The sequence below is a fragment of the Neptunicoccus cionae genome, assembly GCF_002860325.1.
GTDB lineage: Bacteria > Pseudomonadota > Alphaproteobacteria > Rhodobacterales > Rhodobacteraceae > Amylibacter > Amylibacter lutimaris.
Genome location: NZ_PKOJ01000001.1, coordinates 796143 through 908576, shown reverse-complemented (window position 1 = coordinate 908576; position 112434 = coordinate 796143). Strand labels below are relative to the sequence as shown.

The following is a 112434-nucleotide window of genomic DNA, read 5'->3' as shown; positions in this document are numbered from 1 at the left end:
AAGTGACCCGCCTCGGCGAAGATGCGGGCGTGTCGTCCCGTCTGAAAAAGGGGATGCGCGCCTTTGCAATCCGCGTTGATGTGGCCTCCGGTGTATCCGGCTTCCTGCGCCCCGGCGACAAGGTTGATGTCTACTGGACCGGTACGACGGAAAAAGAAACCGTGACGAAACTGATCCTGAACGGCTTGGAACTGATCGCAATCGACCAGCAGGCCGATGCAACCCGAAACCGCCCGACCGTGGCACGCACAGTGACCGTCGCCGCCAATGTGAAAACCATTGCGGCACTGGTTCAGGCCCAATCCACCGGGAAGCTGCTGCTGTCCCTGCGCGGCATCGATGACGAAACCACCTCCGAGCAGATCGAGATCACCAAGGACGATCTACTTGGCCGCGAAGAGATCAAGTTGGTCGAAAAAGAGGTCTGCACCATCAAAACCCGCCGTGGTGCCGAAGTGATCGAAATCCCGATCCCCTGCTCCAACTGATCCCGCAAACACTCGATTGCAACAGACAGACGGGCGCTTCGGCGCCCGTTTTGCTATGAGATCAAGGATAAAACTGTGACACTGTTGCCCCGTTTCAACATACACTGGCCCTTACAAAATATTGAATCTTGATAATAAAACCCATTTGACGCAGTGTGCTCGGTAATAATCGGGCAGCAAAGACCCGGATCAAAGCAGTAGTGGTTCAGAGAGGCAGGATCACATGAGTATTAAAAACCTGTTAACAGCAGGCCTGTTGGGCATATGCACAACCGGCTTCGTCGCACCACCGGCAGCAGCGCAGAACGTGCTGAAAATCATGCGTGGCGCGACCACAAGTAGTATTAAAGTATCGGTAAACCGTGCCATCGTCATGGAATCCGACCAGCCCTTCGCAGAACTATCAGTGGCCAATCCGGGTATCGCAGACATTGCGACACTGTCGGATAGGACCATTTATGTTCTGGGGAAATCCCCTGGCCGAACGACTCTGACCCTGCTGGCCGCAGACGGCAAGCTGATTACCAACGTAGATGTGCACGTCTCCCCTGATCTGGCGGAATTTAAAGAGCGGCTTCGGGAAATTCTTCCCCGTGAGCCGATCGAAGTGCGCACAGCCAACGACGGTATCGTCCTTTCGGGCCGCGTTTCGGGCAAACAGAGACTGGCACGGGCGCTGGATCTGGCAGAACGCTATGCCCCTGAACGCGTCACCAACCTGATGACAGTCGGCGGCTCGCAACAGGTTATGTTGAAAGTCCGCTTTGCAGAAATGCAACGCAGTGTTGCCAAAAACCTTTCCGCCAGTATCGGCGTCGATATTACAGGTGGCAGCCCGGTTGCCCAAATCGGCACCGGTTCGCTGTTGCAAACTCCGACCACCACAGGGGTTGGCGTTGCCACAACAGGTCAACAGGGCGCCTTCTCTCTGGGCTTCTCCTCGGGTGATCTGGCAATCAACCTGATGCTGGAAGCACTGGAAACCAAGGGTCTGGTCCGCACACTGGCCGAACCGAACCTTGTGGCCATTTCCGGCAACGAAGCCAGCTTCCTTGCAGGTGGTGAATTCCCTGTTCCCGTTGCTGACGGCGACGGCATCACAATCGAATACAAACCCTTTGGTATTGAACTGAAATTCAAGCCCATCGTGGTGGACGGCGACCTGATCAACCTGACGATTGAAAGCGCGGTTTCCGAACTGGACCCGACTCAATCCGTTACGGTCAGCGGCTCTGTCATTCCGGCGTTTTCCAAACGCGAGGCAACCACTGTTGTAGAGATGCGCGACGGTCAGAGCATGTCCATCGCAGGCCTGCTGCAGGACAACTTTACCGACGCCGCGTCTCAAGTGCCGTGGCTTGGTGATGTGCCGATCCTTGGCGCCCTGTTCCGCAGTGCCAATTATTCCCGCGACCAAAGTGAGCTGGTTGTGATCGTAACGCCACACCTTGTAACGCCCGTGGACGGAGACAGCCTCAGCCTGCCGACCGACCGTGTGAAGATCCCGAACGAGAGCGAACTGTTCCTCTTGGGGAATGTCACTGGCAACCGCAAAGGTAACAACGTGAAACGCGCCACAGGTTCCGTGTCCTCTCAGGACTTCACCGGTTCTTACGGCTATGTGATGGAGTAAGACAGATGAAAACTGTATCAATCACCTCCTCCGCCGTTGTGGCTCTCCTGCTCGCCGGTTGTTCGGTCAGCGACAACTCTTTCGCCTATCTGGGGCCGGAAGCTGGGGCCGAGATCAACGATGCCAATCTGGGCGTTTCAACGGCTCATAACGTTGCAATCCTGTCGGGCCAACTTGGCACGATGGCGGCCAATCTGACGCGCAAATTCGCTGCTGAAGCACCGGCACAGATCAATTTTTCCTTTAACTCCGCTGCTTTGGACGCAACCGCCCAAAGCCAGCTGCGTCGTCAGGCCGAATGGATCAAAGCCCACCCACAAATCGTGTTCCGCGTTTACGGGCACACAGACAAGGTTGGCTCAAATGCCTATAACCGCCGTCTAGGCAAACAGCGCGCTGTTGCAGCCGTAAACTATCTTGTCAGTCAAGGCGTCGACCGGCGCAAGGTTCAGGCTGTTGCGTCCTTCGGGGAAACCCGGCCTGTTGTCCTCACGGAAGGGCCCAGCCGCGCGAACCGTCGCACTGTGACGGAGGTCTACGGCTTCGCCCGCAAAGGGCGTGCTTCGGATCTGGATGGCAAATATGCTAAATACGTCTACGATCAGTACATTTCGACGACTTACACGACTGAAGACACTACAGAATAACAATTTTCAGCTACTCAGGTGCGGGCAGCGTTTTCATTAAAATTGCCCGCATCAAACAAAATATTACCACAATTTTAAAGTATTTCCTATGTGAAGAATGGGCGCATTATGCGCTTTAAATACAAGCGGGAAAAAATCCCGCATTGGGGTGGACCGAGGTAATGAGCGCCGAAACAGAACATAAGAATGCGGATAAAGTGATCGCCTGCGCTATCGCACGCGACATTGAAGCGTTCGATCTTCTGATTGAAGATATGGAGACCGAATTCGACGAGAATTGGGGCGCCCTGACGTTTGAGGCTGCCGAAGCAGCATTGAATTCCGAAATCGGTAAGGATCTGAAACTTGTTACCATCGCGGTAGACAAGGAAGACGAAAACGATCTTACGCCCGTTGCAAATGCGATCCGCGCTGCCAGCGACAAGGGCATCAAGGTCATCCTGATCCCCAACGAGCTGAACACTGTTGCACTACACCAGTTGATGCGTATGGGCTGCGATGATTTCGCCCCCTACCCGCTTCCCGAAGGGGCGTTGCACGACGCAATAGAACGCATTTCCAATGTTCCCGCTCCGCAGCCTGTCGCTGCCCCCGGCGCTGCTATGCCTCCGGCTGACACAACGCGCAGCGGAATCGTTTTGCCGGTCTACGGACTTGGCGGCGGTGTCGGCGCGACGACTTTCGCAGCCAATCTGGCCTGGGAGCTTCAGAAAATTAGTGAAAAAGAGAATAAAAAAGTTTGTATTCTCGATTTCGATTTCCAGTACGGTGCAGTCTCTACCTATCTGGACGTGCCCCGCTCTGAAGCTGTGTTCGAGTTTCTTTCAGACGCTGCTGCAACAGACGCGACAGGGCTGCAACAGGCTATGGCGGCTTATAAGGACCGGCTCGATGTGCTGTCCTCGCCAATTGACGCCTTGCCGCTGGAATTCGTGGAGCCGGACGGCATCCAGAATATTCTGACACTTGCAAAATCCAGCTATGACTTTGTTATCGTAGATGTTCCGCAAGCATTGGTCAGCTGGTCCGAAACAGTTCTGGAAGAGGCACAACTGTATTTCGCTGTGCTTGAACTCGACATGCGCTGCGCCCAGAATGCCCTGCGCTTTGTCCGGACACTCAAGGCCGAAGACCTGCCATTCGAAAAGGTCCAGTTCGCCCTGAACCGCGCCCCGAAATTTACCGACATGTCTGGTAAACAGCGGGTTAAACGCATGGGAGAGAGTCTGGAAATCGATTTCCGGTATCACTTGCCCGACGGAGGCAAGGCGGTGTCAAATGCAGGGGATGAAGGCGTCCCGCTGGCAGAGATTGCCGCAAAAAATCCGCTCCGTAAGGAAATATTCAAGATCGCCAAGACATTATCCGAACTCGTAAGAGACGACACCCAATAACGGGGAGTACAAGATGTTCAAGAGATACAAGAAGCCCGACGCCAAACCGGCACCGACAGCCCCGAGCGCAGCACCCGAAGCGGTTGTTGCGCCACAGGCGCCTGCTCCGGAGCCCGTTGCAGCCAAAGCGCCGCCCAAGGCGGTGCCTGCTACCAAAGCAAAATCGGACAACCTTACCCGTGAAGAACGCCGCGCCCAGAAACTTATGGACGTGCGTCTGGACATGCACACCCGACTGCTGGAGAACCTGAACCTCGGCGCGATCGAGAGCGCTTCTGAAGCGGACCTGCGCCGCGAGATCGCAGCGATCTGCGCGGATGGCCTCCAGGAAATGGGGCTGGTTTTATCAAAAGAGGAACGTACCAACCTCAATAACGAAATGTACGACGAGGTCACTGGGCTCGGGCCATTGGAACCGTTGCTGAAAGACGATGACATCGCCGATATCCTGATCAACGGCCCGAAGCAGATCTTTATCGAGAAAAAGGGTAAGCTGTCCCTGTCCCGTGTGGTTTTCCGCGACGACAAACACCTGCTGCGGGTGATCGACAAGATCGTTTCGGCTGTGGGACGTCGTGTTGATGAATCCAACCCTTATGTTGATGCGCGTTTGCAGGATGGTTCCCGCTTTAACGCCATGGTCCCCCCAATCGCCATTGACGGAGCCTTGGTCTCCATCCGGAAGTTCAAAAAGGACAAGCTGGGCATCGACGATCTGGTGAAATTCGGGGCCTTCACCGACGAAATGGCCGCCTATTTGCAAGCAGCTGTGGCCTGTCGTCTGAACATCATCGTTTCAGGCGGTACAGGTTCGGGTAAAACCACAACCCTGAACGCTTTGTCGAGCTTTATCGCCAATGACGAACGTGTTGCCACGATCGAGGATACGGCGGAACTCCAGTTGCAACAACAACACCTTGCGCGAATGGAAACACGCCCGCCAAACGTTGAGGGCAAAGGTGAGGTTGACGCCCGCGCCTGTCTGAAAAACGCCCTGCGGATGCGTCCGGACCGGATCATCGTGGGCGAGACCCGCGGCGATGAGGTGATCGACATGCTTCAGGCGATGAACACCGGTCACGACGGCTCCATGACCACAATCCACGCCAACTCTGCGCGGGACGCGGTTGCCCGTCTCGAGAACATGATCGCCATGACCGGCGTTGAAATGCCTCTGCGTGCCATGCGCTCCCAGATCGCTTCGGCGGTAAACCTGATCGTGCAGGCCAAACGTCTTCAGGACGGTTCCCGCCGGATGGTTTCCATCACGGAAGTCGCCGGTATGGAAGGCGATGTGATCTCGTTGCAGGAAATCTTCAAATACGAAATCGAAGGCACCGGAAAAGACGGCAAGCTGATCGGGGATTTCACGCCGACCGGCTTGCGCTCTCTCTATTCGGACCGCTTCAAACAGTGGGGCTATGACCTGCCCTCCAGCATTTATTCTCCGCGCCGCCAGACCGCCGCGCAATAAGGAACCGTAACCATGGGTACACAGGCAGTTATCTATCTTCTGATCTTCGTCGGCGTTGTTCTGATCGTCGAGGGCATCTACCTTGTGACCTTTGGAAAATCCATCAAACTGAACAGCCGCGTGAACCGTCGACTGGCGCTGATGGAAACCGGCAAGGCACAAGAAGAGGTGTTCGAGGCGCTGCGCAAGGAGCGCGACCAGCATCTTTCCGGCCTGAAACTGCCAATCATGTCCATTCTCAGCCACAAGGCGCAGCAGGCCAACATAGCCTTTTCGCCGACTGCCTTGATTATGGTGATGATACTGGTTGCCGCGCTCAGCTTTGGCGGCCTCACCTATTTCACCGAAACCGGTCTGGTTTTGCGCTGCATTCTCTCTGTTCTGATCGGGGGCGGCGGTGTTTATTTCTGGCTTAGCGGTAAGGCGAAAAAACGCATGGCTGCCTTTGAAGAACAACTGCCGGATGCGGTTGACCTTATTGTACGCTCCCTGCGCGTGGGCCACCCCTTTTCCAACGCAATCAACATCGTAGCTACAGAAATGCCCGATCCGATCGGATCCGAGTTTGGCATGATCGTTGATGAAACTGCTTATGGCGCCGATATTGCCGCTGCCTTGAACAACATGGCAGAGCGGATTGACGTACCCGACCTGCGCTTTCTGACCGTTGCTGTGGCTATTCAGGCCAAAGCGGGCGGTAATCTGGCCGAAGTTCTTGACGGGCTGTCCAAAGTGATCCGTTCGCGGTTCAAACTGTTCCGTCGCGTAAATGCCATCACCGCCGAGGCAAAATGGTCCGGCATGTTCCTCTCCGGCTTCCCCCTTGCCGCGCTCGGTGGTGTGAACGTGATGAACCCCACGTATTATGATGCCGTTAAGCCCACTGAATACTACATGCCCGCAGCGATTGCCGTGTTTGTCATGCTTGCCATTAACGTTTTGGTTATGCGTCACATGGTAAACATTAAGGTATAGGAGCCGTCAGATGCTTGAACAGTTCAACTTATACCTTGAAGAAATCTTGGGGCCAGCGGGCCCTTTCATCGCCATGGGCGTGCTTGGCATTTTCTGTATCGTAATGACATTGCCCTTCCTGCTGACCAAAAAGGAGGACCCGTTTGACCGGCTGGCCGGATCTGCGGTGCGCAACCCGAGCCCGAAACGGGGCTCCGGGGACCAACCCAAGCTGGAACTACGGGAAAAACAGAAGGGGCCGAACCTCGACAAGTTTGCCGCTTATCTCGAACCGCAGGACCAACAGGAATTTTCGGACCGGCGGCTCAAGCTGATCCAGGCCGGTTACCGGACTAAAGGCGCTGTGCGGACCTTCCACTTTCTGCAACTTGTGCTCGGGTTGGCGGGGCTGCTGCTGGGCACAATTTACACGTTCCTGCTGACAAGCGGCACATCCGATCTGAAATGGCTTGCAATCCAGACCCTTGGTCCGGGTTTTGTCGGTTACTACGCCCCGATTTACTGGGTCGAAAAGCGCCGCGGCACCCGTCAGGAAGAAATCCTGAACGGCTTCCCCGATTCGCTCGACCTCATGCTGGTTTGTATCGAGGCGGGCCAGTCGCTTGATCAGGCGGTGCAACGTGTCGCCAAGGAAATCGCCCCGTCGGCCCCTGCCCTTTCTGAAGAATTCACCATCGTAGCGAACGAAATGCGCGCCGGTAAGGAACGCCCGGTAGTCCTGCGCGACATGGCGGAACGTTGTGACTGTCAGGACATTTCCGCCTTTGTGACTGTGATGATCCAATCGGCCACCTTCGGCACATCCCTTGGCGAAGCCTTGCGGGTATACGCCTCTGAAATGCGGGACAAACGTGTGACCCGCGCCGAAGAAAAGGCCAACAAGCTGCCAACAAAAATGACGCTCTGCACCATGATGTTCACGGTGCCTCCTCTTCTTGTAATTATGGTGGGACCTTCGGTCTTTGATATCTATGTTCACATGGTTCAAAAATAATCCGGCCGCGCTGGCAGCGGCATTCGCGACTGTTGCCCTTGGCGCCTGCTCTGGAAGTCAGACAGTGAACTCCCGTTCGCTCGCAGTGGTGCACGAAGGGTTGAAGGCGCCGGCGGGAACGGAAAAAGTGACCGAAGCAGTGGACGGGCTGACTGTCGGGCACCGTCTTATGGCCTCAAAAGAATATGAACTTGCACTGAAAGCTTATACGCGCGCAGCGGCTGAAAAGGGGCTGAATGCCGATGTGCTGAGCGCCCTTGGCTCTGCCAACATGCACCTGGGCCGTTTGCACCACGCCAATGAACTCTTGCAACTCGCTGTGAAAAAAGACCCCGATTTCGTTCCGGCATGGAACAATCTGGGCGTCGTTTTGATGTCTCAGGGTGAATATGCCGAGGCAAAGCGTGTCTTTCAGCTCGCATATGGGCTTGATAACGGCAGTTCCGAAGAAATTCGCAAGAATTTGACCAAAGTTATCGCAATTATGGATAACACGGAGTATTCTTCTCCTAATACTAATAATGACTTCGAGTTGGTGAGGCGGGGCAACGGAAAATACCTGCTGCTATCCACATCAAACTCGGGCTAAAACGAGCAGTACAGGAACAGACCCATGGGCAATCCACTAATGGGCACACTCGCAATCGCCGGCTTGCTGGCACTTGGCGCATGTGCAGACAATGGCGACGCATCAAAAGCGGCAGATCTTGATCCTACAAGCGTCGTAGATGCAACCGACCTGAACGATATTATGCTGACGGTCGCCGATCCGAACGAAGCCGTCGAATATTTCCGCAGTTCCCTGACCAAAGATCCCGAGCGGACAGAGTTCCGGCGCGGTCTGGCCCAGTCCCTGATCCGTGCCAAACGCGCGGCAGAAGCGGTACCGGTATTCGAAAAACTGGTGGAGTCTGAAGATGGCACCGATCAGGACCGGATTGATCTGGCTGATGCACTGATCCGGACAAACGACTGGAAAGGCGCAGAAGCCCAGTTAAATCAGGTCCCCCCTACGGTAGAAACCTACAAGCGTTACCGTCTGGAAGCGATGATCGCAGACAGCCAGAAGAAATGGAAGAAAGCGGACAGCTTTTATGAAATTGCAACTGGCCTGACGACAAAACCCTCTAACGTAATGAACAACTGGGGCTATTCGAAAATGGCCCGCGGGGATTACAAGGGTGCGGAAAAGCTGTTCGTGCAAGCGATCACCTATGACCGCAAATTGTTTACCGCCAAGAACAATCTGGTGCTCGCCCGCGCTGCGCAGAAAAACTATGCGTTGCCCGTCGTCCCGATGAGCGAGACTGAAAAGGCGCAGATGCTCTATACTGCTGGCCTGTCCGCGGTAAAACAGGGCGATACAGACATTGGCCGCGGGCTTCTGGAAGACGCAATCGACACGCACCCCCGCCATTTTGAAGAGGCGGTCCGCAGTCTGGAAGCACTGACACGCACAATTAAAAGCTGATGGAAAAACTTTTGGACCCGACAGTGGTTCTTCTGCTGATCGCCCTGCCCTTTTGCATTTGGGCCGCGATCAGCGACCTGCGGTACATGAAAATCTATAATAAGACCACCTTGGGGCTGTTTCTGGCCTTTGCTGTGGTCGGCCTGCTGATCTTCCCGCTTGATCTATATGCCCTGCGCATTGCTCAGGCCGCGCTCATGCTGGCCGTTGGCTTTTTGTTAACGGCTTTCGGCTATATGGGCGGAGGCGACAGCAAGTTTATCGCGGCAATGGCGCCGTTCATCGCACTCGGGGACGCGACAATGTTCCTGATGCTGCTTGCCGCCTTGTCACTGCTGACTGTTGCATTGCATCGCGGGATCGGCGCAATCGGTTCGTTGAAACCTTATCTTGCGGGTTGGAAATCCTGGCAGGTGGGCGGAAAATTTCCCTACGGCGTCACACTCAGCGCGTCCCTCGCCTGTTACCTGATTTTGCAGGCTGGCATAGTCTCCTGACCCTCAATTCCGCTCCAGTAAGATAAACAGTTCGTTCCGCTCCACTTCTTTGAAGTTTAAAGCCGGATCCTGAGCAATTGCATTCAGGATCATCCGGCGCACCCCCTGCCCCATAGGACAGAGCGGCACCACCAGATACTCTGCCTGCGCAAAGCCCGCCGCGCCTCCGTAATACCAAGGTGCGCCCCCTTTCAATGGTGCGATTTCGGAAAACAGCCACAGCCCGTTCACCCAATCCGCATAAAGCACTTGAGCCCCTCCGGTTTGAGGAAGCCGGTCCAGTCGCTTCCCGGTCTCAATCAGATCGGACAAAAGGCCCGTAATTTTCTGACAGGATGGCAGGGTTTCACCGTTCAACAGGGTTGCCGCAGTGGTCTCTCCTGACAGCCCGTCAAAGGGGCGCTCTACCCGCACATCTGCGGCGGCGGCACTGCGAAACCGCAAGTCACCCTGCCCCGCGCCTTTCATTGCTGCGGCAAACCGATCAGGCTTCAGGCTGTTGTGAATCAAAAGGGACTGCACTTGGGTCATCAGCAACGGCGCACCCAACGCAAACAAAAGCACCGCGACGCTTTGCAGTGCCCGTTGCAACGGCCATCCGAACCGGTTGTAAAGCGTGATATCTTTGGCAAACACCATAAGGACCAGCCCCGCAGGCACCAGCCAGTGCGGATCGTTCTGCCAGTTCTGGTGGGTGATCAACACCCACCCCGCTGCCAGTACCAACAGAACCAAGGCCTCACCCGACTTTCGCGCTTGCCGCAGCAATAGAACAGCAACGAGAATGGCCAGATTACCCACAACCTGTGAGGGCGCGAGCAACATCAACGGCAGCGCGGCCCCCGGCTGGCCCCGTGCTCCGGATTTTGCCACATAGAGCAGATCCGCAACATACCCTTGCCAGTGTGCCACCAGTCCGTAGGGAAATGTCACAGTCCCCATCACGATCAACGACCAAACTACGCTCCAAACCAGCGTCTTCCATTGCCCCCGCACCAGTAAGGCAACGATCAGGGCCGGCAGAAGAAAAACCGCAAAAGGCGCTTTGGTCAGAGTGAGAAAAGCCACCCCGCCCCCAAGGACAAGCGCCTCGGCCCAAATCGCCTTTACAGACGACGAGCGCGGAGGAAGTACCGCCAAAACAACCAGCAATGCTGACACCGCCCAACACCAGTTATTGTAATACATGGAAACGGTAACTGTGGGTTCCACACCACCATGCACCATCGCCAGAAGCTGCACCAAAAACACCCCGCCAAAGGCCAGCGCGCCCGCAGGTGAAAACCTTGTAATCCCGACAAAATAGACTGCCGGCAGACAGACCAGCCCGATCAGGACGGGCGCATAGGCAAAGGCCGCGCCCAGACCGGACCCGGCATTCATCAACCAGACCACCGGTAAAAACGCCGTCACGCCGAGCGGGGTCAGAAAATCCTGATGGGGCAACTCTCCGTCCTGCATCCGCAACACGATTTGCGCCATATGGATCGCGTCACCATCAAAGCTGAGGATCAAAACCGCGCCATCGTTCACCCGTAGCATGGCAAACACTGCAAGCAGTCCGATCAGGAACAAGGCGTACCAAATCCAGAATAAATTTCGCACCATTGCCCCCGGGCTGTTGCCTGTTTCAGACAAGTTAAATCAAACCGCACCGATCCGCAAAATCAAATACAGTTTTTGTTTACCCGTTCCGGCTAGACAGGGTACGCTCGGCCCATAAAAAACATAAGCAGTGGTGTTGATATGAACATGCAGGCGCGCACTTTGCATCCGCCCAAAATTCCGATGTCCGTGGCGGCAACGGGGCTTAATCCCGTGTTCGCGCGGGACATTCTGATCAAGACAATGTTCCGCAAGAACGTCTCGACCCCGGGTGACGTGGAAAAGACACTCTGCTGCTCCACTCCTGTGGCACTTGAGCTGATTGAAATGGCCCGCAGCCAGAACATGCTTGAAGTAACGGGTAAATCCGGGACCGAGCTGCGCTACCAGATGTCCGAAAGCGGCAAATCGCGCGCGCTTGATGCGCTGGCCCAATCCGAATATTTCGGCGCCCTGCCAATCCCGCTTAACGATTACCGAGAACAGGTTAAACTGCAATCCGTAGCGGACGTGGGTATCACTCAGGAAGCGCTTGAAAATTCTATGGGCCATCTGATCATTCCTGACGGTTTGCTCACCCAACTCGGCCCTGCGGTAAATTCCGGAAAATCTATCCTCATGTACGGACCGCCCGGCAATGGGAAATCCTCTATTTCCAATGGGATAAGGGATGCATTGGGGGATAAGATTTTTGTTCCCAAAGTTCTGGAATATTCCGGTCAGGTGATCTCGGTTTACGATCCGATCGTGCACGGTCATGCACAAGAAAGCGCCGCTGATCCGAATTCGCTGCGGCGGACGGGTATGCAGTTCGATAACCGCTATGTGCTATGCAACCGGCCTTCGGTCATTACCGGCGGCGAACTGACGCTCAGCATGTTGGAACTGAACTACAACTCCAATTCCAAGACCTATCAGGCCCCGCTCCAGCTCAAGGCGACGGGCGGCGTTTTCATCGTGGATGACCTTGGCCGTCAGGCGGAACCGCCCCAGGCTCTGATCAACCGCTGGATTGTTCCCATGGAGGGCGGGGAGGATATCCTGTCCCTGCAATCGGGCGAAAAATTCCTTGTTCCTTTTGATACGCTGGTGATTTTCTCAACCAACTTCCACCCTGCGGAAATCTTTGACGGCGCGGCGCTGCGCCGGATTTACTACAAGGTGCTGGTGGACCGTCCGACCCGTGACCAGATGATCCAGATTTATGCACTGGTCAGCAAGGCGATGAAAATGCCGCTGGATGAACAGGTGCTGATCCACCTGTTCTCCAAGCTGTATCCGCAAGTGGACAACACCTATGCGGCGTATCACGCACCGTTTCTTTTTACACAGATGAAATCCATCTGTGATTACGAAGGTCGCCCCTATAAAATGGCGATTGATCTGGTGGAACGGGCATGGGCCAACCTGTTCGTGGCGGAATCCGTTGTCGAACACTGATCATACAGCAGCAGACTTGAAAACCGTCGTCGCAGGCTGTGGCCGCATGGGCGAACCCATGCTTGCCGCGCTTTGCGCCGCCGGTTTTGATGCAACCGGCTTTGATGTGCGCGATCCCTCCCACTACGGGCCCGACAACCGGACCATCACGGACGATCCGGAAAAATTGCCCTCCGATACCAAAATCCTGATCAGCGTCGTGCGCGACATAGCCCAAACCGAGGCTCTTCTCTTCACCGATCAGTCCCTGCTGGACCGCTTGCCTGAACTGACCCATGTGGTGATTTCTTCCACCTTATCCCCACGCTATATCAGCGCCCTAAAGGACCGCATTTCCTGCACGGTTATCGACGCCCCGATGTCGGGCGCCGCAATTGCCGCGCAAGAAGCCCGCCTTTCTTTCATGCTCGGCGGTAGCGACAGCGATATTGACTACCTCATGCCCTTGTTTTCCGCGATGGGCGCCCATTTCCACCATATGGGCGATACTGGCGCTGGTATGGCAGCGAAAGTATTAAACAACCTGCTCGCAGCGACCAACACCGCCACCACGCGGCTGGTGCTGGACTGGGCAGATGCGGCACAGATTGATGAAAAGAAACTGCTCGACCTGATCCACACATCGTCGGGCCAGAACTGGCTGGCTTCTGGGTTTGAGGAAATCGAATTTGCCCGCGACGGCTTTGCAGATGACAACACTATCGGCATCCTGAAAAAGGATGTGGAAAGCGCACTGGATGCTGCTCCACCCGGTGCTGACACCACGCTCCCCGAAACCGTGATCCGCCACATTCGCGCGCTGAAACCACGCTCGCGCTGACAGCACTTCTTCTGGCCTGCAATATCCGCGGGGGTCAGGGGGCAGCCAGCCCCCTTTCCAACCCAGCAAGGCCGCGCTACCTCTAGTGAATGAACACCCTTCCGCCGAACTTCCAGGACTGGTTTGCGACCCGTGGCTGGCACATCCATCCCCACCAGCAGCAGCTTCTGGATCGCGCCGGAGCACCTGCAGCCCTGCTGATAGCCCCGACCGGAGGCGGCAAGACACTGGCCGGTTTCCTGCCGAGCCTGATCGACCTTTCCACCGACCCGAAGGACGGACTGCATACGCTTTACGTCTCGCCGCTCAAGGCGCTGGCTGCGGATATCCGGCGCAACTTGCAAACCCCGATCGATGCGCTTGACCTGCCGATAAGAGTAGAGGATCGCACAGGCGACACGTCACAAACCAAACGAAAACGGCAACGGGCCGATCCGCCGCATATTCTGCTGACCACACCGGAATCCCTCGCCATTTTACTGTCCTATCCGGATGCCCCGAAGATTTTTGCAGGTTTACAACGGGTTGTGGTGGATGAGATTCACGCTCTGGCCGAAAGCAAGCGGGGCGACCAGTTGATGTTGTGCCTGTCACGTTTGCAAAGCCTTTGCCCTGACATGCGGCGGGTTGGTCTGTCTGCAACTGTGGAAGATCCCCCTGCACTTGGCAGATTTCTGGCCCCCTACCCACGCCCCTGCGAGATCATCACCGCCGATCCCGGCCCTGCCCCCGATATCACCATTCTGCGCAGCGATACCCCGCCCCCTTGGGCCGGAGCGGGGGCGGTTTACGCAGTGAAGGATGTGCTTGAATTGGTGGAAGGGGCCAATACCACGCTGATTTTTATCAACACCCGTGCGCAGGCAGAAATCTTTTTCCGCGCGCTCTGGACTGCCAATGACAACGCCCTTCCTATCGCCCTGCACCACGGATCACTTGCACGCGAAGCACGCGACAAAGTCGAGGCGGCAATGGTGGCAGGCAGCCTGCGGGCCGTGGTGTGTACCGGCACCCTTGATCTCGGGATCGACTGGGGCGATGTGGATCTGGTGATACAGGTGGGCGCACCCAAGAATATAAAACGTCTGGTTCAACGGATCGGGCGGTCAAACCACCGTTACAACGCCCCCTCCCGTGCGGTGATTGTACCTGCCAACCGCTTCGAGGTCCTCGAAGCGCAAGCAGCTCTGGAAGCCGTGCGCGAGAACACTCTGGACGGGGAACCCCGTGCAAGGGGCCCTCGGGATGTGGTGTGTCAGCATATCCTTCTGCGGGCCTGCGCCGGTCCCTTTGATGCTGAAGCGCTCTATCAAGAGATCACACAAGCAGGCCCCTATTCAGACTTGAGCCGAACCAATTTTGAAGACTGTCTGGAATTCTGCGCCACCGGCGGCTATGCACTCAGGGCTTATGATCGATGGCAACGGCTGATGCAAAACGCGGAAGGGCTTTGGCAATTGCGTGATCCGCGCAGCGCACAGAGCATACGGATGAATGTCGGCACGATTGTGGACACAGAAACGTTAAACGTGCGCTGGCGCGGACGCGGCGGTGCCCCTTTGGGCGAAATCGAAGAAGGTTTCGCCGCTACACTGGTCGAAGGCGATACCTTTCTGATTGGCGGGCAGGTGGTGCGGTATGAAGGCTTGCGCGAAATGACCGTGCAGGTCACCAAAGGACGCAAGGAACCCCGCATCGCGACTTTTGCCGGCACCAAGTTTGCCACCTCCACGTTGCTGTCTACCCGCGTGATTGCGCTGTTGAACAGCGCAGACTGGTCGGCCTTGCCGGAACACACCCGAAGCTGGCTGGAGATGCAACAAGAGGTTTCATCGCTGCCCAAACCCGGACGGATGTTGGTTGAAAGCTACTGGCGTGACACTCGGGCCTATACCTGTTTTTACGGGTTCGCAGGACGTAACGCGCTGCAAACGCTGGGGCTTCTGGTTACGAAGCGGATGGAGCTGGCCGGTTTGCATCCGATCGGATTTGTGGCCACCGATTACGCCCTGTTGATCTGGGGGCTGGATGCGGTTGAAGATCCTGCTGCGCTGCTTTCACCTGATGACCTGCGTGACGGGCTGGAAGGATGGCTCGCCAACAATGCGGTGATGAAGCGCAGTTTTCGCAACGTTGCAACGATTGCGGGGCTTATTGTAAAAAATCTGCCCGGCAAGCGTAAAACCGGCCGGCAGGCCACGTTTTCCTCGGATATTCTCTACGACACATTGCTAAAATATGATCCGGACCATCTGTTATTGCAGATCACCCGCGCAGAAGCGATGGGGGGATTGGTGGATTTCGGCCGGATCGAAGAAATGCTGACCCGTGTGCAGGGCCGGATCGACCATGTTAAAGCCCCGCATGTCACCCCCCTTAGCGCTCCGATGCTGCTGGAGGTGGGAAAAGTGCCGATTTACGGTGCAGCGATGGATCGTGCCGCGGCGATTGAAGCCGCAGAATTGATGCGAGAGGCCGGATTGGCGTGAATTGACTTGATTTCCTGCGCAAGGAGTAGCATGACGCCGCGATGCACGGCTATTCATTCACATTGGACCGGATCACCCTGACAGCTCTCGCCTCCGGCCTGCTCTGGTGGCAGGAGCGACGCCTGCTTTGTGTATCCGATCTTCACCTTGGCAAATCCGACCGGATCGCCCGACGGGGCGGCGCGCTTTTGCCTCCCTATGAAAACCGCGAGACCCTGAACCGGCTGGCACAAGCGATAGATGCGCTTGATCCGCTCAGCGTGATCTGCCTCGGCGACAGTTTTGACGATGATGCAGGGCAGGACGCACTGGAGCCTGAAGACCACGCCCAGCTTACCACGCTGATGGCGGGACGACGCTGGATATGGCTTCAAGGCAACCACGATCCGGGGCCGGTGGCGCTTGGGGGCACCCATATGGCAGAGTTCAAAACCGGCCCGCTGGTGTTCCGCCATATCGCCCAATCCGGCGCGCAAGGCGAAATTTCCGGCCACTACCACCCCAAGGCAAGCCTCAGGTCCAAAGCAGGCCGCATGTCGCGCCCCTGTTTCCTGATTGACCAAAGCCGCGTTATCCTACCTGCCTTCGGGGCTTATACCGGCGGACTGCGCTGTTGCGATCCGGTATTTGCGCCTTTGATGTCTGGAAAGGCGCTGGCTGTCTTGACGGGATCACAAGCACTGCCGGTCCCGATGGAAAAGGCCAGAGAACCGCAACTTGAGGCTTGATGCGAACAAAGCGCGCTCTATCTGACGTGAACCGGTGCGATTGGGCCGGTCGGACGGCTGGACTGTAACCGGGTAAATGTAATCGAGTATCAGTGCGCGAAATACGCGCGAGCCGTTCTGAAAAGTAATTGTCTAAGGGCGCGGCGTCGGGGTGTTGAACGACGCCGCGCTTTTCTTTTGAATTGTCGTGTCAGGCGGTCAGCCCTTCCGGCTCGTCCAGACCGTTGGCACGACAGCAGGCTGTAACCGTATTGGCCAGCAGGCAGGCAATAGTCATCGGACCCACACCACCGGGAACAGGTGTGATCGCGCCGGCTTTTGCCGCGGCGGATGCAAAGTCCACATCACCGACAAGCTTTGTCTTGCCTTCTTTTTCGGGATGGGGAATCCGGTTGATGCCTACGTCGATCACAGTTGCCCCCTCTTTGATCCACTCTCCGGTCACCATTTCGGGCCGCCCTACAGCGGCCACAACGATGTCAGCGGTACGGCAAAGTGCTTCGATGTTCTTGGTGCGGGAATGGGCGATTGTGACTGTGCAGCTGTCTTTCAACAGCAGGTTCGCCATCGGCTTACCCACGATGTTGGAGCGGCCGACAACTACGGCATTCAGCCCCGACAGGCTGCCGTGGTGGTCGCGCAACATCATCAGACAGCCAAGCGGTGTGCAGGGCACCATGGACTTCTGTCCGGTGCTCAGTAGGCCGACATTGGAAATATGAAAGCCGTCCACATCTTTTTCCGGCACGATCGAGTTGATCACCAATTCCTCGTCCAAGTGGTCAGGCAAAGGAAGCTGGCACAGGATGCCGTGGACCGCCGGATCTTCGTTCAACTGGGTAATAAGCGCCAGAAGATCTTCCTCGGATGTGTCTGCAGGCAACTTGTGTTCGTAAGAGTTCATGCCCACTTCCAGCGTAGATTTGCCTTTGTTGCGCACATAAACCTCAGAGGCCGGATCTTCGCCAACCAGCACCACAGCAAGGCCCGGCGTGACATTGTGATCAGTCTTCAACCGCGTCACATGTTCAGCCACTTTGGCCCGCACGGAGGCTGCGAACTCTTTGCCGTCAATAATTTTCCCAGTCACTTTATGACCTTTCTCTGTCTCTCGAATAGCCTGACCGGAGGCAAAGCCCCCGGCCGGACATGGTGATTATGCCATCGCTATAACAGGCAGGTCCTGATCAGAACAGTCCTTCGATCTGGCCTGCTTCGTTCAGGTGGATGTTCTCCGCACTGGGGACACGGGGGAGGCCCGGCATCGTCATGATTTCACCGCAGACGACAACAACAAAACCCGCGCCCGCGCTTAGCCGCACCTCACGCACAGGAACCGAATGTCCGGTTGGTGCACCGCGCAGGTTCGGGTCGGTCGAGAAGGAATATTGCGTTTTCGCCATACAGACCGGCAAGTCGCCATAGCCCTGTTCCTCCCACAGCCGCAGCTGATCACGGATTTTCTTATCCGCAAGGACCTCATCCGCACGGTAGATCCGCTTGGCGATAGTTTCGATCTTTTCGAACAGGGGCATTTCGTCGGGATAAAGCGGGGCGAACTGGGAAGCGCCGCTTTCGGCGATCTGTGCCACGCGGGTTGCCAGCGCTTCGGAGCCTTTGGAGCCGAATTCCCAATGCTGGGACACAATCGCCTCGGAACCCTGCGCAGCCACATAATCCTTCACCGCCTGCACCTCGGCATCCGTGTCGGTGACAAAATGGTTAATGGCCACAACAACAGGCACACCAAAACCTTTGAGGTTACTGATATGACGGCCAAGGTTCGGACAGCCGGCCTTTACCGCATCCACATTCTCTGCCCCAAGGTCGGCCTTGGCGATGCCGCCGTTCATCTTCATTGCGCGTACCGTGGCCACCAGCACAACGCAATCCGGTGCCAGACCAGCCTTACGGCATTTGATGTTGAGGAATTTCTCAGCCCCGAGATCCGCCCCGAAGCCTGCTTCCGTCACCACGAAATCCGCAAGTTTCAGCGCTGTTGTCGTGGCCATAACGGAATTACAGCCATGGGCGATATTTGCAAAAGGTCCGCCATGCACGAAGGCCGGATTGTTTTCCAGTGTCTGCACCAGATTGGGCTGCATCGCGTCTTTCAACAGTACAGTCATCGCACCGTCCGCCTTGATATCGCGGCAGTAAACAGGGGTGCGGTCGCGACGGTAGGCAACGATCATATTGCCCAGCCGTTCTTGCAGATCCGTCAGATTGCGCGCCAGACACAGGATCGCCATCACTTCGGAGGCGACCGTGATGTCAAATCCTGCTTCACGCGGGAAACCGTTCGCAACACCGCCCAAAGAAGCCGTGATCTGCCGCAGGGCACGGTCGTTCATATCCACAACGCGGCGCCAGACCACGCGGCGCACATCGATTTCAAGATCGTTGCCCCAATAGATATGGTTGTCGATCATAGCGGACAGCAGGGAATGGGCAGAGGTGATCGCATGGAAGTCCCCTGTAAAGTGCAGGTTCATGTCTTCCATGGGCACGATTTGGGCATACCCGCCGCCCGCCGCGCCACCTTTCATCCCGAAGTTCGGGCCGAGGGACGCCTCACGGATACAAACGCAGGCGTTCTTGCCAATCCGGTTCAGCCCGTCGCCCAACCCGACGGTAGTTGTGGTTTTGCCTTCGCCCGCCGGGGTCGGGTTGATGGCCGTTACCAGCACCAGCTTGCCGTTCTTGCGGTCTTGCACGGAATCGATAAAGGACTGGCTGACCTTGGCTTTGTCATGGCCGAACGGAAGCAAGTCATCCGTGCCGATGCCCAATTTCGCGCCGATCTCCTGGATCGGTAGTTTCGACGCCTCCCGCGCGATTTCGATGTCGGTCTTGTAAGCCATTTTCACTCTTCCCTGTGTCTGGTGGTCTTGCAGTGTCACATCGGTAATTAATGCCGAAAAACACGCCCTCTAACCCAGAGCAAATACGACACAATCCCACCCGTAATCGCCGCCTGTGTTGATTCACGCTGACCCAAGGGCAGTTTTAATGCCTTCCACGCTGTGTCAGGCCTCCGGAGCCCATTGACGCTGGTCAGGAATGTGCAGGGTAAAGCGGTCCCCAACCCGCAGTACCCCTTCCCGCTCCACCCAGGCGGTCACGCCGCGCCTGTTTGTGGCCGCAGTCTTGAACAGCTTGCCTTTTCCCGGATGGCGCGGTTCCAGTTCTTCTTTTCCGGGAAAAATGCAGGGACGGTTTTCCATATCCACAACAAGAGTTGTGCCCTCTTCGGTTTGCAAACGCGAAGAAGGAGGGATGAAGGTGAAATCCGGAAGGCCGCGCACCATGATGCTGGCCCCAAGCCATGCCGGATCAATGCTATCCAGTCCGATTTCTGCAGCAATCAGATCAAGTTCTTCGGCACTGACGATGGAAAACTGGCGTGCATTGCGGATTTCCGTGCCTCTTGGATGCTGGGATAAAACGCGAGAGCAAGACGGACGGGTGAGGCCCGCGTGGCATTCGCCTTCTACACCTGCGAAACTGGCAAATACTTCGCTGTGGGAATCCGAGGCCAGAGCCGCTTCACGGTCCGGCACCACGCCAAGGTAGACGATCTCGCAGCTGTAGGTCGTGGGTTTCAATGCCGGCATGGGGCTTCTTCCTTAACAGTTTGTTACGGGTCCACACCCTCTGGCGTGGTTCGTGGCAAGTTAGACCCCAGACCGGACCAAAAGAAAAGACCCGCGCGGGGCGCGGGCCTTTTACAGGATCAATATCGGTGATTACTGAAACGAACGGATCGTTACACAGGATCGGGTTCCATATCCCCTTTGGGTGTGTTCTTCGGCTTCTTCGTTTTCGGAACAGCAGCCACACTGGGGGAGTTTCCACCGGTGTCTGTGTCATCGTCATCATCCGAACCACGGTTCAACGGTTCGCCAGCGATGACTTTCTTGATTTCAGCCCCGGTGAGGGTTTCGTATTCCAAGAGACCTTGCGCCATGTTTTCCAACTGGTCCGCATGTTCTGTCAGAATCTGCTTGGCCCGTTCATAGCCTTCGTCCACCAGCTTGCGCACTTCTGCGTCGATGATTTCCTGTGTGTCAGGGCCAGCGTTTACACCGCCGCCCTGCGGACCGAGGTAAGTGTCCTGACGGTTCGCATAGTCGATATTGCCAAGCTTGTCAGACATGCCGAACTGCGTAACCATCGCCCGCGCAATTCGCGTGACCTGCTGGATATCAGAAGATGCACCGGAGGTCACATTCTCTTCGCCAAAGATCAGTTCTTCCGCAACCTTACCACCCATCGCCATCGCAATCTGCGACTTATATTTGGTCTTGGTCACAGACAACTGATCCCGTTCCGGCAGGGACAATACCAGACCCAGCGCACGGCCGCGCGGAATGATTGTCGCTTTGTGGATCGGATCGTGCTGGGGCACATTCAGACCGACAATAGCGTGTCCTGCTTCGTGATAGGCGGTCAGCTTTTTCTCATCCTCGGACATCACCATAGAACGGCGCTCAGCACCCATCATGACCTTGTCTTTGGCGTTTTCGAAATCTTCCATCGTCAGATAGCGTTTGCCGGTCCGTGCAGCCATCAAGGCGGATTCGTTCACGAGGTTCGCCAGATCCGCACCTGAAAATCCGGGAGTACCACGGGCGATGATGCGCAGATCCACATCCGGCCCGAGCGGAGTCTTGCGGGCATGTACCTCAAGAATCTTCTTGCGGCCATTGATGTCGGGGTTTGGCACCTGAACCTGACGGTCAAACCGGCCCGGACGCAGCAGCGCAGGGTCCAGAACGTCTGGTCGGTTGGTTGCCGCCAGAAGGATCACACCTTCGTTGGCTTCAAAACCGTCCATTTCAACCAGCAACTGGTTCAGTGTTTGCTCGCGCTCGTCATTGCCACCGCCGTAACCGGCGCCACGGTGGCGGCCGACCGCATCGATTTCATCGATGAAGACAATGCAAGGCGCGTTTTTCTTTGCCTGTTCGAACATGTCGCGGACGCGGGATGCACCCACACCCACAAACATTTCCACAAAATCGGAACCGGAGATGGTGAAGAAAGGTACGCCAGCCTCCCCCGCGATGGCACGGGCCAAAAGGGTTTTACCAGTACCGGGAGGACCGACAAGCAGCGCCCCTTTGGGAATTTTACCACCAAGGCGGCTGAATTTTTGCGGGTCACGCAGGAATTCGACAATCTCTTCCAGTTCGTCTTTGGCTTCGTCGATACCGGCCACATCATCAAAAGTGATCCGCCCGTGACGTTCATTCAACAGTTTAGCCTTGGACTTCCCGAAACCCATTGCGCCGCCACGTCCGCCGCCCTGCATCCGGTTCATAAAGAAAATCCAGACCCCGATCAGCACCAAGAACGGCAGCCACAAGGACATCGCAGAAAGGAAACCGGATTGTTCCTGCGCCTTGACGTTCACATTCACGCCCGCGTCGATCATCTGATCGGTCAGCTTGTCGGATTCCATCGCCGCGCGGGGCTGGATCGTCTGGAAGCGGGAACCATCCTTGTTCACGATAGTGATCAATTCACCATCCATCTGAACTTCGGACACATTCCCCTTTTCAACGGACTGGATAAATTCGGAATAAGTGATCTGATTCTCGTTGCCAGCGCTTTGTCCGTTGCTGAACATGTTGAAGAGGGCAACGATCAGCAGAAACAGCACGACCCAAAAAGCCAGATTTTTGGTATTTCCCAAGGCGGTTCTCCTTAAGGCACTTTACGTGCCGAGTATTTAATAAAGTGTTACGTGAAACATAGGTTTCCGCGGGGTAGTTTCAATGCGTCACAATGGTTGCATAAAAACTTTCTGTTCCATTCCGCAGCCAACACTTGCAGTCAGGGTTATTATCGACAAAGGGCGCCGACTTCAATTCGTTATTATACCATAAAGACGGAGAGGCGAGGATAGCATTTCTGCTTTCGGCAGTTTCACGCCATTCCGGCCGCTGGATTATCCCGTCTTTCCCCAAAGGACGCCACACTCCGCTGGCTGGTTCACACTTAAAGCGCCCGTCAAACGCACAGGTTTCCCCATGGCTTGCAGGCACCGCAGCAACCTCCCGCGTGATTTCGCTCCCACCGGCTCCGAACGGCGCGATAAGGCAGCCCGACAGGCTGTGCGACCGGCGTTCCAGACAGGCTGTCAAAGCCCGTTTCAACGCTTTGAAGCGTGGGCGGTACGGCGCGCCAGAGACCCAGCGCAGACAGTGGGCAAGGATGCGTAATCGGATTTCTTCAGGCTCATTCGAAAGGGCTTCGGCATCAAGCCGGACCGAGCCAATTGCACGGGGGGTCGCGATACGCAGCAGGGCAGCTTTGCTTGCCGTTTCCAATGCAGTGCGGGCCGGTTGCAGACGGGTCGCAGTATCGGCCAGAACCTCGACGCCCAACCCCAGTTCTTCCAGCAATGTGAGAGCCTTACGCATTCTCACCCGATCAAAACGGGTATCCTCGTTGCTCGGATCTTCCACCCACTCTAACTGCCGTTCCCGCAGGACATTGCGCAAGGCCTCGCGGCGCACCTCAAGCACCGGCCGCACCCACAAGGCTCCGTCTTTCATCCTTTGCGGCAGGATGCCCGACAATCCGTCCACACCACTGCCCCGCTTCAGCCGCAACAACAGGGTCTCTGCCTGATCGTCTTTTGTATGTCCTGTAGCGACAGCTGTGATCCCCTGTTGCCGCGCCCAATCTGCAATCAATCGCTGCCGCGCCTGTCGCGCATTGTCCTGCAAGTTGCCCCGTTCGGGATGGTCCTGCCACAAGAGCGTTTTATGGGGAACGCCGAGGTCTGCGCACAATTGCGCCACAGACCGGGCTTCCGCATCAGAGCCATTCCGCAAGCCGTGGTCCACTGTCACCGCAGAAATGTGTCGGCCTGTCTGATCTGCCCAATCCACCATCAGAACAAGCAGGGCAAGCGAATCGCCACCACCCGAAACAGCCACCCCAAGCGGCCCTTCCGGCACGGTTTCCATGTATTGATAAAACGCAGGCGTCATAGCTTGCGCCGACGGGTCAGGAACACCCTATGGCGCTGCGACTGGCCTGCGCTTCCCCGAGAATAGAAGCGGCCGGATAGCGGATCGGCACCTCTGCCAGCATCAGACAAGCCTCTTCTTGCTGGCCCAGTTCCTTGAGGCTCAGACCCAACCGGTAAAGCGCTTCCGGTGCTTTGGTGCCTTGAGGCGCGCCGCTGAAACTCTCCAGAAAACTGCGCGCTGCGCCGTCCCAGTTGTTTTGCGCAGCCAGAGCCGCACCTTTCCAGTAATAGGCTTCGCCGGTCAGCGGCCCTCCGGGAAAGTTGGAAATCAACGTATCAAATTGTGCGGCTGCACTGGCATAGTCCTGCGCTTCATAAGCAGCCATGGCACGCTGGAACGTATTCTGTTCGGTACTTGTGGTCCCGCTTGTCCCGCCCGTCTGAACACCGCCACCGGTTGGAACCGGCGCACGCGGACGGGTCGACACCTTGCCGCCCAAAGGAGCGGTCCGGTCCAGCGAGGAAACATCGCAGTTTGCCTCCATCTCGCACAAACGGAATTCAAGATCACCGATCCGGTTTGTACCGTCACTGACGATACTTTCGATCCAGAACTGCTTTTCCTCGATTGCGCCGGTCAGTCGCCGCATTTCGGCTTCCAGTGCATCAATCCGTTGAAGGGCCGGAGCATTGCTGCTGCTTTGGGTTGCGGCTCCGGTGGTAGAGAGTTCCCGCTTCATGGAAACAATATCGGCGTAGAGAAACTCCAGTTCCTGCCGGATATCCGCCAGCGTTTCGCCATCCTGCGCTTGCGCGCCCAGAGGCGTCAGAACCGCCGCTACCAAGATTGCCCGCAAAATCCGCATCTTCAATGTTCCCCAAATACTCTTGAACGCGCCGCCTGCGGGGCCCGCAAACGGCGCAGGTTCCTCTTTGACCTAGCTGGTCAGTCCGGTCGCCACCAGTGTCACCGCGCGACGGTTTTTGGACCAGCATTCTTCGTTCGAGCAGATCGCCAGCGGCCGTTCCTTGCCGTAGGTCACCGTGTCGATCCGGCTTTCAGCAACACCGCGGCTGACAAGATAATCCCGGACAGAGTTTGCCCGACGGGCGCCCAGCGCAAGGTTGTATTCCCGTGTACCGGTCTCATCCGCATGGCCCTCGATCGTTACCGAGTAAGTGCTGTTTTGCTGTAGCCAGTTTGCCTGCCCATCCAGTGTCTGCATCGCCACTGGCGTCAGGGTATGCTGGTCTACCAGAAACAGCACCCGATCCCCGATGGTCTGGTTGAAGTAAGCCACCGAAGAGGGATCATTCACCCCACCCACACCGGCTCCGTTCGCATTCGCGCCGCTGTATCCGGTGTCATCGCCGGTCTTGGGGCGCATGTCACAGGCTGCAAGCGCGGTCACACAGGCCAGCATCAGGCCGATTTTTGTCATTTTCATCTGCTCATCCTTTCGTTCATCAGCGTCTCGGGCGCTTTGGAACTGCGTTAAATTCACTGCATCTATAGCAGTTCTTCTACCTTATGGGAAATGCCGTGTCACCTACTCCAGCAGTCCGGACCAGGCCGGATCGGAGGCAAAGGTGGGTGTTGTAATCTTACGCAGGTTCTGGCCCGTCACATCCATAGAGTAGAGCGCAGGGGCACCGCTTTCCCCTTGGGTTTCGCGAAAAAACATAATGACACGCCCGTTCGGAGACCATGTCGGCCCCTCATCAAGGAACGATCCGGTCAGCAGTTTTTCCTGGCTGCCATCTGTGCGCATCACACCAATGTGAAAGCGGCCGCCGCTGATATTGGTGAAGGCGATCAGATCACCGCGCGGAGACCAGACCGGCGTGCCGTATCGTCCGGGCCCGAAACTGATCCGCTTCGCCTCACCGCCGTTGGCGGGCATAACATAGATTTGCTGCCCGCCGCCCCGATCGCTTTCAAACACGATCTGGCTGCCGTCAGGACTAAAGCTTGGCGCGGTTTCAATGGCAGGAGAATTTGTCAGCTGGGTTTTCTGTCCGGTGGCAATATCAAACGTGTAAATATCCGAGTTGCCCCCGTTGCTGAGCGACATAATGACCTTGCGACCATCAGGGCTGAAACGGGGCGCAAAGGTCATGTCCTGACCGGCAGCGTCAAGGGCGCGCCGGGACAATGTATCCACATTCATCAGGAAGACCTGCGGCACACCGGTTTCATAGGTGGTATAGATAATTTCCCGCGCATTTGGTGAAAAACGCGGCGCGAGAACAATATCCTCGCTTCCGGTCAGATAACGCACATTGGCCCCGTCATAATCCATAACAGCAACCCGCTTTTTACGGTCGTTCTTGGGGCCTTCTTCAGCAATATAGGCCACGCGACTGTCAAAATAGGGGTCTTCACCGGTCAGGCGGCTGTAGATCACATCAGCGACCTTATGGCTCATCCGGCGCCAGCTCTGGCTGCTGGCCGCAAATTGCACGCCTTCCAGTTGCTCTTGCCCGAAGACATCAAACAGACGGAATTTAACAACCATCTGGTTGTTTTCGGTCAGGCTTACCGCCCCTGTCACCAGAGCCTGCGCATTGATCGCCTTCCAGTCTGAGAATTGGGCCGGTGCGTTGAAATTGGAGATGGTGCCGATATGGGCGCTGGCCGGAATGGCACGGAACAAACCCGTATTCACCAGATCGGCGGTTACAACATCCGTCAGTTGCTGGGCAAAGGACTGCGCGCCGGCGTTTTCTGCCACAAAGGTGGGGATCGCAATCGGCATCGGTTCGATCACACCTTCGGTAATCTCGATCCGCAGCGGCCCGTCACTTTGGGCCTGCCCCTGAAGCGGAGCTATTACCGCTGCTGCCAGTATACAGAGCTTCAAAAACTGTTTCATTATCTCACCGCCATGTTTTGGGGGTTAAAGACGACTTCGATTTGCCGCCATTGTTCGTATTTGTCTTGGGGCAGGCTGTAAGGCGCACAACGGATCAGGGCCCGCCGTCCTGCCTCATAGGCCTGCTGAACCAAACCCTGCGGAGTGCCGGATGGTTCAATCAATTTCGGATTTCCTACCAGTTTACCATCTTGCGACAGCTCAACCGACAGGGTCACAACCAGATCTGCAGCACCCTGCACACCAACCGGCGGCGCCCAGCATTGCTGCACGGCCAGCACCAAAGCCCCTTTTTCACGCCCTGTCAGGGGCGGTCCGCTCGGCTTGGCTGCGGCCTCTGCTGCGGCTTCGGCAGCGGCGGCTTTGACCGCCTCTTCAATGGCACGGGCTTGTGCTTCCTTAGCTGCCTTGTCTGCTGCTGCCTTATCGGTTGCCGCCTGTCTGGCCTGTTCCTGCTCTGCTGCCTTGCGGGCTGCATCCTTGGCAGCCTGCGCACGGGCGACAATATCCGAGGGCCGGCCTTTGGGCCGTGCGGATTTCACCGGAGCAGCCGAATTCGGGTCCTGCTCTGCTTCGGTCACGATCTCGGTCGTGCTTTCCTTTGGTGCAACTTCTTCTTTTGTCTCTTCGGGCTCGGCCGCTTCTTCGCTTGGTGTGGTGGACTCCACAGCTTCCGCGCCGGTTTGTGCATCTGTTGGCGGCTCGGGCGAGACCTTATTGTCGATTCGCGGTGCCGGGCGGGGTTTCGGCCGCAGCAACGCCAGACGGTCCGGCGAAACCTGACCGCTTGTGTCTGTATCGGAAACCTGAGCGTCCGGCGTAACGACTGTGTTGCCGGTTGCCTCCTGCGCTTGCTCTGCGGTCTCGGTGCTTTCCACTGCTGGCTCCGGTGGAGTTTCCACTACCGGCTCTGGGGGCGTGTCCGGCTCTGCCGCCTCTGCAAGATCAGGAGCTTCAGGCGGTGTATCGGTCTCTGGCGGTGTCTGGTTGTCCTGAACCGGCGGCTCTTCGACCGGTGTTTCCACTTGCGGCGCGTCCACTGTTTGCGACGGTTCTTCCTGTGGCGAAGGCAGGGACTGTGAAGGTTCGTCCAGCTGCGGGGACGGCGCGCTGGACATCAGACCGTCGAATTCCGCGCTCGTGATGATCGACACTTCGGAAATCTGGATTGCCTTGCTTTCGTCACTGTCAAACAGCGGGCCACCAAAGGCGGCCAGCCCCAACAGGATGCCATGCATTCCGATTGATATTTTGGTGCCGGTCTCCACGGAACGCCCCTACTGCTCCGCCGGGGCGTCGGTCCCGTCCAGACGCGGACCACCCGCATCCGTGACCAGCCCGATATTGCGGAACCCGCCTGCATTCAGCGCGCCCATGATTTCCATAACGCTGGCATAGGGCACCGCCCCGTCCGCGCGCAGGAACACTTTGTCGTCCTGACGCTCCGCTGCAATAGCCCGCATCTTGGCCACCAGATCGGCGCGATTGATTTCAGTGTTTTGCAGCATCAGCGTTCCATCCGCCGCAATCGCCAGCGCCAGAGGCTCTTCCTCCTCGGTCGGCAGGGGTTGTGCCGCAGTCTTGGGCAATTCGATCGGCACGCCAACGGTCAGCAACGGGGCAGCCACCATGAAAATGATCAGCAGTACCAGCATCACATCCACAAAGGGTGTCACGTTGATTTCCGCCATCGGCTTGCTTTTTCCGTGGCTGCGACGGCCCTTGCGACCGCCTCCGCCACCTCTGTCTACAACACCGGCCCCCATGATCAGCTATCCAACTGACGGGACAGGATTGTAGCGAACTCATCGGCGAAGCTGTCGAAACCGCTGATGATCCGGTCGGAATCCGTGCTCAGCTTGTTGTAAAAGATAACAGCTGGAATCGCAGCCAACAGGCCGAGCGCAGTTGCCACCAGCGCCTCTGCAATACCGGGCGCCACAACGGCGAGGTTGGTGTTCTGCTGGATCGCGATTTCCTCAAAGGCGTTCTTGATCCCCCAAACCGTACCGAACAAACCCACAAACGGGGCAATCGCGCCCACGGTTGCCAGAAAGGTCAGCCCGTTGTTCAGTTTCTCGCTCTCACGGTTGATGGCCACATCCATACTGCGATCAATCCGTGCCTGTGCACCGGCAATCAGATTGCCGTCACTGCGGTGGGAGCGCCGCCACTCCACCATACCGGCCGCAAAAATCCGTTCAGCTGCGCCGGAAGGCTCCGGCCCGAGCCGGTCAAACAACTCGTCCAGCGGATCACCCGACCAGAAGGCCCGATCGAATTTTTCCGATTCCCGACGGGCAATCCGGTAGTTGATGAACTTCTGGATAATGATCCCCCAGCTCCAGATGCTGGCAAAGATCAGGATCAGCATCACAAGCTTCACCGTGAGAGTTGCGCGAAGGAACAGCGCAAGCATCGAGAAGTCGACCTCCTGCACTGCGGCGAGTGTTTCAGTTTCCATGTGTCCGCCCGACTATGTTACGTCTTACATCCAAGACTGCCTGATGCCGCTGTTTGCCAACGGCGTGATTGTTGCAGTAAACATAATCAGGCGGCACGGAAAAAACCATATTTCATTGCAGGGTCGGCAGTGAAATGTACGTTACAGTCCCAGTTTTGCGCGAATTTCTGCCGGCAAACGCACAACGCGGCCCGCAGCATTCATGCAAATCACTGTAATTTTTGAGGAAAACAGCTTCTCCTCGCCCCGCATGACATCCTGCTCGAACAGCAGCTTGGCGCCGGACAATTGTTGCAGTTTTGTAGCAATGGTCAGGGCATCATCCAGTTTGGCAGGCCGCAGATAGGTCGCATCCACGTGTCGCACGGCAAAGACCAGCCCTTCCCCCTCTTTCAGGGCCATCTGGTCAAGCCCCGCCTCGCGCACCATGGTAGAGCGCGCTCGCTCGATAAACTTGAGATAATTGGCATAATAGACAATGCCGGCCAGATCCGTGTCCTCGTAATACACGCGGACCGGAAACTCATGCACCATCTTCGATATCCTGCACTAGTTTCGTTGCACGGGCCGACAGGCGCAGCGCGTGGCTCGGGTCTTCTGTAGCAGCGGGCATCATCGGATCATAGGCCGCACGGACGATGGCGGCATACTCCGGTTTTACGATGCACATATTGTTGCTTTTAATAATAGCGATGGGCGATTCCTCTGCAAAGGCCCCCTCTCCCCATGTCAGCAGGGACTGAAACGTCTCGCTGGTGCCAAGGGTTTGCAGCGACATCGCTTCGGTCGCCGCATCCACACGGATAAGCACAATGCAAAGCTGCACAGCCCCGTCCCTGTCAAATCCGAAAGACCGGTAGCGGCTCGCCCCCTGCTCCTCAAGCGAGGCCATCAGCCGGTCGAAATTCGGCAACAGCTTGTCCAGATTGGGCACTGCGGCCAGTTCGGACCAGCTCCGGCAAAAGAACCACATAAAGTTCGCGCCAAGTTCGGGATCGGTTTCCGCCAACACACCGCCGGTGATCCCTACCGTCTGGGCGATCGCCTCTTTCAGATGGGGCAAACTCTCGTCACCCACACCAAAGACGACAGGCGCCAGCGGCCTGCCCCAGCGGGCAAAGCGATAGGTGGTATCAGCGGCGGTAAACAAAGGGGCGGGGTTTTGCGTGATCGTGCTCATGCCAGCCCTTCTAGCGGATTCGAAATCCGGCTGCACCCTTCAATGTTCGCCAAATACTCACCCCCGAAATCCGCGCCGGCCCTAGCCGTCGAACAGCTCGCCCTGGGGTCCGCGCTTGGGCGCGTCCAGCCCCAGATGAGCCCATGCTTTAGCCGCCAGCATCCGGCCACGAGGCGTGCGCTGGATCAGACCCTGCTGCAACAGATAAGGTTCAATCACCTCTTCAATGGCATCCCGCGCCTCGCTCAGCGCGGCGCACATGGTTTCCACCCCGACCGGCCCGCCGGCAAAATTCTCGGCAATCATCCGCAAATAGCGCCGGTCCGCATTATCAAGCCCCAGATGATCCACTCCGAGCCGCGTCAACGACCGGTCCGCCAGTTGCTGCGTCACCGTTCCGTCACTCTCCACAACCGCAAAATCCACCACGCGGCGCAACAACCGCCCTGCGATGCGCGGCGTGCCTCGGGCGCGGCGGGCAATTTCCATCGCCCCGTCCGGCGTGGATTTCGCTCCCATCAGCCGTGCGCCGCGCTCCACAATGGAACACAGTTCCGGCACGGTATAAAATTCCAGCCGTGTCGGAATGCCGAACCTGTCCCGCAGGGGCGTTGTCAGAAGACCAAGTCGCGTCGTCGCCCCCACCAGCGTAAAGGGTTGTAAATCAATCCGAACAGTTCGCGCTGCCGGACCTTCCCCGATCACCAGATCCAGTTCAAAATCTTCCAGTGCAGGATAGAGCACTTCCTCCACCACGGGATTCAGCCGGTGGATCTCGTCAATGAACAACACATCCCGCGCATCCAAATTGGTCAGAATCGCCGCCAGATCGCCCGCTTTTGCCAGAACCGGCCCGCTGGTCATGCGAAAGTTCACGCCCAACTCGCGGCTGACAATCTGGGCAAGCGTGGTCTTGCCCAATCCGGGCGGACCATAAAACAATGTATGATCCATCGCCTGCCCGCGCATCTTGGCGCTTTCGATAAAGACCTTCAGGTTGGCCCGCGCTTCCGCCTGCCCCGTAAACTCGTCAAGCGTTTGGGGCCGCAACGCGCGGTCCATATCTTCGGGACGCGCATCAGGGCGCAGGGTTGGATCAGGCTCGCTCACAAAATCCACCAATCAAATACAGACATCATTTCAATGTTCCCCAAATACTCCCGCCGGAGGCACTCTTTTCCAACCGGCCTGCGTAACACGCGACTTAGGCTTTCGGTGCCAGCAACCGCAAGGCTGCCTTTATCAACGCACCGCTGTCCGCTTCGGGGGCATCACCGCCCGCCTGCGCGACTGCCATTGCGGCATCCCCGTGGCCGTAACCAAGGTTAACCAACGCCGAGAGCGCATCCGCCTGCGCGCCAGCAGAGGCTGCGCCTGCAGAGACGGCCGCAACTGGTGCAGCGGGTGCGTTTTTCGCCACTGGGGCTTCAATCACCACGGAATCATCAGCCTGCACCTGCTCGGACCCTTGCGCGCCCATGGCGATCACACTGGCCGCCTTGTCCTTCAGTTCCACGACAATGCGCTGTGCCAGCTTCGGCCCGACACCGGGCGCTGCCTTGACTGCGGCCACATCTCCAAGGGTGATCGCGCGGCTGACGCCCTCTACCCCCAGCGTTCCGGCGATTGCCAGTCCTACTTTGGCCCCAACCCCCTGCACACTGGTTAACAACCGGTGCCACTCCTTTTCCGCCAGCGTCAGAAAGCCGAAAAGTTGCAGATTGTCCTCGCGCACCAGAAGGTCTGTATAAAGAGCCACGACACCGCCCTTGGGAGGTACCGCCGTCAGGGTGCGTTCTGAACAATAGACCAGATAACCGACCCCCTGAACATCCACCAGAATGTGATCTGCTGCCTTATAGTCTACCCGACCTGTAATCTTGCCGATCATGCGGCCCCCTTTCGCGTCTCCGCTTTGGCCAGTGCCGCGTCGAGCCGCCCTGAAAACTGTGCGTGATGGGCGTGGCACAGGGCAATAGCCAGCGCATCCGCCGCATCCGGCCCGACCGGATCTACCCCGCCAAGCTGCATCTTCACCATATGAAGTACCTGCTTCTTATCCGCATGGCCGACACCGACCACGACCTTCTTCACTGCATTGGGCGCATATTCTGCCACCTCCAGCCCGAATTGCGCGGGAACCAGCAAACAGATCCCCCGCGCCTGACCCAGCTTCAGTGTTCCGGCACCGTCCTTGTTCACGAATGTATTTTCAACAGCCGAGGTCGTCGGCTGGTGGCGCCGGATCACATCCTCAAGCTGGCTGTGCAGGCTCAGCAACCGCTGTGCCAGTGGTCCGCCTGTGGTGGACTTGCAGATACCGTTGGCCACATGGGACACCCGTGTCCCTGCCACATCCACGATCCCCCAACCCAGATTGCGTAAGCCCGGATCAATCCCGATAACGCGCATAGCTGCCCTGCCTTGTCGCTGCTCTTGTTGTTATTTTCGCCAGTCGTAGCACGAAACGAGAACATCCGCCAAGCAGAATACGCGGGACACCGGAGAGATGATTCGCCTCCACTTTGCCCGCGCAGAACCCGCTGTGCGCTTTCGGGTGATGAAAAGTCGGTTTTGAACACCGCCCTGAAAAGCGACCTGTTGCCGGAAAGCCACGAAATCGGGCCCTGCGATGCGAACCGAAAAACATAGCAGAACTGTTACAAAACGGGGGGCGTTTCCACCTGTTCTAAAAACGACATTTTCCCGCAAAAACCAGCCCGATTCCGGCCTTCGTAATTCAAAAGCGACATCGCGATTCAGCTATGCAAAACAGGCAGTTCAGCTATGCGATTTTGACATTTGAATGCGCAGAAAACCCAACCTATCTGGGGCTCAAACGAACCGACGCGCTGCGTCATTCACTCATAAGGAAAGTTATCATGGCCCTGGCTCCCAACACATACGTGGCTCCTTTTGGTGCCATTGCAACACACACTGTGGTTGCACGTCTCGAAGCAGCATTTTCTGCATTCGTAGAGTGGAACACAAAGCGCAAAACCGTCAAAATCCTGTCCCAGCTGTCCGATCGTGAACTGAACGACATCGGCCTGATCCGTGGCGATCTTGACAACATCCCGACACGCTTCTGAGCGTAGGAACAAGGCAGCGCAATTTCCTCCCTGTTGTGCGCTGCCTTCCAGCGGCTTAGATGCCGTAACTGAAAAAGACCGCTGCCCTCCCTCAGCGGTCTTTTTTGCGTCCGGGGGGGTGCTGGCAACAAAAAAAGGGCGCACCCGATACTGGGCCGCCCTTCTAACAGGTCATGTGTGAACCGGCTTAAAGAAAGTTGCCTTCCACATAGTTGATTATCGGATCGCGGCGAAGCAGTTTCGCTGCAATCCTGGATCCGTCGGTACCAGAGGCAAGCTGTGCGACTTTGGCTTCATATCCCTGCGGGCCAAGTTCCTTTATCATCACGACCTTGGTGACAGTGACAGTGCCATAAAGCAGCACCATACACAGGGCCGTTCTTGCCAGAGGAATGTGAATCTTGCGGCGGGGGCGCCGCTGCCACTTGCGCCAGATTGTTGGATTGAAGTCCGGATCAACGCGGGCAATGCGCTTTTGAAAGGTTTTTAGATCCTCGGTCATGATACTCTTACCCCAAATACAGGCCAGCTACAGGTTACAAAACACACAGTCCAAAATACACTGGCTGAGTGTCGTGCAGTCTGCACCCCGTGCCCTTACACATTCGCAAATACACACGAACCAAATACTTTAATCGACGGGAAATCCGAGACTGTTTTGCCTCATCCGCGGCGATGCAAACTGCTTAGACAAAACTAGGCGTGAATTGGGGCAAAATCTGGGCAGATTAAGGCCGCTTTTGTAAACAGAGCGTTGACCATTCCCCAACAGTAAGATGGTCCACCAGATCAAAACCCTGAGCGTTATAGGCCGCTTTTACATCTTCGGCCTGTTCGTTCAGGATACCGGAGAGGATCACATATCCGTCTGCCTCACAGCTTTCCCCCATGTCCGGGGCCAAGGCAATTAGCGGCCCTTTCAATATGTTAGCAAATATTAGATCATAAGGAGCCTTTTCCCGCAGACGTGCGTGATCAAAGCCGGCGCATGTGACAATTTCCACACGACCGTCCAGATCGTTACAGGCTACGTTGGCTGCCGCCGTGTCTGTAGCGACTTCGTCGATGTCGCTCGCCAGCACGATTCCCTGCCATATTTTGGCAGCCGCCATCGCCAGAACAGCGGTGCCGCATCCCACATCCACCACATTTTTGCCCCGAAACCCTTTGGTGTCGAGATCATGAAGCGCCTGCAAGCACCCCTGCGTTGTACCGTGGTGGCCGGTACCAAAGGCCATTGCCGCCTCAATCAGCAAGGGCACACAATCCTGCGGCACCTGATCGGCGTCGTGGCTGCCGTAAAGGAAAAACCGTCCTGCACGGATCGGGGCCAGTTCGCGGCGCACATGGGCAACCCAATCGGTTTCCGGCAGTTCGGAAATAGCAAAGGGTTTCGCATCATGGGCCGCAGCAAGCAGGGACAGGGCAATATCGTCAGGTTGTTCGATGAAATAGGCGCCGACTTCCCATGTGCCGGAGCCGTCTTCCACTTCGAAGACGCCAACGCCGGTAGGTTCGGGGATCAGATCTTCACATGCCTCGGCGAGAGCTTCGGCGCGGGATTTGTCTCTGAGTGTGGTCAGGGCGGTAAATGTCGGCATTTTGCAGGCTCCAATCGTTGTGTTCCGATTAGGTAAGTGCAGGCGCATCGTCAAGCGTCATGCCCGAATGGCCTGCAAATCAGGCACTTCCGCCTGAACAGAAAAGACCGGACACAGTTTACTGCATCCGGTCTTTATCATTTCCAGTTAATATAGTCTCGGTGGTCAGGCACCGACGCCAATCGGACAGGTCACACCTGTTCCACCGATCCCGCAATAGCCCGCCGGATTTTTTGCCAGATACTGCTGGTGGTAATCCTCGGCATAATAGAATGTCGGCGCGGGCAGGATTTCGGTTGTGATCATCCCGAAGCCCTTTTCCCGCAATCTTGGCTGGAACGCCTCGCGGGAAGCCTCGGCCAATGCCTGCTGTTCCTCCGAGAACGTATAGATGCCGCTGCGATACTGGGTGCCCCGATCGTTCCCCTGCGCCATGCCCTGTGTCGGGTCGTGCCCTTCCCAGAATACTGTCAGCAGTTGTTCGTAGCTGATCACCGAAGGATCATAGATCACGCGCACAACTTCATTGTGGCCGGTCTGACCGGTGCATACTTCTTCGTAAGTGGCGTTCGGGGTCGATCCCCCTGCATAACCCACCATTGTGGACCAGACTCCATCAAGCTTCCAGAACAGGCGCTCCACACCCCAGAAACAACCCATGCCAAAGATTGCTTCCTCGAACCCGTCGGGGATCGGCCCTTTCAGCGGACGACCGTTTACAAAGTGCATTTCCGCAGTCGGCAGTTCATTCGCACGGCCCGGCAGGCAATCGGCAGGGGCAGGAATCGTAGTAGGTTTAGATGAAAACAGCATGGCAAATCTCCTCATGGGTTATAGCCAAGATAGTTGTGTGCAGGCGGAAATTCCAGCCGCCTGCACAGCCCCGTGATAATGCTCAGGCGTTTTCGGCCGGTTCCAGCTTGTCCTGTGTGCGGGTTTCAAAGTCCGACGCATCGTGGCGTTCGCGCAATTGTTCTTCCAGTGGACCAAAAGCCCGGTTCACCATGCGCCCCCGCTGAACGGCCGGACGGGCGGCAATAGCCTTTTGCCAGCGCTGGACGTTTTTATAGCTGTCTACCTGCAGGAATTCGCCCGCTTCGTAAATCTTGCCCTGCGCCAGCACACCGTACCACGCCCAGTTTGCCATATCCGCGATGGAATACTCGGCGCCGCCCAGATACTCGGACTCGCCCAGACGACGATCCAGAACATCCAGCTGCCGCTTCACTTCCATTGCGAAGCGGTTGATCGGGTATTCGAATTTTTCAGGTGCATAAGCATAGAAATGGCCAAAACCGCCACCGAGATAAGGCGCAGAGCCCATCTGCCAGAACAGCCATGACAGAGTTTCGGTCCGCGCTGCCGGATCGGTTGGCAGGAACGCCCCGAATTTTTCGGCCAGATACAGCAGGATCGCACCGCTTTCGAACACGCGCGTGGGTGTTTCAGTGGAATGATCCATCAGCGCCGGAATTTTGGAATTCGGGTTCACATCGACAAAACCACTGCCGAACTGGTCGCCATCGCCGATATTGATCAGCCACGCATCATATTCCGCACCAGTGTGGCCGGCTGCGAGCAGTTCTTCCAGCATGACCGTAACTTTTACCCCATTGGGTGTCGCCAGAGAGTAGAGCTGCAGGGGATGTTTCCCGACTTGCAGTTCCTTGTCATGGGTTGGCCCTGCGATCGGGCGGTTGATATTGGCAAACTTGCCGCCGCTTTCGGAATCCCATTCCCAGACTTTTGGCGGTACATATTCTTCAGACATAGTCACTTCCTTCAATTTCATGTTGGCGCTGAACCTAGTGTGACCCTTGGAGGAGAGCAAAGCCCAATTCCGCAGTGCAAGGTTTTGTGAACAAATTACCCTGCGGCGAGGGGCTGGGCGCGTTCCACAATTCGGGCGAGAACCGAAGCGCCCGTCGGGCTGGCCTCGTCGTTGAAATCGTATTTCGTGTGATGCAGATAGGCGCTGTCGCCGTTCCCTATATAGAAGTAGGCTCCGGGTACCTCTTCCAGCATATAAGAAAAATCCTCTGCGCCCATTGTCGGGGCGATGGCACGTGCAACACGGGTTTCCCCGACAACTTCGGCAGCGACATCGCAGGCAAAGTTGGTCTTTTCCGGACCGTTGATGGTGGCCGGATAGCCGTAGTTGTAATCAAGCCTTGCCGTTCCGCCCATCATCTCTGCAGTGCTGTGTATTATCGCTTTCATCCGTTCCACCACCAGCGCCTGCACATCCTTGTCGAATGTGCGCACAGTACCGGCCAGCATGGCTGTTTCGGGCACAACGTTATGGGTGGTTCCGGAATGGATCTGCGTCAGGGACAGCACCACTGTTTTGATCGGATCAACGTTGCGGGTCACGATGGACTGCAGGTTCTGGTACATATTCACTGCGATCATCACCGGATCGACAGATTCATGGGGGCTTGCCGCATGGCCGCCCGCGCCGGTGATATGGATTTCAAAGTCATCTGCGGCTGCAAGCAAGGGTCCGGTGCAGGTTTCTATGTTGCCGATCGGGGATTTGGGCAGGGAATGCTGCCCGTAGACCTGTGAAATATTGAACCGGTCTATCAGACCGTCTTCCACCATGAACCGCGCACCACCGGAGCCTTCTTCGCCGGGTTGGAAGATAAGCGCCACGCGCCCCGAAAACTTGCGGGTTTCAGCCAGATAACGGGCTGCGCCAAGCAGCATAGTGGTGTGCCCGTCATGACCACAGGCGTGCATCATGCCCTCAACCGTGCTGGCATAGGGCAGTCCGGTTTCCTCTGGCATGGGCAGCGCGTCCATATCCGCCCGCAGCCCGATGGTCGGCCCGTCGCCCTGCCCGTTGATGATTCCGACAACGCCACTGACGCCGATTTTTTCATGGATTTCATCGACGCCAAAGGCGCGCAGCTTTTCTGCAACAAACGCGGCGGTCTGGTGACAGTCCATGTCCAGTTCGGGATGGGCATGCAGATGCTGGCGCCATTCCTTCATGTCTTCAAAATATTCTGCAATGCGGTTGATCACGGCCATGGATTCTGGTCTCCTTTTGGGCGGACTATCAGGAACCCCGAAGCATGAGTAAAGACCAATCCGCCTCCCAATCCCTTTGTCTTGATCCGAACGGCGGCCTTCCGCGTCTGCTGGAAATCATGGCCCGTCTGCGTGACCCTGAAACGGGGTGCCCTTGGGACATCGAACAGGATTATGGCTCTATCGCGCCCTATACCATCGAAGAAGCCTATGAAGTTGCTGACGCCATCGCGCTCGGGGATATGACAGAGCTGGAGGGGGAGCTGGGCGATCTGCTGTTGCAGGTGGTCTATTATACCCAGATGGGGGCGGAGGACGGGCATTTTACCTTTGAATCCGTCACCAAAAAGATTGCCGACAAGATGATCCACCGGCACCCCCATGTGTTCGGCGATGAAAGCCGTGACAAATCCGCAGCGCAGCAAACCGCCGACTGGGAAAAGATCAAAGCGGCGGAACGGGCGGACAAAGGACAGACCAAGACCCGCACGCTGGACGGGATCGCAGGCAATCTGCCGGCGCTGACCCGTGCGGTAAAGCTGCAAAAACGTGCCGCGCGTGTGGGGTTTGACTGGCCGGAGACGACTCAGGTGCTCGACAAAATTACCGAAGAAGCGCGCGAACTGGTCGAAGCGGTGGACACCCTTCCCCGCGACAAACAGGTCGAAGAATTCGGGGATTTAATGTTCGTCATGGCCAATCTGGCGCGGCACCTGCAAATTGATCCCGAAGAGGCGCTGCGCAGCGCCAACCGCAAGTTCACCCGCCGGTTCGAATATATCGAGGACGCGCTGGAAGACGCAGGCAAGACGCCACAGGACTCTGATCTGGATGAAATGGACGGACTGTGGAATGCGGCCAAGGCAGCAGAGCGCGCAGGAACTTAGAACAGCCGCGCAAAGAACACCGCGCTCATGCTGAGGCCGACAAGAATGACAATGGCGCGCACCACGGCTTTGGGCAGGATTCGCGCGACCGGCGCACCGGCATATCCCCCGATAGTCGCCGCCACCATCATCACAATGGCTTGGGGCCACTCTACCAGCCCGCTGATCGCAAAGGCAGCCACCGAGATTGCGGAAAGTGCAAAAGACAGTCCGTTTTTCAGCCCGTTCATCTCGTGAATGTTGGTCATCCCCCAAAGCGAGAATAACGCCAGCAGCACAATCCCCAGACCGCCGTTGAAATATCCGCCATAGATGCTGACCAGAAACAGTCCTGCCGCACCGAAAGGTGTCACCGCGCGGGCCTTGCGGGCGGCCCAGTCGCGGATGGCATCCCCGAACCAGAAAGCCAGCGTCGCAACAAGCAGCAGGAAGGGCACAACAACGGCGAAAGCCTCGTTTGAGGAAACCACCAGCAGCAGCGCCCCGACCAAGCCACCAGCCAGTGTGATCACCGTCAACCGTACCATCTGACGCCGGTTAAATGCCTTTAACTCATCCTTGAAGCCAACTGCACCTGCCAGATACCCCGGAAACACCGCCACCGCTGAAGTTGCATTGGCAACAACAGGAGGAACGCCGGTAAAGGCCAGTGCCGGAAACGTCAGAAATGTGCCACCACCGGCTATGGTGTTCAGGACGCCAGCCCCGAAGGCTGCAATGATAAGGAGGATATAATCAGTCATGGCGCATGCTTAGCCCCAAATCAGGCAGCGCACCACAAAAATTGCCTCAAAATTGTGCAGTACAGGTGCGGCAAATAAATTCTGACCAATTCAGTCACCCATTGACCCGACTATTTTAGTCGTATTAAGAGAGGGCGACCGAAACTTACACAGGATTCGCACCTATGAGATTTATCAGCGCCATCGCAGCCGCCGCTGCCACTTTGACAAGCGCCCCCGCATTCGCCGACGTTACCGTCTATTCTTATCGCCAGCCTGAACTGGTTTCGCCTCTGCTGGACGCGTTCACCAAGGAAACCGGTGTTGAGACGAACCTCGTGTTCCTGAACAAAGGTATGATCGAAAAACTGCAAGCTGAGGGCGACCGCTCTCCTGCAGATCTGGTGATGACTGTTGATATTTCTCGTCTGCAAGCGCTGGTAGATGCAGGCGTGACACAGCCGGTCCACTCGGACACGCTGGATGCGAACATCCCTGCAGAATTCCGCCACGCGAACGGCGAATGGTTCGGCCTGACATCCCGTGCGCGGATCGTCTATGCCTCCAAGGATCGGGTAAAAGACGGTGAAATCACCACTTACGAAGATCTGGCCTCCGACAAATGGGAAGGCCGAATCTGTATCCGCTCCGGCACCAACGCCTATAACCTTGCGCTGATCTCTGCGATGATTGCCCATCACGGTGAAGAAGAGACCAAAACATGGCTGGAAGGCATCAAATCCAATCTGGCGCGCAAACCTTCGGGCAATGACCGCGGTCAGGTAAAAGCGATCCACGCCGGTGAATGTGATATTTCGCTCGGCAACACCTATTACATGCAGAAGATGCTGGAAGAGCCCGAGCAAAAAGCATGGGCCGAATCCGTGCGCATCGTTTTCCCGAAATTTGAAGACGGTGGTACTCACGTGAACCTGTCCGGTGTCGCGCTGACCAAAGCAGCTCCGAACAAGGAAGAAGCAATCAAGCTGATGGAATGGCTTTCTTCTGACACAGCACAGGAAATCTACGCCCAAGTGAACGGGGAATACCCGTTGAAAGAGGGTACTGAAGCTTCCGATCTGGTGAAAAGCTGGGGCAGCTTCACTCCGGACGACAAACCGCTGGACGAAATCGCAAAGCTGCGTCCGACTTCTTTGAAGTTGGTCGAAACGGTTGATTTCGACGGCTAAGCCCGCACGATACCGACAACAGTTGGAAAGCGTCCCTTTTTATTAAGGGGCGCTTTTTCTTTTTCCGCGCCTGCGGGCAAGCTCGCGGTATAGCGCAGGAGGTGAAACACCGATCTGCTCCGCCACTGTGATCCACTCCCCTTTGGATGGTTCACCGTAAAAACCCAGCCATGCGTCCAGCCGGTCTGCAACACGGCGCAGCCGCAGGATTTCAATCCTTGCCCGCAAGACCTGCACTTCTCTCGCATGTGTTTCGATCAGGCTCAGTGCGATTGCGCGGCTGTCACCTAGCGAAGTCAAAAAATCACTACGCTTCACACAGGCGACAGTCGCGTCGGATCGCACAACTGCATCACAATGATATTTGTCAGAAAACAACGATGCCTCTGCGAGCGCCATACCACCAGTGGCCGTATGGAGGGTAAGAAAGCCGCCGTCGGCCGTCGAACGTTCAAGGGCTACAGTGCCTGACCGAACCAGATACATATTCTGAACAGGGTCATCGCGACGGAAAACCACTGCCCCGCGGGCCATATCACGCAGGGGGGCGCCTTCAAAAAGATGCATCCATTCAGACATGATATAGATCATACAGGTAATTCACGCAGTTCGGATAGACTGCTGGGGCAACTACGCGAGGAAAGTGAACATGCGGATGAAAATGATACTTGCAACAATTGCGTGGGTCGGCGGCGCTACATTCACTTTGGCGCAGACAGATCATTCCGGTCATACCGGTGATATGAACCATTCTTTGAGTACAGACAGCAGCCCCAACACCCGCACACAATTATCCGAGCCCGGACAGGGCGCCTTTGCAGCTCTCTCTGAGATTGTGCGCGTTCTGGAGTCTGATCCGGATACCGACTGGTCCAAAGTTGATCTGGCAGGCGTCAGGGCACATTTGGTCGATATGGACCGGTTGATCTCTGAAGCCATTGTTACAGAAACCAGTTTGGAGGATGGGATTCACGCCTCTGCAACGGGTAATGCAGAAACGATCGCCGCGCTCCGGCGCATGGTGCCCGCCCACGCGGCAGAGCTTGCCCGAGACGACCGATGGTCGATCACGGTGGATCAAGGGAATGATGGTATCGAATTGCGCGTGACAGCCGATCATCCCGCTACCATTGCACGGATCAAAGGGCTCGGCTTCTTCGGGCTGATGGCAAGTCAGGATCACCATCGCGCCCATCACCTGATGCTGGCATTGGGTCAAAACGCCCATAATCCTTGATCGCCAGCACGCCTGAAAGCGCCCTGCCGCGAAATCGACGAGGGATTTCCTAACTGTATCGTTTTTCGTAAAGGGGCGCTTTTTCTTTTCGGGTGGCTGCTCTAAAGCTATGGCATGACACGTAAAATCATAATTGACACAGACCCGGGACAGGATGATGCGGTTGCCATCCTGCTCGCGCTCGCCAGTCCCGAGCTGGAAGTTCTGGGGATCACAGCAGTGGCAGGGAATGTTCCTCTTGCGCTGACCGAACTCAATACACGCAAAATCGTGGAACTGGCCGGACGACCCGATATTCCGGTGTTTGCAGGTTGCGATGCACCGCTGGACCGTCCGCTGGTCACTGCCGAGCATGTCCACGGGCGCACAGGGCTGGACGGGCCGACCCTGCCCGAGCCCCAGATCCCCTTGCAGGACAAACACGGGGTGGATTTCATCATCGATACCTTGCGGGGCACAAAAGAGGTCACGCTCTGTCCGCTGGGACCGCTGACAAATATCGCAGCCGCCCTGACGCAGGCGCCCGAGATCAAAGACAACATCCGCGAGATCGTTTTGATGGGGGGCGGCTTCTTTGAAGGGGGCAACATCACGCCTGCTGCAGAATTCAACATCTATGTGGACCCGACCGCGGCCGATATTGTACTGCGCTCCGGCGTTCCGGTTACAATGCTGCCGCTTGACTGCACTCATCAGGCGTTAACGACCGCGCCGCGCGTTGCAGCCTTTCGCGCCTTGCCCAACCGCGCCGGCCCTGTCGTGGCGGAGCTGACAGATTTCTTCGAGCGTTACGACAAGGAGAAATACGGCTCAGACGGTGCACCGCTGCATGATCCATGCGTGATCGCCTATCTTCTGCGCCCTGATCTGTTTCACAGCCGCCTGATCAATGTCGAGGTGGAAACCATTTCTAAACTGACCCTCGGGGCTATTGTTGCGGACTGGTGGCGGGTAACCGACCGTCCGGCAAATGTGAACTACGTAAAAGATGTAGACGCCGACGGTTTTTTTGAACTGCTTGTCGAACGGATCGGCACGCTCTGATTACAGGTTCTGAGCAGGGAGCGCCTGCTCAGAACGACTGTTTGCGCGGTTTATGGTTGATCAACACAATTCCCGCGCTCACCAGAACAAGAGCGGCCACGATCCAGATCGTGATCGTTTCTCCCAGCATCAACCATCCCAGCAAAACGCCAAAGAGCGGCGCGAGAAAACCGAAACTGGCCATTTCAGACGCGGGGTATTTCGACAGCACCCAGAACCATGTGGAAAAGCCGAATCCCACCACTACAACCGACTGGAATGCCAGCACGCCCCAGTGAAGCGGTTGCAGGTCACGGATCTGGTCCCCGATCAGGAAGGCGGCAGGGATCAATACAATGGCCGAAACCACAAGCTGGTAGAGCAGCTGCATCTCTGGCACAGAGCGGTTGAGCGGGGTGACGCGGGCAACAATCCCGATACAGGCCCAGATCATCGCCCCTGCAATGCAGAATATATCACCGAGCAGCTCGTTCTCGCCGCCTTCACGTCCCCACATTGCCACAACCACACCGCTGACCGCCACCACAAGCCCGATGACCTTGTTGCGGGTCAGGCTTTCTTCGCGGATCATGAAATGGGCGCCGAGGGTCATCCAGACCGGCATGGTGTAAAAGAGAACGGACACCCGCGCGACAGAGGAATAGTCCAGCGCAAGGAACAGCATCAGGAATTCCAGTGCGAACAGAATACCGGTGAATATCCCCCAACCAAAGCTTCCATCCCGAAGGCTAAGCCTGCGGCGCAGCAACAATGCGAGTATAAGGACCGGAAGCACCGCCATTGCGCTGCGCAATCCGGCCTGCAGCGCGGGGTGCATTCCTTGCGCAACGATCTTGACCAGCACCTGATTGAGCCCGAGCAACAGCGAGACGCCGACCAGCAGGCTGGCGCCGAGTGCATCGACACGATCTTTCTTTTCCACGTGAACCCTCCCCGCGATAAATCCCTCGCGTCAGGAGGCACCTCATCACGCTCTGAGTCGCTTGGCAATTCGCAAAGGACACGAATCTTTTTCAAGAGCCCGTTACGGGTGAAAACGTCCCGTCACTTACTGTGATCACAAAACCCCAGGCCCTTCGTGCAAACCTTGCGCAAATAACTGGCAGAGCAGTTCAGGTTTGCACCGTGGCGGCGCAATCATAGTCCAACAGCCTTATTTTCAAGGAAAAGTGCCTTTCCATTTGTGCATACCCCCTTTGCGCAGAGATGCGTTGTATCCAAGTGGGGGAATTCATATTGTTGCATTGCAGCAAGAAATTCTGCGCTGCAGCAAAACGAAGGAAAGTCGAAATGTCGATCTCTAGCACACACAATGGCACAGCACTCGGCGACCTGAAAATTAAGTTCGCCTCTGCGTTTCAAAAAACCGCCGAGAGCTGGAACACGTACCGCCGCAAACGTCAGGCGTACGCAACAACTTTTGCCGAGCTTGCAGGCCTCTCTGCCCGCGATCTCGCAGACCTCGGGTTTTCCCGTGGTGACATCAGACGGGTCGCTCGCGAAGCGGCAGAAATGGTATAAAACAATGAAAACGATCACATACGAAAACATCTCTGAATCCGGCCTTGCAGCCGTACGGACACGCGCCTTTGAAGCAATCGCTTCCGGTTTCAGCGTTCTGAAAGCGCGGGCATCCGCGTCCCTGCAAAGCGTACAAACTGCCCGGATGATCTCTGCCCTTCAAGGCATGAGCAACGAGCAACTGGAACAAATCGGCGTGAAACGCGCTGACATTCCAGCCTACGCACACCAGTTGGTTGTAGAAGAGAACTAATACCTGCCTTTCAGGTGCATGATACAAAACGGTCGTTCCTCCCAGATCCCGTTTCGTAAAGACACCGGTCCCTCTATCCTCCTCCCAGAGGGGCCGGCGTCAAAATACAACCGAATACCCGGCGGTCGTTCCTCCCAGATCCCGTTAGGTAAAGATGCCGGTCCCTCTATCCTCCTCCCAGAGGGGCCGGCGTCAAAAATACAACCGAATACCCGGCGGTCGTTCCTCCCAGATCCCGTTTGGTAAAGATGCCGGTCCCTCTATCCTCCTCCCAGAGGGGCCGGCGTCAAAAATACAACCGAATACCCGGCGGTCGTTCCTCCCAGATCCCGTTTGGTAAAGATGCCGGTCCCTCTATCCTCCTCCCAGAGGGGCCGGCGTCAAAAATACAACCGAATACCCGGCGGTCGTTCCTCCCAGATCCCGTTTGGTAAAGATGCCGGTCCCTCTATCCTCCTCCCAGAGGGGCCGGCGTCAAAAATACAACCGAATACCCGGCGGTCGTTCCTCCCAGATCCCGTTTGGTAAAGATGCCGGTCCCTCTATCCTCCTCCCAGAGGGGCCGGCGTCACCTCCCACCTTCTTTTTTCGTTGTCCCGGACCGTTGCGTTAATATCTTTCGCCAGCGCACCAGCGATGCTACATGCATTCACACAAACAACGGGAACAGGCGCCATGAACGAACTTCAGATTGCATCCTTGCTGATCGTCCTTGCAGGGGTGTTCGGCGCCATAAACTATCTGTTCTTCAAACTTCCGTCGGCCATTGGCATCATGATCGTCGCCCTGCTGGCGTCTCTTGCGATTATGGGAGTGGACGCGATCTATCCTGCGCTGGAAATCCGCGACACGGTGCGCAGCTTTGTGATCGATCTGGAGTTTTCCACAGCGCTGCTTGAGGGCATGCTGGGTCTGCTGCTCTTTGCTGGCGCGCTTCATGTCAAGATCGGCGACTTGCGGCAGCAGGCTTGGGTGGTTGTGTTGATGGCAACCATCGGCGTCGGCCTGTCCACAGCGATTGTCGGAGGAGCCGTTACGTTGGCGCTCGGGGTGCCTTTGATGATCGCGCTGGTGTTTGGCGCGCTGATTTCCCCCACTGATCCGGTGGCGGTTTTGGGCGTGTTGCGCGCCGCCAACCTGCGTAAGGAACTGGAAACCAAAATCGCCGGAGAAAGCCTGTTCAACGATGGTGTGGCTTATGTGGTTTTTCTGATCCTTGTCGGTCTGGCCTTTCCAAGCGGCCATGACACCCATGCGGCCAGCTTCACCGGAGCCTTCATGCTGTTTGGGCAGGAAGCCTTTGGCGGTGCAGCACTTGGCGGCATACTCGGCTATCTGACCTTTGCAGTGATGCGCCGGATTGACGATTACCCGTTGGAGGTTCTGCTCTCTCTCGGGTTGGCCTTTGGCGGCTATCAACTGGCAACCTACTTCCATCTCTCCGGCCCGATTTTCGCAGTTGTCGCCGGGCTGTTTATCGGGGATGTCGGCGTCAAATACGGAATGAGCGAAGAGACCCGCAAGTATCTCGATGCCTTCTGGTCCTTGATCGACGAAATCCTGAACGCAATCCTGTTCCTTCTGATCGGTGTCGAGGTCTTTGCTGTTGCGTTCAATATGGATGCGCTCTGGGCCGGTTTGCTTGCCATTTGTGTCGCTCTGGTTGCGCGGCTGGTGGCTGTCTCCGTACCGGTCCTGATGCTTAAACCGTTCAAGACCTTCCCCCGCGATGTGATCCCGATTATGACATGGGGCGGACTGAAAGGCGGGATTTCCGTGGCGTTGGTGCTGACACTACCGGATACGGAATGGAAGCCGCTGCTGCTGTCGATGACATATATGGTGGTGCTGTTTAGTATCATCATTCAAGGCCTGACAATCGCACCATTGGCCCGTCGTCTGGGCCGCACACCGGAGCTTCTGTAAACCGGAGCGCTGTCAGGCAGCGATATGCGACACAAGAATAGACGCGCCCATAAGGATTAGCGCCACGCCGGCACAGGTGCCGGCGGCGCGGCCGAACCGTTTCCCCAGTAAATGGCCCAGCATAACACCTGCTGTTGATGCAACAGTCGTTGTAAGACCGATTGCAATGGCGACCAGCACAATATTGACGTTCAACAGCGCAAGCGTAATCCCGACCACCATTGCATCCAGTGACGTGCCAATCGCAGACAGCACCACTGCCCCGCGGCTGCGCGGCAAATCCGTTACCGAACCATCGCAAGCAGTCGGATACCACGACTGGAAAGCCATACGCGCGCCAACACCACCCAGCAGCACGAAGGCAACCCAGTGATCGATCGCCGCGACATAGCTGACCGCCGCCAATCCTATGACCCAACCGATCAACGGTGTCGCCATTTCCACCAGCCCGAAGATCATGCCTGTCTGCACAGCCGCAGCGAAACCGCGCCGGTTCGCAGCAGCCCCCTGTCCGAGCGAAACCACAAAAGCATCTATCGAAAGGCCGACAGCCAGTAATCCCAGTGCAAAAGGTGTCATGGATAGCTCCGAATTGGCTCAGGCAGCCCCAATGGAGGGATTCTATTTTTTTGTCAACAATATCAATTGCATATGAGAATGAAACGCAACTACATCTGGCCTGTCCGGCTTTCGCCGGATGTGCGAAACCCGCCCTTTTTTAAGCTGCTGCGAACGTTAACAGGGTTGCACCAAACGCCATGGCCGCTAAAACGCCACACAACAAGAGGGACTCGGCCATGACACCACCCACAATCATTCAGCGTTGCGAGGCTGCAGGCCTGCGCATGACGGAGCAGCGCCGTGTGATTGCCCGTGTCTTGCAAAACAGCGAAGACCATCCCGATGTGGAAGAACTCTATGCCCGCGCCTCTGCTGTGGATGGCGGGATTTCTATCGCAACCGTTTACCGCACCGTAAAACTGTTCGAGGAATCGGGCATACTGGAGCGGCTGGAATTCGGTGATGGACGTGCCCGCTATGAGGATGCAGAACGGGACCACCACGACCATCTGATCGACCTGCATTCCGGTGAGGTGATAGAGTTTGTAGATCCGGAGATCGAAGAACTGCAGGAGCGGATTGCAGCCAAGCTCGGCTATGATCTGCGCGGCCACAAAATGGAACTTTACGGCGTCCCCCGCGATACTGGGAAAGAGCGGTCGAAAAAGTGATTTCCGCCCCCCATAGCGACACGTTGCGCGCAATCCTGATGATGATCCTGTCGATGGCGGCCTTTGCTGCGACGGATATGTTTGTCAAACTGTCCTCTGTCACGCTCCCCCCGTCTCAGGTGATGTTTTTAATGGGGATCGGCGGCACGTTGCTGTTCGGATTACTGACAAAGGCCAGCGGCACGCCGGTTCTGTCTCGGCGTATCCTGCATCCGGCGATCCTCAGTCGCGGCGTAGCGGAAATCGTTGCGGCCTGCGGTTTTCTGATGGCACTTACCATCCTGCCGTTCTCTACCGCTTCTTCCATCCTGCAAGTCACCCCGCTGCTGGTCACGCTTGGCGCGGCCCTGTTCCTGCGGGAATCTGTAAGCTGGCGGCGCTGGAGCGCGATCCTCGTGGGGATGAGCGGCGTTCTGATCATTCTCAATCCCTTCGCAGAAACAACTGAAGCGCACCCTGCCCTGTTCTCCACGGGCTCCCTTCTTGCGATTATCGGTGTGTTCGGCCTAGCTGGGCGCGATCTGTCCACGCGATTTATCCCGAAGGATGTGCCTAACCTGCAAGCCTCGACATGGGGCTTCTTCACTGTGGTAATTGCCGGAGTGATCCTGTCGCTATTCGGTGCACCCTGGCAAGTGCCGGATCTGCTGACTTCGGGCTATGTCTGCGGCCTGATCGCTTTCTCGGGGATCGGTTACTTCGCGATCACCTCGGCCATGCGCATCGGGGATATCTCTGCTGTGGCACCGTTCCGCTATTCCCGTATCATCTTTGCCTTCGCCCTCTCAGTTATCGTCTTTGACGAGGTACTGACCCTTCAAACCCTGTTTGGTGCCGCTGTTATCGTGGCAGCCGGACTCTATGTCTGGCTGCGTGAACGCAGGCTGGCACACACTATTCCCCCTGAAACCGTAGCGGCATAAGCCACATGCCCTGTTAACCGAACGAACTGAAAAGAGGAATTTGACATGACCGCAATTATCGAAATCACCGGACGCGAGATCCTCGACAGTCGGGGCAACCCGACAGTCGAAGTAGACATCCTGCTGGAAGACGGCACTTGGGGCCGCGCTGCCGTACCTTCGGGTGCCTCCACCGGTGCCCATGAAGCGGTTGAACTGCGCGACGGCGACAAAAGCCGCTATCTCGGCAAGGGCGTTCTGAAAGCAGTAGAAGCCGTGAACGGTGAAATTGCCGAGGCCCTGCTGGGTGTGGATGCCACCCGCCAGCTGGTCATCGACAACATTATGATCGATCTGGACGGCACCGAAAACAAATCCCGCCTTGGCGCAAACGCCATTCTGGGTGTTTCAATGGCCGTGGCCAAAGCTGCTGCACAGACATTGAACCAGTCGCTCTATCGTTATATCGGCGGCACATCCTCGCGCTGGTTGCCTGTTCCGATGATGAACATCATCAACGGCGGCGAACATGCGGACAACCCGATCGACATTCAGGAATTCATGATCATGCCTGTATCCGCTCCCAACGTGCGTGAAGCCATCCGCATGGGCGCAGAAGTGTTCCATACCCTGAAGAAAGAGCTGTCCGCAGCGGGCCACAACACAGGTGTCGGCGATGAAGGCGGTTTCGCCCCGAACCTGAATTCCACAACAGACGCTCTGGATTTCATCATGAAATCCGTCGAAAAAGCCGGCTACAAACCGGGTGAGGATATCTACCTTGCGCTGGATTGTGCGGCATCGGAATATTACGAAGACGGCCTTTACAACTTCAAAGGCGAAGGCAAGAAACTGTCTTCCGGTGAAAACGCGGACTACCTTGAAAATCTGGTAAACCAGTACCCGATCATCTCTATCGAGGACGGTATGCACGAAGACGATTGGGACGGCTGGAAAACCCTGACCGACAAAATCGGCGACCGCTGCCAACTGGTGGGCGACGACCTGTTCGTCACCAACACCAAACGTCTGGCCCGTGGTATTGATGAAGGCTGCGCCAACTCGATCCTTGTGAAAGTAAACCAGATCGGCACGCTGACCGAAACGCTGGAAGCTGTGGATATGGCTACACGTAACGGATTTACATCTGTGATGTCCCACCGTTCCGGTGAAACCGAAGATGCCACAATCGCCGACCTCGCAGTGGCAACGAACTGTGGTCAGATCAAAACCGGTTCTCTTGCCCGTTCCGACCGGCTCGCGAAATACAACCAGCTGATCCGCATCGAAGAAATGTTGGGCGATGTAGCGCAATACGCAGGGAAATCCGTCCTGCGCGGCTAAGCCTCTCCCCTATTGCAAACAGAAAGAACCGGGCGCGTGCGTCCGGTTTTTTTACGACGCGGGGTCTGCTTCTTCGGCAATCCGGCGCTGGAAATGTGCCATTTTGGTCTCGGAACCGCGCTTGGGCACTGCGGCTCTTGCTAAATTGCTGGACGACAGGCTACGCAGGCGATAAGACACCCGTCACAAGTCCAAAGGTGCAGTCATGGCCGATCCAGAACATCCCCAGATTTACCTTATCACCCCCCCGCAGTTCGAGCTTTCCGCCTTCTCGGCAGAACTGAGCCGGATGCTTGACGGTTTCGAGATTGCCTGCGTGCGTCTGCGCTGTGCCTCCGAAGCGGCAGAGGATATCGGCCGCGCGGCTGATAACCTGCGAGAGGTGTGCCATGCCCGTGATGTGCCGCTGGTAGTCGAAAATCACGGTAAGATTGCTTCCGTTCACGGTTTGGACGGGGTGCATCTGACCGATGGTCCAAGGCAGGTCCGCGACATGCGCAAATTGCTCGGCGACGACGCGATTGTCGGCAGTTTCTGCGAAAACTCCCGTCACACCGGCATGGCCGCCGGCGAGGCTGGCGCGGATTATATTTCCTTTGGCCCACTGGCTGAAAACCCGCTGTCTGTATCCGACCCGGTGGATTTGGATACCTTCGAGTGGTGGTCTGAAATGATCGAACTGCCCGTTGTTGCCGAAGGAGCGATTTCTCTGGAAATGGCTGCAAAGCTGGCTCCGGTCACGGATTTCTTTGCCTTCGGCCCCGAACTCTGGACCGCGAAGGACAGGCCGGATACCGCACTCAAAGCCTATCTAGAGCGGATCCTGTAAGCCGCTGCGCACGGCTGCCTCACAACGCCGTGCCAGATCCTTGCGACAATCCACGGAAGCCGCCTGTACCGGCGCGTGGAATACAACTTCAATCCGCCCCTGATGCTTTTGCGCCAGTATGCGAAACAGGTCCGGTGCAAAGGCTGTATCACCCCACCAGCCGTAAAATCGGGGATCCTCCCCTTTTGGCGCGATATAGTTCAGCGTAACAGGCTGCACCCAGAGCCGCTCTCTCAAGTCCGGTTCCATAAAGGCCGCAAACAGGGTGGAGCGGAACGGCAACACCCTTTGGCCGTCCGTGCTGGTGCCTTCCGGGAAGAACAACAACCGGTGTCCCTGCGCGATATAGTCCAGCACCAGGCTCCGGTGCCTTGCCGCATGGCTCGTGCGGCGTTCAATGAAAATTGTGCCGACCGAACGGGCAATAACACCGATCAGCGGCCAGTGCTGCACCTCGGCCTTGGCCACGAACAGCACCTCCTGCACAGCGTTCAACGTGAAGATATCAAGCCATGAACAATGGTTTGCAACCACCGCGCCCCCGTACGGCATTGGCGTGCCGGTACAGATCACCGGCAAGCCGATTACCCGCAATACCGCCCGACAGGCGAACCGGACAATACCCTGTGCAGCAGAGGCAAATCCAAGCACGCGCAGCAGAACCATCGGTCCCATCAAACCGAAGATAATCACCGCCATCGCCGAAACCCGCAAAATGCAGCGCAGCCAGCCCATAACCCCGAAAGGCTTTACAAGAGGGCGACTGCCGTCATCCCAAGTGGTCATGCCGCCCGCCCTTGCAATAGTTGAGCCCGTTGTTTGGCGGGAATATTCTGCTGATCGAGTACAAGACAAACGTCAATTGTGTTGAAATCCCGATCCACATAGGCCCCTTCTCCGACCCAGCCGCCCAGCCGGATATAGCTTTTGATCAGGGCCGGTATCTGGCGCACGGCAGCCACACGGTCTATTTCCGTGGCCGCCTTCAAGTTCATCTTCACGCGGGACTGCGCCTTTGCGGTCACCCGCAACTCCGGCGGTGCAAGGTGGGTGTGGTGAAGATAGGATAGACCGTCCTTGTAAACTTCCGGATCTGTACCGACAAAGGACGCCACGCCAAACAACAGTTCAATCCGGTTCCCAATCACATAATCCGCCACCCCCTGCCACAGAAGATGCAGGGCAATACCATTGCGGTAGACCGGATCGATACAACTGCGTCCCAGTTCCACAGCAGGGCGTCCGGAGCGGATGATCGGGCCGAGATCATATTCCTGCGCCCCGTAGAACCCTTGCCCTCGCTCTGCTGTTTCGCTGCGCATCAGACGGTAAGCTCCGACCACATTGTTGTCGTGATCCTCGATGCGGGTGTCGATCAGAAGAAGGTGGTCGAAATACGGATCAAAGGCGTCAGCCTCGCGGTTTACGGTATCGCCGCTGAAAGCCGGACGGGCGCCCATTTCCTCCACAAACACACGATAGCGCAGACGTTGCGCCGCTGCGAGCTCCTGTTCTGTCTCTGCCAGTTTCAACGTAAATTGTGAGGTATTCACGATCATCCGTGGCTCTCCCTACCGGTTAGGAAACTGTTAACCAATCCGGCATATTATTTCCAATCAGACTGCAACTCAGGAATAAAACTTGAAAACTCAACTAAAAGTAGCATACTTATTTTACAGCACGCCAGCTACACTGGCTCCAGGGCCACATGGTCGCCATTAACTACAATTTTGCCGACCTCTTCGAAGTTGACGGTTATTTTGCCGTCTATAACAGATTGAACCTGCCCCAGCCCCCATTCGGGATGCTCCGGGCTGCGCACCAACTGTCCGGGTGTGAGAAATTCAATCATGGAAAGCCTTTTGTTAAGCCTGTTGGTGATGCCTATGTATGATACTTCCGATGACATTACAGCCCTAATCAGCGCCAGAATCTGCCACGATCTTGCCAGCCCGCTTGGTGCGATTGCCAATGGTGTGGAACTTCTCGAGCTTTCTGGGGTGGCTGAAATTCCCGAAGCTGTCCTTCTCGCCGATAGTGTAAATTGCGCCACAGCGCGGATGGCTTTCATCCGTGTGGCATATGGTTTTGCCAACAGCCGTTCTTTGATGGCACCGTCACAGGCCCAACAACTGCTTTCGGGAAATTTTGCCGACCGCAAGATAAACATTCAATGGCGGGTTTCTCAGGACATCCCCAAACCACTCGCCAAACTGTTGTTTTTACTGCTGCAATGCTGCGAAACCGCCCTACCCTACGGGGGGGAAATCCAGCTTCACCGGAGAGGGGATGTCTATGACCTGCATACCAACGCTAAGGAGGTCCGGCACGAACCGGACCTTTGGGCCTGTTTTACCACCGATGCAGCGCGTCCGGCACTGACATCCGCATTGGTGCACTTCGAACTGGCCCGTCTACAGGCTGCCAAACTCGGGCGGGACGTTCGCGTGCGGTTCAGCGACACCACACTGGACATGACCATTCAGTAGTACCGCTGACAGATCACCCGACCTCGACCAGCACCAACCCTTTGCGGAAACGACGCATGTTCGCCTGATAGCCTTCGGCGGATTTGGTCAGCATTGCTTGGGCAGCGGCATCCAGTTCCCGCACGATCTTTCCCGGCGCACCCATAACCAAAGAATTGTCCGGAATGACTTTATTTTCTGTAATCAGCGCATTGGCACCGATCAGGCAGTTCTTGCCGATCACTGCACCGTTCAAAACAGTCGCCCCCATACCGATCAGGGAGTTGTCCCCGATGGTACATCCGTGCAGCATCGCCTTGTGCCCGATGGTGCAGTTTTTACCGATTGTCAGAGGATAGCCGATATCCGTATGCAGGACCGAATTTTCCTGAATGTTGGAACCTTCGCCCAACAGAATTAGTTCATTGTCACCGCGTAACACAGCCCCGAACCAAACTGATGCGCCGGTTTCAATTCGGACACGGCCCATCAACTGGGCGCTTGGCGCGATCCAGTAGTCTCCGTCCGGCGCCAGCTCCGGTGCGATTCCGTCCAATTCGTAAATCATAACATTGCCTCGCATTCTGCATTCAACTTGCGCACCCGCTCTACCAGGCCAGGTTGTCGGTCCCGCCGCAACCGTTCCGCCGTCACAATAGAGCGCAACTGGGTCTCGCAGGCTTCCAGATCCTCATTCACCAGCACGTAATCGTATTCCGGCCAGTGGCTGATCTCGTCCCGTGCTTTCGCCATCCGGTTGTTAACCACTTCCGCACTGTCCTGCCCGCGCGAATTCAGGCGGCTTTCCAGCTCTGCGATAGAAGGGGGCAGCAGGAAGATAGACACCACATTGTCCCGCAGGCTGGAGGCGCGAATCTGCTGGCCACCCTGCCAGTCCACGTCGAACAACACATCCTGACCCATCGCAACTGCCGCCGCGACAGGGGCAAGCGGAGAGCCGTAGTGATTGCCGAAAACCTCGGCGTGTTCCAGCATTTCGCCATCGGCGACCATGCGCAGGAATTCCTCTTTGGATTTGAAATAGTAATCCTTTCCTTCCACCTCTTGCGGACGCATCGGGCGGGTGGTGGCAGAGACCGAAAAGTCAATCGCCGGGTCCTTGGCCAGAAGCCGTTTGGCCAGAGTGGATTTACCCGCGCCCGACGGCGATGAGATGATGATCAAAAGCCCGGATCGTATCTGTTCAGACATGGTTACTCCACATTTTGCACCTGCTCGCGCATCTGGTCGATTACAGCTTTCAGGTCAAGCCCGATCCCCGTCAGATCGGTGTAATTGGCCTTTGAACACAGGGTATTGGCTTCGCGGTTGAATTCCTGCGTCAGGAAATCGAATTTACGCCCGATGGGACCTTGCTGCGCCAGCAATTCGCGCGCCGCAGATACATGGGCCTGCAACCGGTCCAGTTCCTCTGAAACATCGGCTTTCACGGCAAGCAAGGCGAGCTCCTGTTCCAGACGCTGTTCATCCACTGCATCCGTGGTGCCCAGAACACGGGCGAGGTTCATTCGCATGGTTTCCGCCACGTGATCCCGCCGCCCGTCGAGCACTTCAGCAGCCTGAGCGCACAGGCCGTCTATCTGTTCAATCTGCTGGGCCAGCACTTCTGCCAGAGCCTCGCCTTCAGCGGCCCGCGCCTTTGCAAAATCTGACAAGGCAGATTCAAAATCCTTTTTCACCGGATCATTAAGTGTACTGAGAGGATCGGCCTCGGCCTCTAGGGCGCCAAAAACACCAGGCAACGCAAGAACCGCTGCAATATCAAGCGGCGCGACCTCTACTTTGGCTTCGTGAGTTGCAATTCTGGCAGCTTCAAGAGCTCGCTCCAACCCTTCCGCATTCAGCTGTGCAACGCGGGCGGAACTGTTGCGTTTCACCCGCAGCCCCACGGTTATCGTACCGCGCTTGCAAATCGCGGCAATCTGTTTTCGGGCGAGTGCTTCAAGTCCGTCAAAACCCTCGGCAAGCCGCATCCGCACGTCCAGCCCCCGCCCGTTTACACTGCGAATTTCCCACGCCCAGGAAACTGCGCCACTACTGCCATTGGCCGATGCGAAGGCCGTCATAGAATTAACCATATAAGAAAATTTGCCTCACTTTTGAATCGATTGTGTGCCAGATAGTCGGCGAAGGGACTGTTAAAAAATCCTTATCAAAATACACTAGGGTTCTCAACAAATGCATGGCAACTGCGCCGGAGTGACGTATGCGATACCATTTTTCGAAGGGTGAAAGGGGCGAAGCGGACGTGGTGCACCTGACCCGAAAATCCGCAGATTTGTGCCATCCGGTCATTCGCGAAGTCTTCAACTACTGGGAAGGATTGCGGCGGGGTCGCCTTGCCCCGCTACGTTCGGAACTTGATCCGCAAAAGCTATGCAATGTTATCGATCAGATCTTTGTGCTGGAATATGAAAACCCGCTGGATATCAGGTTCCGGCTTGCCGGCATGGACTTGTGCAACATGCTTGGCATGGAACTCCGGGGTATGCCTGCACGGGCCCTGTTCAACATCGGCCACCGCGACGAGTTGGGCCGAGTGCTCGATGATATGGTCACTACCCCTAAAATCATCGAGCTGGTTTTGAAAACCCAACCCCACAAGACGCCGGTTTTGAATGCCCGCATGCTTTTATTGCCCATGCAAGCGGGGAAAAGACAATATTCACGGATTTTGGGTTGTCTCGTGTCCGACGATCCACCGCTTCAGGCTCCGGTGCGGTTCGACATTGCCGCAATAAGGACGACCCGCATTGTAAGTGCGATGCCCCCGGCGCAACCACACCTGCGCAACCGCACCGGCACCGCCCCTTCAGGGTCCGGCAGATTGCACGAACTGCAAGAACCAGCCCTCCGGTTCAAAGGCCTTTACCGGCCCAAAGCAGGCGGCAAGGCTGTCACCTGCCGACCTGTGGCAGGAAAACCCAGCCTGTATCTGGTCAAGGACACGTAAGCAGCTTGTTGCACCAACCCTGTCTCAAAATAAAAACGCGGCACCGAAGCGCCGCGTTTCTCTGTTCTTTCTGAAGAGTGCTGTATCAGACGGCCTGACGCTGCGCCTCGACACGCTGTTCCAGCTCTCCTGCAACCAGAAACGCCAGTTCCAGCGCTTGTGATGCGTTCAGTCGTGGATCGCATGCAGTGTGGTAGCGGTCGGACAGATCCTCGTCAGTTACCGCGCGCACGCCACCGGTGCATTCGGTAACATCCTTACCAGTCATTTCAAAATGCACACCACCCGGAACCGATCCTTCGGCTTTATGAATGCCGAAGAACTCCTGCACTTCGCGCAGGATACTATCGAACGGACGGGTCTTATAGCCGGAAGACGATTTGATCGTATTGCCGTGCATCGGATCACAGGACCAAACCACATTGGCTCCCTCCTCACGTACTGTCTTAATCAAGCGAGGCAGGTGATCCCCTACAGAACCGGCGCCGAAACGGGCAATCAGGGTCAAACGCCCTGCTTCGTTTTCTGGGTTCAACTTGGCCATAAGGACCTTCAGATCCTCAGCCGTTGTTGTCGGACCGCATTTCAGGCCAATGGGGTTTTGCACGCCCCGGCAGAATTCCACATGAGCGCCATCCGGCTGACGGGTCCTGTCGCCGATCCAGATCATGTGACCGGAACCTGCCACGGGCAGGCCGCTGGTGGAATCAATCCGGCACAACGCTTCTTCGTATTCCAGCAACAGCGCTTCGTGGCTGGTGTAGAAATTCACCGTATGCAGCGAAGATGTATTGTCAGATGTCACACCTGCCGCTGTCATGAAATCCAGACTGTCGGAAATCCGGTTGGCGAGTTGTGTGTATTTTTCGGCCGCCCCTGCCGCATTGGCGAAGCCGAGGTTCCATTCGTGCACACGGTGGATATCCGCGAAACCGCCCATGGAAAACGCGCGCAGCAGGTTCAATGACGCAGCAGCCTGTGTGTAGGCTTGCAACATACGGTCCGGATTCGGAATACGGGCTTCCGCTGTGAAATCAATATCGTTGATGATGTCACCACGGTAGGAAGGCAGTTCTACGCCGTTAATGGTTTCCGTACCCGCAGAACGGGGCTTCGCAAACTGGCCGGCAACGCGGCCCACTTTGACAACCGGAACCTTGGCACCATAGGTCAGCACCACCGCCATTTGCAGCATGACTTTGTAAGTGTCGCGCAACATGTCGGCGTTGAATTCCGCAAAGCTTTCGGCGCAGTCGCCCCCTTGCAGCAGAAACGCTTCGCCGCGGGAAACGGCCGCCAGCTTCGCTTTCAGCGCACGGGCTTCACCCGCAAAAACCAGCGGCGGATAGCTGGACAACCGGGTCTCCACTGCTTGCAGTGCAGCCGCGTCGGTATAGTCCGGCATCTGAATCCGCTCTTTGGAACGCCAGTCAGATTTTTTCCAAGCCGAAGTCATCGGGTCTCTCCTTGGTGGGGTATCGGGAGTCCGGTCATACAGCAGCGCCCCCCCTTTGGCCAGAACTCCATCTGCGGTATCAGCCGTGATTGGCGCTTTTTGACGGTCTGAAAAAGGGTTACAACGATAACGTTAACCCCTTGTGACAAATCTGCAAAAACCTACAAGTTGACCCCGACACTAACTGCCCGAGTGATTCGGCCCATCAAACGTTGCTGCCATGCCCTCTGCCAAACCACCCCCAGCCGAAACCAAAACCCGCAAATACGTCTTTCTGCTGCTCGACAAATTCTCGCTGGTGCCGTTTTCCACGGCGTTGGATTCCCTGCGCATCGCCAACCGGTTTGACAAACGCCTGCGCTACAGCTGGCGTATCATGACAGAGGATGGCGGGCCTGTTGCCTGTTCCAACGGCACTAGGATAATGCCGGATTCCGGATTGGAAGACATAGCGCGGGAAGATACCGTGATGATTTGCGGCGGGCTGGAGATCGACCGGACGTCCACTAAACCGGTCATGAACTGGCTACGGCGTGAGGCGCGCAAGGGCGTGTCCATTGGCGGGCTGTGCACCGGAGCGCATACGATGGCGAAGGCCGGATTGCTTGACGGGAAGAAGTGCACGATCCACTGGGAAAACTATGATAGTTTCACAGAGGAGTTTGACGAGGTAGAGCTGTTCAAATCGGTCTATATGATCGACGGCAACCGGTTCACATCTGCCGGCGGAACATCTTCGCTCGACCTGATGTTAAAGCTGATGGCAACCCGCGACGGCGAGGATATCGCGAATTGGGTGGCCGACCAGTGTCTGCACACGAACATCCGCAGCGAAAGGGACGAACAGCGCCTGTCGATCCCGACCCGCATCGGCGTGCGTCATCCAAAACTGTCCACCGTGATCCAGATGATGGAAAGCAACATAGAAGAGCCGGTCAGCCCTTCCGTTCTCGCGCAGGATGTGGGCATGTCCACTCGCCAGCTGGAGCGTCTGTTCAGCCGCTACCTTAGCCGCTCGCCCAAACGGTACTATATGGAATTGCGGCTGCAAAAGGCGCGCAACCTGCTGATGCAGACAGAAATGTCGGTCATCAACGTGGCACTGGCCTGCGGCTTTGCATCGCCGTCGCATTTTTCAAAATGCTACCGTGCGCAATATGATACCACGCCCTATCGCGAACGCGGCTCGCAGGCGTCGCGCAATCCGGATCTAAAACCTATCGACTGATCCGGAACAACCCGCCGCGATCCACGCTCAGAAACCAGATCGATCCGTCGGGCGCCTGACGGATATCCCGCACCCGACCGGTTTCGCGGGACTGTAGCTGTTCACCGGCAGAAAGTTTCGCGCCGGAGCGGTCCAGCCGCGCTATATGGTCAAACTTGAGCGATCCAACAAATATATCGCCTTTCCATTCCGGAAACATCTGCCCCGAATAGATCATCATTCCCGATGGCGCGATGGATGGGTCCCAATAAAACGCCGGTTGCTCCATCCCTGCCTTTGCGGTGCCCTCGCCGATCTTGCCGCCGGAATAATGTTCTCCGTAGGAAATCACCGGCCATCCGTAATTGGCGCCTTTTTTGACCCGGTTGACCTCATCCCCGCCTTTTGCGCCATGTTCCACTACCCAAAGCTGCCCCGAACTGTCGAGCGCGGCACCCTGTGCATTGCGGTGGCCATAGGACCAGATTTCCGGCAGGGCCCCGCTGGTGCCAGTGAACGGGTTTGATTTCGGCACACCACCACTGCGGGCAACACGAATGACAGAACCGTTGTGCATCGAGAGATCCTGTGCCAGCGGACGGTTACCCCGCTCTCCGACTGTGACGAAGAGTGAACCATCGTCAGCTTCGACCACGCGCGATCCAAAATGCCGCCCCCCACGGTTCCCCGGTTTCATTTCAAACAACTCCCGCAAGTTTGAAAGTTTTGCGGCTTGCGCATCAAATTGCGCCACCGCCAGCGCGGTGCCTGCCCCGCCTGACTGGGATTTCGCATAGGTCAGAAACAGCTCTTTGCTGTCTTCAAAATCCCGTGCAAGCACCACGTCCAGCAACCCGCCCTGCCCTTTGGCATAGACTTTCGGAACACCTGAAACGCGGGTTTTGCCCCCATTCGCGTCGAACAGCCAAAGCCGTCCCTTACGCTCTGTCACCAGAAACTGCCCGTCAGGAAGAATCGCCACTGCCCAAGGCTCGTCCAACCCTTTGGCAAGCTGTGTCACCTGCAAGGAACCAAGCGAGGATTCCACTGTTTGCGCCAGCGCACCAGTGGAAGAAAAGCAAAGCATTACGGCCATTAACATCATTTTCATTACAAAAATCCCTTTTCGGCTTTCACTATATTACTTACGGCAGAATCGGCGTGGGACAAGGGTGCCATTTGACCGTTGGTACAGCAAGGATACCCTTGCATTTGGCACCGTAGCCACTAGTGTTCGTGCCTATTATTCATGCAGGGAGAGAACACATGAAAAAACTACTGCTCGCATCCGCCGCCACAGTTGCGCTGGCCGGATCCGCCTTCGCCGAAGCCCACGGGGACGTCAAACTGGGCGTAATCCTCGGCTTCACCGGCCCGATTGAATCGCTCACACCCGCAATGGCTGCCGGTGCGGAACAGGCGATGTCCGAAGTGTCCGAATCCGGCAAGTTCATGGGCGGCAAGTCCATCACGCCGGTCCGTGCAGACAGCACCTGCGTTGACTCTGCCGCTGCCAGTGCAGCCGCAGAACGCTTGATCACATCTGACGGTGTGTCCGGCATTGTCGGTGCAGACTGTTCCGGTGTGACCACAGCGATCCTGACCAACGTTGCTGTTGCAAACGGCATGGTCATGATTTCTCCGTCCGCGACATCTCCGGCGCTGTCCGACGTTGAAGACAACGGTCTTTTCTTCCGCACTTCCCCGTCTGACGCCCGTCAGGGTCAGGTGATGACAGAAGTGATCATGGACCGCGATATCAAATCCGTTGCGATCACCTACACCAACAACGACTACGGCAAAGGTCTTGCCGATGCATTCCAGTCTTCCTTTGAAGCAGCTGGCGGCACTGTAACCATCTCTGCCGCGCACGAAGACGGCAAGGCTGACTATTCCGCCGAGGTTGGCGCGCTTGCGGCTGCCGGTGGTGATGTTCTGGTTGTTGTCGGCTACCTCGACCAAGGTGGTAAAGGCGTGATCGAAGGCTCGCTTGACTCCGGTGCCTTTGACACATTCGTTCTGTCCGACGGTATGGTTGGCGACAGCCTGCCACAAGCCATCGGCTCAGACCTGAACGGCTCTTTCGGTCAGGCTCCGGGTACAGACAGCGAAGGTGCTGCAATGCTGAACGATCTGATGGCCGATGTGGACGCATCCGCGCCATATGTTGCGGAATCCTATGACGCCGCAGCCCTGATCGCACTGGCAATGCAAGCCGCAGATTCCACCGATCCTTCTGTTTACAAAGAAAAGATCATGGACGTTGCTAACGCACCGGGCGAAAAAATCATGCCGGGTGAACTGGGCAAGGCGCTGGAAATCATCGCAAACGGTGGCGATGTTGACTATGTCGGCGGTTCCAACGTGGAACTGATCGGCGCAGGCGAAAGCGCTGGCAGCTACCGCGAGATCGAGATCAAGGACGGCGCACTGTCCACGGTCGGCTTCCGCTAATCGCTCATTGACACGTTTAAGCAGCCCGCAATCCACTTGCGGGCTGCTTTTTTTAGATCGGCTCACACACCATGATCAAAGTTGAAAATCTGGCGAAGCGGTTTGGCGGTTTTTATGCCGTAAACGGCGCCTCGCTCGAAATCGCCAAAGGCTCCATCACGGGGCTGATCGGCCCGAATGGCGCGGGCAAAACCACACTCTTTAACGTGATTGCAGGGGTTCACAAACCCAGCGCCGGACGGGTTCTGCTGGACGGAGAGGACATCACAGGACTCCCCCCTCACTCCCTGTTCGACCGCGGCCTGCTGCGCACCTTCCAGATCGCCCATGAGTTTTCCACCATGACCGTGCGCGAGAACCTGATGATGGTTCCCCCCGATCAGGCGGGCGAACGTCTTTGGGACGCATGGTTCAAGCCGGGCCTTGTGCGCAGTCAGGAAGCCGAAATCCGCAAGAAAGCGGATGAGGTTATCGAATTTCTGGAAATTTCCCATGTGGCAGACGAACTGGCGGGCAATCTGTCAGGTGGTCAGAAGAAGCTGCTGGAACTGGGCCGGACCATGATGGTCGATGCCAAGATCGTTTTTCTGGATGAAGTGGGCGCCGGTGTGAACCGTACACTGCTCAACACCATTGGGGATGCCATCCTGCGCCTGAACAAGGAGCGGGGGTATACCTTCTGTATGATCGAACATGACATGGATTTCATCGGTCGCCTGTGTGATCCGGTGATCGTTATGGCCGAAGGCACCGTGCTCGCCGAAGGTACTATTGACGAAATCAAGGCCAACGAGCAGGTGATAGAAGCCTATCTCGGCACCGGCCTGAAGAACAAGCCGCAGGTGAGCGCATGAGCTATCTTTCAGCCAGCAACATGACCGGCGGCTATGGCCGCGGCGCGGACATCCTGCACGATTGCACAATTGAGGCCGCAGAGGGCGAAATCGCCGTCATCGTCGGACCCAACGGTGCGGGCAAATCCACCGCGATGAAAGCCGTCTTCGGAATGCTGAACCTGCGTGAAGGCAGCGTTACACTGGATGGTGAGGATATTACCCATCTGACACCGCAGGACCGTGTGGCCAAAGGCATGGCCTTTGTGCCCCAGACCTCCAACGTGTTTCCGTCCATGAGCGTGGAAGAGAACCTCGAAATGGGGGCTTTCCTGCGCCGTGACAATATCAACGGCACGATGGAACAAGTCTACGAACTGTTTCCCATCCTGAAGGAAAAGCGCCGCCAGAACGCCGGCGAACTGTCCGGCGGGCAACGCCAGCAGGTCGCCGTGGGCCGTGCCCTGATGACCCAGCCCAAACTGCTGATGCTGGATGAACCCACTGCGGGGGTCTCTCCGATTGTGATGGACGAATTGTTCGACCGTATCATCGAAGTAGCCCGCACCGGAATTTCAATCCTGATGGTGGAACAAAATGCCCGTCAGGCACTGAACATCGCCGACAAAGGGTATGTTCTGGTTCAGGGTCGCAACCGGTTTACCGACACCGGCGAGGCGCTGATGAATGATCCCGAAGTCCGCAAGAGCTTTTTGGGGGGATGATGCAAAGCACTTTCCCGCCCCGCCCTGCGGATCGCCCTCTCTTTTCCGGAACCACGGTGACGCCCGTTCCTTCCGCCAGCCATCAGAAAGCCTTGTTATGGAACTCCTGAACGCCTTTATCCTATTGTCGAATTTCGTGCTGGTGCCCGCAATCGCCTATGGCTCCCAACTTGCGCTCGGAGCGCTCGGGGTCACGCTGATTTACGGTATCCTGCGCTTTTCCAACTTCGCCCACGGCGACACAATGGCCTTTGGTGCCATGGTCACGATCCTGTTTACATGGTGGTTCCAGTCCATGGGGATCAGCATTGATCCACTGCCGACCGCCCTACTGGCCCTGCCTTTCGGCATCCTGTTCTGCATCGGCTTCGTACTGGCAACAGACCGGATCGTCTATCGCTTCTACCGCCGTCAAAAGGCCGCGCCGGTTATCTTCCTGATCGCCTCTATGGGTGTGATGTTCGTAACCAACGGCATTGTCCGGTTTATCATCGGCCCGAACGACCAGCAGTTCGCCGACGGCGAGCGGTTCATCGTCAAGGCCCGCACCTTCAAACAGATGACCGGATTGGAAGAAGGCCTGTCCTTCAAAGTCTCTCAGGGGATAACCGTCGTAACCGCCATTCTGGTGGTGATCGCGCTGTTCTGGTTCCTGAACCGGACCCGCACCGGCAAATCCATGCGCGCCTATTCCGATAACGAAGATCTGGCGCTGCTGTCAGGCATCAACCCTGACAAGGTGGTTATGGTCGCGTGGATCATCGCGGCAACGCTGGCCACCATCGCCGGTACGCTTTACGGGCTGGATAAATCCTTCAAGCCCTTCACCTATCTACAACTGCTGCTGCCGATCTTTGCAGCGGCGATTGTCGGCGGACTTGGCTCGCCGATCGGCGCGATTGCAGGGGGATTTGTGATCGCCTTTTCGGAAATAATGGTCACCTATGCCTACAAAAAATTCATCGCCTATCTGGTCCCCGAAAGCTGGGAGCCTGATACGCTGGTGCAACTATTGTCCACGGACTACAAATTCGCGGTCAGCTTCATGATCCTTCTGCTGGTGCTGCTGTTCCGTCCCACAGGTATTTTTGCGGGGAAATCGGTATGATTGTTACTCTTCTCGGACTCGCCTGTTTTGCTCTTCTGGTGGTCTCCCTTACCCCCCGTCTGGTGGGGATGGCACCGCTGCCGGACCGGATCAGGAATGTATCGCTGTTTGCGATCATGGCGCTGTTGATCGTCATTGTCGGCATGATCCAGAGCTGGAACGTCGCGCTGGCGTTGCTGAACCTTTGCCTGATCTCTTCGATCATGGCGCTCGGGGTGAATATCCAGTGGGGCTATGCCGGCCTTCTTAACGTGGGGATTATGGGGTTTGCCGCCCTTGGCGGGGTTGCTGCCGTTCTGATCTCTGCCGATCCTGTGGCCGACGCTTGGGCCGCCGGAGCCTTGGGGATTTTCGTGTCGTTTGTTCTGGCCGTGGTCACGGTCATGGCCGCGATATACACCTACCGCAATATGGCCCCGTCCATGGCCCGCAATCTGGCTCTGTTTGCTATTATCGTCATCGGTCTGATCGTGATCCGCTATTTCTTTGGTCCGGCCCGTGACGCGATTGAAGATGTGAACCCTGCCTCCGAAGGTTATCTCGGCGGGCTGGGACTGCCGATTATTCTGGCGTGGCCCGTCGGGGGCATCTTTGCCGGACTAGCCGCATGGGTGATCGGCAAAACAGCCCTTGGCTTGCGCTCGGATTATCTGGCGATTGCAACGCTTGGCATTGCCGAAATCATCGTAGCGATCATCAAGCATGAAGACTGGCTGACTCGGGGCGTCAAAAACGTTTCCGGCCTGCCACGACCCGTGCCTTACGAGATCGACCTGCAACAGTCCCAATGGTTTGTGGATCTGGCCACCCGTCTGGGGCAGGATCCGGCGCTGTCTTCTTCGGTCTTTGTCAAACTCTGCTATGCGGTCCTGTTTACAATCGTACTGTTGGCGGTGCTTTGGCTCTCGGAGCGGGCGCTTAACTCCCCGTGGGGACGCATGATGCGGGCGATCCGTGACAACGAAGTCTCGGCCAATGCGATGGGCAAGGACGTGGTGGCACGCCACCTTCAGGTATTTGTGCTCGGCTCTATCGTTGTGGGGATTGCAGGCGCGATGCTGACCACGCTCGACGGGCAACTGACCCCCGGTGCCTACCAGCCGCTGCGCTTTACCTTCCTGATCTGGGTCATGGTGATCCTAGGCGGTTCCGGAAACAACTGGGGCGCGGTTCTGGGTGGTTTTGTGGTCTGGTTCTTCTGGATTCAGGCAGAACCGATCGGATCGTGGCTGATGGAAACGATCACATCAGGCATGGCCGAAGACAGCGCCTTGCGGATCCACCTGCTGAACTCCACAGCCCATATGCGCCTGATGACCATGGGGCTTATCCTGCTTCTGGTCCTGCGGTTCAGCCCGCGCGGGTTGATCCCCGAAAAGTAAACGGCATACCCTGCCGCCAGAGGGCTGTCACGGCCCTCTGGCACACCGCTGGCGATCACGACAAAACCTGTCGCAAACCGGTTTGCGAAATACGACAAACCCGTCCAGCCTGATCCCGTCCAATGCGCGGGAATCACATTATGAAAACCACCACTCGGGTCTGTGTTATCGGCGGCGGCGTTGTCGGCTGCTCGGTGCTCTATCATCTCACCAAACTTGGCTGGTCCGATGTGATGCTTCTGGAACGCTCGGAACTCACTTCCGGCTCTACGTGGCATGCGGCAGGCGGTTTTCATACGCTGAACGGCGATACCAATATGGCGGCGCTGCAAGGCTATACCATCCGGCTTTACAAGGAACTGGAGGCGTTGACCGGCATGTCCTGCGGGTTGCACCACGTAGGTGGCGTGACACTGGCCGACACGCCGGAGCGGATGGATATGCTGCTGGCAGAGCGGGCAAAGCACCGCTACATGGGGCTTGAAACCGAAATCGTCACACCGGACGAAATCGCCCGCATTGCCCCTGTAACCAACACCAAAGGCGTGATCGGCGGGCTCTATGATCCGCTTGACGGACATCTTGATCCTTCAGGCACTACACACGCTTACGCCAAAGCTGCACGCATGGGCGGCGCAACGATTGAGACCCATTGTATGGTGCGCGAAACCAACCAACGGGCCGACGGAACGTGGGATGTAGTGACGGATAAGGGCACCATCCACGCCGAACATATCGTCAATGCCGCCGGTCTCTGGGCGCGGGAAGTGGGCGCGATGGCAGGGGTCTATCTGCCGCTGCACCCGATGGAACACCAGTATCTTGTGACCGAAACAATCCCGATGATCTCGGACATAATCGACAGCGGCGCAGAGCATCCCCATGTGATGGATCCCTCCGGCGAAAGCTATCTGCGGCAGGAAGGCCGTGGCCTGTGTATCGGCTTTTACGAACAACCCTGCCGTCCCTGGGCCGTCGACGGAACATCCTGGGATTTCGGTCATGAACTGCTGCCCGATGATTTCGACAAGATCGAGGACAGCATCGCCTTTGCCTATAAACGCTTTCCGGTGCTGGAAACCGCTGGCGTCAAATCGGTGATCCACGGCCCTTTCACCTTTGCCCCTGACGGCAACCCGCTGGTTGGCCCGATCACTAAACTGCGCAACTACTGGTCCGCCTGCGGTGTTATGGCCGGGTTTTCCCAAGGCGGCGGTGTCGGCCTGATGCTGGCGCAATGGATGGTGGAGGGTGAAACCGAAAGGGACGTTTACGCCATGGACGTTGCCCGCTTCGGGGACTGGATCACACCGGGATACACAAGGCCCAAAGTGGTTGAAAACTACCAGAAACGCTTTTCCGTGTCCTACCCGAACGAAGAACTTCCCGCGGGGCGGCCGTTCCAGACCACGCCAGCCTATGGTATCTGGGATCAGCAAAACGCCGTTTTCGGGGCGCAATTCGGGATGGAAGTCGTCAACTACTTCGCGCCCGAAGGCGAACCGCGTTTTGAAACGCCAAGCTTCCGGCGATCCAACGCATGGGATGCCACCGCCGCAGAGGTAAAAGCCGTGCGCGAGGCGGTTGGCATTAACGAAATCCATAACTTCGGCAAATACATCGTGTCCGGCAAGGATGCCCGCCGCTGGCTTGACCGGATCATGGCAGGGCGCATCCCGAAACAGGGGCGCATCGCCCTGACGCCGATGCTGTCTCACAAAGGCAAATTGCTCGGGGATTTTACCGTAACCTGCCTGTCGGAAACCCGCTTTCAACTGACGGCGAGCTTCGGAATGCAATCCATTCACATGCGCTGGTTCCTGCAACATCTTTCGGGCGATGTGCGAGTCGAAAACGTCTCGACCCGCCGGATCGGTTTCCAGATCGCCGGTCCGAACGCGCGGGACCTGCTGGCCCGCTGCACCCGCGAGGATGTCTCGAACACGGCGTTCCGTTTCATGGATGCAAAACACCTCTCCGTTGGCCTCTGCGATGCGCTAGTGCAAAGGGTCAGCTATACCGGAGACCTTGGGTATGAAATTTATGTGGACGCAGAGAACCAGCGCGCGCTTTACCAAACCCTTGCAGCCGCTGGCGCAGACCTCGGGCTGAAACCCTTTGGGATGCGGGCGATGATGTCTCTGCGACTGGACCGCTTTTTCGGCTCGTGGAACGCGGAATTTTCGCCAGACTACACCCCCGCCGAAACCGGCATGGACCGTTTTGTCAGCTATGACAAAGCCACAGATTTCATTGGCAAACAGGCAGCACTGGCCGAACGTGCAGCCGGTCCCGCTCGCAAACCCTGCACCTTTGAGGTGGACGCACTGGATGCGGATGTAAACGCCTACGAGCCGATCTGGCTCGACGGGGAAGTCGTCGGCTTTTGCACCTCGGGCGGTTATTCCCACCATGCGCAGAAATCCGTCGCCTTCGGTTTTGTGCCAAGTGACAGGATCACAGACGACCTTCAGGTGGAAATTGAAATCCTCGGCCAGATGCGCCCCGCGAAACGGATCACTACACAGTTGTTCGATCCCGAAATGGCCAGAATGCGCGGATGAGCTCCATTTTCTGAAAATATCCGCGCCGCAGGCAATCCTACCCGACCCGCACGATATGCCCTGTCTTCGGGTCGGCGCGCCCTTCGGCCAGATCGGCAAAAGGCTGCAAGGCAGCCTCCAGACCTTCATGGGTCTCCAGCGTCAACCAACGCGCTGCATCAACCACTATTTGCGCGGTGGCTTCTGTAATCTTACTCTCAATCACGCCCTTGCCCCAATCCGCCTTGCGCTTGGCGATCTGGGCAGGCGCAAAGAAGAATTGAGGTTTGGGGCCAGCCAACCCTTCGGGTTTTGCAAACTGGTCCCAGTGGCTCAGCCCAACGGCGCTGGAATGTTTCAGCACCCCGTCAAGCCGCGCATGCAGTGCCTGTTTGACCGTCGCGTTGCCCGCCATATCCACGTAGACGGAAGCCACCCGTTCCAGCTGGCCGACCTCGTCGTAGGTCAAGACTTCGTCGCAGAATCCAAGTTCGCTTACGAATTTTGCATTGCCTGAACCGGTCAGTCCAACCACTTTGTAAGGCCGGCCAGCCTGTTCCGCCAGAAAGGCGCAAAGCCCGAGACCGGTCTTAGAGGAGGCCGAGCCGACAATGATCTGTTGCGCGCCGAACCATTCGTTATCCGACAACCAGTCAAACAACAGATAGGAGGTGGCAATCAGGGGCTGCATCAGCGCCTGATAAGCATCGGAGGATGCCGCCGGGCCCACGCGGGAATAAAGATTGTATACCTCCGGCAAACCGTCCCGATGGGGCGCCGCGTCCCGCACCGCACTGCGCCCGTGGGCGACAGGATCAATCACCAGTTCGGTTGCCATCGGATAAAACCCGTACAACCGTTCGCCAACTTGCAGAACATCCGATCGGCTCTTAACGACGCGGGCAAAGCCCCAGACCGGAACCAGCCCCTGCCCGTCCTGCTCAACCGGAAAGAATTTCCAGTAACCGATTTCAAAGCCCGTGGCCGCATAGGTCACGTTGTTGGCGGTCAGCGCAAAACTCTCGATCGCAAGACGCACCTGCCCTTCGTCGAGCGGTGCGGCTGCGCATTGGTCCTGCTTTTGTCGGGTAATGGCTCTCTGGTCGGTCAGAACACGGGTGACTGCGGGCATGGGTAAGGCTCCTCCTGTGGATGCCTTACCCTGCACGCTGGAAGAAGGCCTGTTAAGCCTTCTTTGTAGGTTTCGCGGCGTCAGTCTTACCCAGTTTTTCGGGCATTTTCTTCGCCGGTTTCGCTGCTGCCTCTGCTTTGGGGGCCTGCGCGGCTTTGGCCGGCGCTTCGGGCACATCGTTGTGCTTGTCGATAAAGTTCAGCACCGCAGGGCGGATGTCATTGCGCCACGCGCTGCCGCTGAAGATACCGTAGTGACCGGCATCAGGTGCTAGGAATGTCTCCTGCATGTCCTCTGGAAGATCCGGCAGCAGATCCAACGCCGCGAGGCATTGTCCCGGAGCAGAAATATCATCGCGCCCACCTTCGACAATCTTCACGGCAGTTTTTGTGATCTTGCTTATGTCCACAAGCTTGCCGTCCACCTTGAACACATTCCGCGCCACTTCGCGGCGTTTGAAGATGCGATCTACAGTCGACAGATAGAATTCCGCAGGCATATCCATCACGGCCAGATATTCATCATAGAACTTGTTGTGACGATCCAGATCTGCAGCTTCTCCACGGGCCACAGCGCCGATCTGGTCTGCAAAGGCTTTGGCGTGGGTTTGCGCGTTCATCGCAATGAAAGAGGAAAGCTGTACAGCACCCGGATAAACCTTGCGCCCGACACCGGCAAAAGCAAAGCCGACAGGTGTAATAACGCTGTGTTCCAACTGCCCCATTGTCACGCGGTTGCCAAAATCCGTCACCTCTGTCGGGTTGGCATCCGGATCAACCGGCCCACCGATCAGAGTCAGGGTGCGGGGCTGCGGGGCGGTTTCGTCTTCGGCCAGCATCGCAGTTGCTACCAAAGTCAGGGGGACCGGCTGGCAAACAGCGATAACATGAATGTTCTCGCCCAGATGCCGCAGCATTTTTACCACGTATTTGGTGTAATCCTCTACGTCAAATTTTCCGGCTGACAGGGGTACATCCCGCGCGTTCTTCCATTCCGTGACATAGACATCACAGTTTGGCAGCAGGCTGGCCACTGTTTTGCGGCACAAAGTTGCATAATGCCCTGACATCGGTGCTACCAGAAGCACGCGGCGGTTTACCGGGCGATCCCGTTCGGCGGTAAAGTGGATCAGGTTGCAGAACGGCAGTTCAAGTTCGATCTGCTTTGTCACAGGATAGTCGGAATCCGCCGACACAACGCTGTCGATCCCCCAGGACGGTTTTGTTGCCACCTTCTCAAAGGTGCGTTCCGTGACTTCGCCCCATGCGGAGAAAAGCGCGGGAAGCGGACTCATGGTTACGGAGAAGGCAGGATTCTGCCAGAAGGCCTTGGTCGTTGCACCCACCCAAGCACTGCTTTGGCGCATGCTTTCGCTCATGTCATAAATGGTCACAGTCTGAACCTTTTGTTGTCTCTTTGCCTGCATGTTGCGTAAAGTGATGAGTGAATACTAGTGCAATCCTCACTAATGGAGGTTTAATTATGACTGACCAAACGTCACCTGACGCAGAGATTTTAGAGCAGAATTTAAACAAAATTAACGACTTAACCAAGAGAATGATGGCTGCGCTAGCGGATCGAAAAAGTCACAGTCCAAACCTCGAAACCCCCGATCACCAGTTCTATGCTAAGGCTGCAGCAGCCTATTTTGCTGAAATGATGAGCGATCCGAGCCGTATCATAGAGGCGCAAGTCGGCTATTGGACCGAGAGTTTGAAGAATTGGTCAGAGATTCAGCAACAAATGGCCGGGAATGTCGAAGAAAAGGACAGCGAACCTACGAAGGACAAGCGCTTCAAGCACGAGAATTGGGAAAAGAACCCCTATTTCAAGATGATCAAGCAACAGTATCTGCTGTCTTCCAAAACCATTGAAACCATCACCAAGGACATGTCCCATCTGCCGGAACGGGAGCGCGAGAAGGTTAATTTCTTTGCCAAACAGGTGGTGGACATGTTCGCGCCCACCAATTTTCTGGCCTCCAATCCGGATGCACTGGAGCGGGCGATGGAAACCAACGGCCAGTCTCTTGTAGACGGATTGCAGAACTTTGTTGCCGATCTGGAAAGCAACCAGCAGGGGATCGCCGTGCGTCTGGCCGATCCGGACGCCTTTGTCGTGGGCAAGGATATCGCCACAACACCGGGTTCCGTGGTATTCCAGAACCGCATGTTCCAGCTGATACAATACAGCCCGAGCACCACCAAGGTTTACAAGAAGCCCCTTCTGATCCTGCCGCCGTGGATTAACAAGTACTATATCCTCGATCTGCGACCCGAAAACAGCCTGATCAAATATGCAGTTGATCAGGGCCATACTGTTTTTGTTGTTTCATGGGTCAATCCGGATGCCAGCTACGCGGATTGCGGATTTGACACCTATCTCGAAGAAGGCCTGCTGGTCGCGCTCGACAAGGTACTGGAGATCACCAGACAGAAAACTGCGAATGTGGCGGGATATTGCATCGGCGGCACCCTCCTCGCCTGTGCAATGGCCTATCTGACAGCCATTGGTGAGGATCAAAAGGTCAACAAGGCCACGTTCTTTACCACAATGACGGATTTCAAGAACCCTGGCGAGTTGGGAAACTTTCTGGAACCCGGCTTTCTGAAAGGGATACAGGCGCAGGTCGAGGAAACCGGCTATCTGGAAAGTTATTTCATGTCCCGCGCCTTCAGTTTCCTGCGGGCGCGTGATCTGGTCTATGCCCCTGCTGTACGTTCTTACATGATGGGAGAGGCCCCACCCGCCTTTGATCTGCTGCAATGGAATGCCGACAGCACCAACCTGCCCGGGCGTATGGCGGTGGAGTATCTGCAAAAGCTTTATGTTGATAACGAGCTTGTCGAAGGAAAATTCGAACTGCTGGGGGAAAAGATCCGTCTGGCCCAGATCAAACGGCCGATTTTTGCAGTGTCTACGATTCAGGATCACATCGCGCCTTGGGCGAGCACATTTCGCGGTCTTACCAAAACGGGCGGGGAACGCACCTTTCTCCTGTCCGAAAGCGGGCATATTGCCGGAATCGTTAATCCCGCGTCCAAAGATAAATACGGACACTGGTACAACCCTGATCCCCCCCGCGATCCGGAGTTCTGGCTGGAGAATGCGACTTACGTAAAGGAATCATGGTGGCACCGCTGGTCCGAGTGGCTGGCAAAAGACGAAGAAAAAACCACACCGGCCCGTAAGCTGGGCAATAAAAATAACCCTGAAATCGAACCTGCACCCGGAAGTTATGTCCTGAAACCAGGGATTTAAGAGATTTATTCTGCACTGCAGCATTATTTTGTTGAAATGCCGCAGCGCAGCATCTATATCTTTCTCACAGGCAGCGATCATGCTGGCTCCGAAATTCCGATCAAAGGATCAAACCCGATGGCAAACCAAGACTTCGACTTCGCAAAAGCAACTGAAGAATTCTTCGCTGCTTTCAAAATTGACACAAAAACGTTTGACGACGCGACTAAGAATGTTGCCGAATTCAACGTAAAAATGGGCAAGATTGCGCTGGCAGCTGCTAAGAAAAATGCAGAACTGACCAACACATGGACAGCCGAAACACTGAAATCTTTCGAAGCTGCGAACAAGGTTCAAAAAGACCCTTCCGCATACACGACTGTTGCTTCTGATTTCGCATCTGCTCAGGCACAGTCCCTGCCAGAGAAACTGGCTGCTTACGCTGAAGTTGCAAAAGCTGCCCAACTGGAAGCTGTTGAACTGTTCGTTGCCGCTGGCAAAGACATTCAGGCTGAAGTTGCTGCTGCGACCAAAGACGTCACAGCCAAAGCGAAAGCTGCCTAAGCTTTTACCGCGGGTTCCGACCTCCCACGGAAACTGCACAATAAGGGGTACCGTCTGCCGGTGCCCCTTTTTTACGTTTGGTTTCCCCCTTTGAATACGCAATGAACTGCGCTACGGTGCAGCATTACCGCGCATTTCGGGGAAACCATGACCAACACGATTTTGATCAATCGCTATGCAAGCCGCCGGCTGTATAACACGCAGACCAGCGAATATGTGACGCTTGATGAAATCGCGGAACTGATCAAACAGGGCAACGATGTCGAGATCAAGGATCGCAAAACAGGCGAGGATCTGACCCGTCAGTTTTTGCTGCAGATCATCACCGAACAAGAAAGCAAGGGCGAAAATGTCCTACCTGTCAATGTGTTGACTGGCCTTGTGCGCTCTTACAGCACAGCCGCCCAAGGCGTACTACCGGATTTCCTGTCCAAATCCTATGAGATGTTTTCCGAACAGCAGGCCGCCATGATGGAACGGATTCCTGGCATCGGTTCCGGTATCGGCTCTGGCACCAACTGGCAGAAGCAGCAGGCGGAATTGATGCAATCCATGATGGCCGCATGGATGCCGCAACTGCAAAACAGCACCGCTGCATCGCAAAAAGAAGCCGAGGCCAAACCCGATCCGAAAACCGAAGCGGACGAAGAACTTTCTGCTGTGAAACAACAACTGGCAGAGCTGATGAAAAAAGTTGAAGGACTTTAAGACCCTCCCATGAAACTGAACGTATACCTTGCCGGCGAAATTCACACGTCCTGGCGTGAAGAAATCATTGCCGAATGTGCAGCCCAGAAGCTGGACATCACCTTTACTGCACCGGTCACAGACCACGGTGCATCGGATGATTGCGGCGTTGAAATTCTGGGTGCGGAAGAAAACAAGTTCTGGCACGACAGCAAGGGCGCGAACCTGAATTCCATCCGCACCCGCAAGGCGATCAAGGATGCGGATGTGGTTGTTGTGCGCTTTGGTGAAAAATACCGCCAGTGGAACGCTGCCTTTGATGCAGGTTTTGCCCATGCGCTCGGCAAATCCCTGATTGTGCTGCAAATGGACGAACACCAGCACGCACTGAAGGAAGTTGATGCCGCCGCGCAAGCTGTCTGTTCCACCCCGTCACAGGTGGCGAAATGCCTGTCCTACGTCCTGACAGGCAAGCTCGGCTGATATGCGTTGTTTGTTGCAACGGGTCCGGAAGGGCTCGGTTTCGGTAGACGGTGAGGTTATCGGGGAAACCGGACCGGGCCTTGTGATCCTTGCCTGCGCGATGCAGGGGGATACCGAAGCCAACGTGCACGGGATGGCCAAGAAAATCGGTGCCTTGCGCATCTTCAAGGATGATGAGGGCCGGATGAACCGCTCCCTTCTGGATACCGGAGGCAGCGTTCTGGTCGTCAGCCAGTTCACACTTGCCGCGGACACCAAAAGCGGCAACCGTCCCGGTTTTTCCGCAGCCGCCCCGCCCGATCAGGGCGAACGGCTGTATGAACTGCTGTGCACCACACTTTCGGATATGGGGATCACCGTTGGCAAAGGGCGGTTCGGGGCCGATATGCAGGTGGCTCTGGTCAACGACGGTCCGGTGACGATCTGGCTGGAAAAATAGCCTGACCTAGCCAATCAAATCCGCAATTTTCCGCGCCACAGCATCCCCGTCAAACCCCGGTTTCAACCCGATGCAGACCAGTCCGATGGGGGAGTCTTCGGGCGCAGCTTCACTGCTCCAGCGGCGTGATACGGATTGCACCGCGTGGATGGCCCCGTCTGCGTCCCGCACAAAGCCTTTTGCACGTACCAGATCCAATTCCTCTGATGCGAGAAGATGGCCCAGCGCTGCCGGATCACACGGGCGATCCATTGGCAAACTGACAGAGTCAAAACCGCTGGTGTCATGCCGTGCGCCGCTGTCGCGGTTGCGCCCGACAAAGCTTTGCAACAGAACTTCCGGCGGCAAGGCACCATGCTCTGCCATCAAAAGCTGCGCGTCTTTGGCGTAGGACCGCGCGAAAGACGCGCTGTCTGCGCGGGTTTTGTCGTTGACCAGATCCACCTTGTTCAGCACCACAATATCCGCATCGGCAAGCTGCCGTGTCACGGTATCGCCCATGTATTTATGGTTGGCATTGGCCCGCAGGGTCTCTGCGTCCGCCACGATCACGACACCGTCCATGCTATAGCCCTGCATCAACCCGACAGACCCCGCAATCGCACCGGGCAGCGCCACGCCAGACGCCTCCAGGATCACATGAACCGGTGCAGGATCCAGCTTGCGCAGGTCGGTCAGGGCCGCCGCCATATCCGAGCCATAGGAACAGCAGACACAGCCCCCCGCGATGGAAATAATGTCGTCTTCCTGTGCAACGATCAGGTCTTCGTCGATCGGCAGCGCGCCGAACTCATTGACCAACACCGCCAGCCGTAGCCCGTCCGCATTGCGCAGCAGATGATTGACGAGCGAGGTTTTCCCCGCCCCCAGATAGCCGCCGATCACTGTTACCGGAAGCGGCTTTATCACAGGTCCGCCGCCGCAAAGACGCGTCCGCCCTGTACAGTGCCCCAGACTTTCACATCTTTCAGTTCCGCCGGATCAACTGCTGTGGGATCATCTTCCAGCACAGCGAAATCCGCCTTCTTGCCAATCTCGATGGAACCGACCTCACCATCCAGCTTCAGCGTATAGGCCGCGCCGATGGTGATCGCATAAAGCGCTTCCGCAACAGAGATTTTCTCCCCCTCGCCCTGCACCCTGCCGGATGCTGTCAGCCGGTTCACCGCACACCAAGCCGTGAACAGCGGGCCAAGTGGCGTCACCGGCGCATCCGAATGGATCGCCATTGGAACGCCGGTATCCAGCGCGGTGCGGCAGGCATTCATGCGCAGCGCACGTTCCGGTCCGACGGTCAGGTTATAGTGTTCGTCACCCCAGTAAAAATGGTGGTTGGCAAACAGATTCACGCACATGCCAAGCTGCTTCATCTTGCGAAACTGCGCGGCATCCGCAAGCTGGCAATGTTGCAAAGTATAGCGATGATCCGGCGATGGATGGTTGCGCAGCGCTTCTTCCATGGTTTCCAGAACCAGTTCGGTGGCCTGATCCCCGTTTGTATGGGTATGGATGTGCAGGTCGTTTTCCAGCGCAAGGTTCAGGATTTGCGACAGGTGGTCGGGCGTGATGTACCACAATCCGTTGTCCGCCCCGTTGTGATAGCCGGGCCAGCGCAGACGGGCGGAGAACCCCTGAATGGACCCGTCCGCCACAACCTTGATCATCCCCATCCGCAACTGATCGGTTGATTTCCCTTTAAGTTCTTTTGCATGGGCAATCAGTTCCTCGGGCGTTGATCCCATGAAATGGCGCAGCGGGACGATACGGCTCGGGAAGTCTGGTTCGGATGTCACATCCAGCATCATCTCGACGGATTCATCATTCAGACGGGCAGCAAGATCGGTGATTGTGGTCGTTCCGGTGCGCACGCACAGTTTGCCAAAGTCCCGCAGGCCTTCTGCATCACAGCCCAGTACTTCACGGTCAAAGCCAACATGTTCGCCCACAGGCATATAGGCATCCGGCCCGCGCAACTCCCCCGTCGGATAGCCGTCAGGCCCAAGCGGAATGCCCGGATGGTTGATGCCGGTTTTCATCAGTCCGGCAAGTTCCAGCCCCTTTGTGTTCACGTTCATGATGTGTCCGGACGCATGGAGAACGCCAATCGCGCGAGTCGAAGAAACAGAATCCAGATCGGCACGGCTGACCAGTGCGTTATCCATATAGATCGGGTCAAGTTGCCAGCCCGGCAGCGGTGTATCCGGATCTTCCAGTTTGGCTTCGGCCTCTTTGAAGCGTTCCAGCATGGCATCAATTGTCTTCACACCTTCCCAGACCTTGCCGTTCGGATCCATCCGGTCAAAGAAGCCGCAATAAACATTGCGCCACATGGTGCCTTCCATCGTGTGGGCGTGCCCTTCTACAAAGCCGGGCATCAGCACTTTGTCCGCGAACCTTTCGTCCAGAGTGTAATCGCCCCAGACCGCCAGTTCCTCCAGGCTGCCCGCCCCGAGCACCCGCCCTTCGCGGACAGCGACGTGGCTTACCTCGGGCTGGTTCGGATTCATGGTAATAATCTTGCGTGCGGAATAAATTGTGGTCTGTGACATAAAGAGGGTCCCGATCTGGCTGTTTGGAAAAAGACTACGGCGGGACTTCCCATTGGAAAAATAGTTTTATGAGGCGATAAACCTCAATAAAACCGTGGAAGCTTTCTACAGGATGACGCGGTGCTCCTGCTGCCCGGCTACTGCCGATGGGATGGCGAAGGTCTGCCCTTCCGAGGGTCCGTCCAATCCGTCAGCCGCAGAGGTCACAAACAGCGTTTTAAGGTCGTCGCCACCAAAGGCAGGGCAGGATATTTGCGCAGCCGGAAACTCTACCGATTCCATAAATTTCCCGTTGGCATCATAACGGGCCACGCGGTGCGCGCCCCATTGAGCGTTCCACAAGCAGCCCTCGCCATCCACCACGGAACCGTCAGGATTAAGCTCATCCGCACGCAAATCGAGAAACAGCTCCGGCGCGCCGACCGGCCAGCCCTGTGCGTCGAGCGCAACCTGCATGATACGCCGGCCGCGCGTATCGGTAAAATAGGCACGATCTCCGCTCGGGGCGAAGCAGATGGAATTGCTGATGGTGATCCTGTCAAACAACTGGCGCAATTCTCCGCGATAATACCGATAGATCGCACCGGCGTAGCTCTGGGCTTTTTTACCCATGGTCCCGATCCAGAAGCCACCCTGCGGATCCGCCCGACCGTCATTGGAACGTGTCAAAGGGTTGTCTGCCTCCAGCCCGACGATATCCGTGACGGCCTGCGTGTTAAGGTCGAAAGTGAACAGGGCCGTTTCCCCCGCTACGAACAAAGTGTCCGCATCCACCCAACCCGCAGCCGAGACATGGCCGCTGAAGGACCACTCCTCTCCACTGTCACAAAGCAGTTTCTGTCCGAGGATATCGAACCAGAACAATTGCTTGCGCAACGGATGCCATAGCGGGCCCTCGCCCAGAATACATTGGCGGGAATCATGGAGTGTTACGGGCATGGGCTGGCTCCTGTCTTTAGCCGCCTTACTGTTGCCTGCACACACATCTGCGTCAACGGGGGAATTTAAGGCTGCCTCGGCTAGTCTTTTGTGGCGGTCAGTGCCTCATAAGCAGCCAGCAACCCTTCACGAACGAGCGGGGCCGCATCAAGCACCGGCGCTTGCAAACCTTGCAAAGACAGGGCGCGGGCGTAAATCCTCCCGATGTCCGGTGCCGCCAGTATAGTGAGGTTCTGCCCCAGCCAGTATGGGCGGGTTGCAGCAAGCTCCATGCCAATCAGCAAACCGGACAGGCGTGCGCGGGCGGCTTCCGGAGAGCCACTTGAAAGTTGCGCCTCCGCTTGCAGGCTGAAGAGTTTGGCGGCCACGGATTCAGGGCGTGAAATAGCTTCGCTGACCCCGTTTTCAAAGGCGGAATCATCCCAGCCGCCAATCGCGACAGCATTCCGCAAGATCGACTGTCTGGCCAATAAAGCGTAGAGTTCTCCGGTCAGGAAGGTCTGGAAAGAAACCACTTCCTCTGCGCTGATATGGACCCATTTGGAATGGGTGCCGGGCATGACCAGAACGCCGTCGAACTTTGGGTTGGATTGCAGGAACCCTGCGATTTGTGTTTCCTCGCCCCGCATGAGATCCGGCGCAGGGCTGGTCTGGCTTAAACCCGGCACAATGGTGACCCTGATGCGGGGATCATTGGTCTTCGCGCTTACAAAGGCTTCAGCCGATTGCGGGGCGCAGGGGACAGCCTGAAACGGAGCTTCCGCCCATCCACCGGCAGTGCCGACCATGCCGGAGCAGAGAACCGGCGTGGTTTTTGCATCACTTAAAAAATCCTCGATCATGGCGAGCAGGGTTGGTTCAAACCCTTCGCGCGTCAACTTTTCCATTCCCTGATCGGCACTGCGCTCTGCCAGCAGGTTTCCCCCCGCCCCCAACACCCAGACCCGCAGGTTGGTCAGCCCCCAGTCAACTGCGATCCATTCGGTCTTTTCCTGCAAGGACATCAGCCTGTCACCACCACGCCGCCGTCCACCACCAGCGCCTGACCCGTCATCATCCGGCTGGCTTTGGAGGCCAGAAACAGCGTGGCGTCCACAATGTCATCGGCCACGAGATGTTCTTTCAGGCATTGCTTTTCCAGATGCGCCGCCAGCCCTTCGGGTGTGGCCCAAAGTTCCATCTGCCTGTCTGTCAGAACCCAACCGGGCATCAGCGCATTTACGCGGATGTTGTGCGGGCCGAGTTCGCGCGCCAGTCCGCGGGTCAGACCGGTAATCCCCGCCTTTGCGGCCACGTAACCCGGATAATCCCCGTTCCCCATCATGTAGGACACAGAGGAAAAGTTGATGATTGACCCGCCGCCGGCGTCTTTCATGCCTTCTACGGCAGCCTGCGCAGTGAACACATGGGGGCGCAGGTTCACCGACTGCCCCATGTCCCAGCTTTCCGGCGTAATGTCGGCCAAATGGTGGCGGTTGTCGTTGGCCGCATTGTTCACCACGACATCAAACGCGCCGTTCACACTGGCTGCCTGTGCCATTGCCTCTTTCAGCGCCGGAATATTGGTGATGTCGCACTGGATGAATACGGGTTTGCTGCCGTATTTCGATCCCATTTTCGCAGCAAATTCGCTGGCGTCCGAGCGCTGTACAAAAGCAACCTTTGCCCCTTGTTGCAAAAAGCCTTCTGTCAGGCTTGCACCGATACCTGACCCGCCGCCGGTGATGAAAACGCTTTTGTCTTTCAGGTCATGGAATGTGACAGTATCGCTCATTGGGGGCTCCTTCAGTGTCCGGGGCCGACAGCTCGGCCCTTCTGAAATTCTGTTTACTCTCTTTAGTCACTGCCCGTCGGGATCGCAATCTCTAGCGGTTTCAGCCATCAGCGCCTTCAGGGTGCGCGGCAGCGCCAGTACTTCGGCCATATCGTTACGATAGGCAGCCACTATGTTTTCCTGCGCAAAGGAATCGCGGATCTCGACCCGTTTCAAAGGCAAACCGTCATAGCTGTGATCCGACAGGGGCGCAGTATAGCTTATCCCCACACCTTCCCCATTGGCAGCGAAAGAACGCATAACTTCAAGCGAGGCGACCCTGTGGGCCACGCGGGGCCGCACGCCTTCCTGTGCAAAAAGCGCAAGCATATGACGCACCGAAAGGCCTTCATCAAACAGGATCAGATCCCGCTTTGCGAGTTGTTTCAACGACACGGATTCCTGCGCCGCAAGCGGATCGTCCGCAGCCACAAAAGCGCCGGGGGCAACGGTGGAAAGCTTGTGGCGGGTGAACCGGGCATCAAGCCCGAGGTCATAGGTAATCGCAAGATCCAGCTGTCCTTCGGCCATACCTGCGGCCAGTGTTTCGAAATCCGCCACGAGTGGATGAAATTCGACATCCCTGAACTCTGCCCGCAAGCGTTTCAGGGCGGGAGCCAGCCAGACCGGTGCGAGATCGGAAAAGCACCCGATCCGCAGCTTTTGAGGTGGTTTGCTAAAATCCGCTCGGGGGTTTTCAAGCTGCGCTGCGCGGGTGAGTAACGCTTCTGCCTCTGCCAGAAAACCTTTCGCAAAACCGGTGGGACGGATCGGAGCACCCTTGCGCCGGATGAACAACGCCCTGCCAAGGTGCGTCTCGACCGTGGATACCGCAACGGACAGGGCAGGCTGGGAAATATTCAGCATCTGGGCCGCCGCGCTCATGCTGCCGGCTTTTGAGACGGCAACCACATATTCATACTGTCTAAGCGTGAGGTATAACATTGGCCTATATGTAAATTAGGTAATTATGATTTGAAACTATGCCATGAAAAGGCCATCCCTGTCATCAAACAAGGAGACAAAAATGCCCCATCCCCTGATTACCCAAGACCATATCGACACCTACCAACGGGACGGCGTGGTCCTGATCAAAGGACTGTTTGCCGATCACGTTGAAACCCTGCGCGACGGGGTTGAGGTGAACATGAAAGAGCCCGGACCTTATGCTGCCGAAAACCTGAAAGACGGGGACACCGGCCGGTTTTTTGACGATTACTGCAACTGGACGCGAATCCCCCAATTTGAAGAGGTGATCCGCAATTCCTCTGCGGCAGCGGTGGCGGCGGATTTGATGCAATCGGATTCTGTGCAGGTCTTCCACGACCACGTTCTGGTGAAAGAGCCCGGTACTTCCAAGCCGACACCCTGGCATCAGGATGCACCCTATTATTTTGTCGAAGGCCAGCAAACCATCAGCTTCTGGTCGCCGCTTGATCCCGTAACCGATGCTTCGCTGCGGTGTGTTGCCGGAAGCCATCTATGGGAAAAGCAGGTTCTGCCGACACGTTGGCTGAACGAAGATAACTTCTACCCCGACAGTGATGCTTACATGCCCGTCCCTGATCCGGATGCTGAAGGAATGAAGATCACCGAATGGGCAATGGAACCGGGTGATGCGGTGGCATTCAACTACGGCATCCTGCACGGGGCGCGGGCCAATGTGTCCGACCGGCGCCGCCGCGCGTTTTCCCTGCGGCTGGTGGGCGATGATGCGCGTTATGTGGAGCGCCCTGGGCCGACTTCTCCGCCATTTCCGGGGCATGACATGACAGCGGGACAAAAATTGCGGGAAGACTGGTTTCCGGTCATCTACCAGCGCTGAACGGGGAAACCTGTATTTCCGAAAAACCTATCCTATTGATAGATTTAGGATTTCCGAATTATCACCCTGCAAATATGAAGCGTCATACAAGACGCTTCATATATGAAGCTTCAAGATTAACCATTTGTTAGGAAATTAACCCGCTTCAGCCCCGTTCGGCCGCAGCGCGGGTCAAACGGTCATTGATCGCCAGACCCAGACCCTTCAGCGGCACCGGAGCCACCGCGATGCTACGCCCGTTTTGTCGCGCCAGCCCGTCCGCCTGACGCAACATATCAAACAGATTGGCCGCCGCTTCTGCCAGATCACCCGCTTCGGACAGATTCAGATCAGCCCCTGCCCCGTTGCCAAAACCGATGAGCACCTCATCCGCCCGATGCTCTGTTGCGTTGATCCGGACCTTCGCATCCGGCGCATAGTGGGATGCCAACTGGCCGGGAGACTTCGGCGTATCAGGGTCTTCGGGACGGGCCACGGTCTGGCCCAGTACCGCCTCGATATCCTCTAAAGTCACGCCGCCCGCCCGCAACAGCGCGACCTCCTCGCCCACATAAAGGATGGTGGACTCCAGCCCCACATCACAGTCGCCGCCCTCTAGCACTCCGTCGATTTTTCCTTCCAGACCGTCGAGCACATGAGACATCCGCGTCGGGCTGATCCCGCCGGACGGGTTCGCCGAAGGGGCTGCCACCGGTCCGCCAAAGGCGGCCAGCAGCGCCCGCGCCCCTTCATGGGCAGGCACACGGATTGCCACGGTATCAAGTCCAGCAGTCACCAGAGACGACAATCCCGCCCCTTCGCGCACGGGGACAACAAGGCTGAGCGGACCGGGCCAGAAGGCCTCTGCCAGTTTGCGCGCAAGAGGGGAGAATACGCCAAACCGCTCTGCCGCGGCGAGATCGGGAAGGTGGATAATCAGCGGATTGAAGGACGGCCGTCCTTTTGCTGCATAGACCCCTGCAACGGCAGTTCCGTTACAGGCATCCGCGCCAAGGCCGTAGACGGTCTCTGTTGCAAAGGCCAGCAACCCGCCGCGCCGCAGGATACCGGCGGCCTGTTCAACTTGGTGGCTCTCGAAACGCTCTGTCTGCATACCTGTTCTCATCCTGCTCCGGCCTTTGAAAGGCCCCACAATGACGTTGTGTTCCAGTTGTCGTGACGCAAAGGGCAGTTTAGGTTGCCCCGAAACCGCCGTTACCGTGCGTTTACCCGAATGACTTCGTAATGCCAGCCTGCGCCGCAAAGGACAAGACCATATGCCCTACACCGCCCCGACAGACGAACACCTCCACCTCTTGCGCAATGTGCTCGGGTATGACCGCATCAGCAGCACCGAGAAGTTCGAGGATGCCGGCGACGACATGATTGCGGCGATTCTGTCCGAGGCTGGCAAAATGGCGCAGGATGTGCTTGCGCCACTGCAACGGCCCGGCGATCTGGAACCGGCCCATCTGGAAAACGGCGTGGTGCGCACCGCGCCCGGTTTCCACGATGGCTACAAGGCGATTGCCGAGGGCGGCTGGGTCGGTGCGGCGGCAGATCCCGAACACGGCGGCATGGGCTTGCCGCTGACGATCACCACACTGGTCGGTGAAATGATGGCCTCTGCCTGTCTGTCGCTGTCGCTGAACCCGCTGATGACCCAAGGCCAGATCGAAGCGCTGGAGGCGCATGGCTCTGATGCGATCAAGGCGCTTTACCTGCCCAAACTGATTTCCGGTGAGTGGACCGGCACGATGAACCTGACCGAACCGCAGGCCGGTTCGGATGTGGGGGCGTTACGCTCCAAGGCGGTGGATAACGGCGATGGCACCTTCGCCATCAGCGGCCAGAAGATTTACATCAGCTGGGGCGATCACGATTTCGGCGGCAATGTCTGCCACCTTGTACTGGCCCGCCTGCCCGACGGCGTTCCCGGCACCAAAGGAATTTCCCTGTTCATCGTTCCTAAATTCATCCCCGATGCAGACGGCAATCTGGGCGAGGCCAACAGCCTGCGGGTTGTGTCATTGGAGCACAAGCTCGGGCTGCACGGCTCCCCTACCGCTGTGATGGAATTTGATGGCGCTACCGGCTGGATGGTCGGACCGCCCCACGGTGGTATGGCCGCGATGTTCACAATGATGAACAACGCGCGTCTGGGGGTCGGGACCGAAGGGCTCGGCGTAGCAGAAGCGGCCTATCAGAAGGCTCTGGAATTCGCGCTGGAACGCAAACAGGGCAAGACCCCTGTGGACGGCGGCACAGGCACCATTGCGGATCATGCAGATGTGCGCCGGATGCTGCTGACCATGAAGGCGCAAACAGCTGTGGCCCGTGCGATCATCCTTGATACCGCCATAAGCACTGATCTGTTCAACGCCACACAAGACGCGAGCTTCAAGGCCCGCGCTGCCTTCCTGACCCCAATTGCCAAAGCCTTTGGCACGGATACGGGATCAGAGGTTGCGGACCTTGGCATTCAGGTGCACGGCGGCATGGGCTTTGTCGAGGAAACCGGCGCGGCACAATTTTCCCGCGATGTCCGTGTGACCCGCATCTACGAAGGCACCAACGGCATTCAGGCAATGGATCTGGTGGGCCGCAAGCTGATGGACGGGGGTGACGCTGCATTTGCCATGTTAGACGAAATCGCAGCAACTGCGAAAGGGAACGAGGCGCTCGCCAAAGCAGAGACCACCCTGCGCGAAACCACCAAGGCGCTGCTTGCATCAGATATAAACGCACGCTTTGCGGGGGCAACGTCCTTCCTGCGGGCCTTTGCCATTACCCTAGGCGGCCACTACCTGACACGGGGAGCGGACACGGAAAACCGCCGTGCGCTTAACGCCTTCTACACCGCCCATTTCCTGCCACAGGTCGACGCGCTCTGCGCGGCAGCCACCGCGGGTGATGCACTGCTTTACGCTTTAGACACAGACGCATTGGCGGGTTAATCTTTTGAAAAATATCCACTTTCCCTTTGAAACCCCGCCCGCTGAAGGCGAAGCGATAGACATTGCGCCCGGCATCAAATGGCTGCGCCTGCCGCTGCCGATGAAACTGGATCACGTCAATGTCTACGCGCTGGACGATGGTGACGGCTGGTGCATTGTCGACACCGGCTTTTATTCCAAACGGATGGTGTCCACATGGGAAAAAATCGTGTCGGAGACGCTTGGCGACAAACCGGTTACCCGCGTCTTGATAACGCACCACCATCCCGATCACGTAGGCATGGCGGGCTGGCTGCAAACCCATCATCAGGCCGAACTGATCTCTACCCGCACCAGCTGGCTGTTCGCACGGATGCTCTTGCTGGATGCGCAGGACACGCCGCCCCCTGAAACCATAGCATTTTACGAAAGCGCGGATATGGAACCGCGCCTGCTTGAAGAGCGCCGGACCCAGAAACCGTTCAACTATGCGGACATCGTTCACCCGATGCCGCTCGGCTTCCGGCGCATTCAGGAAGGCGACACGCTGACGATTGGCACGCGCACCTTTGATGTGCGGGTTGGTAACGGCCACGCACCGGAGCACGCAACTCTCTGGTCCCGCGACGACAATATCGTCATTGCCGGCGACCAGATCCTGCCGGGTATTTCCCCCAACCTTGGCGTCTATGCCACAGAGCCGGAAGCTGATCCGGTGCAGGGCTGGCTGGAGGCTTGTGAAAGATTCGCTGAAATTGCCAGCGAGGATCATTTCGTGCTCCCCGGCCACAAGCTGCCGTTTACCGGTCTGCCCGCACGTATGCGCCAGTTGATTGACAACCACCATCACGCGCTTGAACGGCTCGTCAAGCACCTTGAAACCCCCGCCACTGCGTCCCAATGTTTCCTTCCCTTGTTCAAACGCAAGATCGGTGATGGCGAATACGGGCTGGCGCTGGTTGAATCTATTGCCCATTTGAACCATCTTCATCAGCAAGGCAAAATTACCCGCACCCGCAATACCGCCGGCGCATGGGTTTATCAGGCTGCCTGAGGGGGGCATATGGACAATAAGATCAAAACCACCGCAGAGGCGCTGGAAAGCTCCGCCCTGTGGGAGCTTTATTCCGCACAAGTGGATCGGGACGGGCAGACCAAAACCGAAAATCAGGTCGTTTCCAGCGGTGAAGGCGGGCAGAAGTCCCGCCCCAAATCCGAAGCCGAATGGGCCTATGAGCGCATCGTCATGTATATCCAGAAATTCGAGGAAACGCTCGATTCAGATCAGGAAGTTGGCATGGGCTTTGTCGGTGGCGATGTAGGCACATTGCGCATTCAGGGCATGGGATTCTTCGCCCCTGACCTGATCACCTTTTACGGAGCAGCACCGAACGGGTCCAAAACCCAACTGGTTCAGCACGTCAGCCAGTTGAATGTCATGCTTGTGGCCGCCCCGAAAGAGGACGAACAGGCCGAACCGCAACGGATCGGCTTCCGTCTGGCGGCAAAACTGAACGAAAAATGGGACGAACCCGTTCTCTGAGCGTAAACGCGGCAAACTGACAATTGCATTGTCAGGAATTTTCGGTCAAAACCTCTGCCAACCACGGGATTAGAAAGGGCACCATCATGGCCAACCACGAACATGGTAAAATGAACATCGAAGCGCAGGAAGCAGCCTTTGAAGGCTTTATTCGCTGGAGCATCCGCGTGTCGGTTTTTTCCATCGGCGTTCTGATTTTCCTCGCGCTTTTTAATTCCTAATTTCAAGGGGCGCCGGAAAAGCCGGACCGCCAAACAGGTTTAATGAACTTTTTCCGCGTCCTCCTTCTCGTTTTACTGTCGATCACTGTTTCCGCTTGTGGCGGGAAATCCGTTTGGGCGCCTGACGCCGAAGTGGAAAAACGCCGCTATGTCAGCCCGGATGATCCCTATCTGATGCTGAAGACCATGATCAACAACCGCACCGGTTCTGGCGGTCATGCGGCATTGGTTATTAATGCCAGCGAAACAGTGATGTATGATCCGGCGGGCCGCTGGTCCCATCCGCTGGGGCCGGAACGCAATGACGTTGTTTACGGCATGTTCCCCGAACTGGAAGAGAATTACGACAACTGGCACGCCCGCGTGACGCATCATGTTGTGAACCAGAAAATCTATGTCAGCCGCGCAGTGGCCGAGAAAGCCTTTACTCTGGCCAAAGCTGCCGGTCCCTCTCTTGATGCGCAATGTACGCTGAATGTCTCGGGACTGCTGATGCAGCTTGAAGGATTCGAAGCAATCCGGCGCACCTATTTCCCAGCCAAGCTGATGCGCAATTTTGCAGAATTGCCCGGTGTGACAACCACGAAAGTCTATGAGACTGACGAAGGCCGCAACTAAAGCCTAGCAAGGACGAGGCGCTTATTACAGCGCCTGACGGCTCAAATGGCACCTGGCCGGCGTTATCACTCCGGATACACGACACTCTGCCGCGATAGCAGATTTATGCAGCCTTCTTGGCCTTGTCGGCCTTTGCTGTGCGCACAAAGAAAACCCCTCCGGACTTGGGTCCGCAGGGGTTTTCTTTTTTCAGTTCGCTACGTGCTTCAGGAACCCGGCGCAATCGGCAGACAGGTCTGGTTGCGGGCCCGCAATCTTGCACAAGCAAGATTGGCTTCGGCCTGATTCAACCCGACAAAACGGGCGCGGTACTTCTTGTAGCCATTGACCGTCGCGTAGTCGATCCGCCGTTCGGACCCGTCAAGCGACTGCAATTCCCGCAGGGCGGTTTGCAAAAGGGCCTTTTCAGCCTGATGGCGGGAAGAGAAGGCCCCGACCTGCACACCCCAATAATGGTTTCCGGCCGTTGAGACACGGCTGACAACCCGCAAGGGTTGCTCGGCCTGCGCTGCCGCTGCAATAGAGGTAAGCTTGCCGCTGCTGGCTTTCACAACGCCATTGGCCTGTGCCTCTCGGTTTGCTGCCTTGACGGCTGCTTCGATCGCTTCCAGCTGTGCTTCGGCCACCAGTGTTGTGGTGGTTGTCGTGGGCGCTGTGCGCAGCTTGGGCCGCGGGCTGGTTGTTACCGCACCGGAGTTTGCCACACGGATACGTTTGGCTTGGACACCCAGATCCACTTTTGGCGGTTTACGCACTGCAACGCGTTCTTTGGAGCGTTTGAACCCCATATCAAGCAGCTCAGCCACGCGGGCATTGCGCCAGGCTGTCGTGCGCCCGCCAAACACAGTGGCGATCACCCGTTTGTTGCCCCGCTCGGCAGAGGCCACAAGGTTGAAACCCGCTGCATTTGTGAAACCGGTTTTGATTCCGTCGGCCCCCTTGTAGGCGCTCAGGAACTTGCGGTTCGTATTGGGGACGTTACGGATGCCTGCGTGGGTCGATTGACGGGAGAAGAGATTGTAATACTGGGGGAAATCATAAAACAGCCGCCGCCCCAACAGGGTCATGTCACGTGCCGTGGACAGGTGGCCCGACTCTGTCAGACCATGGGCGTTTTTGAAGGTAGAGTTCTTCATACCGATGGCTTTGGCGGTATGGTTCATCATTTTTGCAAATTCCGCTTCGGATCCGGCAACGGCCTCTCCAAGGGCCGTAGCGGCGTCATTCGCTGATTTTACCGCAGCCGCGCGGATCAGATAACGCAGGGCAATCTTTTGTCCTGCCCGCAGACCCAGTTTGCTTGGCGGTTCGCTGGCGGCATGGCGGGAAATCGTGATCTCCTTGTCCAGACTGATCACACCCCGCTCCACCGCGTCGAACACAATATAAAGGGTCATCATTTTGGTGAGCGATGCAGGATGCAATCTTGCATCTGCATTACGCGAGTGCAGAACCTCTCCGGTTCTGGCATCCACAACCATTGCTGCATAAGGCGCAGCCTGCGCCACGTTTGCACCAAAGGTCACAACGATAAGAAAATAGAGGGCACATAGCGCCCGTACTGCTACTGCGATTCGCATCGGTTCTCCGACGTCCTGTATTGCTGCCTGCCTCGTCGCCATTTTCGGCGTGTTGATTGAATTTAGGCTAGCACAAAGCCATTCGTGTGAGAAACCTTTTCTTTTTCCGTAGTTTAGCGGTGTCTGCAACGCAACAGTCTACAACATGGCGGGAAGAGAGGGAGTTCAACCACTAGGTGTAGTGGCATGTCGAAACACCATTGGCATTATTTGCAAATACCCGCACCAACCGCACTTGGAACGCGTCCGAACCGTGGCGGAATCACCCTTCCGGATTCGGCTCTTTTTTCTTTGGCCCGAAACGCTATATAGTGGGGAGCAATGCAAACAACCCAGACCAATCTCATGACTTCAAGACTGACAATACGCGCGCAGAACGACGGGTCTGATTCGGATATCGGAGATCAGGACGGCGATACCGCACTGGCCACCAAACCCAAATCCAAAACCGCGCGTCCACCGATGTACAAAGTGATGCTGCTGAACGATGACTACACCCCGATGGAGTTCGTCGTACATGTGTTGGAACGGTTCTTCGGAATCGGCCATGCAGGGGCGATCGAACTTATGCTGACGGTCCACAAGAAGGGGCTGGCAGTGGTCGGCGTGTTCAGCCACGAGATTGCAGAAACCAAAGTGATGCAGGTGATGGAATGTGCACGCCAGCACGAACACCCGCTGCAATGCACAATGGAAAAAGAATAGCTGTCAAAGACTGGCGCTTGACGCCGCGTTTACCGCGCAGACCTGCGCGCTTTGGAAAAGGAACAGGCGCACCGCGCCGGATCACATGAGCACCGTCAACCGCCTTATGCTGCCCTTCGATGAAGGGACAATCGCCCTGCCCGAATCCGGACAGATTATCGTTCTTCGCGCAAAGACAGAAGGTTACGGGGATTTTCCCAAAGACCGGCTGTCCTGCGTTCAAGGGTTCTACCCCACCTTTCAGTTCCTTCAGACCTCTGGCTATCAGACAACCACCGAAATTCCTGACACCGCCGCAATGGCCATCGTCCACCTGACCAAAGCCAAGGACGAGAACCGTGCTTTGTTGGCGCGGGCCTATGACGCGCTGGAGGAAGGCGGCACGCTGGTTGTGGACGGGGCCAAGACCGAAGGCGTCGAGAGCCTGATGAAAGCCGCCAAGAAACTGCATACGGTAGAAGGGCAACTGTCCAAAGCCCACGGCAAAGTGTTCTGGCTGACAAAAACCACACAAGACAATCCTTTCTCTGACTGGGCCTCCGCACTCAGCCCTTCCCCGAACAAGGACGGTTACATGACCGCCGCTGGCGTGTTTTCTGCGGAAGGCATCGATCAGGGCTCGGCAGAACTTGCCCCTGTCATCGCAGGTAAACTGAAAGGCCGTGTTGCGGATCTTGGGGCTGGCTGGGGCTGGCTGGCGCAGCAGGCTCTTGAAAGCAATCCGGCGATTGAAAGTCTGGACCTGATAGAGGCGGAGCATCTGGCGTTGCACTGCGCAGAACTCAACCTCAACGATCCCCGCGCGCGGTTTGTCTGGGGCGATGCACGGGAAGTAACCGCAAAGCGCAGCTATGACGCTGTGATCAGCAACCCGCCCTTTCATACTGGGCGCAAGGCAGAACCTGCCCTGGGCCGCGCTTTCATCGCTGCAGCCCGTGACATGCTGAAACCTGCGGGGCATCTCTACCTCGTGGCGAACCGGCAACTGGCTTACGAGGCTACCCTGAACGAGTGTTTCGGCCGCGTAGACGTTGTGAACCAGTCGAGCCGGTATAAAATCATTCACGCCCGAAAACCCAAGTAACCTACCGGCTCTTTTGCTAGACTGGCAAAGGTCGAATCAAGAAAAGGTGTCCGAAACATGAGTTTTTCGCTTGAGGGAAAGACCGCGATCATCACCGGAGCAGCCAACGGGATCGGACTGGAAATAGCACGGCACTTTTCCGATCACGGGGCAAACGTCATGCTGGTGGATATGGACGAGGAAAAGCTTGCCAGCGAAGCGGAATCTATTGTCGGGGACGGGGCGAATGTGCGCAGTTTTTCGGGCGATTTACGTGAAAAGCTGACCGTCGCCAACCTGCTGTCCGCAACGATCGACGCGTTTGACAGCATCGACATCCTTGTGAACGCCAGCCGTCAGGTCCTGCCCTCCAATCCGCTGGATGAAAGCGAAGACCATTTCGAGGAATTGTTCCAACAAAACGTGCTGGCCAATCTTCGGGTGACACAAGCGGTGGCAAAACGGATGATTGCACAAGCCAAGGACAAACCCGAAGCCAATTCCATCGGTGCTGTGGTCAACCTCAGCTCTATCGCGGCGGATCGCACCCATGCGGGGCTTCTGGGGTATTCGGTGGCCTGTGCCGCGCTCAACCAGATGACCCGATCGCTGGCAGTGTCCTTTGCCGACCAGCGCATTCGTGTGAACGCTATCGCCATCGGCTCGGTCATGAGCGCGAGCCTGCAAGCGCGCCTGAAACAAGACCCGGAAATGCGCAGTGCGACCCTTGCAACAACGCCTCTGGGCCGGATAGCCGAAGCCCGTGAAGTGGCAGAGACCGCGCAGTTCCTGTCTACGGATGCATCAGGCTTCATTACCGGCCAGATTGTAACCATCGACGGGGGCCGTTCCCTGATCGACCCTTTAGAAACCGCTGCGCATTAGGCAAAAAATCCCACAGGTTTACCGCTTTGACAAAGCCAAGCTTCAATTAAATTCATCCAGGATTGAATTAAATTTGATCTGCATGGGCGCGTTCGCCGTACCCCTTACAGAGCCGCAAACATCTGCGGCTCCTAAAATGGAGGTTTACGCATGAAACGCAATCTTATCTCAATGGCATTCGGGGCAACTCTTTTGTCCGGCGCAGCTTTTGCAGAAGCCCACGGCGGCCTGATGGTGGCCGGCTCAGATCAGGACGTGTCCGGTGGGACAGTCACGGCAGAAAAGATCGTCGCCGGCGCGAATGGCTGGCTCGTGGTGCATCGCACCGATGACAGTGGCAAACCCGGTCCGGTTGTGGGTCATGCCCCGCTGAAGGAAGGCGAAAACATGGACGTTAGCGCCATTCTGACAGAGCCGGTGAACAGCGGCGACAAGCTGATGCTTATGTTGCACGCTGAAGATGGCGGCATGAAGACCGGCGTTTTCGAATACACGCTCGGCGCCAAGGAAGACGGTCCGGTAAAAGTGGACGACAAACTGGTTATGTCTGTCGTTTCCGCCAAATAACACTAACCCCCTGGCACCTGCGGCGGTCTTCGGGCTGCCGCAGGGCTATCTGCGGCCTGCGACGCGCTTTGCCGAAGGCCTGCTGCCCACCCGGCCTTCACGCACAGCTACATAGACACCCGAACCTGCAATCAGAATGATCCCCGCCCAAGTGGTGCCGGTCGGCCATTCCTGCCAGATAACAATCCCCCAGAAAACGGCCAGCAGCAGGGCGGAATATTCGAACGGCGCAACAATCGCTGCGTTAGTTCCACGATAGGCTTGCGCAATCAGATAGCCGGCACAGGCGCTGATGCCACCAAGGGCCAGCATGATCAGGCCATCCTTCAAATCCGGCCAGCGCCATGCCCTCAAGAAGAACTCCAGCGCGTCATTGTCACTGCCTGCAAACCGCCCGTCGCCGAGCCCGATTGCCAGCCCACCCGACACCATCAGAAATGTAAGCTGGATGTAAACCGACATGGTTGAAGCCCGCTCTGACATGCCTGTGTAACGGGTAAGCACCTGCAAACCGGCATAGGCCGCCGCCGCCAGAACCGGCAACAGCGCCACAACGGTAAATCCCGCACCTGTCGGCTTTACGACCAGCATAACGCCTGCAAGACCGACTGCCACCGCAAGCCAGCGCCGCAGGCCTACTGGTTCCCCCAAAAACAGCGCGGAAAGCCCGGTGATAAAGAGGGGGGCTACGAAGAAGATCGCCGAAGCATCGGCCAGCGGCATTGCTGCAATTCCCGCGAAAAAGGCCGAATTCGTGATCACAACACAAAAGCCCCGCACCACGTGAATCCACGGGCGTTTGGCCCGCAGCGCAGACCAGCCGCCGTCCAGTGGTACAATGAACAGAACTGTCAAAAGCAGGGCCACCATTGCACGCAGGAAAACGATCTGGTGCAACGGGTAGCCGCCGCTCAGAAATTTTATCGAAAGATCGTTCAGGGAAAAGAAAACCGCCGCGCCCAAGGCGCAAGAGATTCCGAACGCTACACTGCGCTGTGCACTTTCCATGGGCACGGTACTCCGGATTTTGGAAACACCCGACGAAAGTACGGGTTTGGGGCACGCTAAGGCGGTCACATCCGGAAGGCCAGAGCAAATCTCGACGATAAGTTGTATCTCCTGCCCCGCATCAAACAAAAAACCCGGCACAGGGCCGGGTTGATTGTTTTAACGATGTGACAGGACTTACGCGTCGTCTTCGTCGTCGTCCTCACCACCACCTTTGGGCAGGTTGAACAGACTGTCAGCATCCATAACCGGATCGTCTTTCTTTTCGTCCTCGTCCGAGCCGGACAGGGAGAAGGTTTCAAGACCCGACATATTGGACGGCAGACGCGGTTCGTCATCCATTTGCAAGGACTGCTCTGTGGACACCAGTTTCAGACGCTCTTCATCAGAGATGGCTGTACCGTCTTTCGCTGCTTTTGCAGCCGCCTTGGCAACAGCTTTGTCCAGTTCGAGCTGTTTACACAGACCAAGAGCCACCGGATCAATCGGAGCGATATTCGCGATGTTCCAGTGTGTCCGGTCACGCAAAGCCTGAATGGTCGGCTTGGTTGTGCCAACCAGTTTGGAGATCTGCCCGTCGGACAGTTCGGGGTGAAACTTCACCAGCCAGAGGATCGCAGCAGGACGGTCCTGACGCTTGGACAGCGGGGTATAGCGCGGACCACGGCGCTTTTCCTCACCGTCGGCGGCAGGGTTATGCTTTAGCTTCAGTTTGTGGCGGGGGTTGTTTTCCGCCATGTCAATCTCTGCCTGGGTCAACTGGTTGTTGGCAATCGGATCAAACCCTTTGATGCCCTGGGCCACTTCCCCGTCGGCAATGCCGTTCACCTCAAGTTCGTGCAGCCCGCAGAAATCCGCGATCTGTTTGAAGCTCAACGTTGTATTGTCCACCAGCCAGACAGCGGTGGCCTTAGCCATAATCGGAAGCGCCATATCTCTTTCCTCCAAATAAACCTCTCCCGCGCCGAGAAATCGGTTGCTCGGGTCGGGACCGTCGCGAATTGCCGTTTCAGGTGGGGAATTCCCAGCCTATATAGACAAGGATAGCACAAAGGAAAAGGCCAAATGATCCGTATTCTGTTGACCCTTCTTTCGATCACCGCATCAACCGCAGGTGTGAGTCGCGCCGAAGGCGAACGGCCCGGCGCTTTCGATTACTATGTCATGGCGCTGTCCTGGTCGCCAAACTGGTGTGAGCTGGAAGGGGATGCCCGCAATTCGCCACAATGTGCGCCACAAAGAAAACACGGCTGGGTGCTTCACGGGCTTTGGCCTCAAAAAGAGCGGGGCTGGCCCTCCTTCTGCCGCACAAATTCACGCGCTCCAAGCCGCGCGATGACAGGTGCCATGGCCGATATCATGGGGACCGGAGGTCTGGCATGGCACCAGTGGAAGAAACACGGCACCTGCTCGGGTCTGAGTGCGGAAGATTATTATGCTTTATCCAGAGTGGCTTATGGCCGTGTGAACCGTCCCGAAGTTCTGCGCAAACTGGACAAGACCATCGCCCTGCCCGCCCGCGTGATCGAAGATGCTTTTCTGGAATCCAACCCCGAACTGCAGGCCGATCAGATTACTGTGACCTGCAAAAGCAACCATATCCAAGAGGTGCGTATCTGCCTGACACGAGACTTGACCCCCCGCCGCTGCGGCGTGGATGTCTTGCGCGATTGCACCGCCACAAAGGCGGTTCTGAACCCGATCAGATAAGGCAGGTCAGTCACCAAATCATCAAACTACCCCCCAAATCCAGCCGCAAAGCTGCCCACATTCACCAATAATTTACCATGAATACGCTTTAACGCACTCATGCAGAAACGGTGATGACATGCTGGCATTTATATTGGCACACGTAGCAAACGCCCTGATGTTTGTAGCCCTGCTCGGTGCGTCGCTGGTCATCGGAAACGACGATACACCAAAGGCTCCGGCGTCTGTGAACGCACCCGAAGCACAGGACAGCAAGGCGCTGGTCCCGAGCGATCTGTCCGCCGACAGCCCGATCCGGCAGAATACCCCTGTGGCACCACTGTTGATCGAAGCGCAGGCCGTCCAGATACCGGCCGAAACCGCGCAGGGTCCAGCGGCGGAATCTCTGGCGGATGACGACGCCGTGTATGGCAGCAGCGGCGATGATATGCTGTGGGGCTCCAGCGATGCAGAAACGCTATCTGCCAAATCCGACAATGATATCCTGCTGCTTGGCGCGGAGGATCAAGTAGAAGATGCAGAACACTTTGCCCCTGCCCTGTCCAACCTTGAGACCATCGAGATTGCCGGCTTTGATCCGGCTGAAGACCAGCTTCAGATCGAATACGACGCCATAACAGATCCGCAAAGCGGCGCAGCACTTCCGGTGGAACTTTCGGTGAACCTTTCAAAAGACGGACAAAGTGCGGATATTGCGATTAACGACATGGTTGTCGCAAAACTCGCCGGTGTTCAGGGGATCACGCCCTCTCATATTCAACTGGTCGCCCGCTAGAACCGGCGCATCCACCGTTGGCATAAACACAAAAAGCCGGAGGCAATCCCTCCGGCTTTTGCATTTACAAGGTTTAATGGTCTCAGACCGTCAGGACGATCTTGCCGATATGGGTAGACCCTTCCATTCGCGCATGCGCGGCGGCAGCTTCGGCCAGCGGATAGGTGCTGTCCATTACCGGCGCGATTGTGCCGGCGGTCAGCATCGGCCAGATGTTCTCTTCCAACGCCCGAGCGATTTCCGCCTTTGCCCCGTCGCTCTGCGGACGCAGGGTAGACCCCGTGATCGTCAGGCGCTTCACCATCACTTGCGCGAAGTTCAACTCGCAAACCGGTGCTTCCAGAAACGCGATCTGGACCAGCCGCCCGTCAAGCGCCAGCGCCTTGATGTTGCGCGGAATATAGCTGCCGCCCACCATATCAAGGATCAGGTCGATGCCAGCGCCGTTAGTTACCTCTTTCATCACCTCGACGAAGTCTTCTTCCTTGTAGTTGATCGCCCGCTCCGCGCCGAGTTCCACGCATTTTGCGCATTTCTCGGCAGAACCGGCTGTGGCAAACACCCGCGCGCCTGCCTTAACGGCAAGCTGGATCGCGGTCGTGCCTATGCCGCTGGAACCGCCGTGGACCAGAAACACCTCGCCCGCTTTCAGGCCACCACGCATGAAGACGTTGGAATACACTGTGAAGTATGTCTCACACAGCGCCGCTGCCTGTACCATATCCAGCCCCGCAGGCACCGGCAGTGCGTGATCGGCAGGGGTGGTCACATATTCCGCATAACCGCCACCGGGCAGAAGGGCACAAACACTATCCCCCACGGCCCAGCGCGTCACACCTTCCCCCACGGCCGCCACCGTGCCGGAACACTCCAGCCCCGGCAGATCTGACGCTCCGGGAGGTGGCGCGTATTTGCCAGCCCGTTGCAACGCATCCGGACGGTTCACACCAGCAGCGGCCACCTGAATCAGGATTTCCCCGTGGCGCGGCGCAGGCACTTCGCGGGTTGCCGGTTTGAGAACTTCCGGCGCACCGGCCTGCGTGATTTCGACAACGTTCATCTGGGTCATAGGGGCATACTTTCATAGTTTGAATGGGCAAAATCCCAATAAAGTTCTCGGGCGCGCATTGCGACGGGAGAGGTCGCAAACTCCCGCGTATCCAGTCGTGTCACCGGCATCACCTTAGAGGCATTGCCGGTCAGGAAAATCTCGTCGGCCTCGCGGAAATCGTCAACGGTGAGGGAAACTTCCTGCACGTCATACCCGTCGTTACGCAGCAGCGCGATAACACGGCGCCGCGTAATGCCGTTCAGAAAGGTGCCGTTGTGACGCGGAGTCTGTACCACACCGTCGCGCAGCATGAACACGTTGGTCGATGCAGTCTCCGCAACATTGTCTTCCAGATCAAGCGAGAGGGCGTTTTTGAAGCCCCGCTTTCGGGCTTCTGTCAGGATACGGGCATTGTTGGGATAAAGACAGGCCGCCTTGGCCTCTGTCAAAGCGGTGTCCTGTCGGGGCCTCCTGAACGGGCTGACCGTGACCGGCAAATCACCGGGTTCGGACATCGGCAGGGTTTCAAGGCAAATGGCAAAAGCCGTGCTTTCAGGATCGGCATCCAGCAGCGCCGGAGAAGCCTCGCGGCTCCACATCATCGGGCGCAAATACAGGGCTTCTTCGGTATCCATCATGGCGATCCCGTCGCGGATCAACCCCGCGATCGTATCGCCGTCCACCGGCGCCTCCATGCCCATCGCTTCGGCTGATGTCACAACGCGGGCCGCGTGGTGGTCCAGATCCGGCGTCACGCCGTCAAAGAAACGTGCGCCATCGAACACCATTGTCCCCTGCCACGCACCGTGATCTGCTGCGCCAATCACCGGCGTGTGCCCTTCGTGCCAGTCTCCGTTAAAATAGGTCAGCTGTCGCTTGCCAAGTGCCATTGTTTTTCCTCTTTTTGGGAAAGTCTTTCATACTCCGGCAACGAAGTGCAATCAGATAGCAGATGCAAGGCCCATTTAACGCCCCGACGTTGCGGCGCCGGTCAGGACTTGGGTGCTACATATCCGGGCAGGTCGCTCTGAACCGCGGTATCCGGCGCCTTAACCAGATCGAGAAGACGACCCGGCCCAGCCATGAACGCCTTTGACAAGGGATTTTCCCGCAGCTTGGCTTTGGTTGTTTCAATCTTCATCACATCCGCGATGCGCCGGTCGATAAAGTCCGAGGTCGCGGCAGACTCCTCGCTGGTGTCACCAAGCCAGAACAGAACCGCACTGGAATAGACTGCCGAGAGCATTGCCCGTTTGCTGTACCAGTTCACATCCCGCGAGGAATCGCCAAGTGCGTCCCAGATCGCGCTGGAGGTTTCCCAGATCAGTCCGGCCCCTTCGGCAGCGTGATGGGGCAGCGCAAACAAGGCAGAGCCACGGCGCACCAGTTCGCGGTCGGCGGCATCCAGACGCGCGCGCAAGGCAAGGGCCACCCGCTCCGAGTAGCGCATAGCCGCAAGATCGGCCTCGTCCATAGCCGCAAGCATCTCACGGTCGCCCTGCCGGTGATAGGCCACCGCCAGATCGAGCCCCTTTCGCGGGCAGGCCTGTGCAGCCAGCCCAGCATCTACTCCGCTTTCCGCCACAGCGGCCGCAAAGGTAGCATCTGACCAGCCGTCAAAAACAACATGGGGAACAGCCGCTTCCAACAGTTTGGCGCGGGTTTCTGCAATATGGTCGGCTTCGGTTTTCTGTGTCTTGGTCATACTTTACAAATAGGCTGCCCGCCGTCGAAAGCAAAGTCCGGATCGCCAGCGCGACGTATTATCCCCGTATTTGAGCAATTTCTGCTAGAATGCCCCCAATAGGCAAAACAATTTTATTTCAGCGTTTAGGAATTTTCCAATGTCCCATTATCTAAGTTTCGAACTCGATACGCCACTATACACAACCGCCCCACCCGACCAGCCGATTTCAATACTGGTTGCCGCGCCGTCACCGGACGGCACGGATGCAGACGGCAGGCTGGTCGGGGGCGAAGGCGCGGACGTGTTCTCTTTCTTTCGGACCAAAAAGAGACGACTATGGATTTTGAGGATGATGTGGACACAATCGCAATCCTCTCAATCGGCTCAGGCGGAGGCCGCGCGGAAGTGCGCGCCTTTTTGAACGATTACGCCCATGTAGACGGGGACGACATTGTCATTGATCACCTCTCCACCATCAGGATCAAGAACTTCACAGACATAGAAGCACTCATCAACGACATAGATTGCTGCTCTCTTGCGTGACGGGGCATGGCAAACTGCTTCGCGCACTGGACAAATCAAGAATCCGCGTCTATAAGGCGCCTTCCTGCACTTCTGCAAACTCAAACCTAGAAAGGTGGTGACACCACATGCAGGTATCGGTACGCGACAACAACGTCGATCAGGCGCTCCGCGCTCTGAAGAAAAAACTGCAACGCGAAGGCGTTTTCCGTGAGATGAAGCTTCGGCAGCATTACGAAAAACCTTCCGTTAAGAAAGCCCGTGAAAAGGCCGAGGCAGTTCGCCGTGCACGCAAGCTGGCGCGCAAAAAGCTTCAGCGCGAAGGCATGCTCTAAGCACTACGCTTCAGACCGAAAAAAGTCATTAAACCCCCGGATCCGTTCGGGGGTTTTGCTTTTTTAGAGGGCACACAACGCTGCCCGGGTCCATTTTCTGCAAATATCCAAATTTCGACAGTTCAGCACAAACTGATGGCGGCAAGTGTCAGGCGCGCCCGCCCTCCATCGAAAGAACCCGCGGGTCAATTCCAATCCGTTTCATTGCTGCGGCCCATTTGCCTTCATGATCCGCGGAAAACACCAGCGACGCATCAGCATCGCAAATCAGCCAGCCGTTTTCTCGGATTTCACCTTCTAGCTGGCCCGGCCCCCAGCCAGCATAGCCCAGCGCCAGCAGGCAACTTTGCGGTCCGAAACCTTGGGAGATGTCTTCGAGAATATCCAAAGTCGCGGTCATGCCGAATTCTTCGTTCACAGTCAGGGTCGAGTCTTCCGATCCGTAATCCCGTGAATGCAGTACAAAGCCGCGCCCGTGTTCAACGGGACCGCCGTAATGTACGTCAATACCTTCAATCGGCCGGTCTGCCTTGATGTCAAGCTGGTCCAGAAGGTCGGCAAATTTCAGATCCGCAGCGGGTTTATTCACGATCAACCCCATCGCTCCGCTGTCGGAATGGGCGCAGATGTAGATAACGGAGCGGTCAAATCTGGGGTCGCCCATGGAAGGCATCGCCACCAGCAACCGTCCGTCCAGATGCCGTGCCTCGGATGAATATTCTGCCATTTCGACTATTTCTCCAGTGTTTCGCAGGCGCAGCCCCATTGCCGAACAGCGCGCCTCTGATCCGGCATGTGAATTGCCACACAAGAGACAATCCGCAGCCGGTGCTGTTCATTCTCTTAAGATGCGCCCGATTGTTCGGGGTTTCAAGACTGACCAGCAGAGATGTCACGAGCCTCTCGCTGATTTGTGACTTTCGCTTTGCAGTTTGCCCCCATATTCTTTGCACAACAAAACGGATACCGACCAACCCATGATACGAAGCTGTCTGACCGCCCTTGGCCTTGCACTGGGCCTGCCTGCCGCGCTTTCTGCGCAGGAGTATAATATTCAGGGCGTGGCCCGTCTGGATATCCTGCCCGGCTATGAAACATCGTCGGGACATATGATAGCTGCGCGTATCCAGCTTGCTCCGGGCTGGAAGACCTACTGGCGCGCACCGGGCAGCAACGGAATCCCGCCCGCCTTTGACTGGGGCGGCTCTGAAAACCTCAAGGATGTCGCCTTCCACTGGCCCGAACCATACGTCTTTATGAAAGATGGCGAGCGGACCATCGGCTATGAGCAGGAACTCGTGCTGCCCATCAGCATTACACCCCAACAGTCCGGCGCTCCGGTCTCTCTGAAAGGAGAGGTTCTGTTCGGGGTGTGCGAAGACGTCTGCATTCCCGTGAAGGCACGATTTTCAATGGACGTGGCTGGCAGCGATGCGGGCAGCACCAAGGTCATAAAGGCGGCCTTGCGCAAACAACCGGCCAGTGGCGCGTCCCGCGGGATTGCTCCGGTTTCTTGCGACATCACCCCGATTAAAGGCGGGTTTCGCATCAGCACCACGCTACGGGGCAACAAGCCTCTGCCTTCGGCCAGTTTTCCGGTGATAGAGTTTCCCGGCACCGATGTGTGGATCGAGCAGAAAGACAGCCGGATCGAGGGCAATACCCTCACTGCCAGCGCTAATCTCTTCGCTTATGGCAGTACACCTTTGATGATGCAGCGCAGCAGTGTCAAAGTCACACTATTGGGCGGACCCCGCGCAGTAGAATTGCGCGGGTGTCCCTCTTAAAAATTCCTCGCAAATGCGCCGCAATCAGGCCGCTTGCGGCAAAGGAGGCGGACCATAGGCGTTCGCCTCCTGATCGCCTTCCGTGATGTACCAGTAGAGCAAAACAAGCATCCCGATTCCGGTTAGGGCCAGCAGCAACCACCACCCCGTGCGGCCATGATCATGCAGACGACGCACCGCGACAAAAATGCTCGGCAGCAGGGTTGCAAGCGACCACAACGGGTTCAGCGCAACGATACCAAGTACGCTGTCGATGATGGTTGTAATGATGCTTATGATCAGGGTGAACAACGTCCACCACCAGAATTCAGAACGCAGAGCCCGCCCGTTCCAATCCACATATTTACTGAATACGGTTTTCACCGCCGTTGAAAAATCCATTGCACTGTCCCTTATCGGTTTTAATAGGTTCAACCTTAGGGGTATTGCAGGGCACCGCAAGAATTTTCAGTGTCAGGATTTCTTGCCGATTTTCGGTTCGGTCCCAGCCAGCAGACGGCTTATATTGGCACGGTGCCCCCAGAAGATCAGCGCGCCGAGCACGACAATAAGAACAATCCCTTGCCCGTATCCCAGCATCAGCGCCCAGACCGGAGTGACGAGCGCACTGGCCAGTGCACTGGCCGAAGAAATTCGCAGCAATACAGCCGCCGCCAGCCAGCTTGCACAGGCGGCAAGCCCCACAGGGAAGGACAATGCCAGCAGCAGGCCAAGGTATGTCGCCACGCCCTTGCCTCCCTTGAAGCCCAGCCAGACCGGAAACAGATGCCCCAGAAATGCGGCGAGTCCGGCCAGTTGTGCCGCCCCCTCGCCCGCCACAGCACGGGCGATCAGCACGGCAACCGCCCCTTTTCCCGCGTCAAATACCAGAGTCAGGAAAGCCGCTTTCTTGTTGCCAGTGCGCAGAACATTGGTCGCGCCGATATTGCCGGACCCGATGTCTCGCAGGTTGCCCAGCCCCATCACCCGCGCCATCACCATGCCGAAAGGCACAGAACCAAGCAGATAGCCACCGACAACCAGCAGCAGCGTTACAAAATCAAAGGTCAGTTCGGGCATCAGTGCCTCCTCAAAATGCGCCGGTACCCGCAATCAGTCGCGGTTGTATACCTTTGCGCCCCCCACAAAAGTCGCCAGAACGGCCCCCTGCATCCGGCGTTCATCATAGGGCGTATTCTTGCAGCGGGACAGCATTTTGAACCGGTCCATCACAAAGGGTTTGTCCGGATCGAACAATACCAGATCCGCAGGCGCACCTGCGGCAAGCCTTCCGCTGTCCAGCCCCATCACCTTGGCAGGGTTCAGCGACAACGCCCGCCACAGGGTCGGCAGGTCCATATGGCCGGCGTGAACCAGCGACATTGCGGCAGGAAGGATAGTTTCCAGCCCGACCGCCCCGCTGGCAGCTTCCTCGAACGGCAGGCGTTTGCTTTCTTCGTCCTGCGGCGTGTGCTGGGAACAGATCACGTCGATCAAACCTCTTGCAACGGCCTGCGCCATGGCAATGCGGTCATCTTCATGGCGTAAGGGCGGCTTCAACTTGAAAAAGGTGCGATAGCCGTCAATGTCCAGTTCGTTCAATGTCAGGTGGTGGATGGACACCCCCGCCGTGACCCGCAAACCGGCGGCTTTGGCCCGCTCCAGCACCGGCAGGGAAACGGCGGTTGAAAGCTGGTCAACGTGATAGCGCACGCCGGTCATTTCCACCAAGGCCATGTCCCGTTCCAACTGGATTCGTTCAGCCATCGGCGACACCGCGGGCAGGCCGAGCTTGCTGGCAAAAGGACCGGAGGTGGCGCAGGCCCCGTCCGACATCACCGGTTCCTGCGCATGGCCGATCACCAGAGCGCCCATCGCCTTGGCATAGCTTAGGCACCGGCCGAAAATCTTGTTGTTGCGGTTGACGGCATCACCGTCACTAAAGGCAACCGCCCCCGCATCCAGCAAAAAGCCGATTTCGGCCATTTCCTTGCCAGCACGGTCTTTGGTCAGCGCCGCCATAGGCAAGACGTTGACCTTGGACACATCCCGCGCACGGCGCAGGGCGAATTGCAGGGTTTCGGGGCTGTCCACGGCAGGTTCCGTATCAGAGCGCACGATCATCGTCGTGACCCCGCCCGCAGCAGCGGCCTCTCCGGCGGTGCGGAAGCTTTCCTTGTGCCGCTCCCCGGGTTCGCAAACCTTGACGCCAATATCAATGATACCGGGCGCAAGGCATTTGCCGTTGCAGTCAATAGTCTCATCCGCTTCTAGCAGCGCATCGCCATCCGGAATGATCCGGCTGATCCTACCGTCTTCGATCAGGACAGAGCCGCGAAATTCACTGGCGGTTTCAGGGTCGATCAGGCGGGCATTTGTTAACAGAGTGGTCATTACGTCACCTCACCACAGAAAGGGGGCGTGCAACCGCACGGCCCGCGCCCGACCTCCCCCAAGGGAGGGCGCGTATGCCACGTTCCGGCAGCAACAACCGGAGCGGTGAAATCTACGGCAGGTGCAGTCCCGATCGAAAGCGCGCCCACCCGAGGTCGGGCGCTGGCCTGTGTCGTCATGTCCATCACACCATCACCCCAACATTCCGCTTCGCCTCACGGCGGGCTCTTACCAGCAGTTCCATTGCGGCCATGCGCACCGCGACGCCCATTTCCACCTGCTCCTGAATGACCGAACGGTTCAGGTCGTCCGCAATCTCTCCGTCGATTTCAACGCCACGGTTCATCGGGCCGGGGTGCATTACAATGGCATCGTCCTTGGCGTGGCTCAGCTTCTCGGCAGTCAGCCCCCAGCGGTGGTAATATTCGCGGGTGGAGGGAATAAACGCGCCGTCCATCCGTTCCCGTTGCAGGCGTAGCATCATCACCACATCAACGCCTTCCAGACCCTCGGCCATGTCGTCAAACACCTCGACGCCGAACTGGTCAATGCCGCTTGGCAAAAGGGTTACAGGGGCGATCAGGCGAATGCGGCTTTCCATTTTGTTGAGCATGAAAATATTGCTGCGTGCCACGCGGCTGTGGGCAATATCACCGCAAATCGCCACGCTCAACCGGTGCAGGCGACCTTTGGCGCGGCGGATCGTCAGCGCATCCAGCAGCGCCTGTGTCGGGTGTTCGTGCCGCCCGTCACCTGCGTTCAGAACCGCACAATTGACCTTCTCGCTCAGCAGATCAACCGCGCCGGAATGGGGGTGGCGCACCACAAGCAGATCGGGGTTCATAGCATTCAGGGTCAGCGCCGTATCAATCAGCGTTTCGCCTTTTTTAATCGAACTGGCCCCCATCACCATATTCATTACATCCGCCCCGAGCCGCTTTCCGGCGATTTCAAAGCTGGATTGTGTGCGGGTGGAGTTTTCAAAGAACATGTTAATTTGCGTCATCCCCGCCAGCGTATCCACATGTTTGTGGGGCTGCCGGTTCAGTTCGACATATTGTTCCGCAAGATCGAGAATGGAAACGATGTCGTCGCGGGAAAGATGCTCTATCCCCAAAAGGTGCTGGGCGGTGAACGTCATGGCCGACCTCTTTGCTGACTTCGCCGCGTTATAGGCGGGTGGCAAATGCGAAACAAGGGATTTACGACTCCACTCCGGCTTTGATAGCTTGTGTCCTGACAACAGGATCCCCCATGACCGACTCCGCCAGCTATTTCGCCGACCTCCACGCCCTTGACTGGCAAATCGACCTTGGCGCCGACGAGGCGATTCAGGACACGCCCGTCAACCGCTATGAAACGGTAGTCACCCCGGCACGGGGCGCTGTGCCAAAGACCGGACCCAACAGTAATATCAAACCGGTAGACGTCATGCCGGTGATCCCGCAGATCAAGGAAACCGGCGCGGATATTGCCCGTATCATGGCGGGGCGCTGCAACAGCCTTGCGGACCTGCGGGATGCGCTGGCGGTGTTCGAACATTGCACGATCAAGAAAGGTGCGCGCAATCTGGTGCTGTCAGAGGGCCACCCGAACGCGCGGGTCATGATTATCGGCGAGGCGCCGAGCCGTGACGAGGACCGCTCCGGTGCGCCGTTCATCGGGGAATCGGGCAAGCTGCTGGACCGGATGTTTGCCGCCATCGGCCTGTCGCGCAAGGGCGAGGACCCGTCTGATGCGCTTTACCTGACCAACCTGCTGCCGTGGCGCGTGCCGCAAAACCGAGACCCGAACGCTGAAGAAATCGCCATGATGCTGCCCTTTCTGGAACGGCATATCGCGCTGGTTGATCCTGATATTATCGTGCCGCTGGGCAATATTCCCTGTAAGGCCCTGCTTGGGAAAACAGGCATCACCCGCCTGCGCGGCACTTGGGCCGAAGCGTTCGGCAAGCCGGTTTTGCCAATGTTCCACCCCGCCGCCCTGTTCCGTGATCCGCTGAAAAAGCGGGACTGCTGGGCCGATCTGCTGGATATAAAAGCAAGGCTGTCCCAATGAGAATACTCGCGTTTTCCGATCTTCACGCCAATCAGGAACACGCGGATGCACTGGTCGCGGCAAGTGCGTCGGCGGATCTGGTGATTGCCGCAGGTGATTTCTGCAACTTTCACAAGGGACTGGAACAGGCCGTTGCAATGCTGGAACCGATCCCTTGCCCGATCATCGCCGTACCGGGCAACCACGAAACCGCCGATGCGCTCTGTGCCGTGGCGCCGCCCCGCATGACCGTGCTGCACGGCCAGTCCCATGCCATTGGAACACTGGATATATTCGGAATCGGCTATGGCATCCCTCTCTCGCCGTTCACCGACTGGTCCGTTGATCTGACCGAAGCCCAAGCCTCCGAAATGCTGGAAAACTGTCATCAGGCAGACATCATCGTAAGCCACTCGCCCCCGATCAATCTGGGGGACCGGACCTCGCAAGGGCAGCATGTGGGATCAGCCGCCCTGCGCGAAGCCATCGAACGGTTGAAGCCGAAATTCTTTTTCTGTGGCCACATCCACGAAAGCTGGGGCACCGCCGGTACAATCGGTGATACGGAAGTTTACAACCTCGGGCCAAGCATCAACTGGTTTGACATCTGAACCGCCACAAAAAAAGAGACCATCCATGAGCGACCGCCAATTCATCCCGATCCGCATCGCAGTGCTGACAGTTTCAGACACGCGCACTCTGGCGGATGACAAATCCGGGCAGACTCTTGTGGACCGCTTAACCGGCGACAAGCACATTCTCGCCGACCGCAAAATCCTTCCGGACGAGCGGTTCATGATTGCTGATCAGTTGCGGGCATGGTGTGACGATCCCGAAGTGGATGCCGTGATTTCAACCGGCGGCACCGGACTAACGGGGCGCGATGTCACGGTAGAGGCGCACCGCGATGTCTACGAAAAGGAAATTGACGCGTTCTCTACGTATTTCACCATGATCTCGGCTGATAAAATCGGCACCTCCGCCATCCAGTCCCGCGCCTGCGGCGGTGTAGCGAACGGCACCTATCTGTTTGCGCTGCCCGGCTCTCCCGGGGCGTGCAAGGACGGATGGGACGGCATTCTGCGACACCAGCTCGACTATCGCCACATGCCGTGTAATTTCGTGGAAATCATGCCCCGCCTGACCGAAGACCAGCGCCGCAAATGAGCGGCGGGTTCACCACGCTCGGCGAGTGGTCTGAAACAACAGGCACCGCAGCGGGAATCATTCTGATTGACCAGCACGACCGGCTGTTGATGCAGTTGCGCGATATAAACGAGCGCACAGCAGGGCCCGGATTATGGAGCATTTTCGGCGGACATGTGGAAACCGGAGAAACGCTTCAAGCGGCCGCAATACGCGAATTTGCCGAAGAAACCGGATTGTCCGTTCCCGAAAACAGGTTGGTTCCGCTGGCCCGTGCCGTGTCCCTGTTTGGCACCGGTCTTTACGCCTTCACGTTGCAGATGCAGATCGATCCAAAGGACATCCGGCTTGGCGAAGGTGCGGGATTTGCCTTTCTGACCCGATTACAGATAGAAAATCTGCCGCTGATGCCGGCTGCCGGACGGATCATTGCCCATTATTTTGCCCTGTCAGATGCCTCCCGTTGATTTTTTTCGGATTTGAGCGACTGAATACTAAGTACTTCACGTATAATAAGCGGATAATTCTGTCGCCTGCGGGCCTTCTTTAAGGGATATCGATGCGTTTTGTGACCCGAAGCCTGATTGGCTTGTTTCTCCTGACCTTGACGGTAGCGTTGCTGGCGCTGGCGGGAAACAGCCTTGTCTCTGCGCTGAAGGACCGAAACAGCGGTGGATTTGCCGGTCGGCAAGCCCGCGAGCGGGTTTTTACCGTGGAAGTTGCAGAACTGGCTCTTGGCAGCCACGCCCCTGAAATCCGCACCTTTGGCGAAGTAATCTCGGGCCGCACGCTGGAATTGCGCGCTGCTGCTGGCGGAGAACTGGTACAACTGTCTGAAAACTTCCGCGAAGGTGGCAGGGTCAGCGAAGGAGAGATCCTGTTCCAAACCGATCCGGCCAATGCGCGATCAAAACTGCTGCTGGCCGAAAACGAACTGGTTGAGACACAGGCAGATCTGCTGGACGCACGCCGAAACCTGACGTTAGCCGAAGACGAACTTGCTGCCGCGCAATCCCAGTTGGATCTGCGCAAAAAAGCCTTTGAACGACAGACATCGCTCAGCACCCGCGGATTAGGCACAGACACGGCAATGGAAACCGCAGAACTGGCAGTTTCGGCAGCGGAACAGGCGCTGCTGGCCAAACGCCTGTCACTGGCTAATGCGCAGGCCACGATCGCGCGTACCGTAACCCTGCTCGGTCGGCGCAAGATCAATCGCGACGAAGCCGAACGTATTCTGGAGGAAACCACCGTTCGCGCCGAGTTCGATGGTGTGCTGACCGGGGTGAGTGCGGTGCTCGGGCGGCTGGTTAATGCAAACGAGCAACTGGGTAGCCTGATAGATCCTGAAGCACTGGAAGTGTCCTTCAGGGTTTCGGCAAAAGAATATCGTGCCCTGATTTCAGGAAACAACGGGCTTGATCAGGCAGAGGTACTTGTTACCGGCCCGAACGGCGAAACGCTCTCGGGCCGCATAGACCGTGTCTCGGCAGCCGTCGCCGAAGGGACCACCGGCCGCGAGTTGTTTGCCAAATTGAACGGGGCGGCAAACCTCGGCATCCAGCCGGGCGATTTTGTTACCGTCGTGCTGCGCGAACCACCACTGCAAAATGTGGCGAAAATTCCTGCAACCGCAGCCACGACCGGAGGCGCTGTTCTCCTGCTCGACGATGAAAACCGTTTGGAAGAAGCCACTGTCTCAATTCTGCGCAAACAGGGTGATGATCTGATCGTGCGCCCTGACGGGCTGGAGGGGCGCCAGATTGTCCTGACCCGCGCCCCGCAACTGGGTGCCGGCATTCGGGTAGAACCACGCAGTGCCGGCGCGCAGGCCGCAAAAGCCCCTGCCGCTGCGAAACCGGAAGAGACCGTAGAAATCTCCGAGGAAGAACGGGCCAGACTGATTGCTTTTGTCACCGGAAACAACCGCATCCCCGAAGCGCGCAAAACCGCGATGCTGGAAACCCTGCGCCAGCCCCGTGTGCCCAAAGCCATGCTGGATCGGATCACGCAGCGGATGGGCGGCTAGATCATGGCGATGCGGCAGCTCCCCCCTGCGGCTGGCGGTGTGCTAAGCTATTTCACCCGACACCGGACCGCAGCAAACCTGCTCCTTGTATTGATGCTGGTGATTGGTCTTGGCTCTGTCACACAAATCCGCTCGCAATTTTTCCCCGATGTCATCGTGGACAGCATCTCTGTCTCTGTTGCATGGGACGGCGCAGGCCCCGAAGATGTCGACAATGGCATCGTTTCGGTTTTGGAACCCGCGCTTTTGTCTCTTGAAGGAATAGAAAGCACGAGCAGTTCCGCCACCCAAGGCAGCGCAAGGCTGACGCTGGAATTCGAACCGAATTGGGATATGGCGCGGGCCGCCGACGATGTGAAGTCCGCCGTGGACAGTGTAACCAATCTGCCAGAAGGCGCGGACGAACCCGTTATCCGGCGTGGCGCATGGCGGGACCGCGTCACCGATGTGGTGATTTCCGGCCCTGTTTCACCCGACCAGTTGGGGCGCTTTGCAGATGAATTTGTCGCCCGCCTGTTTCGCGCAGGCGTTACGCGCACCACCATTCGCGGAGTCGCGGCACCGGAGATCACAGTAAACGCGCCGGAACTTTCGTTGATCCGAAATGACGTCACCCTTGCCGAAATCGCTGCGGCAATTGCCGAAGAAGCCGAGACCGATCCCGCAGGCGATGTGGCCGGCGGCGCTGCACGGGTGCGCACCGGCATCGAAAAACGCAGCCCCGAACAGGTTCAGGATATCGTTGTGCGCTCCAACCGCGACGGCTCCAAACTGCGGGTCGGCGACGTGGCAGAAATCGAAGTTAAGGGCGTAACGCGGGACCGCAGCTATTACGTCGGAGACTTTCCTGCCGTATCAATCCGCGTTGACCGCGCCGATCAGGGCGATGCGATCCAGATGCAGCGACAGGTACAACAGATCGCGCAGGAGATGCAGCTTACCCTGCCCGAAGGCGTTACGGTTGAGCTGATCCGGACCCGCGCACAAGCGATTACCGACCGGCTGAACATCCTAGTAGACAACGGTCTGGTGGGGCTCGGGCTGGTTATTCTGTTGCTGTTCCTCTTCCTGAATGCCCGCACCGCCTTCTGGGTGGCGGCCGGTATTCCCGTGGCGATGTTCGCCGCCATCGCGCTGATGTTTGCCTTCGGGTTGACCATCAACATGGTCTCTCTCTTCGGCTTGATTATTACCCTCGGGATCGTTGTCGATGACGCCATCGTGGTGGGGGAACACGCGGATTTTCGGGCTAGGCACCTTGGAGAACATCCGGTGGAAGCTTCGGAAAATGCGGCAATACGCATGTCCGCACCGGTCTTCTCGGCGACCGTTACGACGGTTATCGCCTTCTTCGCGCTGACAGCCGTGGGCGGGCGGTTTGGCACGTTGATTGCCGATATTCCCTTCACGGTGATTGTGGTGCTGTTGGCCTCTCTGGTGGAGTGCTTTGTTATCCTGCCCCACCACATGTCCCACGCGCTCGCTGCGATTGACCAGAAACGCTGGTACGACTGGCCTTCAACCACGTTCAACAAGGGGTTTGACTGGTTCCGTCAAACAGTTTTTCGCCGGTTCGTTTCCCTTGTCCTGACCCTGCGCTATCCGGTTCTGGCGGGCGTTATTGTACTGCTGGCCCTGCAATCCGCGCTCTTCCTGACGGGGGAAGTGCGCTGGCGCTTTTTCAATGCGCCGGAGCAGGCATCGATTTCTGGCAATGTGGCAATGGTATCCGGTGCCACCCGCGCTGATACGCTGGAAATGGTACGCGAATTGCAGCGTGCGGTGCGGGATACCGCAGCCGAATACGAAAAAGAATACGGCATAAACCCTGTCACTTACGTGCTGGCAGAAGTGGGTGGCAATACGGGGCGCGGTCTGGCTGGGTCTGATACCAAAGATGCAGACCAGCTCGGCTCTATTGCGGTAGAGCTGATTGATGCGGACAGCCGCCCCTATACCTCTTTTGAACTGGTGGCAGCGATCCAGCAGAACGTTCGGGAGCACCCGCTTGTAGAAACCGTCAGCTTTCGCGGCTGGCGCTCTGGTCCGGGTGGAGACAGCCTCGACATCCAGATTTACGGGGCTGATGCCGATACGCTGAAACAGGCCTCGCAAGCTTTGAAAGCAGCTGTGGTGCAATATCCCGAAGTCTCGGCGGTGGAGGACAACCTCGCCTACGACAAGGAAGAACTGGTGCTGGAGCTGACCCCGCAGGGGCAGACGCTGGGCTTTACCATTGATGCCATCGGGCGGGAGCTGCGCAACCGCCTGAACGGGATCGAGGCCGCCAGTTTCCCAGTTGGCGTGCGCACCGGAGAAATCACCGTGCGCCTGCCGGAATCCGAACTGACGGCGGATTTTCTGGACCGCACAAGGCTGCGCACCCCGAGTGGTACCTACGTGCCCCTGTCCGATGTGGTCAGCGTAGATACGAGCATCGGGTTTTCCACGGTACGACGGGAAAACGGGATCAGGCTGATCAATGTCACCGGTGACATATCCGAAGACGATCCCGCCCGCGCGGCCTTTGTCGAAAACCAGATCCGCGAAGTCATCATGCCCGCCATCGCGGCTGATCTCGGGGTGGAGTGGCGCATGGGCGGGCTGGCAGAGCAGGAGCAGGAGTTCCTGTCGGATGCGATGCTTGGCTTTGGTCTTTGTCTGCTCGGAATTTACCTGACGCTGACATGGATATTTGCAAGCTGGACGCGGCCATTGGTGGTGATGGCTGTCATTCCTTTCGGTCTGATCGGGACAATCTACGGCCATTATGTCTGGGGCGTATCCCTGTCCATGTTCTCGGTCGTCGGGCTGATCGGCATGTCGGGGATCATCATAAACGACAGTATTGTACTGGTCTCTACCGTGGATCAATATTCCCGCAATCGCGGTCTGGTGCCTGCAATCATTGACGCCGCCGTAGACCGTCTGCGCCCCGTCCTGCTGACCACGCTCACCACAGTTCTGGGACTGGTGCCGCTGCTGTACGAAGGGTCGCGGCAGGCGGAATTCCTGAAGCCGACGGTGATCACGCTTTGCTACGGTCTGGGCGTTGGGCTGTTTCTGGTTCTGTTGGTGGTGCCGTCGCTGTTGGTGGTGCAACAGGATGTGGGACGGCTGTTCAAATCCTACCGCCGCGCTGGGTTCGGGCGCCACCGCGCGCGGGGGCAGCGCATCATCCTTCTCGGGGCCAGTCTTGTTAGTGTTGCGCTGCTGACTGCGACGATCGGCTTGCAAATCGCAACAGGTGCAACGGCGGCGTGGATACCGTCCCTGCTGGCACGTTTGAACCTTTCAAACCTGACCGCGTTACCGGAAAGCCTGCTGTCCCTTACGGTGCTGCTGACCGGATTGATCCTCACTCTGCTGGCCGCCTTTGGCGCAAGTCTGGTTTTGAAACAGCGCAGCCGGCAGGGTTAAATCAATAAGTTCAGGCGTCCCGCAACCACACTTCCGGCTCAGCACGTTCTGACATGAAGCCATTCACAGGATGGGCCGTGTCAGGCAGTCCGATGGCCAGACCCGCGAACAGCATTTCTTCCGCCGGAGCAGAGACAAAATCCGACACGAATTTATGCTGTGTGCACCACGCCTCCTGCGGACAGGAACCGAGCCCTGCTTCCTCCAGCAGGAGCATGACTGTAGCAAGATACCCGCCAAGATCGCTCCACTGGGCCGCGCCCATGTCCCGATCCACGAAAAGAAACGCCGCTACCGGCGCCCCGAAAAACTGGAAGTTGTTGGCAAACCATTCCAGCCGCTTCTGTTTGTTCTCTCGCGGGATGCCCAGTCGGGCATACATGGTTTCCCCGACGCCAAACCGCTGACTGCGGTAGGGTTCCTTCATCGGGGAAGGATAAACCGGATACTCCGGTGCATCGACTAAACCCTTCGCCGAACGTTCAGCCATCTGCGCTTTGAAATCCGCCATGCGGTCGCCATGCAACAGATAGAGCCGCCACGGCTGCACGTTCCCGCCCGATGCGGCGCGGGCTGCCTTGACAAGGACTTCGCGCACCAGATCGGGATCGACCGGCTGCTCCAGAAACGCGCGGCAGGAGCGGCGTTGTGCTACGG

General features: G+C 57.1%; 116 protein-coding genes (2 of these 116 running past the window's edge). 61 read left to right on the top strand and 55 right to left on the bottom strand.

The window, feature by feature from the left end; all coding sequences use genetic code 11:
* The 10 genes from cpaB to C0U40_RS04320 form a co-directional block, all read left to right on the top strand.
* Positions 1–488, top strand: the 3' portion of a protein-coding gene (cpaB, locus tag C0U40_RS04365) for a Flp pilus assembly protein CpaB (protein ID WP_353616031.1). Its footprint begins 340 nt before the window's first position; 488 of the gene's 828 nt are visible here — the last part of the coding sequence; its start codon lies beyond the left edge, outside the window; the stop codon is at positions 486–488.
* A 223-nt stretch (positions 489–711) separates the two neighbouring features.
* Positions 712–2121 (top strand): type II and III secretion system protein family protein, encoded by a 1410-nt coding sequence (locus C0U40_RS04360; protein ID WP_101654489.1) that lies wholly within the window; start codon positions 712–714, stop codon positions 2119–2121.
* A gap of 5 nt (positions 2122–2126) precedes the next feature.
* Complete coding sequence (locus tag C0U40_RS04355) at positions 2127–2768, top strand: OmpA family protein (protein ID WP_101654488.1); 642 nt, start codon at positions 2127–2129, stop codon at positions 2766–2768.
* A gap of 161 nt (positions 2769–2929) precedes the next feature.
* On the top strand, positions 2930–4162 hold the full coding sequence (locus tag C0U40_RS04350) for an AAA family ATPase (protein ID WP_101654487.1): 1233 nt from the start codon (positions 2930–2932) through the stop codon (positions 4160–4162).
* A gap of 13 nt (positions 4163–4175) precedes the next feature.
* Positions 4176–5636, top strand: coding sequence for a CpaF family protein (locus C0U40_RS04345; RefSeq protein WP_101654486.1), 1461 nt, complete (start codon positions 4176–4178; stop codon positions 5634–5636).
* Between the two features lie 12 nt (positions 5637–5648).
* Complete coding sequence (locus C0U40_RS04340) at positions 5649–6611, top strand: type II secretion system F family protein (protein ID WP_101654485.1); 963 nt, start codon at positions 5649–5651, stop codon at positions 6609–6611.
* A 10-nt stretch (positions 6612–6621) separates the two neighbouring features.
* Positions 6622–7605 (top strand): type II secretion system F family protein, encoded by a 984-nt coding sequence (locus C0U40_RS04335; protein ID WP_101654484.1) that lies wholly within the window; start codon positions 6622–6624, stop codon positions 7603–7605.
* Positions 7583–8194, top strand: coding sequence for a tetratricopeptide repeat protein (locus C0U40_RS04330; protein WP_101654483.1), 612 nt, complete (start codon positions 7583–7585; stop codon positions 8192–8194). Before C0U40_RS04335 ends, C0U40_RS04330 begins: the two co-directional genes overlap by 23 nt.
* A gap of 24 nt (positions 8195–8218) precedes the next feature.
* Positions 8219–9076 (top strand): tetratricopeptide repeat protein, encoded by an 858-nt coding sequence (locus C0U40_RS04325; RefSeq protein ID WP_101654482.1) that lies wholly within the window; start codon positions 8219–8221, stop codon positions 9074–9076.
* Complete coding sequence (locus C0U40_RS04320) at positions 9076–9573, top strand: A24 family peptidase (protein ID WP_101654481.1); 498 nt, start codon at positions 9076–9078, stop codon at positions 9571–9573. Before C0U40_RS04325 ends, C0U40_RS04320 begins: the two co-directional genes overlap by 1 nt.
* Positions 9574–9576: 3 nt before the next feature.
* On the opposite strand, the gene C0U40_RS04315 is transcribed toward C0U40_RS04320, so the two are convergent.
* Positions 9577–11178: a YfhO family protein gene (locus tag C0U40_RS04315; RefSeq protein ID WP_145991882.1), complete on the bottom strand. Its 1602-nt coding sequence runs from the start codon at positions 11176–11178 to the stop codon at positions 9577–9579.
* Between the two features lie 141 nt (positions 11179–11319).
* Here C0U40_RS04315 and C0U40_RS04310 point away from each other — a divergent pair, with 141 nt between their 5' ends.
* The 4 genes from C0U40_RS04310 (at position 11320) to pdeM (ending at position 16655) form a co-directional block, all read left to right on the top strand.
* Positions 11320–12618 (top strand): ATPase, encoded by a 1299-nt coding sequence (locus C0U40_RS04310; RefSeq protein WP_101654479.1) that lies wholly within the window; start codon positions 11320–11322, stop codon positions 12616–12618.
* Positions 12605–13438, top strand: a complete 834-nt coding sequence (locus C0U40_RS04305) for an NAD(P)-dependent oxidoreductase (protein WP_286134769.1) — start codon at positions 12605–12607, stop codon at positions 13436–13438. The genes C0U40_RS04310 and C0U40_RS04305 overlap by 14 nt, the downstream gene beginning before the upstream one ends.
* 89 nt (positions 13439–13527) lie before the next feature.
* On the top strand, positions 13528–15927 hold the full coding sequence (locus C0U40_RS04300) for a ligase-associated DNA damage response DEXH box helicase (RefSeq protein WP_101654477.1): 2400 nt from the start codon (positions 13528–13530) through the stop codon (positions 15925–15927).
* Between the two features lie 41 nt (positions 15928–15968).
* A complete protein-coding gene (gene pdeM / locus C0U40_RS04295; RefSeq protein WP_101654476.1) occupies positions 15969–16655 on the top strand; it encodes a ligase-associated DNA damage response endonuclease PdeM in 687 nt (228 codons plus the stop codon).
* Positions 16656–16845: 190 nt separating this feature from the next.
* On the opposite strand, the gene folD is transcribed toward pdeM, so the two are convergent.
* The 16 genes from folD to ruvC all read right to left on the bottom strand — a co-directional run bounded on the left by folD (position 16846) and on the right by ruvC (position 32575).
* A complete protein-coding gene (folD, locus tag C0U40_RS04290) occupies positions 16846–17745 on the bottom strand; it encodes a bifunctional methylenetetrahydrofolate dehydrogenase/methenyltetrahydrofolate cyclohydrolase FolD (protein ID WP_101654475.1) in 900 nt (299 codons plus the stop codon).
* Positions 17746–17842: 97 nt separating this feature from the next.
* The gene (locus C0U40_RS04285; RefSeq protein ID WP_101654474.1) at positions 17843–19519 is read right to left on the bottom strand and encodes a formate--tetrahydrofolate ligase; all 1677 of its coding nucleotides are present in this window, start codon (positions 19517–19519) and stop codon (positions 17843–17845) included.
* Positions 19520–19684: 165 nt separating this feature from the next.
* A complete protein-coding gene (locus tag C0U40_RS04280) occupies positions 19685–20272 on the bottom strand; it encodes an MOSC domain-containing protein (RefSeq protein ID WP_101654473.1) in 588 nt (195 codons plus the stop codon).
* 152 nt (positions 20273–20424) lie between these two features.
* The gene (gene ftsH / locus C0U40_RS04275) at positions 20425–22356 is read right to left on the bottom strand and encodes an ATP-dependent zinc metalloprotease FtsH (RefSeq protein ID WP_101654472.1); all 1932 of its coding nucleotides are present in this window, start codon (positions 22354–22356) and stop codon (positions 20425–20427) included.
* Positions 22357–22435: 79 nt separating this feature from the next.
* Entirely contained in the window at positions 22436–23662 is a 1227-nt protein-coding gene (tilS, locus tag C0U40_RS04270; RefSeq protein WP_101654471.1) for a tRNA lysidine(34) synthetase TilS, read from the bottom strand.
* A 16-nt stretch (positions 23663–23678) separates the two neighbouring features.
* Positions 23679–24509, bottom strand: coding sequence for a tol-pal system protein YbgF (gene ybgF, locus C0U40_RS04265; RefSeq protein ID WP_101654470.1), 831 nt, complete (start codon positions 24507–24509; stop codon positions 23679–23681).
* Positions 24510–24581: 72 nt separating this feature from the next.
* Entirely contained in the window at positions 24582–25091 is a 510-nt protein-coding gene (gene pal, locus C0U40_RS04260) for a peptidoglycan-associated lipoprotein Pal (RefSeq protein ID WP_101654469.1), read from the bottom strand.
* A gap of 102 nt (positions 25092–25193) precedes the next feature.
* On the bottom strand, positions 25194–26519 hold the full coding sequence (gene tolB, locus C0U40_RS04255; RefSeq protein WP_101654468.1) for a Tol-Pal system beta propeller repeat protein TolB: 1326 nt from the start codon (positions 26517–26519) through the stop codon (positions 25194–25196).
* A complete protein-coding gene (locus C0U40_RS04250) occupies positions 26519–27787 on the bottom strand; it encodes a hypothetical protein (RefSeq protein WP_101654467.1) in 1269 nt (422 codons plus the stop codon). Before C0U40_RS04250 ends, tolB begins: the two co-directional genes overlap by 1 nt.
* A 9-nt stretch (positions 27788–27796) precedes the next feature.
* Positions 27797–28285 (bottom strand): protein TolR, encoded by a 489-nt coding sequence (gene tolR / locus C0U40_RS04245; protein ID WP_101654466.1) that lies wholly within the window; start codon positions 28283–28285, stop codon positions 27797–27799.
* Positions 28286–28287: 2 nt separating this feature from the next.
* Positions 28288–28983, bottom strand: coding sequence for a protein TolQ (gene tolQ / locus C0U40_RS04240; protein ID WP_101654465.1), 696 nt, complete (start codon positions 28981–28983; stop codon positions 28288–28290).
* Positions 28984–29124: 141 nt separating this feature from the next.
* Positions 29125–29517, bottom strand: coding sequence for a tol-pal system-associated acyl-CoA thioesterase (gene ybgC, locus C0U40_RS04235; protein WP_101654464.1), 393 nt, complete (start codon positions 29515–29517; stop codon positions 29125–29127).
* Positions 29507–30163 carry a hypothetical protein gene (locus C0U40_RS04230; RefSeq protein WP_101654463.1) on the bottom strand — a complete coding sequence of 219 codons (657 nt, stop codon included), beginning with the start codon at positions 30161–30163 and terminating at the stop codon, positions 29507–29509. The genes ybgC and C0U40_RS04230 overlap by 11 nt, the downstream gene beginning before the upstream one ends.
* A gap of 81 nt (positions 30164–30244) precedes the next feature.
* Entirely contained in the window at positions 30245–31273 is a 1029-nt protein-coding gene (gene ruvB / locus C0U40_RS04225; RefSeq protein WP_180957614.1) for a Holliday junction branch migration DNA helicase RuvB, read from the bottom strand.
* Positions 31274–31367: 94 nt separating this feature from the next.
* Complete coding sequence (ruvA, locus tag C0U40_RS04220; RefSeq protein ID WP_101654461.1) at positions 31368–32054, bottom strand: Holliday junction branch migration protein RuvA; 687 nt, start codon at positions 32052–32054, stop codon at positions 31368–31370.
* Entirely contained in the window at positions 32051–32575 is a 525-nt protein-coding gene (gene ruvC, locus C0U40_RS04215) for a crossover junction endodeoxyribonuclease RuvC (protein WP_101654460.1), read from the bottom strand. The genes ruvA and ruvC overlap by 4 nt, the downstream gene beginning before the upstream one ends.
* Positions 32576–33045: 470 nt before the next feature.
* Here ruvC and C0U40_RS04210 point away from each other — a divergent pair, with 470 nt between their 5' ends.
* Complete coding sequence (locus tag C0U40_RS04210; RefSeq protein WP_101654819.1) at positions 33046–33255, top strand: DUF1127 domain-containing protein; 210 nt, start codon at positions 33046–33048, stop codon at positions 33253–33255.
* Between the two features lie 187 nt (positions 33256–33442).
* Here the strand turns inward: C0U40_RS04210 and C0U40_RS04205 are convergent, their stop codons facing one another.
* From C0U40_RS04205 to C0U40_RS04185, 5 genes are all read right to left on the bottom strand, one after another.
* Positions 33443–33757: a hypothetical protein gene (locus C0U40_RS04205; protein ID WP_101654459.1), complete on the bottom strand. Its 315-nt coding sequence runs from the start codon at positions 33755–33757 to the stop codon at positions 33443–33445.
* A 226-nt stretch (positions 33758–33983) separates the two neighbouring features.
* The gene (locus tag C0U40_RS04200; protein WP_101654458.1) at positions 33984–34856 is read right to left on the bottom strand and encodes a 50S ribosomal protein L11 methyltransferase; all 873 of its coding nucleotides are present in this window, start codon (positions 34854–34856) and stop codon (positions 33984–33986) included.
* Positions 34857–35021: 165 nt separating this feature from the next.
* Entirely contained in the window at positions 35022–35669 is a 648-nt protein-coding gene (gene msrA / locus C0U40_RS04195) for a peptide-methionine (S)-S-oxide reductase MsrA (RefSeq protein ID WP_101654457.1), read from the bottom strand.
* A gap of 82 nt (positions 35670–35751) precedes the next feature.
* The gene (gene yghU / locus C0U40_RS04190; protein WP_101654456.1) at positions 35752–36627 is read right to left on the bottom strand and encodes a glutathione-dependent disulfide-bond oxidoreductase; all 876 of its coding nucleotides are present in this window, start codon (positions 36625–36627) and stop codon (positions 35752–35754) included.
* Between the two features lie 95 nt (positions 36628–36722).
* Positions 36723–37892, bottom strand: a complete 1170-nt coding sequence (locus C0U40_RS04185) for a M20 aminoacylase family protein (RefSeq protein ID WP_101654455.1) — start codon at positions 37890–37892, stop codon at positions 36723–36725.
* 44 nt (positions 37893–37936) lie between these two features.
* Here C0U40_RS04185 and mazG point away from each other — a divergent pair, with 44 nt between their 5' ends.
* Positions 37937–38779, top strand: a complete 843-nt coding sequence (gene mazG / locus C0U40_RS04180) for a nucleoside triphosphate pyrophosphohydrolase (RefSeq protein ID WP_101654454.1) — start codon at positions 37937–37939, stop codon at positions 38777–38779.
* Here the strand turns inward: mazG and C0U40_RS04175 are convergent.
* A complete protein-coding gene (locus C0U40_RS04175) occupies positions 38776–39522 on the bottom strand; it encodes a sulfite exporter TauE/SafE family protein (RefSeq protein WP_101654453.1) in 747 nt (248 codons plus the stop codon). The genes mazG and C0U40_RS04175 overlap by 4 nt on opposite strands.
* A 164-nt stretch (positions 39523–39686) precedes the next feature.
* Here C0U40_RS04175 and C0U40_RS04170 point away from each other — a divergent pair, with 164 nt between their 5' ends.
* Positions 39687–40691 (top strand): Fe(3+) ABC transporter substrate-binding protein, encoded by a 1005-nt coding sequence (locus tag C0U40_RS04170; protein WP_101654452.1) that lies wholly within the window; start codon positions 39687–39689, stop codon positions 40689–40691.
* 42 nt (positions 40692–40733) lie between these two features.
* Here C0U40_RS04170 and C0U40_RS04165 read toward each other — a convergent pair whose 3' ends face one another.
* On the bottom strand, positions 40734–41270 hold the full coding sequence (locus C0U40_RS04165) for a Crp/Fnr family transcriptional regulator (RefSeq protein WP_180957613.1): 537 nt from the start codon (positions 41268–41270) through the stop codon (positions 40734–40736).
* A gap of 76 nt (positions 41271–41346) precedes the next feature.
* On the opposite strand from C0U40_RS04165, the gene C0U40_RS04160 reads away from it, so the two are divergent.
* Together C0U40_RS04160 and C0U40_RS04155 are read left to right on the top strand one after the other, a co-directional pair.
* A complete protein-coding gene (locus C0U40_RS04160; RefSeq protein WP_145991881.1) occupies positions 41347–41928 on the top strand; it encodes a hypothetical protein in 582 nt (193 codons plus the stop codon).
* A gap of 114 nt (positions 41929–42042) precedes the next feature.
* The gene (locus C0U40_RS04155; RefSeq protein WP_101654449.1) at positions 42043–42972 is read left to right on the top strand and encodes a nucleoside hydrolase; all 930 of its coding nucleotides are present in this window, start codon (positions 42043–42045) and stop codon (positions 42970–42972) included.
* A 28-nt stretch (positions 42973–43000) separates the two neighbouring features.
* Here C0U40_RS04155 and C0U40_RS04150 read toward each other — a convergent pair whose 3' ends face one another.
* On the bottom strand, positions 43001–43894 hold the full coding sequence (locus C0U40_RS04150) for a DMT family transporter (protein ID WP_101654448.1): 894 nt from the start codon (positions 43892–43894) through the stop codon (positions 43001–43003).
* Positions 43895–44262: 368 nt separating this feature from the next.
* Here C0U40_RS04150 and C0U40_RS04145 point away from each other — a divergent pair, with 368 nt between their 5' ends.
* The 3 genes from C0U40_RS04145 to C0U40_RS04135 all read left to right on the top strand — a co-directional run bounded on the left by C0U40_RS04145 (position 44263) and on the right by C0U40_RS04135 (position 46672).
* Positions 44263–44493, top strand: coding sequence for a DUF1127 domain-containing protein (locus tag C0U40_RS04145; RefSeq protein WP_101654447.1), 231 nt, complete (start codon positions 44263–44265; stop codon positions 44491–44493).
* Between the two features lie 4 nt (positions 44494–44497).
* A complete protein-coding gene (locus tag C0U40_RS04140; protein WP_101654446.1) occupies positions 44498–44746 on the top strand; it encodes a DUF1127 domain-containing protein in 249 nt (82 codons plus the stop codon).
* A gap of 675 nt (positions 44747–45421) precedes the next feature.
* Positions 45422–46672 (top strand): cation:proton antiporter, encoded by a 1251-nt coding sequence (locus tag C0U40_RS04135; protein WP_101654445.1) that lies wholly within the window; start codon positions 45422–45424, stop codon positions 46670–46672.
* 12 nt (positions 46673–46684) lie between these two features.
* On the opposite strand, the gene C0U40_RS04130 is transcribed toward C0U40_RS04135, so the two are convergent.
* Positions 46685–47251, bottom strand: a complete 567-nt coding sequence (locus tag C0U40_RS04130; protein ID WP_101654444.1) for a manganese efflux pump MntP — start codon at positions 47249–47251, stop codon at positions 46685–46687.
* Between the two features lie 218 nt (positions 47252–47469).
* Between C0U40_RS04130 and C0U40_RS04125 the strand changes: the two genes are divergently transcribed.
* The 4 genes from C0U40_RS04125 to C0U40_RS04110 all read left to right on the top strand — a co-directional run bounded on the left by C0U40_RS04125 (position 47470) and on the right by C0U40_RS04110 (position 50979).
* Entirely contained in the window at positions 47470–47904 is a 435-nt protein-coding gene (locus tag C0U40_RS04125; RefSeq protein ID WP_101654443.1) for a Fur family transcriptional regulator, read from the top strand.
* Positions 47901–48827 (top strand): DMT family transporter, encoded by a 927-nt coding sequence (locus C0U40_RS04120; protein ID WP_101654442.1) that lies wholly within the window; start codon positions 47901–47903, stop codon positions 48825–48827. Before C0U40_RS04125 ends, C0U40_RS04120 begins: the two co-directional genes overlap by 4 nt.
* A 45-nt stretch (positions 48828–48872) precedes the next feature.
* On the top strand, positions 48873–50150 hold the full coding sequence (gene eno / locus C0U40_RS04115) for a phosphopyruvate hydratase (protein ID WP_101654441.1): 1278 nt from the start codon (positions 48873–48875) through the stop codon (positions 50148–50150).
* 205 nt (positions 50151–50355) lie between these two features.
* Positions 50356–50979 (top strand): thiamine phosphate synthase, encoded by a 624-nt coding sequence (locus C0U40_RS04110; RefSeq protein WP_101654440.1) that lies wholly within the window; start codon positions 50356–50358, stop codon positions 50977–50979.
* On the opposite strand, the gene C0U40_RS04105 is transcribed toward C0U40_RS04110, so the two are convergent.
* The 3 genes from C0U40_RS04105 to C0U40_RS04095 form a co-directional block, all read right to left on the bottom strand.
* Complete coding sequence (locus C0U40_RS04105; protein ID WP_101654439.1) at positions 50962–51765, bottom strand: lysophospholipid acyltransferase family protein; 804 nt, start codon at positions 51763–51765, stop codon at positions 50962–50964. The two genes, C0U40_RS04110 and C0U40_RS04105, sit on opposite strands and share 18 nt — an antisense overlap.
* Positions 51762–52538 (bottom strand): GNAT family N-acetyltransferase, encoded by a 777-nt coding sequence (locus C0U40_RS04100; RefSeq protein ID WP_101654438.1) that lies wholly within the window; start codon positions 52536–52538, stop codon positions 51762–51764. Before C0U40_RS04100 ends, C0U40_RS04105 begins: the two co-directional genes overlap by 4 nt.
* A 128-nt stretch (positions 52539–52666) precedes the next feature.
* On the bottom strand, positions 52667–52831 hold the full coding sequence (locus tag C0U40_RS04095) for a DUF3553 domain-containing protein (protein WP_101654437.1): 165 nt from the start codon (positions 52829–52831) through the stop codon (positions 52667–52669).
* Positions 52832–52865: 34 nt separating this feature from the next.
* Between C0U40_RS04095 and C0U40_RS04090 the strand changes: the two genes are divergently transcribed.
* The gene (locus tag C0U40_RS04090) at positions 52866–53468 is read left to right on the top strand and encodes a histidine phosphotransferase family protein (protein ID WP_180957612.1); all 603 of its coding nucleotides are present in this window, start codon (positions 52866–52868) and stop codon (positions 53466–53468) included.
* Positions 53469–53481: 13 nt separating this feature from the next.
* Here the strand turns inward: C0U40_RS04090 and C0U40_RS04085 are convergent, their stop codons facing one another.
* Genes C0U40_RS04085 through C0U40_RS04075 form a run of 3 tightly spaced genes read right to left on the bottom strand, consistent with a single transcriptional unit; the run spans position 53482 to position 55534 of the window.
* A complete protein-coding gene (locus C0U40_RS04085) occupies positions 53482–54015 on the bottom strand; it encodes a gamma carbonic anhydrase family protein (RefSeq protein ID WP_101654435.1) in 534 nt (177 codons plus the stop codon).
* On the bottom strand, positions 54012–54659 hold the full coding sequence (gene gmk, locus C0U40_RS04080) for a guanylate kinase (RefSeq protein ID WP_101654434.1): 648 nt from the start codon (positions 54657–54659) through the stop codon (positions 54012–54014). The genes C0U40_RS04085 and gmk overlap by 4 nt, the downstream gene beginning before the upstream one ends.
* A 2-nt stretch (positions 54660–54661) precedes the next feature.
* A complete protein-coding gene (locus tag C0U40_RS04075; RefSeq protein ID WP_286134768.1) occupies positions 54662–55534 on the bottom strand; it encodes a YicC/YloC family endoribonuclease in 873 nt (290 codons plus the stop codon).
* Between the two features lie 140 nt (positions 55535–55674).
* Between C0U40_RS04075 and C0U40_RS04070 the strand changes: the two genes are divergently transcribed.
* Positions 55675–56421 (top strand): PAS domain-containing protein, encoded by a 747-nt coding sequence (locus C0U40_RS04070; protein WP_101654432.1) that lies wholly within the window; start codon positions 55675–55677, stop codon positions 56419–56421.
* 85 nt (positions 56422–56506) lie between these two features.
* Here the strand turns inward: C0U40_RS04070 and C0U40_RS04065 are convergent, their stop codons facing one another.
* Positions 56507–57877, bottom strand: a complete 1371-nt coding sequence (locus C0U40_RS04065) for a class II 3-deoxy-7-phosphoheptulonate synthase (RefSeq protein WP_101654431.1) — start codon at positions 57875–57877, stop codon at positions 56507–56509.
* A 220-nt stretch (positions 57878–58097) separates the two neighbouring features.
* On the opposite strand from C0U40_RS04065, the gene C0U40_RS04060 reads away from it, so the two are divergent.
* Positions 58098–59105: a GlxA family transcriptional regulator gene (locus tag C0U40_RS04060; RefSeq protein ID WP_101654430.1), complete on the top strand. Its 1008-nt coding sequence runs from the start codon at positions 58098–58100 to the stop codon at positions 59103–59105.
* Here the strand turns inward: C0U40_RS04060 and C0U40_RS04055 are convergent.
* Positions 59095–60195 (bottom strand): PQQ-dependent sugar dehydrogenase, encoded by a 1101-nt coding sequence (locus C0U40_RS04055; RefSeq protein ID WP_435673780.1) that lies wholly within the window; start codon positions 60193–60195, stop codon positions 59095–59097. The two genes, C0U40_RS04060 and C0U40_RS04055, sit on opposite strands and share 11 nt — an antisense overlap.
* Before the next feature lie 155 nt (positions 60196–60350).
* Here C0U40_RS04055 and C0U40_RS04050 point away from each other — a divergent pair, with 155 nt between their 5' ends.
* The 6 genes from C0U40_RS04050 (at position 60351) to C0U40_RS04025 (ending at position 68150) form a co-directional block, all read left to right on the top strand.
* Complete coding sequence (locus C0U40_RS04050) at positions 60351–61538, top strand: ABC transporter substrate-binding protein (RefSeq protein WP_101654429.1); 1188 nt, start codon at positions 60351–60353, stop codon at positions 61536–61538.
* A gap of 71 nt (positions 61539–61609) precedes the next feature.
* Complete coding sequence (locus tag C0U40_RS04045; RefSeq protein ID WP_101654428.1) at positions 61610–62392, top strand: ABC transporter ATP-binding protein; 783 nt, start codon at positions 61610–61612, stop codon at positions 62390–62392.
* Entirely contained in the window at positions 62389–63096 is a 708-nt protein-coding gene (locus tag C0U40_RS04040; RefSeq protein WP_069298943.1) for an ABC transporter ATP-binding protein, read from the top strand. Before C0U40_RS04045 ends, C0U40_RS04040 begins: the two co-directional genes overlap by 4 nt.
* 97 nt (positions 63097–63193) lie before the next feature.
* Complete coding sequence (locus C0U40_RS04035; protein ID WP_101654427.1) at positions 63194–64204, top strand: branched-chain amino acid ABC transporter permease; 1011 nt, start codon at positions 63194–63196, stop codon at positions 64202–64204.
* 77 nt (positions 64205–64281) lie between these two features.
* Complete coding sequence (locus C0U40_RS04030; RefSeq protein WP_101654817.1) at positions 64282–65586, top strand: branched-chain amino acid ABC transporter permease; 1305 nt, start codon at positions 64282–64284, stop codon at positions 65584–65586.
* 140 nt (positions 65587–65726) lie between these two features.
* Positions 65727–68150: a GcvT family protein gene (locus C0U40_RS04025; protein WP_101654426.1), complete on the top strand. Its 2424-nt coding sequence runs from the start codon at positions 65727–65729 to the stop codon at positions 68148–68150.
* Between the two features lie 37 nt (positions 68151–68187).
* Here the strand turns inward: C0U40_RS04025 and C0U40_RS04020 are convergent, their stop codons facing one another.
* Both C0U40_RS04020 and phaZ read right to left on the bottom strand, forming a co-directional pair.
* A complete protein-coding gene (locus C0U40_RS04020) occupies positions 68188–69261 on the bottom strand; it encodes a DUF2855 family protein (RefSeq protein ID WP_101654425.1) in 1074 nt (357 codons plus the stop codon).
* Between the two features lie 52 nt (positions 69262–69313).
* The gene (gene phaZ, locus C0U40_RS04015) at positions 69314–70639 is read right to left on the bottom strand and encodes a polyhydroxyalkanoate depolymerase (protein WP_435673786.1); all 1326 of its coding nucleotides are present in this window, start codon (positions 70637–70639) and stop codon (positions 69314–69316) included.
* Between the two features lie 179 nt (positions 70640–70818).
* On the opposite strand from phaZ, the gene C0U40_RS04010 reads away from it, so the two are divergent.
* The 5 genes from C0U40_RS04010 (at position 70819) to dtd (ending at position 74674) form a co-directional block, all read left to right on the top strand.
* Positions 70819–72522: a PHA/PHB synthase family protein gene (locus tag C0U40_RS04010; protein WP_286134767.1), complete on the top strand. Its 1704-nt coding sequence runs from the start codon at positions 70819–70821 to the stop codon at positions 72520–72522.
* Positions 72523–72639: 117 nt separating this feature from the next.
* Entirely contained in the window at positions 72640–73065 is a 426-nt protein-coding gene (locus tag C0U40_RS04005) for a phasin, PhaP (RefSeq protein WP_145991880.1), read from the top strand.
* Between the two features lie 147 nt (positions 73066–73212).
* Positions 73213–73773: a polyhydroxyalkanoate synthesis repressor PhaR gene (gene phaR, locus C0U40_RS04000; protein WP_101654421.1), complete on the top strand. Its 561-nt coding sequence runs from the start codon at positions 73213–73215 to the stop codon at positions 73771–73773.
* 9 nt (positions 73774–73782) lie between these two features.
* Positions 73783–74235, top strand: coding sequence for a YtoQ family protein (locus C0U40_RS03995; protein WP_101654420.1), 453 nt, complete (start codon positions 73783–73785; stop codon positions 74233–74235).
* A 1-nt stretch (position 74236) separates the two neighbouring features.
* On the top strand, positions 74237–74674 hold the full coding sequence (gene dtd / locus C0U40_RS03990; RefSeq protein WP_101654419.1) for a D-aminoacyl-tRNA deacylase: 438 nt from the start codon (positions 74237–74239) through the stop codon (positions 74672–74674).
* A gap of 6 nt (positions 74675–74680) precedes the next feature.
* Here dtd and C0U40_RS03985 read toward each other — a convergent pair whose 3' ends face one another.
* The 6 genes from C0U40_RS03985 to C0U40_RS03960 form a co-directional block, all read right to left on the bottom strand.
* Complete coding sequence (locus C0U40_RS03985; protein WP_101654418.1) at positions 74681–75583, bottom strand: CobW family GTP-binding protein; 903 nt, start codon at positions 75581–75583, stop codon at positions 74681–74683.
* Positions 75580–77223: an amidohydrolase gene (locus C0U40_RS03980; RefSeq protein ID WP_101654417.1), complete on the bottom strand. Its 1644-nt coding sequence runs from the start codon at positions 77221–77223 to the stop codon at positions 75580–75582. Before C0U40_RS03980 ends, C0U40_RS03985 begins: the two co-directional genes overlap by 4 nt.
* Before the next feature lie 105 nt (positions 77224–77328).
* Complete coding sequence (locus C0U40_RS03975) at positions 77329–78162, bottom strand: SMP-30/gluconolactonase/LRE family protein (protein WP_101654416.1); 834 nt, start codon at positions 78160–78162, stop codon at positions 77329–77331.
* 80 nt (positions 78163–78242) lie between these two features.
* The gene (locus C0U40_RS03970; RefSeq protein ID WP_180957611.1) at positions 78243–79166 is read right to left on the bottom strand and encodes a 2-dehydro-3-deoxygalactonokinase; all 924 of its coding nucleotides are present in this window, start codon (positions 79164–79166) and stop codon (positions 78243–78245) included.
* Positions 79166–79936, bottom strand: a complete 771-nt coding sequence (locus tag C0U40_RS03965) for an SDR family NAD(P)-dependent oxidoreductase (RefSeq protein WP_101654415.1) — start codon at positions 79934–79936, stop codon at positions 79166–79168. Before C0U40_RS03965 ends, C0U40_RS03970 begins: the two co-directional genes overlap by 1 nt.
* A 66-nt stretch (positions 79937–80002) precedes the next feature.
* A complete protein-coding gene (locus C0U40_RS03960) occupies positions 80003–80920 on the bottom strand; it encodes a LysR family transcriptional regulator (protein ID WP_101654414.1) in 918 nt (305 codons plus the stop codon).
* A gap of 82 nt (positions 80921–81002) precedes the next feature.
* Here C0U40_RS03960 and C0U40_RS03955 point away from each other — a divergent pair, with 82 nt between their 5' ends.
* Positions 81003–81800, top strand: coding sequence for a phytanoyl-CoA dioxygenase family protein (locus tag C0U40_RS03955; RefSeq protein ID WP_101654413.1), 798 nt, complete (start codon positions 81003–81005; stop codon positions 81798–81800).
* Positions 81801–81945: 145 nt separating this feature from the next.
* Here C0U40_RS03955 and C0U40_RS03950 read toward each other — a convergent pair whose 3' ends face one another.
* Complete coding sequence (locus C0U40_RS03950) at positions 81946–82905, bottom strand: L-threonylcarbamoyladenylate synthase (protein WP_286134766.1); 960 nt, start codon at positions 82903–82905, stop codon at positions 81946–81948.
* A gap of 151 nt (positions 82906–83056) precedes the next feature.
* Between C0U40_RS03950 and C0U40_RS03945 the strand changes: the two genes are divergently transcribed.
* From C0U40_RS03945 to C0U40_RS03925, 5 genes are all read left to right on the top strand, one after another.
* Positions 83057–84736, top strand: a complete 1680-nt coding sequence (locus C0U40_RS03945) for an acyl-CoA dehydrogenase (RefSeq protein ID WP_101654411.1) — start codon at positions 83057–83059, stop codon at positions 84734–84736.
* Positions 84737–84740: 4 nt separating this feature from the next.
* A complete protein-coding gene (locus C0U40_RS03940; RefSeq protein ID WP_101654410.1) occupies positions 84741–85769 on the top strand; it encodes an MBL fold metallo-hydrolase in 1029 nt (342 codons plus the stop codon).
* A gap of 9 nt (positions 85770–85778) precedes the next feature.
* Complete coding sequence (locus C0U40_RS03935) at positions 85779–86258, top strand: DUF6173 family protein (RefSeq protein WP_101654409.1); 480 nt, start codon at positions 85779–85781, stop codon at positions 86256–86258.
* 86 nt (positions 86259–86344) lie between these two features.
* The gene (locus tag C0U40_RS03930; protein WP_180957609.1) at positions 86345–86479 is read left to right on the top strand and encodes an aa3-type cytochrome c oxidase subunit IV; all 135 of its coding nucleotides are present in this window, start codon (positions 86345–86347) and stop codon (positions 86477–86479) included.
* A 42-nt stretch (positions 86480–86521) separates the two neighbouring features.
* Positions 86522–87097 (top strand): hypothetical protein, encoded by a 576-nt coding sequence (locus C0U40_RS03925; RefSeq protein WP_101654408.1) that lies wholly within the window; start codon positions 86522–86524, stop codon positions 87095–87097.
* A gap of 206 nt (positions 87098–87303) precedes the next feature.
* Here C0U40_RS03925 and C0U40_RS03920 read toward each other — a convergent pair whose 3' ends face one another.
* Entirely contained in the window at positions 87304–88677 is a 1374-nt protein-coding gene (locus C0U40_RS03920) for a D-alanyl-D-alanine carboxypeptidase family protein (RefSeq protein WP_180957608.1), read from the bottom strand.
* 345 nt (positions 88678–89022) lie between these two features.
* Between C0U40_RS03920 and clpS the strand changes: the two genes are divergently transcribed.
* The 4 genes from clpS to C0U40_RS03900 all read left to right on the top strand — a co-directional run bounded on the left by clpS (position 89023) and on the right by C0U40_RS03900 (position 91897).
* Complete coding sequence (gene clpS, locus C0U40_RS03915; RefSeq protein WP_101654814.1) at positions 89023–89382, top strand: ATP-dependent Clp protease adapter ClpS; 360 nt, start codon at positions 89023–89025, stop codon at positions 89380–89382.
* Between the two features lie 85 nt (positions 89383–89467).
* Entirely contained in the window at positions 89468–90466 is a 999-nt protein-coding gene (locus C0U40_RS03910; RefSeq protein ID WP_101654406.1) for a class I SAM-dependent methyltransferase, read from the top strand.
* 57 nt (positions 90467–90523) lie between these two features.
* A complete protein-coding gene (locus C0U40_RS03905; protein WP_101654405.1) occupies positions 90524–91330 on the top strand; it encodes an SDR family NAD(P)-dependent oxidoreductase in 807 nt (268 codons plus the stop codon).
* Positions 91331–91480: 150 nt separating this feature from the next.
* Positions 91481–91897 (top strand): DUF7282 domain-containing protein, encoded by a 417-nt coding sequence (locus C0U40_RS03900; RefSeq protein WP_180957607.1) that lies wholly within the window; start codon positions 91481–91483, stop codon positions 91895–91897.
* A 45-nt stretch (positions 91898–91942) separates the two neighbouring features.
* Here the strand turns inward: C0U40_RS03900 and C0U40_RS03895 are convergent, their stop codons facing one another.
* Together C0U40_RS03895 and C0U40_RS03890 are read right to left on the bottom strand one after the other, a co-directional pair.
* Complete coding sequence (locus C0U40_RS03895) at positions 91943–92905, bottom strand: DMT family transporter (protein WP_101654404.1); 963 nt, start codon at positions 92903–92905, stop codon at positions 91943–91945.
* A gap of 177 nt (positions 92906–93082) precedes the next feature.
* A complete protein-coding gene (locus C0U40_RS03890) occupies positions 93083–93838 on the bottom strand; it encodes a DUF1013 domain-containing protein (protein ID WP_101654403.1) in 756 nt (251 codons plus the stop codon).
* 132 nt (positions 93839–93970) lie between these two features.
* Between C0U40_RS03890 and C0U40_RS03885 the strand changes: the two genes are divergently transcribed.
* Together C0U40_RS03885 and C0U40_RS03880 are read left to right on the top strand one after the other, a co-directional pair.
* Entirely contained in the window at positions 93971–94615 is a 645-nt protein-coding gene (locus C0U40_RS03885) for a ribonuclease T2 family protein (protein ID WP_101654402.1), read from the top strand.
* 118 nt (positions 94616–94733) lie between these two features.
* On the top strand, positions 94734–95390 hold the full coding sequence (locus C0U40_RS03880; RefSeq protein ID WP_101654401.1) for a hypothetical protein: 657 nt from the start codon (positions 94734–94736) through the stop codon (positions 95388–95390).
* Positions 95391–95472: 82 nt separating this feature from the next.
* On the opposite strand, the gene C0U40_RS03875 is transcribed toward C0U40_RS03880, so the two are convergent.
* The 3 genes from C0U40_RS03875 to C0U40_RS03865 all read right to left on the bottom strand — a co-directional run bounded on the left by C0U40_RS03875 (position 95473) and on the right by C0U40_RS03865 (position 98146).
* Positions 95473–96459 carry an NAD(P)H-quinone oxidoreductase gene (locus C0U40_RS03875; protein ID WP_101654400.1) on the bottom strand — a complete coding sequence of 329 codons (987 nt, stop codon included), beginning with the start codon at positions 96457–96459 and terminating at the stop codon, positions 95473–95475.
* Positions 96456–97331 carry a branched-chain amino acid aminotransferase gene (locus C0U40_RS03870; RefSeq protein WP_101654399.1) on the bottom strand — a complete coding sequence of 292 codons (876 nt, stop codon included), beginning with the start codon at positions 97329–97331 and terminating at the stop codon, positions 96456–96458. Before C0U40_RS03870 ends, C0U40_RS03875 begins: the two co-directional genes overlap by 4 nt.
* Before the next feature lie 101 nt (positions 97332–97432).
* Complete coding sequence (locus C0U40_RS03865; RefSeq protein WP_101654398.1) at positions 97433–98146, bottom strand: COQ9 family protein; 714 nt, start codon at positions 98144–98146, stop codon at positions 97433–97435.
* A gap of 318 nt (positions 98147–98464) precedes the next feature.
* Between C0U40_RS03865 and C0U40_RS03860 the strand changes: the two genes are divergently transcribed.
* Together C0U40_RS03860 and rpsU are read left to right on the top strand one after the other, a co-directional pair.
* A complete protein-coding gene (locus C0U40_RS03860; protein ID WP_101654397.1) occupies positions 98465–98671 on the top strand; it encodes a hypothetical protein in 207 nt (68 codons plus the stop codon).
* 107 nt (positions 98672–98778) lie between these two features.
* Positions 98779–98985: a 30S ribosomal protein S21 gene (gene rpsU, locus C0U40_RS03855; RefSeq protein ID WP_069298912.1), complete on the top strand. Its 207-nt coding sequence runs from the start codon at positions 98779–98781 to the stop codon at positions 98983–98985.
* Positions 98986–99133: 148 nt separating this feature from the next.
* Here the strand turns inward: rpsU and C0U40_RS03850 are convergent, their stop codons facing one another.
* Entirely contained in the window at positions 99134–99712 is a 579-nt protein-coding gene (locus tag C0U40_RS03850; protein ID WP_101654812.1) for a YqgE/AlgH family protein, read from the bottom strand.
* Positions 99713–99962: 250 nt separating this feature from the next.
* Between C0U40_RS03850 and C0U40_RS03845 the strand changes: the two genes are divergently transcribed.
* A complete protein-coding gene (locus C0U40_RS03845) occupies positions 99963–100772 on the top strand; it encodes a protein-disulfide reductase DsbD domain-containing protein (RefSeq protein WP_101654396.1) in 810 nt (269 codons plus the stop codon).
* Between the two features lie 24 nt (positions 100773–100796).
* On the opposite strand, the gene C0U40_RS03840 is transcribed toward C0U40_RS03845, so the two are convergent.
* From C0U40_RS03840 to C0U40_RS03825, 4 genes are all read right to left on the bottom strand, one after another.
* Entirely contained in the window at positions 100797–101153 is a 357-nt protein-coding gene (locus C0U40_RS03840; protein WP_101654395.1) for a DUF805 domain-containing protein, read from the bottom strand.
* A gap of 72 nt (positions 101154–101225) precedes the next feature.
* Positions 101226–101831, bottom strand: coding sequence for a glycerol-3-phosphate 1-O-acyltransferase PlsY (plsY, locus tag C0U40_RS03835; RefSeq protein ID WP_101654394.1), 606 nt, complete (start codon positions 101829–101831; stop codon positions 101226–101228).
* A gap of 33 nt (positions 101832–101864) precedes the next feature.
* Positions 101865–103145, bottom strand: coding sequence for a dihydroorotase (gene pyrC / locus C0U40_RS03830; RefSeq protein WP_101654393.1), 1281 nt, complete (start codon positions 103143–103145; stop codon positions 101865–101867).
* 184 nt (positions 103146–103329) lie between these two features.
* Positions 103330–104286: an aspartate carbamoyltransferase catalytic subunit gene (locus tag C0U40_RS03825; protein WP_101654392.1), complete on the bottom strand. Its 957-nt coding sequence runs from the start codon at positions 104284–104286 to the stop codon at positions 103330–103332.
* A gap of 113 nt (positions 104287–104399) precedes the next feature.
* Between C0U40_RS03825 and C0U40_RS03820 the strand changes: the two genes are divergently transcribed.
* From C0U40_RS03820 to C0U40_RS03795, 6 genes are all read left to right on the top strand, one after another.
* Positions 104400–105203, top strand: coding sequence for a uracil-DNA glycosylase (locus C0U40_RS03820; RefSeq protein ID WP_101654391.1), 804 nt, complete (start codon positions 104400–104402; stop codon positions 105201–105203).
* A complete protein-coding gene (locus C0U40_RS03815; RefSeq protein WP_101654390.1) occupies positions 105200–105793 on the top strand; it encodes a metallophosphoesterase family protein in 594 nt (197 codons plus the stop codon). The genes C0U40_RS03820 and C0U40_RS03815 overlap by 4 nt, the downstream gene beginning before the upstream one ends.
* A 25-nt stretch (positions 105794–105818) precedes the next feature.
* Positions 105819–106349, top strand: a complete 531-nt coding sequence (gene moaB / locus C0U40_RS03810; RefSeq protein ID WP_101654389.1) for a molybdenum cofactor biosynthesis protein B — start codon at positions 105819–105821, stop codon at positions 106347–106349.
* Positions 106346–106795: an NUDIX domain-containing protein gene (locus tag C0U40_RS03805; RefSeq protein ID WP_101654388.1), complete on the top strand. Its 450-nt coding sequence runs from the start codon at positions 106346–106348 to the stop codon at positions 106793–106795. Before moaB ends, C0U40_RS03805 begins: the two co-directional genes overlap by 4 nt.
* A gap of 92 nt (positions 106796–106887) precedes the next feature.
* A complete protein-coding gene (locus C0U40_RS03800; protein ID WP_101654387.1) occupies positions 106888–108357 on the top strand; it encodes an efflux RND transporter periplasmic adaptor subunit in 1470 nt (489 codons plus the stop codon).
* 3 nt (positions 108358–108360) lie between these two features.
* Positions 108361–111777 carry an efflux RND transporter permease subunit gene (locus C0U40_RS03795; protein WP_101654386.1) on the top strand — a complete coding sequence of 1139 codons (3417 nt, stop codon included), beginning with the start codon at positions 108361–108363 and terminating at the stop codon, positions 111775–111777.
* 10 nt (positions 111778–111787) lie between these two features.
* Here C0U40_RS03795 and C0U40_RS03790 read toward each other — a convergent pair whose 3' ends face one another.
* Positions 111788–112434: the 3' portion of a nitroreductase gene (locus C0U40_RS03790; protein ID WP_101654385.1), read on the bottom strand. It continues 16 nt past the right edge of the window; 647 of the gene's 663 nt are visible here — the last part of the coding sequence; its start codon lies off the right edge, out of view; it ends in the stop codon at positions 111788–111790.

What these genes read in the sequence shown, in the direction of transcription:
- C0U40_RS04360 (WP_101654489.1), top strand. Translation starts at nt 712, where the DNA reads ATGAGTATTAAAAACCTGTTAACAGCAGGCCTGTTGGGCATATGCACA.
- C0U40_RS04355 (WP_101654488.1), top strand. Translation starts at nt 2,127, where the DNA reads ATGAAAACTGTATCAATCACCTCCTCCGCCGTTGTGGCTCTCCTGCTC.
- C0U40_RS04350 (WP_101654487.1), top strand. Translation starts at nt 2,930, where the DNA reads ATGAGCGCCGAAACAGAACATAAGAATGCGGATAAAGTGATCGCCTGC.
- C0U40_RS04345 (WP_101654486.1), top strand. Translation starts at nt 4,176, where the DNA reads ATGTTCAAGAGATACAAGAAGCCCGACGCCAAACCGGCACCGACAGCC.
- C0U40_RS04340 (WP_101654485.1), top strand. Translation starts at nt 5,649, where the DNA reads ATGGGTACACAGGCAGTTATCTATCTTCTGATCTTCGTCGGCGTTGTT.
- C0U40_RS04335 (WP_101654484.1), top strand. Translation starts at nt 6,622, where the DNA reads ATGCTTGAACAGTTCAACTTATACCTTGAAGAAATCTTGGGGCCAGCG.
- C0U40_RS04330 (WP_101654483.1), top strand. Translation starts at nt 7,583, where the DNA reads ATGTTCACATGGTTCAAAAATAATCCGGCCGCGCTGGCAGCGGCATTC.
- C0U40_RS04325 (WP_101654482.1), top strand. Translation starts at nt 8,219, where the DNA reads ATGGGCAATCCACTAATGGGCACACTCGCAATCGCCGGCTTGCTGGCA.
- C0U40_RS04320 (WP_101654481.1), top strand. Translation starts at nt 9,076, where the DNA reads ATGGAAAAACTTTTGGACCCGACAGTGGTTCTTCTGCTGATCGCCCTG.
- C0U40_RS04310 (WP_101654479.1), top strand. Translation starts at nt 11,320, where the DNA reads ATGAACATGCAGGCGCGCACTTTGCATCCGCCCAAAATTCCGATGTCC.
- C0U40_RS04300 (WP_101654477.1), top strand. Translation starts at nt 13,528, where the DNA reads ATGAACACCCTTCCGCCGAACTTCCAGGACTGGTTTGCGACCCGTGGC.
- pdeM (WP_101654476.1), top strand. Translation starts at nt 15,969, where the DNA reads ATGCACGGCTATTCATTCACATTGGACCGGATCACCCTGACAGCTCTC.
- C0U40_RS04285 (WP_101654474.1), bottom strand. Translation starts at nt 19,519, where the DNA reads ATGGCTTACAAGACCGACATCGAAATCGCGCGGGAGGCGTCGAAACTA.
- C0U40_RS04280 (WP_101654473.1), bottom strand. Translation starts at nt 20,272, where the DNA reads ATGCCGGCATTGAAACCCACGACCTACAGCTGCGAGATCGTCTACCTT.
- tilS (WP_101654471.1), bottom strand. Translation starts at nt 23,662, where the DNA reads ATGACGCCTGCGTTTTATCAATACATGGAAACCGTGCCGGAAGGGCCG.
- ybgF (WP_101654470.1), bottom strand. Translation starts at nt 24,509, where the DNA reads ATGCGGATTTTGCGGGCAATCTTGGTAGCGGCGGTTCTGACGCCTCTG.
- pal (WP_101654469.1), bottom strand. Translation starts at nt 25,091, where the DNA reads ATGAAAATGACAAAAATCGGCCTGATGCTGGCCTGTGTGACCGCGCTT.
- tolB (WP_101654468.1), bottom strand. Translation starts at nt 26,519, where the DNA reads ATGAAACAGTTTTTGAAGCTCTGTATACTGGCAGCAGCGGTAATAGCT.
- tolR (WP_101654466.1), bottom strand. Translation starts at nt 28,285, where the DNA reads ATGGGGGCCGGTGTTGTAGACAGAGGTGGCGGAGGCGGTCGCAAGGGC.
- tolQ (WP_101654465.1), bottom strand. Translation starts at nt 28,983, where the DNA reads ATGGAAACTGAAACACTCGCCGCAGTGCAGGAGGTCGACTTCTCGATG.
- ybgC (WP_101654464.1), bottom strand. Translation starts at nt 29,517, where the DNA reads ATGGTGCATGAGTTTCCGGTCCGCGTGTATTACGAGGACACGGATCTG.
- C0U40_RS04230 (WP_101654463.1), bottom strand. Translation starts at nt 30,163, where the DNA reads ATGAGCACGATCACGCAAAACCCCGCCCCTTTGTTTACCGCCGCTGAT.
- ruvA (WP_101654461.1), bottom strand. Translation starts at nt 32,054, where the DNA reads ATGATCGGCAAGATTACAGGTCGGGTAGACTATAAGGCAGCAGATCAC.
- ruvC (WP_101654460.1), bottom strand. Translation starts at nt 32,575, where the DNA reads ATGCGCGTTATCGGGATTGATCCGGGCTTACGCAATCTGGGTTGGGGG.
- C0U40_RS04210 (WP_101654819.1), top strand. Translation starts at nt 33,046, where the DNA reads ATGGCCCTGGCTCCCAACACATACGTGGCTCCTTTTGGTGCCATTGCA.
- C0U40_RS04205 (WP_101654459.1), bottom strand. Translation starts at nt 33,757, where the DNA reads ATGACCGAGGATCTAAAAACCTTTCAAAAGCGCATTGCCCGCGTTGAT.
- C0U40_RS04200 (WP_101654458.1), bottom strand. Translation starts at nt 34,856, where the DNA reads ATGCCGACATTTACCGCCCTGACCACACTCAGAGACAAATCCCGCGCC.
- msrA (WP_101654457.1), bottom strand. Translation starts at nt 35,669, where the DNA reads ATGCTGTTTTCATCTAAACCTACTACGATTCCTGCCCCTGCCGATTGC.
- yghU (WP_101654456.1), bottom strand. Translation starts at nt 36,627, where the DNA reads ATGTCTGAAGAATATGTACCGCCAAAAGTCTGGGAATGGGATTCCGAA.
- C0U40_RS04185 (WP_101654455.1), bottom strand. Translation starts at nt 37,892, where the DNA reads ATGGCCGTGATCAACCGCATTGCAGAATATTTTGAAGACATGAAGGAA.
- mazG (WP_101654454.1), top strand. Translation starts at nt 37,937, where the DNA reads ATGAGTAAAGACCAATCCGCCTCCCAATCCCTTTGTCTTGATCCGAAC.
- C0U40_RS04175 (WP_101654453.1), bottom strand. Translation starts at nt 39,522, where the DNA reads ATGACTGATTATATCCTCCTTATCATTGCAGCCTTCGGGGCTGGCGTC.
- C0U40_RS04170 (WP_101654452.1), top strand. Translation starts at nt 39,687, where the DNA reads ATGAGATTTATCAGCGCCATCGCAGCCGCCGCTGCCACTTTGACAAGC.
- C0U40_RS04165 (WP_180957613.1), bottom strand. Translation starts at nt 41,270, where the DNA reads ATGTCTGAATGGATGCATCTTTTTGAAGGCGCCCCCCTGCGTGATATG.
- C0U40_RS04160 (WP_145991881.1), top strand. Translation starts at nt 41,347, where the DNA reads ATGAAAATGATACTTGCAACAATTGCGTGGGTCGGCGGCGCTACATTC.
- C0U40_RS04155 (WP_101654449.1), top strand. Translation starts at nt 42,043, where the DNA reads ATGACACGTAAAATCATAATTGACACAGACCCGGGACAGGATGATGCG.
- C0U40_RS04145 (WP_101654447.1), top strand. Translation starts at nt 44,263, where the DNA reads ATGTCGATCTCTAGCACACACAATGGCACAGCACTCGGCGACCTGAAA.
- C0U40_RS04140 (WP_101654446.1), top strand. Translation starts at nt 44,498, where the DNA reads ATGAAAACGATCACATACGAAAACATCTCTGAATCCGGCCTTGCAGCC.
- C0U40_RS04135 (WP_101654445.1), top strand. Translation starts at nt 45,422, where the DNA reads ATGAACGAACTTCAGATTGCATCCTTGCTGATCGTCCTTGCAGGGGTG.
- C0U40_RS04130 (WP_101654444.1), bottom strand. Translation starts at nt 47,251, where the DNA reads ATGACACCTTTTGCACTGGGATTACTGGCTGTCGGCCTTTCGATAGAT.
- C0U40_RS04125 (WP_101654443.1), top strand. Translation starts at nt 47,470, where the DNA reads ATGACACCACCCACAATCATTCAGCGTTGCGAGGCTGCAGGCCTGCGC.
- eno (WP_101654441.1), top strand. Translation starts at nt 48,873, where the DNA reads ATGACCGCAATTATCGAAATCACCGGACGCGAGATCCTCGACAGTCGG.
- C0U40_RS04110 (WP_101654440.1), top strand. Translation starts at nt 50,356, where the DNA reads ATGGCCGATCCAGAACATCCCCAGATTTACCTTATCACCCCCCCGCAG.
- C0U40_RS04105 (WP_101654439.1), bottom strand. Translation starts at nt 51,765, where the DNA reads ATGACCACTTGGGATGACGGCAGTCGCCCTCTTGTAAAGCCTTTCGGG.
- C0U40_RS04100 (WP_101654438.1), bottom strand. Translation starts at nt 52,538, where the DNA reads ATGATCGTGAATACCTCACAATTTACGTTGAAACTGGCAGAGACAGAA.
- C0U40_RS04095 (WP_101654437.1), bottom strand. Translation starts at nt 52,831, where the DNA reads ATGATTGAATTTCTCACACCCGGACAGTTGGTGCGCAGCCCGGAGCAT.
- C0U40_RS04090 (WP_180957612.1), top strand. Translation starts at nt 52,866, where the DNA reads ATGTATGATACTTCCGATGACATTACAGCCCTAATCAGCGCCAGAATC.
- C0U40_RS04085 (WP_101654435.1), bottom strand. Translation starts at nt 54,015, where the DNA reads ATGATTTACGAATTGGACGGAATCGCACCGGAGCTGGCGCCGGACGGA.
- gmk (WP_101654434.1), bottom strand. Translation starts at nt 54,659, where the DNA reads ATGTCTGAACAGATACGATCCGGGCTTTTGATCATCATCTCATCGCCG.
- C0U40_RS04075 (WP_286134768.1), bottom strand. Translation starts at nt 55,534, where the DNA reads ATGACGGCCTTCGCATCGGCCAATGGCAGTAGTGGCGCAGTTTCCTGG.
- C0U40_RS04070 (WP_101654432.1), top strand. Translation starts at nt 55,675, where the DNA reads ATGCGATACCATTTTTCGAAGGGTGAAAGGGGCGAAGCGGACGTGGTG.
- C0U40_RS04065 (WP_101654431.1), bottom strand. Translation starts at nt 57,877, where the DNA reads ATGACTTCGGCTTGGAAAAAATCTGACTGGCGTTCCAAAGAGCGGATT.
- C0U40_RS04060 (WP_101654430.1), top strand. Translation starts at nt 58,098, where the DNA reads ATGCCCTCTGCCAAACCACCCCCAGCCGAAACCAAAACCCGCAAATAC.
- C0U40_RS04055 (WP_435673780.1), bottom strand. Translation starts at nt 60,195, where the DNA reads ATGAAAATGATGTTAATGGCCGTAATGCTTTGCTTTTCTTCCACTGGT.
- C0U40_RS04050 (WP_101654429.1), top strand. Translation starts at nt 60,351, where the DNA reads ATGAAAAAACTACTGCTCGCATCCGCCGCCACAGTTGCGCTGGCCGGA.
- C0U40_RS04045 (WP_101654428.1), top strand. Translation starts at nt 61,610, where the DNA reads ATGATCAAAGTTGAAAATCTGGCGAAGCGGTTTGGCGGTTTTTATGCC.
- C0U40_RS04040 (WP_069298943.1), top strand. Translation starts at nt 62,389, where the DNA reads ATGAGCTATCTTTCAGCCAGCAACATGACCGGCGGCTATGGCCGCGGC.
- C0U40_RS04035 (WP_101654427.1), top strand. Translation starts at nt 63,194, where the DNA reads ATGGAACTCCTGAACGCCTTTATCCTATTGTCGAATTTCGTGCTGGTG.
- C0U40_RS04025 (WP_101654426.1), top strand. Translation starts at nt 65,727, where the DNA reads ATGAAAACCACCACTCGGGTCTGTGTTATCGGCGGCGGCGTTGTCGGC.
- C0U40_RS04020 (WP_101654425.1), bottom strand. Translation starts at nt 69,261, where the DNA reads ATGCCCGCAGTCACCCGTGTTCTGACCGACCAGAGAGCCATTACCCGA.
- phaZ (WP_435673786.1), bottom strand. Translation starts at nt 70,639, where the DNA reads ATGAGCGAAAGCATGCGCCAAAGCAGTGCTTGGGTGGGTGCAACGACC.
- C0U40_RS04010 (WP_286134767.1), top strand. Translation starts at nt 70,819, where the DNA reads ATGATGGCTGCGCTAGCGGATCGAAAAAGTCACAGTCCAAACCTCGAA.
- C0U40_RS04005 (WP_145991880.1), top strand. Translation starts at nt 72,640, where the DNA reads ATGGCAAACCAAGACTTCGACTTCGCAAAAGCAACTGAAGAATTCTTC.
- phaR (WP_101654421.1), top strand. Translation starts at nt 73,213, where the DNA reads ATGACCAACACGATTTTGATCAATCGCTATGCAAGCCGCCGGCTGTAT.
- C0U40_RS03995 (WP_101654420.1), top strand. Translation starts at nt 73,783, where the DNA reads ATGAAACTGAACGTATACCTTGCCGGCGAAATTCACACGTCCTGGCGT.
- dtd (WP_101654419.1), top strand. Translation starts at nt 74,237, where the DNA reads ATGCGTTGTTTGTTGCAACGGGTCCGGAAGGGCTCGGTTTCGGTAGAC.
- C0U40_RS03980 (WP_101654417.1), bottom strand. Translation starts at nt 77,223, where the DNA reads ATGTCACAGACCACAATTTATTCCGCACGCAAGATTATTACCATGAAT.
- C0U40_RS03975 (WP_101654416.1), bottom strand. Translation starts at nt 78,162, where the DNA reads ATGCCCGTAACACTCCATGATTCCCGCCAATGTATTCTGGGCGAGGGC.
- C0U40_RS03970 (WP_180957611.1), bottom strand. Translation starts at nt 79,166, where the DNA reads ATGTCCTTGCAGGAAAAGACCGAATGGATCGCAGTTGACTGGGGGCTG.
- C0U40_RS03965 (WP_101654415.1), bottom strand. Translation starts at nt 79,936, where the DNA reads ATGAGCGATACTGTCACATTCCATGACCTGAAAGACAAAAGCGTTTTC.
- C0U40_RS03960 (WP_101654414.1), bottom strand. Translation starts at nt 80,920, where the DNA reads ATGTTATACCTCACGCTTAGACAGTATGAATATGTGGTTGCCGTCTCA.
- C0U40_RS03955 (WP_101654413.1), top strand. Translation starts at nt 81,003, where the DNA reads ATGCCCCATCCCCTGATTACCCAAGACCATATCGACACCTACCAACGG.
- C0U40_RS03950 (WP_286134766.1), bottom strand. Translation starts at nt 82,905, where the DNA reads ATGAGAACAGGTATGCAGACAGAGCGTTTCGAGAGCCACCAAGTTGAA.
- C0U40_RS03945 (WP_101654411.1), top strand. Translation starts at nt 83,057, where the DNA reads ATGCCCTACACCGCCCCGACAGACGAACACCTCCACCTCTTGCGCAAT.
- C0U40_RS03935 (WP_101654409.1), top strand. Translation starts at nt 85,779, where the DNA reads ATGGACAATAAGATCAAAACCACCGCAGAGGCGCTGGAAAGCTCCGCC.
- C0U40_RS03930 (WP_180957609.1), top strand. Translation starts at nt 86,345, where the DNA reads ATGGCCAACCACGAACATGGTAAAATGAACATCGAAGCGCAGGAAGCA.
- C0U40_RS03925 (WP_101654408.1), top strand. Translation starts at nt 86,522, where the DNA reads ATGAACTTTTTCCGCGTCCTCCTTCTCGTTTTACTGTCGATCACTGTT.
- C0U40_RS03920 (WP_180957608.1), bottom strand. Translation starts at nt 88,677, where the DNA reads ATGCGAATCGCAGTAGCAGTACGGGCGCTATGTGCCCTCTATTTTCTT.
- clpS (WP_101654814.1), top strand. Translation starts at nt 89,023, where the DNA reads ATGACTTCAAGACTGACAATACGCGCGCAGAACGACGGGTCTGATTCG.
- C0U40_RS03910 (WP_101654406.1), top strand. Translation starts at nt 89,468, where the DNA reads ATGAGCACCGTCAACCGCCTTATGCTGCCCTTCGATGAAGGGACAATC.
- C0U40_RS03905 (WP_101654405.1), top strand. Translation starts at nt 90,524, where the DNA reads ATGAGTTTTTCGCTTGAGGGAAAGACCGCGATCATCACCGGAGCAGCC.
- C0U40_RS03900 (WP_180957607.1), top strand. Translation starts at nt 91,481, where the DNA reads ATGAAACGCAATCTTATCTCAATGGCATTCGGGGCAACTCTTTTGTCC.
- C0U40_RS03895 (WP_101654404.1), bottom strand. Translation starts at nt 92,905, where the DNA reads ATGGAAAGTGCACAGCGCAGTGTAGCGTTCGGAATCTCTTGCGCCTTG.
- C0U40_RS03890 (WP_101654403.1), bottom strand. Translation starts at nt 93,838, where the DNA reads ATGGCGCTTCCGATTATGGCTAAGGCCACCGCTGTCTGGCTGGTGGAC.
- C0U40_RS03885 (WP_101654402.1), top strand. Translation starts at nt 93,971, where the DNA reads ATGATCCGTATTCTGTTGACCCTTCTTTCGATCACCGCATCAACCGCA.
- C0U40_RS03880 (WP_101654401.1), top strand. Translation starts at nt 94,734, where the DNA reads ATGCTGGCATTTATATTGGCACACGTAGCAAACGCCCTGATGTTTGTA.
- C0U40_RS03875 (WP_101654400.1), bottom strand. Translation starts at nt 96,459, where the DNA reads ATGACCCAGATGAACGTTGTCGAAATCACGCAGGCCGGTGCGCCGGAA.
- C0U40_RS03870 (WP_101654399.1), bottom strand. Translation starts at nt 97,331, where the DNA reads ATGGCACTTGGCAAGCGACAGCTGACCTATTTTAACGGAGACTGGCAC.
- C0U40_RS03865 (WP_101654398.1), bottom strand. Translation starts at nt 98,146, where the DNA reads ATGACCAAGACACAGAAAACCGAAGCCGACCATATTGCAGAAACCCGC.
- C0U40_RS03860 (WP_101654397.1), top strand. Translation starts at nt 98,465, where the DNA reads ATGGATTTTGAGGATGATGTGGACACAATCGCAATCCTCTCAATCGGC.
- rpsU (WP_069298912.1), top strand. Translation starts at nt 98,779, where the DNA reads ATGCAGGTATCGGTACGCGACAACAACGTCGATCAGGCGCTCCGCGCT.
- C0U40_RS03850 (WP_101654812.1), bottom strand. Translation starts at nt 99,712, where the DNA reads ATGGCAGAATATTCATCCGAGGCACGGCATCTGGACGGACGGTTGCTG.
- C0U40_RS03845 (WP_101654396.1), top strand. Translation starts at nt 99,963, where the DNA reads ATGATACGAAGCTGTCTGACCGCCCTTGGCCTTGCACTGGGCCTGCCT.
- C0U40_RS03840 (WP_101654395.1), bottom strand. Translation starts at nt 101,153, where the DNA reads ATGGATTTTTCAACGGCGGTGAAAACCGTATTCAGTAAATATGTGGAT.
- plsY (WP_101654394.1), bottom strand. Translation starts at nt 101,831, where the DNA reads ATGCCCGAACTGACCTTTGATTTTGTAACGCTGCTGCTGGTTGTCGGT.
- pyrC (WP_101654393.1), bottom strand. Translation starts at nt 103,145, where the DNA reads ATGACCACTCTGTTAACAAATGCCCGCCTGATCGACCCTGAAACCGCC.
- C0U40_RS03825 (WP_101654392.1), bottom strand. Translation starts at nt 104,286, where the DNA reads ATGACGTTCACCGCCCAGCACCTTTTGGGGATAGAGCATCTTTCCCGC.
- C0U40_RS03820 (WP_101654391.1), top strand. Translation starts at nt 104,400, where the DNA reads ATGACCGACTCCGCCAGCTATTTCGCCGACCTCCACGCCCTTGACTGG.
- C0U40_RS03815 (WP_101654390.1), top strand. Translation starts at nt 105,200, where the DNA reads ATGAGAATACTCGCGTTTTCCGATCTTCACGCCAATCAGGAACACGCG.
- moaB (WP_101654389.1), top strand. Translation starts at nt 105,819, where the DNA reads ATGAGCGACCGCCAATTCATCCCGATCCGCATCGCAGTGCTGACAGTT.
- C0U40_RS03805 (WP_101654388.1), top strand. Translation starts at nt 106,346, where the DNA reads ATGAGCGGCGGGTTCACCACGCTCGGCGAGTGGTCTGAAACAACAGGC.
- C0U40_RS03800 (WP_101654387.1), top strand. Translation starts at nt 106,888, where the DNA reads ATGCGTTTTGTGACCCGAAGCCTGATTGGCTTGTTTCTCCTGACCTTG.
- C0U40_RS03795 (WP_101654386.1), top strand. Translation starts at nt 108,361, where the DNA reads ATGGCGATGCGGCAGCTCCCCCCTGCGGCTGGCGGTGTGCTAAGCTAT.